90 protein-coding genes (1 of these 90 running past the window's edge) are annotated in these 115,343 nt (G+C 63.2%); 43 read left to right on the forward strand and 47 right to left on the reverse strand.

What is annotated here, in order from left to right:
• The 6 genes from V6M87_RS03395 to V6M87_RS03420 form a co-directional block, all read right to left on the reverse strand.
• The coding region (locus tag V6M87_RS03395) for a YDG domain-containing protein (protein WP_332848330.1) at positions 1 to 6,953 on the reverse strand (6,953 nt) is incomplete at its 3' end.
• Between the two features lie 18 nt (positions 6,954 to 6,971).
• The gene (locus V6M87_RS03400; RefSeq protein WP_332848331.1) at positions 6,972 to 8,555 is read right to left on the reverse strand and encodes a ShlB/FhaC/HecB family hemolysin secretion/activation protein; all 1,584 of its coding nucleotides are present in this window, start codon (positions 8,553 to 8,555) and stop codon (positions 6,972 to 6,974) included.
• Between the two features lie 225 nt (positions 8,556 to 8,780).
• On the reverse strand, positions 8,781 to 10,613 hold the full coding sequence (locus V6M87_RS03405) for a DUF885 domain-containing protein (protein WP_332848332.1): 1,833 nt from the start codon (positions 10,611 to 10,613) through the stop codon (positions 8,781 to 8,783).
• Between the two features lie 143 nt (positions 10,614 to 10,756).
• The gene (locus V6M87_RS03410; RefSeq protein WP_332848333.1) at positions 10,757 to 11,185 is read right to left on the reverse strand and encodes a FlxA-like family protein; all 429 of its coding nucleotides are present in this window, start codon (positions 11,183 to 11,185) and stop codon (positions 10,757 to 10,759) included.
• Between the two features lie 78 nt (positions 11,186 to 11,263).
• Positions 11,264 to 12,517: a M20/M25/M40 family metallo-hydrolase gene (locus V6M87_RS03415; RefSeq protein ID WP_332848334.1), complete on the reverse strand. Its 1,254-nt coding sequence runs from the start codon at positions 12,515 to 12,517 to the stop codon at positions 11,264 to 11,266.
• Positions 12,514 to 13,734, reverse strand: a complete 1,221-nt coding sequence (locus tag V6M87_RS03420; RefSeq protein WP_332848335.1) for a urate hydroxylase PuuD — start codon at positions 13,732 to 13,734, stop codon at positions 12,514 to 12,516. The genes V6M87_RS03415 and V6M87_RS03420 overlap by 4 nt, the downstream gene beginning before the upstream one ends.
• A 106-nt stretch (positions 13,735 to 13,840) precedes the next feature.
• Here V6M87_RS03420 and V6M87_RS03425 point away from each other — a divergent pair, with 106 nt between their 5' ends.
• Both V6M87_RS03425 and V6M87_RS03430 read left to right on the forward strand, forming a co-directional pair.
• Positions 13,841 to 14,779, forward strand: a complete 939-nt coding sequence (locus tag V6M87_RS03425) for a LysR substrate-binding domain-containing protein (protein WP_332848336.1) — start codon at positions 13,841 to 13,843, stop codon at positions 14,777 to 14,779.
• 24 nt (positions 14,780 to 14,803) lie between these two features.
• On the forward strand, positions 14,804 to 16,549 hold the full coding sequence (locus V6M87_RS03430) for an allantoate amidohydrolase (protein ID WP_332848337.1): 1,746 nt from the start codon (positions 14,804 to 14,806) through the stop codon (positions 16,547 to 16,549).
• A gap of 144 nt (positions 16,550 to 16,693) precedes the next feature.
• Here V6M87_RS03430 and V6M87_RS03435 read toward each other — a convergent pair whose 3' ends face one another.
• The 8 genes from V6M87_RS03435 to V6M87_RS03470 all read right to left on the reverse strand — a co-directional run bounded on the left by V6M87_RS03435 (position 16,694) and on the right by V6M87_RS03470 (position 27,903).
• Positions 16,694 to 17,854 carry a zinc-dependent alcohol dehydrogenase gene (locus tag V6M87_RS03435; protein ID WP_332848338.1) on the reverse strand — a complete coding sequence of 387 codons (1,161 nt, stop codon included), beginning with the start codon at positions 17,852 to 17,854 and terminating at the stop codon, positions 16,694 to 16,696.
• Between the two features lie 150 nt (positions 17,855 to 18,004).
• Complete coding sequence (locus tag V6M87_RS03440; RefSeq protein ID WP_332848339.1) at positions 18,005 to 19,252, reverse strand: Zn-dependent hydrolase; 1,248 nt, start codon at positions 19,250 to 19,252, stop codon at positions 18,005 to 18,007.
• Positions 19,249 to 20,652 carry a dihydropyrimidinase gene (gene hydA / locus V6M87_RS03445; protein WP_332848340.1) on the reverse strand — a complete coding sequence of 468 codons (1,404 nt, stop codon included), beginning with the start codon at positions 20,650 to 20,652 and terminating at the stop codon, positions 19,249 to 19,251. The genes V6M87_RS03440 and hydA overlap by 4 nt, the downstream gene beginning before the upstream one ends.
• Positions 20,649 to 22,145: an NCS1 family nucleobase:cation symporter-1 gene (locus tag V6M87_RS03450; RefSeq protein ID WP_332848341.1), complete on the reverse strand. Its 1,497-nt coding sequence runs from the start codon at positions 22,143 to 22,145 to the stop codon at positions 20,649 to 20,651. The genes hydA and V6M87_RS03450 overlap by 4 nt, the downstream gene beginning before the upstream one ends.
• Positions 22,146 to 22,245: 100 nt before the next feature.
• Entirely contained in the window at positions 22,246 to 23,535 is a 1,290-nt protein-coding gene (preA, locus tag V6M87_RS03455; RefSeq protein ID WP_332848342.1) for an NAD-dependent dihydropyrimidine dehydrogenase subunit PreA, read from the reverse strand.
• Positions 23,523 to 24,899 carry an NAD(P)-dependent oxidoreductase gene (locus tag V6M87_RS03460; RefSeq protein WP_332848343.1) on the reverse strand — a complete coding sequence of 459 codons (1,377 nt, stop codon included), beginning with the start codon at positions 24,897 to 24,899 and terminating at the stop codon, positions 23,523 to 23,525. The genes preA and V6M87_RS03460 overlap by 13 nt, the downstream gene beginning before the upstream one ends.
• Positions 24,900 to 25,088: 189 nt before the next feature.
• Positions 25,089 to 26,582, reverse strand: coding sequence for a CoA-acylating methylmalonate-semialdehyde dehydrogenase (locus V6M87_RS03465; protein WP_332848344.1), 1,494 nt, complete (start codon positions 26,580 to 26,582; stop codon positions 25,089 to 25,091).
• 4 nt (positions 26,583 to 26,586) lie between these two features.
• Complete coding sequence (locus V6M87_RS03470) at positions 26,587 to 27,903, reverse strand: aspartate aminotransferase family protein (protein ID WP_332848345.1); 1,317 nt, start codon at positions 27,901 to 27,903, stop codon at positions 26,587 to 26,589.
• Between the two features lie 166 nt (positions 27,904 to 28,069).
• Between V6M87_RS03470 and V6M87_RS03475 the strand changes: the two genes are divergently transcribed.
• From V6M87_RS03475 to V6M87_RS03495, 5 genes are all read left to right on the forward strand, one after another.
• Positions 28,070 to 29,524, forward strand: a complete 1,455-nt coding sequence (locus V6M87_RS03475) for an aminotransferase-like domain-containing protein (RefSeq protein WP_332848346.1) — start codon at positions 28,070 to 28,072, stop codon at positions 29,522 to 29,524.
• Complete coding sequence (locus tag V6M87_RS03480) at positions 29,517 to 30,194, forward strand: TetR/AcrR family transcriptional regulator (RefSeq protein ID WP_332848347.1); 678 nt, start codon at positions 29,517 to 29,519, stop codon at positions 30,192 to 30,194. Before V6M87_RS03475 ends, V6M87_RS03480 begins: the two co-directional genes overlap by 8 nt.
• A 124-nt stretch (positions 30,195 to 30,318) precedes the next feature.
• Positions 30,319 to 30,585 (forward strand): hypothetical protein, encoded by a 267-nt coding sequence (locus V6M87_RS03485; RefSeq protein WP_332848348.1) that lies wholly within the window; start codon positions 30,319 to 30,321, stop codon positions 30,583 to 30,585.
• A gap of 1 nt (position 30,586) precedes the next feature.
• Positions 30,587 to 31,477, forward strand: a complete 891-nt coding sequence (locus tag V6M87_RS03490; RefSeq protein WP_332848349.1) for a sensor histidine kinase — start codon at positions 30,587 to 30,589, stop codon at positions 31,475 to 31,477.
• 2 nt (positions 31,478 to 31,479) lie between these two features.
• Positions 31,480 to 32,244, forward strand: coding sequence for a LytR/AlgR family response regulator transcription factor (locus V6M87_RS03495; protein WP_332848350.1), 765 nt, complete (start codon positions 31,480 to 31,482; stop codon positions 32,242 to 32,244).
• Positions 32,245 to 32,321: 77 nt separating this feature from the next.
• Here the strand turns inward: V6M87_RS03495 and V6M87_RS03500 are convergent, their stop codons facing one another.
• The 6 genes from V6M87_RS03500 to xapA all read right to left on the reverse strand — a co-directional run bounded on the left by V6M87_RS03500 (position 32,322) and on the right by xapA (position 39,639).
• Positions 32,322 to 32,726: a cytidine deaminase gene (locus V6M87_RS03500; RefSeq protein ID WP_332848351.1), complete on the reverse strand. Its 405-nt coding sequence runs from the start codon at positions 32,724 to 32,726 to the stop codon at positions 32,322 to 32,324.
• Between the two features lie 8 nt (positions 32,727 to 32,734).
• On the reverse strand, positions 32,735 to 34,057 hold the full coding sequence (gene deoA, locus V6M87_RS03505; protein ID WP_332848352.1) for a thymidine phosphorylase: 1,323 nt from the start codon (positions 34,055 to 34,057) through the stop codon (positions 32,735 to 32,737).
• Positions 34,058 to 34,236: 179 nt separating this feature from the next.
• The gene (locus tag V6M87_RS03510) at positions 34,237 to 36,615 is read right to left on the reverse strand and encodes an aldehyde dehydrogenase family protein (RefSeq protein ID WP_442920547.1); all 2,379 of its coding nucleotides are present in this window, start codon (positions 36,613 to 36,615) and stop codon (positions 34,237 to 34,239) included.
• Positions 36,616 to 36,626: 11 nt separating this feature from the next.
• Positions 36,627 to 37,583, reverse strand: a complete 957-nt coding sequence (gene deoC / locus V6M87_RS03515) for a deoxyribose-phosphate aldolase (RefSeq protein WP_332848353.1) — start codon at positions 37,581 to 37,583, stop codon at positions 36,627 to 36,629.
• The gene (locus V6M87_RS03520; protein WP_332848354.1) at positions 37,580 to 38,773 is read right to left on the reverse strand and encodes a phosphopentomutase; all 1,194 of its coding nucleotides are present in this window, start codon (positions 38,771 to 38,773) and stop codon (positions 37,580 to 37,582) included. The genes deoC and V6M87_RS03520 overlap by 4 nt, the downstream gene beginning before the upstream one ends.
• A gap of 26 nt (positions 38,774 to 38,799) precedes the next feature.
• On the reverse strand, positions 38,800 to 39,639 hold the full coding sequence (gene xapA, locus V6M87_RS03525) for a xanthosine phosphorylase (protein WP_332848355.1): 840 nt from the start codon (positions 39,637 to 39,639) through the stop codon (positions 38,800 to 38,802).
• A gap of 279 nt (positions 39,640 to 39,918) precedes the next feature.
• Here xapA and V6M87_RS03530 point away from each other — a divergent pair, with 279 nt between their 5' ends.
• The 6 genes from V6M87_RS03530 to V6M87_RS03555 all read left to right on the forward strand — a co-directional run bounded on the left by V6M87_RS03530 (position 39,919) and on the right by V6M87_RS03555 (position 47,454).
• The gene (locus tag V6M87_RS03530; RefSeq protein ID WP_332848356.1) at positions 39,919 to 41,016 is read left to right on the forward strand and encodes a carbohydrate kinase; all 1,098 of its coding nucleotides are present in this window, start codon (positions 39,919 to 39,921) and stop codon (positions 41,014 to 41,016) included.
• A gap of 3 nt (positions 41,017 to 41,019) precedes the next feature.
• Positions 41,020 to 41,937, forward strand: coding sequence for a pseudouridine-5'-phosphate glycosidase (locus V6M87_RS03535; RefSeq protein ID WP_332848357.1), 918 nt, complete (start codon positions 41,020 to 41,022; stop codon positions 41,935 to 41,937).
• 14 nt (positions 41,938 to 41,951) lie between these two features.
• Positions 41,952 to 42,860 (forward strand): LysR family transcriptional regulator, encoded by a 909-nt coding sequence (locus V6M87_RS03540; protein ID WP_332848358.1) that lies wholly within the window; start codon positions 41,952 to 41,954, stop codon positions 42,858 to 42,860.
• Between the two features lie 101 nt (positions 42,861 to 42,961).
• Positions 42,962 to 43,828: a flagellar motor stator protein MotA gene (motA, locus tag V6M87_RS03545; RefSeq protein ID WP_332848359.1), complete on the forward strand. Its 867-nt coding sequence runs from the start codon at positions 42,962 to 42,964 to the stop codon at positions 43,826 to 43,828.
• A gap of 376 nt (positions 43,829 to 44,204) precedes the next feature.
• The gene (locus tag V6M87_RS03550) at positions 44,205 to 47,012 is read left to right on the forward strand and encodes a di-heme oxidoredictase family protein (RefSeq protein ID WP_332848360.1); all 2,808 of its coding nucleotides are present in this window, start codon (positions 44,205 to 44,207) and stop codon (positions 47,010 to 47,012) included.
• A gap of 10 nt (positions 47,013 to 47,022) precedes the next feature.
• On the forward strand, positions 47,023 to 47,454 hold the full coding sequence (locus V6M87_RS03555) for a hypothetical protein (RefSeq protein WP_332848361.1): 432 nt from the start codon (positions 47,023 to 47,025) through the stop codon (positions 47,452 to 47,454).
• A 61-nt stretch (positions 47,455 to 47,515) separates the two neighbouring features.
• On the opposite strand, the gene V6M87_RS03560 is transcribed toward V6M87_RS03555, so the two are convergent.
• The 6 genes from V6M87_RS03560 to V6M87_RS03585 all read right to left on the reverse strand — a co-directional run bounded on the left by V6M87_RS03560 (position 47,516) and on the right by V6M87_RS03585 (position 51,258).
• A complete protein-coding gene (locus tag V6M87_RS03560; RefSeq protein ID WP_332848362.1) occupies positions 47,516 to 47,818 on the reverse strand; it encodes a hypothetical protein in 303 nt (100 codons plus the stop codon).
• Between the two features lie 130 nt (positions 47,819 to 47,948).
• The gene (locus tag V6M87_RS03565; RefSeq protein ID WP_332848363.1) at positions 47,949 to 48,296 is read right to left on the reverse strand and encodes a DUF4870 domain-containing protein; all 348 of its coding nucleotides are present in this window, start codon (positions 48,294 to 48,296) and stop codon (positions 47,949 to 47,951) included.
• 257 nt (positions 48,297 to 48,553) lie between these two features.
• Entirely contained in the window at positions 48,554 to 49,195 is a 642-nt protein-coding gene (pcp, locus tag V6M87_RS03570) for a pyroglutamyl-peptidase I (protein ID WP_332848364.1), read from the reverse strand.
• Entirely contained in the window at positions 49,192 to 50,148 is a 957-nt protein-coding gene (locus V6M87_RS03575) for a DUF979 domain-containing protein (RefSeq protein WP_332848365.1), read from the reverse strand. The genes pcp and V6M87_RS03575 overlap by 4 nt, the downstream gene beginning before the upstream one ends.
• Positions 50,145 to 50,834: a DUF969 domain-containing protein gene (locus V6M87_RS03580; protein ID WP_332848366.1), complete on the reverse strand. Its 690-nt coding sequence runs from the start codon at positions 50,832 to 50,834 to the stop codon at positions 50,145 to 50,147. The genes V6M87_RS03575 and V6M87_RS03580 overlap by 4 nt, the downstream gene beginning before the upstream one ends.
• Before the next feature lie 46 nt (positions 50,835 to 50,880).
• A complete protein-coding gene (locus V6M87_RS03585) occupies positions 50,881 to 51,258 on the reverse strand; it encodes a YciI-like protein (protein ID WP_442920548.1) in 378 nt (125 codons plus the stop codon).
• 193 nt (positions 51,259 to 51,451) lie between these two features.
• Here V6M87_RS03585 and V6M87_RS03590 point away from each other — a divergent pair, with 193 nt between their 5' ends.
• The 5 genes from V6M87_RS03590 (at position 51,452) to V6M87_RS03610 (ending at position 57,252) form a co-directional block, all read left to right on the forward strand.
• Positions 51,452 to 52,297: an alpha/beta hydrolase gene (locus V6M87_RS03590; protein WP_332848367.1), complete on the forward strand. Its 846-nt coding sequence runs from the start codon at positions 51,452 to 51,454 to the stop codon at positions 52,295 to 52,297.
• A 253-nt stretch (positions 52,298 to 52,550) separates the two neighbouring features.
• The gene (locus V6M87_RS03595; RefSeq protein WP_332848368.1) at positions 52,551 to 53,567 is read left to right on the forward strand and encodes a BMP family lipoprotein; all 1,017 of its coding nucleotides are present in this window, start codon (positions 52,551 to 52,553) and stop codon (positions 53,565 to 53,567) included.
• A 97-nt stretch (positions 53,568 to 53,664) separates the two neighbouring features.
• Positions 53,665 to 55,194: an ABC transporter ATP-binding protein gene (locus tag V6M87_RS03600; protein ID WP_332848369.1), complete on the forward strand. Its 1,530-nt coding sequence runs from the start codon at positions 53,665 to 53,667 to the stop codon at positions 55,192 to 55,194.
• A complete protein-coding gene (locus tag V6M87_RS03605) occupies positions 55,191 to 56,282 on the forward strand; it encodes an ABC transporter permease (RefSeq protein ID WP_332848370.1) in 1,092 nt (363 codons plus the stop codon). Before V6M87_RS03600 ends, V6M87_RS03605 begins: the two co-directional genes overlap by 4 nt.
• A gap of 4 nt (positions 56,283 to 56,286) precedes the next feature.
• Entirely contained in the window at positions 56,287 to 57,252 is a 966-nt protein-coding gene (locus V6M87_RS03610) for an ABC transporter permease (RefSeq protein WP_332848371.1), read from the forward strand.
• A gap of 59 nt (positions 57,253 to 57,311) precedes the next feature.
• Here the strand turns inward: V6M87_RS03610 and V6M87_RS03615 are convergent, their stop codons facing one another.
• The 3 genes from V6M87_RS03615 to V6M87_RS03625 form a co-directional block, all read right to left on the reverse strand.
• Positions 57,312 to 59,147 (reverse strand): GAF domain-containing protein, encoded by a 1,836-nt coding sequence (locus V6M87_RS03615; protein ID WP_332848372.1) that lies wholly within the window; start codon positions 59,145 to 59,147, stop codon positions 57,312 to 57,314.
• Positions 59,148 to 59,325: 178 nt separating this feature from the next.
• Positions 59,326 to 59,868, reverse strand: coding sequence for a hypothetical protein (locus V6M87_RS03620; RefSeq protein WP_332848373.1), 543 nt, complete (start codon positions 59,866 to 59,868; stop codon positions 59,326 to 59,328).
• Positions 59,869 to 59,947: 79 nt separating this feature from the next.
• Positions 59,948 to 60,805, reverse strand: a complete 858-nt coding sequence (locus V6M87_RS03625; RefSeq protein ID WP_332848374.1) for a MipA/OmpV family protein — start codon at positions 60,803 to 60,805, stop codon at positions 59,948 to 59,950.
• Positions 60,806 to 60,948: 143 nt separating this feature from the next.
• On the opposite strand from V6M87_RS03625, the gene V6M87_RS03630 reads away from it, so the two are divergent.
• From V6M87_RS03630 to V6M87_RS03640, 3 genes are read left to right on the forward strand one after another with little or no spacing between them, the layout of a single operon-like run.
• Positions 60,949 to 62,124 (forward strand): acyltransferase family protein, encoded by a 1,176-nt coding sequence (locus V6M87_RS03630; protein ID WP_332848375.1) that lies wholly within the window; start codon positions 60,949 to 60,951, stop codon positions 62,122 to 62,124.
• Positions 62,125 to 62,134: 10 nt separating this feature from the next.
• Positions 62,135 to 63,469: a hypothetical protein gene (locus V6M87_RS03635; protein WP_332848376.1), complete on the forward strand. Its 1,335-nt coding sequence runs from the start codon at positions 62,135 to 62,137 to the stop codon at positions 63,467 to 63,469.
• Complete coding sequence (locus tag V6M87_RS03640; RefSeq protein WP_332848377.1) at positions 63,423 to 63,794, forward strand: hypothetical protein; 372 nt, start codon at positions 63,423 to 63,425, stop codon at positions 63,792 to 63,794. The genes V6M87_RS03635 and V6M87_RS03640 overlap by 47 nt, the downstream gene beginning before the upstream one ends.
• Here V6M87_RS03640 and V6M87_RS03645 read toward each other — a convergent pair.
• The 9 genes from V6M87_RS03645 to puuE all read right to left on the reverse strand — a co-directional run bounded on the left by V6M87_RS03645 (position 63,775) and on the right by puuE (position 78,550).
• Positions 63,775 to 64,827 (reverse strand): S1/P1 nuclease, encoded by a 1,053-nt coding sequence (locus V6M87_RS03645; protein ID WP_332848378.1) that lies wholly within the window; start codon positions 64,825 to 64,827, stop codon positions 63,775 to 63,777. The genes V6M87_RS03640 and V6M87_RS03645 overlap by 20 nt on opposite strands.
• Positions 64,828 to 64,850: 23 nt before the next feature.
• Positions 64,851 to 66,521 carry a bifunctional metallophosphatase/5'-nucleotidase gene (locus V6M87_RS03650; protein WP_332848379.1) on the reverse strand — a complete coding sequence of 557 codons (1,671 nt, stop codon included), beginning with the start codon at positions 66,519 to 66,521 and terminating at the stop codon, positions 64,851 to 64,853.
• A gap of 113 nt (positions 66,522 to 66,634) precedes the next feature.
• A complete protein-coding gene (locus V6M87_RS03655; RefSeq protein ID WP_332848380.1) occupies positions 66,635 to 69,106 on the reverse strand; it encodes a TonB-dependent receptor in 2,472 nt (823 codons plus the stop codon).
• 634 nt (positions 69,107 to 69,740) lie between these two features.
• Complete coding sequence (locus tag V6M87_RS03660) at positions 69,741 to 71,225, reverse strand: adenosine deaminase (RefSeq protein ID WP_332848381.1); 1,485 nt, start codon at positions 71,223 to 71,225, stop codon at positions 69,741 to 69,743.
• Between the two features lie 9 nt (positions 71,226 to 71,234).
• Complete coding sequence (guaD, locus tag V6M87_RS03665) at positions 71,235 to 72,548, reverse strand: guanine deaminase (RefSeq protein ID WP_332848382.1); 1,314 nt, start codon at positions 72,546 to 72,548, stop codon at positions 71,235 to 71,237.
• Entirely contained in the window at positions 72,548 to 73,546 is a 999-nt protein-coding gene (gene xdhC / locus V6M87_RS03670; protein ID WP_332848383.1) for a xanthine dehydrogenase accessory protein XdhC, read from the reverse strand. Before xdhC ends, guaD begins: the two co-directional genes overlap by 1 nt.
• A complete protein-coding gene (xdhB, locus tag V6M87_RS03675; protein WP_332848384.1) occupies positions 73,539 to 75,860 on the reverse strand; it encodes a xanthine dehydrogenase molybdopterin binding subunit in 2,322 nt (773 codons plus the stop codon). The genes xdhC and xdhB overlap by 8 nt, the downstream gene beginning before the upstream one ends.
• Before the next feature lie 10 nt (positions 75,861 to 75,870).
• On the reverse strand, positions 75,871 to 77,337 hold the full coding sequence (xdhA, locus tag V6M87_RS03680; RefSeq protein ID WP_332848385.1) for a xanthine dehydrogenase small subunit: 1,467 nt from the start codon (positions 77,335 to 77,337) through the stop codon (positions 75,871 to 75,873).
• Positions 77,338 to 77,614: 277 nt separating this feature from the next.
• The gene (gene puuE, locus V6M87_RS03685; RefSeq protein WP_332848386.1) at positions 77,615 to 78,550 is read right to left on the reverse strand and encodes an allantoinase PuuE; all 936 of its coding nucleotides are present in this window, start codon (positions 78,548 to 78,550) and stop codon (positions 77,615 to 77,617) included.
• A gap of 103 nt (positions 78,551 to 78,653) precedes the next feature.
• On the opposite strand from puuE, the gene uraH reads away from it, so the two are divergent.
• The 15 genes from uraH (at position 78,654) to V6M87_RS03760 (ending at position 95,508) form a co-directional block, all read left to right on the forward strand.
• Positions 78,654 to 79,007 (forward strand): hydroxyisourate hydrolase, encoded by a 354-nt coding sequence (gene uraH, locus V6M87_RS03690; protein WP_332848387.1) that lies wholly within the window; start codon positions 78,654 to 78,656, stop codon positions 79,005 to 79,007.
• Positions 79,008 to 79,232: 225 nt separating this feature from the next.
• Entirely contained in the window at positions 79,233 to 80,489 is a 1,257-nt protein-coding gene (locus tag V6M87_RS03695; protein WP_332848388.1) for a hypothetical protein, read from the forward strand.
• Between the two features lie 10 nt (positions 80,490 to 80,499).
• Complete coding sequence (locus V6M87_RS03700) at positions 80,500 to 80,898, forward strand: hypothetical protein (protein WP_332848389.1); 399 nt, start codon at positions 80,500 to 80,502, stop codon at positions 80,896 to 80,898.
• 75 nt (positions 80,899 to 80,973) lie between these two features.
• The gene (locus tag V6M87_RS03705) at positions 80,974 to 82,530 is read left to right on the forward strand and encodes a methyl-accepting chemotaxis protein (protein WP_332848390.1); all 1,557 of its coding nucleotides are present in this window, start codon (positions 80,974 to 80,976) and stop codon (positions 82,528 to 82,530) included.
• Positions 82,531 to 82,744: 214 nt separating this feature from the next.
• A complete protein-coding gene (locus V6M87_RS03710) occupies positions 82,745 to 84,037 on the forward strand; it encodes an HlyC/CorC family transporter (RefSeq protein WP_332848391.1) in 1,293 nt (430 codons plus the stop codon).
• Positions 84,038 to 84,239: 202 nt separating this feature from the next.
• Entirely contained in the window at positions 84,240 to 85,964 is a 1,725-nt protein-coding gene (gene pilB, locus V6M87_RS03715) for a type IV-A pilus assembly ATPase PilB (protein ID WP_332848392.1), read from the forward strand.
• Between the two features lie 8 nt (positions 85,965 to 85,972).
• On the forward strand, positions 85,973 to 87,202 hold the full coding sequence (locus tag V6M87_RS03720) for a type II secretion system F family protein (RefSeq protein ID WP_332848393.1): 1,230 nt from the start codon (positions 85,973 to 85,975) through the stop codon (positions 87,200 to 87,202).
• A gap of 76 nt (positions 87,203 to 87,278) precedes the next feature.
• Positions 87,279 to 87,830, forward strand: a complete 552-nt coding sequence (locus V6M87_RS03725; protein WP_332848394.1) for a histidine phosphatase family protein — start codon at positions 87,279 to 87,281, stop codon at positions 87,828 to 87,830.
• A 123-nt stretch (positions 87,831 to 87,953) separates the two neighbouring features.
• Positions 87,954 to 89,201: an HlyD family efflux transporter periplasmic adaptor subunit gene (locus V6M87_RS03730; protein ID WP_332848395.1), complete on the forward strand. Its 1,248-nt coding sequence runs from the start codon at positions 87,954 to 87,956 to the stop codon at positions 89,199 to 89,201.
• A gap of 11 nt (positions 89,202 to 89,212) precedes the next feature.
• Positions 89,213 to 89,875 (forward strand): ABC transporter ATP-binding protein, encoded by a 663-nt coding sequence (locus tag V6M87_RS03735; protein WP_332848396.1) that lies wholly within the window; start codon positions 89,213 to 89,215, stop codon positions 89,873 to 89,875.
• Positions 89,876 to 89,885: 10 nt separating this feature from the next.
• Positions 89,886 to 91,133: an ABC transporter permease gene (locus tag V6M87_RS03740; RefSeq protein ID WP_332848397.1), complete on the forward strand. Its 1,248-nt coding sequence runs from the start codon at positions 89,886 to 89,888 to the stop codon at positions 91,131 to 91,133.
• Between the two features lie 50 nt (positions 91,134 to 91,183).
• The gene (locus V6M87_RS03745) at positions 91,184 to 92,314 is read left to right on the forward strand and encodes an ABC transporter permease (protein ID WP_332848398.1); all 1,131 of its coding nucleotides are present in this window, start codon (positions 91,184 to 91,186) and stop codon (positions 92,312 to 92,314) included.
• An 18-nt stretch (positions 92,315 to 92,332) separates the two neighbouring features.
• On the forward strand, positions 92,333 to 93,739 hold the full coding sequence (locus V6M87_RS03750) for a sigma-54-dependent transcriptional regulator (RefSeq protein ID WP_332848399.1): 1,407 nt from the start codon (positions 92,333 to 92,335) through the stop codon (positions 93,737 to 93,739).
• Positions 93,736 to 95,106: a sensor histidine kinase gene (locus tag V6M87_RS03755; protein WP_332848400.1), complete on the forward strand. Its 1,371-nt coding sequence runs from the start codon at positions 93,736 to 93,738 to the stop codon at positions 95,104 to 95,106. The genes V6M87_RS03750 and V6M87_RS03755 overlap by 4 nt, the downstream gene beginning before the upstream one ends.
• Before the next feature lie 9 nt (positions 95,107 to 95,115).
• Positions 95,116 to 95,508, forward strand: coding sequence for a hypothetical protein (locus V6M87_RS03760; RefSeq protein ID WP_332848401.1), 393 nt, complete (start codon positions 95,116 to 95,118; stop codon positions 95,506 to 95,508).
• On the opposite strand, the gene V6M87_RS03765 is transcribed toward V6M87_RS03760, so the two are convergent.
• Positions 95,509 to 96,849 carry an MBL fold metallo-hydrolase gene (locus V6M87_RS03765; RefSeq protein ID WP_332848402.1) on the reverse strand — a complete coding sequence of 447 codons (1,341 nt, stop codon included), beginning with the start codon at positions 96,847 to 96,849 and terminating at the stop codon, positions 95,509 to 95,511.
• Between the two features lie 197 nt (positions 96,850 to 97,046).
• Between V6M87_RS03765 and V6M87_RS03770 the strand changes: the two genes are divergently transcribed.
• The 4 genes from V6M87_RS03770 to V6M87_RS03785 all read left to right on the forward strand — a co-directional run bounded on the left by V6M87_RS03770 (position 97,047) and on the right by V6M87_RS03785 (position 99,578).
• Positions 97,047 to 97,928, forward strand: coding sequence for a prepilin peptidase (locus V6M87_RS03770; protein ID WP_332848403.1), 882 nt, complete (start codon positions 97,047 to 97,049; stop codon positions 97,926 to 97,928).
• Between the two features lies 1 nt (position 97,929).
• Positions 97,930 to 98,532, forward strand: coding sequence for a dephospho-CoA kinase (gene coaE, locus V6M87_RS03775; RefSeq protein WP_332848404.1), 603 nt, complete (start codon positions 97,930 to 97,932; stop codon positions 98,530 to 98,532).
• A 93-nt stretch (positions 98,533 to 98,625) separates the two neighbouring features.
• Entirely contained in the window at positions 98,626 to 99,378 is a 753-nt protein-coding gene (zapD, locus tag V6M87_RS03780) for a cell division protein ZapD (RefSeq protein WP_332848405.1), read from the forward strand.
• Positions 99,379 to 99,398: 20 nt separating this feature from the next.
• The gene (locus tag V6M87_RS03785; RefSeq protein WP_332848406.1) at positions 99,399 to 99,578 is read left to right on the forward strand and encodes a DNA gyrase inhibitor YacG; all 180 of its coding nucleotides are present in this window, start codon (positions 99,399 to 99,401) and stop codon (positions 99,576 to 99,578) included.
• A gap of 91 nt (positions 99,579 to 99,669) precedes the next feature.
• On the opposite strand, the gene V6M87_RS03790 is transcribed toward V6M87_RS03785, so the two are convergent.
• The 5 genes from V6M87_RS03790 to argJ all read right to left on the reverse strand — a co-directional run bounded on the left by V6M87_RS03790 (position 99,670) and on the right by argJ (position 105,731).
• Positions 99,670 to 101,799 carry a putative bifunctional diguanylate cyclase/phosphodiesterase gene (locus tag V6M87_RS03790; RefSeq protein WP_332848407.1) on the reverse strand — a complete coding sequence of 710 codons (2,130 nt, stop codon included), beginning with the start codon at positions 101,797 to 101,799 and terminating at the stop codon, positions 99,670 to 99,672.
• A gap of 96 nt (positions 101,800 to 101,895) precedes the next feature.
• On the reverse strand, positions 101,896 to 103,191 hold the full coding sequence (locus V6M87_RS03795; protein ID WP_332848408.1) for a D-amino acid dehydrogenase: 1,296 nt from the start codon (positions 103,189 to 103,191) through the stop codon (positions 101,896 to 101,898).
• A 12-nt stretch (positions 103,192 to 103,203) separates the two neighbouring features.
• On the reverse strand, positions 103,204 to 103,620 hold the full coding sequence (locus V6M87_RS03800) for an NUDIX domain-containing protein (protein ID WP_332848409.1): 417 nt from the start codon (positions 103,618 to 103,620) through the stop codon (positions 103,204 to 103,206).
• The gene (locus V6M87_RS03805; RefSeq protein WP_332848410.1) at positions 103,613 to 104,491 is read right to left on the reverse strand and encodes an ATP-binding protein; all 879 of its coding nucleotides are present in this window, start codon (positions 104,489 to 104,491) and stop codon (positions 103,613 to 103,615) included. Before V6M87_RS03805 ends, V6M87_RS03800 begins: the two co-directional genes overlap by 8 nt.
• Before the next feature lies 1 nt (position 104,492).
• Complete coding sequence (gene argJ, locus V6M87_RS03810; RefSeq protein WP_332848411.1) at positions 104,493 to 105,731, reverse strand: bifunctional glutamate N-acetyltransferase/amino-acid acetyltransferase ArgJ; 1,239 nt, start codon at positions 105,729 to 105,731, stop codon at positions 104,493 to 104,495.
• 163 nt (positions 105,732 to 105,894) lie between these two features.
• Here argJ and V6M87_RS03815 point away from each other — a divergent pair, with 163 nt between their 5' ends.
• Together V6M87_RS03815 and V6M87_RS03820 are read left to right on the forward strand one after the other, a co-directional pair.
• Entirely contained in the window at positions 105,895 to 107,514 is a 1,620-nt protein-coding gene (locus V6M87_RS03815; protein WP_332848412.1) for a DUF945 family protein, read from the forward strand.
• Between the two features lie 17 nt (positions 107,515 to 107,531).
• Positions 107,532 to 108,599 (forward strand): AI-2E family transporter, encoded by a 1,068-nt coding sequence (locus V6M87_RS03820; RefSeq protein WP_332848413.1) that lies wholly within the window; start codon positions 107,532 to 107,534, stop codon positions 108,597 to 108,599.
• A 99-nt stretch (positions 108,600 to 108,698) separates the two neighbouring features.
• On the opposite strand, the gene V6M87_RS03825 is transcribed toward V6M87_RS03820, so the two are convergent.
• A complete protein-coding gene (locus tag V6M87_RS03825) occupies positions 108,699 to 109,124 on the reverse strand; it encodes a hypothetical protein (protein WP_332848414.1) in 426 nt (141 codons plus the stop codon).
• Between the two features lie 247 nt (positions 109,125 to 109,371).
• Positions 109,372 to 112,155 (reverse strand): preprotein translocase subunit SecA, encoded by a 2,784-nt coding sequence (gene secA / locus V6M87_RS03830; protein ID WP_332848415.1) that lies wholly within the window; start codon positions 112,153 to 112,155, stop codon positions 109,372 to 109,374.
• A 236-nt stretch (positions 112,156 to 112,391) separates the two neighbouring features.
• Between secA and V6M87_RS03835 the strand changes: the two genes are divergently transcribed.
• Positions 112,392 to 112,898, forward strand: coding sequence for a DciA family protein (locus V6M87_RS03835; RefSeq protein ID WP_332848416.1), 507 nt, complete (start codon positions 112,392 to 112,394; stop codon positions 112,896 to 112,898).
• 3 nt (positions 112,899 to 112,901) lie between these two features.
• Here V6M87_RS03835 and V6M87_RS03840 read toward each other — a convergent pair whose 3' ends face one another.
• On the reverse strand, positions 112,902 to 115,343 hold the 3' portion of the coding sequence (locus V6M87_RS03840; protein ID WP_332848417.1) for a response regulator. The gene runs 102 nt beyond the window's last position; only the last 2,442 of its 2,544 coding nucleotides appear in the window; its start codon lies off the right edge, out of view — the gene reads right to left on this strand; the stop codon is at positions 112,902 to 112,904.

Raw genomic sequence — 115,343 nt, forward strand, 5'->3', positions numbered from 1 at the left:
TTGTCGCCGAAGGCCGCCGTCGCCGCAACATTCAACACATCGCCGTCGATGCGGTTGTCGCTGCTGGTGACACTGGCGCTGCGCGTGCCGTCGTAAGTTTTGTTGACGCCGGCAAAGCTGGCATTCAGGTCACGGGCCGTGATGGCGGCGGTCGTCGAAGTCGTGCTCGACGCCAGCGTGTAGTTGCCTGCATCCGCACCCGACAAGGTCACGCCGCTGACCGAAACAGCCTTGCCACTGGCGGCGTTCTTGTCGCCGAAGGCCGCCGTCGCCGCAACATTCAACACATCGCCGTCGATGCGGTTGTCGCTGCTGGTGACACTGGCCGCCGTCGTGCCGTCGTAGGTTTTGTTGACACCGGCGAAGCTGGCATTCAGGTCACGGGCCGTGATGGCAGCCGTCGTTGAACCGATGGTCGACGTCAGCGTGTAATTGCCCGCATCGGCGCCCGACAGGCGCGCATCGCTGATCGAGACCGCCTTGCCGCTGGCCGCGTTCTTGTCGCCGAAGGTCGCCGTCGCCGTAACGTTCAGCACATCGCCATTGATGCGGTTGTCGCTGCTGGTGACACTGGCGCGGCGAGTGCCGTCGTAGGTTTTGTTGACGCCGGCGAAGCTGGCATTCAGGTCACGGGTCGTGATGGCGGCGGTCGTTAAACCGCTGGTCGACGTGAGCGTGTAATTGCCCGCGTCGGCACCCGACAGGCGCGCATCGCTGATCGAGACAGCCTTGCCGCTGGCCGCGTTCTTATCGCCGAAGGTCGCCGTCGCCGTAACGTTCAGCACATCGCCATTGATGCGGTTGTCGCTGCTGGTGACACTGGCGCTGCGCGTGCCGTCGTAGGTTTTGTTGACGCCGGCGAAGCTGGCATTCAGTGCACGGGCCGTGATGGCGGCGGTCGTTGAACCGCTGGTCGATGTGAGCGTGTAATTGCCCGCATCGGCACCCGACAGGCGCGCGCCGCTGACCGATACAACTTTGCCGCTGGCCGCGTTCTTGTCGCCAAAAACAGCATTGGCCGCGACGTTCAACACATCGCCGTCGATGCGGTTGTCGCTGCTGGTGACACCGGCCGCCGTCGTGCCGTCGTAGGTTTTGTTGACGCCGGCGAAGCTGGCGCTCAGCTCACGGGCCGTGATGGCGGCGGTCGTTGAACCGCTGGTCGACGTCAGCGTGTAATTGCCCGCATCGGTACCCGACAGGTGCGCGTCGCTGACCGAAACCGCTTTGCCGCCGGCGGCGTTCTTATTGCCGAAGGCCGCCGTCGCCGTAACGTTCAACACATCGCCGTCGATGCGGTTGTCGCTGCTGGTGACGCTGGCCGCCGTCGTGCCGTCGTAGGTTTTGTTGACGCCGGCGAAGCTGGCATTCAGGTCACGTGCCGTGATGGTAGCCGTTGTTGAACCGCTGGTCGACGTGAGCGTGTAATTGCCCGCATCGGCCCCTGACAGGTGGGCGCCGCTGACCGAGACCTCCTTGCCGCTGGCGACGTTCTTGTCCCCAAATACGGCGGTCGCCGCGACGTTCAACACATCGCCGTCGATGCGGTTGTCGCTGCTGGTAACACTGGCCGCCGTGGTACCGTCGTAGGTTTTGTTGACGCCGGCGAAGCTGGCGCTCAGTTCACGTGCCGTGATGGCAGCCGTCGTTGAACCGCTGGTCGACGTGAGCGTATAGTTGCCCGCATCGGCGCCCGAAAGATGGGCGCCGCTGACCGAGACCGCCTTGCCGCTGGCGACGTTCTTGTCCCCAAATACGGCGGTCGCCGCAACGTTCAACACATCGCCGTCGATGCGGTTGTCGCTGCTGGTGACGCTGGCCGCCGTGGCGCCGTCGTAGGTTTTGTTGACGCCGGCGAAGCTGGCGCTCAGTTCACGGGCCGTGATAGCGGCGGTCGTTGAACCACTGGTCGACGTCAGCGTGTAGTTGCCCGCATCGGCCCCTGACAGGTGGGCGCCGCTGACCGACACCGCCTTGCCGCTCGCCGCGTTCTTGTCCCCGAAGGCCGCCGTCACCGCAACGTTCAACACATCGCCATCGATGCGGTTATCGCTGCTGGTGACACTGGCCGCCGTGGTGCCGTCGTAGGTTTTGTTGACGCCGGCGAAGCTGGCATTCAGGTCACGGGCCGTGATGGCAGCCGTCGTTGAACCGCTGGTCGACGTCAGCGTGTAGTTGCCCGCATCGGCGCCGGACAGGTGGGCGTCGCTGACCGAGACAGCTTTGCCGCTGGCTGCGTTCTTGTCGCCGAAGGCTGCCGTCGCCGCAACCGTCAACACATCGCCATCGATGCGGTTGTCGTTGCTGGTAACAATGGCGCTGCGCGTGCCGTCGTAGGTTTTGTTGACGCCGCTGAAACTGGCAGTCAACCCACGCGCGGTGATGGAGGCCGTCGTCGACCCCGTGTTTGATGCCAGCGTGTAGTTGCCCGCATCCGCACCCGACAAGGTCACGCCGCTGACCGAAACGGTCTTGCCCACGCCAGCGTTCTTGTCAGCGAAAGCAGCAGTCGCCGCCAGGCTCAGGACGTCGCCGTCGACACGGTTGTCGCCAATGATGACGCTGGCGCCGCTGCCGCCGTCGTACACTTTATCGACGCCGGCGAAGGTGCCCGTCAATCTGCGCTGATCGATATTTGCGGTGCCGCTGACAGCGCCCGGGGACAGCACGTAATTGGCCGCGTCGGCGCCGCTCAGCGTGACGCCGTTCAGCGTCACCGTCTTGCCAACGCCGGCGTTCCTGTCGCTGAACGTGGCCGTGCCGCCAACCGTCAGCACGTCGCCGCCGACGCGGCTGTCGGTGATGGACGTGGTGGCCGATATGCCGCCGTCGTAAGTCTTGCTGTTGGCGCCAAGGCTCAGGTTCAGCGACCGCACCGTGATGTCGGCCGTGGTGCTGCCGCTGGCGGACGTCAAGCTGTAGTTGGCGGCGTCCGCGCCAGCCAGGTTGCTCGTCTGCACGCTGTACGTGACCGGCTTGGCACTGCCGATATTCTTGTCGGCGAAGCTGGCGGCCGCGCCGGTGAGGCTGACCTGGTCGCCGCCGAGGACGCCGTCGAGCTGCGCGGAGATGGTCGCAGCCAGGCTGCCGTCATACACGCGGTTCACGCCGCTGACGCCACCCAGACTGAGCGCGCGCGGGGCAATGGTGGCGCTCCCGGTGGCGCTGCTGGCCAGGCTGTAGTTGGACGCCCCATCGCCGGCCAGCGCCAGGCCGGTCAGGTTGACGGTCTTGCCGGCGCCGGCGTTGCGGTCGGCGAAGGCGGCGCTGCCGCTGACGCCAACGAGCAATTCGTCGCCGGCGACCACGTTGGTCAGCGCCAGCGTCGCTGCGCCAAAGCCGGTGCCGCCATCGTAAATCTTGCTGCCACCGACGCTCACGCCGAGTTCGCGCGCCCTGATTGTCAAGGCCGTCGCGCCGCTGTAGCTGATATCGTATTTGGTCGACCACAGGCCGCCTGCGGCGTAGGTGCCGACGTTGCGCGCCGCGCCATAGCCGACGCTGCCGTCCGCCGCCGTGTCGCCATTCGCCAGGCCCGTGTAGGCCAGCGTGCCGCTGAACGCCACTTGCGCACCAGCGTATTCGACGCTCGACGGGGCGTTGCTGATAGCGACTGTCAACGGTTTCAGGGTGGCTTTCAGCAGCGGCGTGGTATGCCCCTCGTAGATGCGCCAGGTGCTGCTGAAATCGTAGTCATTGAAGCTGGACGCCTGCATCATCTGCGCCGTGCTGCGGCCGCTCGAGCCGCTGTGGTCAATCTCGATGCCAGCGGTCTCATAATTGAAAAAGCCAAAAGCAAAACTGCCGGCCGCGCTGCCGGCCACGGCGCCGACGGTGCTTGCATTGAAGCCGGCCGGATTGACATGGCCGCTGCTGTAGGCATGGCGGACGGTGCCCGGGCTTTCGCCGACGAAGCCGCCCAGGTTTTCCCGCGTCAGGAGCGCGTCGGCATTGCTCGACAGCGACACCGCGCCGCTGGCGTAGGCATCGTCGATGCTGCCCGCATTGCGCCCAACCAGGCCGCCCACAGAGCGCGCGCCCCGGGTGGCGCCGGTCGCGTACGACTGCGTCACCGCGCCCGCGTTGTCACCGACCAGGCCGCCGACGAATTCAAACCCGCTGCTCACCGCGCCGCTGGCGTAGGAAGCGGTGACCGTGCCGGTGGCCTGGTTTTTGCCAACCAGGCCGCCGGTCGCCGCGCCGCCGTCGGACAGGCGCCAGTCGACAGTGCCGCTGGCGCTGGCGTTGCTGATCGCCCCGGCGTTCGAGCCGACCAGCCCGCCGGTATTGCCGACACCGCTGACCGCCATGCTGCTGCTGACATTGCTGATCGTGCCGCCAAATACCGCACCGGCCAGCGCGCCGACGTTGCTGTTGCCGCTGACCGATCCGCCGCTGAGCGTCAGGTTGCGCAGCGTGCCGCCATCGACGACGCTGAACAAACCGGTAGCGTAGCCGTTGCTGCCGATTTTCAGGTCGCGGATCGCATAACCGGCGCCGTCGAACACGCCGGAAAAACCGGCCCCGGCGCCGCCGGCCAGCGGCGTGAAGCCTTGGCCCTCGTTCCAGTTGGCGGTGACGCCGCCATCGATGTTATTGGCCATGATGAAACTGGCGCCCAGGTCGAGTCCATTGATGCCTTGCAAGCCGTACACGTCGGCGATGCGGTACGGCGCCGCGGTGCTGCCGTCGCCGCCGGCGACGCGCAAAAACGTGCCACGTTCCACCTTGATCTGCGCGGCGGAAAACGCCGGCAGGTTCGCACTGTTCTGGCGCCAATCGCCGGCCAGCACGAACTCGCCGCCGAGCTTGACCGCGCCGGTCGCGCCGATGTTGCCGCTAGACAAGCTCAAGCCGCCGTCCAGCGTCAGGGCATGGTCGATATTGATGGCGCCGCCGCTGCCGGTACGCAGGTCCAGCATGCGAATGGCGCCGCCCGCGCCAGTCGCCAGGCTGAGCGGCGCCGCCACGCTGATGGTACCGCTGCCTTCGCCATAGCCGACCGTCACGTTAGCGACGGACAAGCCGGCCAGGTCTTGCGCGCTCAGTCCCATTACGCTGCTGTCGCTGTTGCTGCCAAGGTGGATGTCACGGGAATTGGTCCAGGGCCGCAGCGTCACCGTGGCGGCGCCGTCGGCGCCGCCAAAATTGAAGCCGCCGGCCAGGTTCATCTGATCGGCCACCAATGTAATATTCTGGCCGAAGCCGCTGCCCGTCACCTGGTCAGGCGCGCCCGTCAGGCTGATGGCGCCGCCCGCGGCATTCGCAACGATGCGCACACTGCCGGCGCCGACATACAGGGCGCCGGCGCCAGACACACTGGCGCCAGACAGGCTCAGGTCATTGTTGCCGGTATCGATGGCGGCGTTCAGATGCAAGACGCCACCGGCGCCGGCGGCGCTGCCGCCACTGTTGTCATTGGCCGACAGCAGCACGGCGCCGCCGCTGGTCATGATCGGCGCGTTGACATTGATCTGCTCGCCCGCCGTCGCGCTCAAGCCCACGCCGCCGGAGACAATGCTGATCGCGGCATCGAAGTCGATGCGGTGCAGCGCCTGCAAGGTGACGTCGGTTTGGGCATTCGAAATCAGGTCGGCGCCGATGGTCGTGGTGCCGGTAGCCGGTCCGCTGTCGAAGGCATCGACCGCCGACAAACCGCCGCCGGCGCCTTGCACCACCTGGATGTCGTACGGGTCGAGCAGCCAGTTGCCGGGCTTGCCGCGCGTTGAGCGGGCACGGGTGTCGACGCGGATGCCATCGACGGCGAGGTAGTGGCCCGAGGTTTCGACCAGGCCACCGTCACCCGCCAGCGCACCGCCGCGCGCCGACAGGCTGCCCGCCACGCGCGCCGTCTCATTGCCCCAGGCGATGATCTTGCCGCCATTGCCGCTGTCGATGGCGTCGGCGGCAATGCTGGCGTCCTTGCCGACGGCGACCTGGCGCGCGTTTGGCACGGCCGGGTTCTTGCCCTGGTAATCGCCGCCCAGCAACACCGTGCCGCCGCCCAGCTTGCCGCTGGCGTCCACCCTGGCGTTGCCGAGCACGCCCACCTGGTCGCCCAGCACGGTGATGTTGCCGCCGCTGCCGGCGCCGGTGGCGCTGGTGATGCTGCCGTCTTCCAGCAGCGCCCTGGCGCTCGCTTTCAATACGATTTTGCCATTCTCGCCACGCACGGCGCTGTCCGCGTTGAGCACGCCGCGCTGGTTCAGCAAGGCGCCATACATGCCGATGCGCCCGCCCTGCGCGATGACCTGGCCGACGTTGATGGCCTGGTCGGCGGGTGCCGACAGCACCACTTGCAGGTCCGGATTGGCCGGGTCGGCCAGGTTCACGCTATGGCCGGCGGCCAGCATCACGTCGCCATTCGGCGCCGTGATGATGCCGCTGTTTTCCACTTGCGGCGCAATCAGCAGCACCGGGCCGCCGGCGGCGTTGATCGCGCCGCGGTTGATGACGCTGCCGGGCGTGCCATCGGCCGTGAAGCTGCGCTTGCCGGCCAGGAAATCCTGGTTCGTCATGCCGAGGCTGGACGCCACCAAGCCGCCGACATCGACGCGCGAGCCGGCGCCGAACAGAATGCCGTTCGGGTTGATCAAGAACACCTTGCCGTTCGATTCGAGCGCGCCCAGGATCTTGCTGGGGTCCTGGCCGGTGATGCGGTTGAGCACGGCGCTATTGCCGTTTTGCTGGATGAAGCGCGTCAGCTCGCCCGACGCGATCGAAAAACTTTGCCAGTTGATGATGGTATTCGGCGTGTTGGTCACCGAAAACACATTGCCCTGCTGGGTGAAAGTGGCCTGGCCGTTGACCACTTGCGGCAGCAGCGGATTGGCGTGCGCGCCGCCGAAGCAGGCAGAAATGAGCAGCGCGAGGGCCGTGCGGCGCAATGGCGGCGCGTGTCGCACGCGCTGGTTTGAATGGGACGCGGCGGTCGTGCGGAGGAGCTTGTTCATGATCGTTTTCTTCATGGCCTAGTACGACAGGCCGATTCTGAAATGCAGGCGGTTGCCGTCGCGTTCACCGGTCTGGCCGGGATTGACGACATGACCGTAGTCGAGTTGCAGGTTGGCGTTGCGGTGCAGAAAAATGCGCACGCCGAGACCGACGGCAGCGATCGCGCTGCGTTGCTGTTCGCCGGGCAGCGCATGATTGCGGCGCACCCCGGCCACGTCATAAAAGGCCAGTGCGCGGCATTGCCAGCCGGTGAAGCGGGCGCACCCGTTCGGCGTGTACAGTTCGAGATTGGCGCTCAGGCCGGAGTCGTCCGACACTTGCCGCTCCTTGAAGCCACGCACCGACGCCGCGCCGCCGGCGCCGAACTGCTCGCCCGGCACCAGCGCATCCGGGCTGTACTGGCCATTCGCGATGGTGCGCAATTGCCAGTCGCCGGGCAAGACGCGGCTCCAGTTGGCGCCCAGGCGCAGCATCGTGTAACTGGCCGTGGCGCCGGCTCGCGCCAGCGTGAAGTCGTCTTGCCCGCCATGCCGGCCGCCGGCAAGATTGCGCAGCAAGGTCACGGCCACGCCCGCTTCGCCGCGCGCCAGGGTCCAGCTTCCGATGTAGGCCACGCTGAGTGGATGGACGGTCACGTCGGCGCCCAGTTCGGTACCGAACAATTGCACACTGTTGCGGTAGGATTTATGGTCGATGCCATACACCAGGCTGGACTCGACATTCTCGCGCCTGGCAAAGTTCTGGTTGTAGCGCGCGCCGGCCGTGGCGCCGCGGCCGCTGACGGCCAGGTCGAAAATGCCGGCCGAAATCGTGCCCGAATCGACGTTCGAATAATTGGCGAAAAAATCCATCGAATCGCCCAGCGCATACAGCGGCACATGGTAGCCGACGCCGTAAATGCCGACGCGGTCGGGTTTTTCCAGCGTGCTGGTGTATTGCAGGCTCAGCACATGGTCGAGGCCCCACACGTTGGCGTGCTGCAACACCACGCCAGCATGGGTCTTGCCGGCTTCCGCGCTGCCGGTGTTGTCCAGGTTCAGCATGGCTTTCCATGCGCGCTCATCGGCCACATCGACCGTCGCGTTGACGCGGCTGGCGTCGTCGGCGTCGGCGGCCAGCTTGACTTCGAGGCGGCGCGTCGGGTTTTCATTGGCCAGCTTCAGGTTTTGTGCCAGCCTGGGTGTGTTCAGCGCCTGCCCTTCGCGCAGTTGCGGCAGGGCGCGCCGCACATTGGCAGTGTCGACATGGACGTTACCGCGCACGCTGACCTGGCCGAGCAGCATCGGCAACACGTTCAGGCGCACCACGCCGTGGTCCAGCTCCTGCTCCGGCAAGGCCACCTGCACCATGGTGTAGCCACGCGCATGGTAGGCGGTTTCGAGCGCTTCGAGGGCCTGCTGGATGGCGCCGAAATCGCGCTGGCGGCCGCTGAACGGCGCCACGGTGGCGCGTACCAGGGCCTCGTCCAGCAAGGTATTGCCCTGCACGTCGAAACGGTCGATATCGAAGCGCGGCACACCCTGATCCGGCGCAGCGGTGGCGGCGCCCACCGGAAAAATCAGCGCCACCACGGTGAACAGGCGCAACAAACGTTGGTTCATGTAGGGGATTTCTATTGATTGCAGTGAGCGTCGCTGGCGTAGATCGGCAGCGATGATGTTTGCGTGAGTGAAACGCAAAGTGTAGAGGGGTTTTTTATTTCCAGTCGGAAATTTTAGCGGATCGCACCTAAAAACAGGTGGAATGACCGGCTTGTGACGTATTTGCCTCGCAAAGGCAAAAAACCGCTGTACGCGACAGCGGTTTTTAGTTTGCGGAAAATTTATTTATGCCTTGGTCTGGCGCGCAATCCAGCTGTCGACGATATCGCCGAGCACATCGAGGGGTACCGACCCCGATTCCAGCACCAGGTCATGAAACGCCGGCAGCGAGAATTTCGGTCCCAGCGCTGCCTTGGCCTTGTCACGCAGTTCGATAATGCGCAGCATGCCGATCATGTAGGCATTCGCCTGTCCGGGCCACGCGATGTAACGCTCCACTTCCTGGGCGCCGATGCCGTAGTCGATGGCCTGCTGGCGCGTCCAGCCTTTTGCATGCAGGCCGGTGTCGACCACCAGCCGGCGCGCGCGGAACAACTCCGAGCCGAGCGCACCGAGCAAACCCGGCACATCGTCCTTGTACCAGCCCTGTTCTACCGCCAGCCGCTCGGCATACAGGCCCCAGCCTTCGGCATGGGCGCTGCCGCCGCTGAAAATGCGCTGGCTGCGAAACTTCGGCAAACCGGTCAACTCCTGCTGGATCGCCAGCTGAAAATGGTGGCCCGGGACAGCTTCGTGATAGGCCAGGCTGCGCATGCGGATGGTGTCGAAGGTCGGCCCGCGCAGCGGCACCCAGAAGATGCCGGGACGGCTGCCGTCCGGCGCCGGCAAGGAATAATGGGCGGCGGCGGCCGCTTCGGTCAGGGGCGGCTCGCGCAGCACCGCCACCGGTGCGCGCGGCTTGATGTTGAACAGCGCGGCACTGCGCGCTTCGGCGTCTTTTACCATGGCAGTGTAGCTGGCCAGGATCGCCGGGCGCGGGTCGCCCTCGCCTTTCGGCTGGAAGGTGGCGTCGAGCTGCTTCATGCGCGCTTCGACGCTGCCGTCGGCGTAACCGAGCGTGCGCAGGAGGCGGTCCATCTCGGTTTCGATGCGCGCCACTTCGCGCAGGCCAATGGCGTGGATCTGCTCCGGCGTCAAGGTCGTGCTGGTGAAATTGGCGACCGCGCGCGCATAGGCTGCGGCGCCATCGGGCAGGCGCGCGATACCAGCGACGTCGCCCGTTTTCGGGTAGATCTCGGCCATGAACGCCTGCACCCGTTGGTAGGCCGGCAGGATGCGCGTGTCGACGATGGCGCTGGCGCGTGCAAGCGCAGCGGCGCGCGCGGCAGGCGTCAAATCGGCAATCATGCTGCTGCGCTGTTCGAACGATGTGATCAGCGGATTTTTGGCCGGTACTTGTTTCAGGAAGCTGTTCACCTGGTCCTGCGCGCGTTCGAGGATGAAGCGCGGCGGGATCAGGTTTTTGGCCGCGGCAGCGCGGGCGCGCACCAGCGCTTCGTCGATGCGCGGCGCGACCTGGTCGAGGCGCGCCAGGTAGCTGTCGACGTCTGCCGCATTGCGCAGCGGGTGGGTCGTGTTCATGAAATTGACCAGCCCGACGTGCACGCCGCTGAATTGCGAGAACACGAAGTTATGGTCCTCGAACGGCGCATTGGCGACGACGTTCTCCAGCGACCAGCGCATCACGGCCGCCGAGGTACGCTGGGTTTCGGTCAGCGGGCCGGCCATGTATTTGGCGAGCTGCGCCAGGCCATGCGTGGCGAGGGCGCGCATTTTATTCCGCTGCGCCTGCGTGATCGGCGTCAGCTGTCGGTCCAGTGCCGCCTGTTCGGCGCCGCTGAAGTATTGCGTGGACGTGGCCAGTTGAGGATTCAGGCGCACCCAGTCTGCGGCGAATTTGTCAGCCCATTTGTCGAAGGCGGCGTTGGGTTTGACGGATTGCGTGCTGGTGGCGGGGGCCGCCAGTGCCTGCAAAGGCAAGGTCGCCGTGGCGAGCATAACGGGAACAAACAGCGTGGCAATGGCGGCGCGCAGGGTGCGCTGGCGAATCAGGGTCATGGGTCTCGTTCTCGTGGAAGAAGGGGCACGCTCTGGATTGGCGTGCTGGTGGGCAATTTATCACGAAGCGAAACGGCGCTGTGGCCTGAATCACCCTTATTGCATGGGCAGTCGCGCAGCGCCCGTGGGACGTAGCGAAGCGCTCAGGCGTGCGTATCGATTTGCGCGCCCATTGTTCCCGTGACGCGCTGGTCATTCTTGCTCGCCTTGGACTCAGCGGCTTCTGCAGCCTTCTTCGCCGCTTTTTGCGCCTCGGCGTTCATCAATTGCTCGATCTGCATTTGACAGGCCCGGATTGCCAGTTCCAGCAGCTCGAGGCGCTCTTTTGCGCCGGGCGAGGTGTCGTGCGAAGCCTCCTTGAGCTGCTTGATCAAACCCGTCATTTTTTTCTGCAGCGCTTCCAGTTCGGTGCGGCTGCCGGCTGCCGTGTCGTTACTTGCGGCACCGGCCGCCGCGGTCCCCTTGAGTGAAACATGGATGGATGTCATTGCTCGCCGTGGTGTACCACGATAATGGAATTGAAAAGGTGCCAGGCCGCCTTGTTTGCTGAGCGGCGCCGTCGGACCTACCAACGGTAATCATGCCTTGATACCATATTTCAAAACAGAAAGCCATTCAAGGCGAATTTTTGTTTCGCAATCACCACGGCGTTACCTATTGGAATGGTGCGCAGCGTCGCCAAGGAAATCGAACAGCGTCAGCGCTACGACTTTGGTCGCACGCCGCAAATCTTCCAGCGCCAGCTTTTCATCGCCCTTCTTTGCATTCGACTCCGGCACCGTGCGCGGCCCGGCGCCGTACAGCACCGCCGGGATCCCGTGCTCGCCGTACAGGCGCGCGTCGGCATACAGTGGCGTGCCCTGGGCGGGAATCGTTTCGCCGAGGATGCCCAGGCCATTCGCCTGAAGGCTGGCCACCAGTTGTTCGGAGCCCGGCAATGGCCGCAGCGCATGCGACAGCAGCAGGCGTTTGATCTCGATGCGGATGCCGTCGACACCCGCCACCGCAGCCTCGATCAGCTGGCGCACCTGTGCTTCCACCGCCACCGGATCTTCCTCGGGAATCATGCGCCGGTCCATTTTAAGCACCACCTTGCCGGGCACCACATTGGTATTCGTGCCGCCATCGATGCGGCCCACCAGCATGGTCGGCGAGTCGATGCCCGCTACCTGCGACTTGATCTTTTTGAGATCCGGCAGCTGGCCGTAAATGGCATTGAGGATGCGCGTGGCCGCCTGCAGTGCGTCGTGCCCCGTCTCCGGCATCGCGCCGTGGCCGGATTTGCCGTGCACGGTGATTTCGAATTGCAGGCAGGCGTTGTGGGCGGTGACGATGTTGTAGCTGAAGCCGGCGGCAATCACGAAATCCGGCTTGGTCAGCTGTTGCTCCAGCAGCCAGCCCGGCCCCAGCAATCCGCCGAATTCTTCGTCGTACGTGAAGTGCAGCTCGACGCCGCCGTGCAAGGGCACACCCAGCGCTTCCAGCGCACGCACTGCGAAAATGTAGGTGGCGAAGTCGCCCTTCGAGACCGCCGTGGCGCGGCCGTACATAAAACCGTCTTCGATGACGGCGCCGTACGGCGGCCTGGTCCAGCCTTCGCCGGGCGGCACCACGTCGCCGTGGGCGTTCAGCGCAATGGTCGGGCCGCCGTCGCCATACGGTCGCCTGATGATCAGATTGGTGATGCTCTGCATGCCGTACTCAAACACTTGCTGCGCTGGCACGGCGTGCTTTTCCGCGCTCCAGCCGAACGCCGTGACCATGTCGGCGACGGCATCTGCGTGCGGTGCGTTGTTGCCGGGCGGCGTATCGGTCGGGATGCGCACCACGCCTTGCAGGAAGGCGACTTCCTCGTCAAAGTGGACGTCGATCCAGTCGGCCAGTTGCTGTTGAATGGGTGTCATTGCTTCGCTCCCGCGTTGTACCAGGCGCCGATTTGCGCGCGCTCGGCGTCCGTCATCCCGGTCAGGTTCGCCAGCGGCATCGCCTTCAGTTGTACCGCCTGTTGATAGATCTTTGCGGCGTGCTGCACGATCTGCGCGTCGGTGCTCAGTGCCATGCCGAGCGGCGCGGCAGTGAAGCCGGCCTGGGTCGGATGGTCGGCGTGGCACGCCACGCAGCGGGCGTCGATGATGGCCTTGACCTGCGCAAACTGCGCCTTTGCGTTGGCCACCGCCGGACCGGCCACCGGCGCCGGCGGCGCAATCGCCACGGCCACGCCGACCAGCAGCGCCAGCCCCAGCGCCGGATACTGAAATGCGATGCGGCCGCGATGTTTCAGGTTGAAGAAGTGGCGAATCAGGACGCCGGCCAGCATGATCCCGGCCAGCACCGCCCAGGCGTGCTCGTGGCGGTAGGTCATCGCGTAGTGGTTGCTGATCATGATGAACAGCACCGGCAACGTAAAATAATTATTGTGGACGCTGCGCTGCTTGGCTTTCAGGCCGTGGATCGGATCCGGCTTCTGGCCGGCCAGCATGGCATTGACCATCTTGCGCTGGCCGGGAATGATCAGCATCAGCACGTTCGCCACCATCATCGTGCCGATCATGGCGCCGACGTGGATGTAGGCCGCGCGGCCGCTCAGGAAGTGGCTCAGCACGTAGGCGCTGCCGACCAGGAAGGCGAACATCACGGCGCCGAACGCCAGATCGTGCTGGCCCAGTTTCGAGCGGCACAGCAAATCGTAGACGGTCCAGCCAACGACCAGACTGCCCAGACCCAATCCGATTGCCTGCAGGCTGGACAGGTCGGCCACGCTGCGGTCGACCATCATGGCCTGCGCATTGAAGTAGTAGACGATGGTCAGCAGCGCGAAGCCGGACAGCCAGGTCGAATACGCCTCCCATTTGAACCAGTGCAGCTCCTTCGGCAGTTCAGCCGGGGCGACAAGATACTTTTGCGGATTGTAAAAGCCGCCGCCGTGCACCGCCCACAGCTCGCCCGACACGCCCTTCTTCGCCAGCTCGGAGCCGGGCGCGGGCGGACGGATATTGTTGTCCAGCCAGACGAAATAGAAGGAAGCGCCGATCCAGGCGATGCCGGTGATCACATGCAGCCAGCGCACCAGCAAATTGAGCCATTCGAGGCTATATGGGACCAGGTGTCCGAGCACATCCATGCGGGAATTCCTTGCGGGGTGAATCGATCAGAATAAGCTGGTTTAATTTCGACAACATGAAAAATCAAGTATATTCAACATACTGTAAAACGCATAACATAAAAACATGGCCGCCCTGCCCCAGCACCTCGACATCCACCTGATCCGCATCCTGTATCTGCTGCTGGTGGAAAAGAACGTCTCGCGCGTGGCCATGAAACTCAACCAGCCGCAGCCGTCGATATCGGCGTCGCTGCGCAAGCTGCGCGAGTTGACCGGCGATCCGCTGCTGGTGCGCGGCGCGCGCGGCATGGTGCCGACCCAGCATGGCGAGAGTTTGCTGCTGCCAGCCAAGCGCATCCTCGACGAAACCGAGAGCCTGTTCGCAAAAAAAACCGAATTCGTGCCGCAGGAAGCCACGCGCACCTTCCATATTGCCGCACCTGACTACCTGGACAGCCAGTTTCTGCCGAATGTTGTCGCCGCGCTACGCCGCGGCTCGCCCAACAGCCGCGTGGTGATCCACAGCCTGGGCGCGGGCATGGACTATTTGCGCATGCTCTCCGATGGCGACGTCGACCTGGTCATCGCCAACTGGGACGAGCCACCGGCCCACCTGCACATCTCGAAACTGTTCGAGGACCCGATCGTCTGCACCATGCGCGCTGACAGCCCGTATGCGAAGCGCACGGCGGTCGATGCGATGACAGTCGACGACTATCTGAGCCTGCCGCACGTGGCGCCGTCGCAGATCCTGCCCGGCTACCAGGGCGTGATCGACGCCTTCCTCGAACGCCAGGGCATGCAGCGAAAAATTGCGGTGGAGTCGCCCTATTTTGGCCTGATCCCTTATATGCTGACGCAGACCGACCTGGTGCTCACCACCGGGCGCCAGTTCATGCGGTTTTATGAAAAGACGCTGCCGTTGAAAACGTTCGCGCTGCCGATCAAATTTCCGCCGATGCGCTTCTACCAGTTGTGGCACGAGCGCGTGCACCAGTCGCCCGAACACAAATGGCTGCGCGACCATGTGACGGCGGCGGCGCGCGCACTCGTGCAAAAATAACGCACCTCACTCCCTCCTTCGACCATGACCACTCTGTCCGACCTGAACGCCTGCGATCCGCTGATTTTCGTTGCCACCCTGCGCGGTATGTATGAGCATTCGCCGTGGATTCCGGCCGCCGCCGCCGCGCTGCGCCCGTTCACCAGCATCGCGGCCTTGAAACAGGCCTTGCAGGCGGCCGTGTACGCGGGCGGCGAAGACCAGCAACTGGCGCTGCTGCGCGCCCACCCTGAACTGGCGGGCAAGGCGGCGATTGCCGGCGAACTGACCGCGGAGTCCACCTGCGAGCAGGCGGCGTCGGGCCTGAACCTGTGCAGCGCAGAAGAATATGCGCAGCTGCATGCGTTAAATAGCGCGTACAACGCCAGATTCGGCTTCCCCTTCATCCTCGCGGTGAAGGGGCCGACCGGTGCGGGCCTGACCCGTCAGGCCATCATCGAGACCTTTGCGCGGCGCCTGAAAAACCAGCGCGGCGATGAACTGGCCGAAGCCCTGCGCCAGGTGCACCGCATCGCCGAAATCCGCCTCAACGATTTACTCAATGTGCGTCTCGCGTTCGGCCCGGCCATCATGGACTGGGCTGAGACGATTGCCGGCTGGAGCGATGCCGCCGACAACCTCACCTGCGCTTATATGACGCCGGCGCACGTGCGCACGGCGCAGCAGCTGCGTGACTGGATGGAGAACGCCGGCATGGTTGCCCACATCGACGCAGTCGGCAATGTCGTGGGCCGCTACGCCGCTGCGGATCCCGCCGCCAAAACGCTGATCACCGGCTCGCACTACGACACGGTGCGCGACGGCGGCAAATACGACGGCCGCCTCGGCATCCTGTTGCCGCTGGCCATCGTGCGGTTTTTACATGGCCGCGGCGAACGCCTGCCATACCACCTGGAAGTGGTCGGCTTCGCGGAAGAAGAAGGCGTGCGTTTTCGCAGCACCTTCCTGGGCAGTAATGCGCTGACCGGACGCTTCGATTTGACGCAGCTGGACCAGGTCGATGCCGATGGCGTGGCGATGCGCGACGCGCTGGCCGGCGCCGGCCATGACGTGGCCGCGATTGCCGCGATTGCGCGCGATCCAGCCACCTTGCTCGGCTTTGTCGAAGTGCATATCGAGCAGGGGCCGGTGCTGCTCGAACGCGGCTTGCCGCTGGGCGTGGTGACGGCCATTGCCGGCAGTTCGCGCTTCCTGGTGGCGCTGACCGGACTGGCCAGCCACGCGGGCACCACGCCCATGTCGATGCGCAAGGACGCCGCCGCCGCTGCGGCCGAGATCGTGCTGCTGGTGGAAGCGCGTTGCAGCGGGCGCGGCGCGCTGGTCGGCACGGTCGGACAGTTGCAGGTACCGAACGGGTCGGTGAACGTGATTCCCGGCGCGTGCCACCTGTCGCTCGATATCCGGGCGGCTGACGATGTGGCGCGGCTCGAAGCGGTGGCCGATATCCTGGCCGGGCTGGACGCGATCTGCGCGCGGCGTCAGGTTGAGGCCGCGGTGCAGAAGGTCGTGGAAGCGTCGGCCGCGCCGTGTGCGCCGCGGTTGATGGCGCAGTTGGGCGATGCGGTGGAACGTGCCGGCTTGCCGAGTTATGAACTGCTGTCGGGGGCCGGACATGATGCGATGGCGATGTCGGCGATCACCGACGTGGCCATGTTGTTTACGCGCTGTGGGAATGGGGGGATCAGCCATAACCGGCTGGAAACCATGACGGCCGATGATGCGGATATTGCGGCGGTGGTGTTGCTGGATTTTTTTCGTGGGCTACGCTAGTTCGCTTCTGATCAAAGGTGGTATAGGTCCCGGCCTGCGCCGGGATGACGATTTTAAAGCCGCTAGCCGAAAGACCGTCATCCCGGCGAAGGCCGGGACCCATAACCCGCAACCGAAGGCGCGGATCACGCACTGCCGAGACGATTACGGGGTCAACACCACCTTCCTGCAATCATCCTCCTTCTTGTCAAACATCTTGTACCCCTCCGCCGCCTGACTCAAATTCATCCGGTGCGAAATGATCGCATTCGGGTGCAGACGACCTTCCTCGATCGCCTTCAACAACTCCGGCATGAACTTCTGCACGTGCGTCTGCCCGGTTTTAAAGCCGATCCCCTTCTCGAACACGTCGCCGAACAGGAAGCCGTGAATGAACCCGGCATACACGCCCGGCACGCTGATGATGCCGCCCCGACGGCACGCCGCGATACACTGGCGCAGGGCCTTGCCGCTCGAGCCTTCCAGTTTCAGGTTGGCCATCACGGTTTCCAGTGCGCTGCCCTTGGCTTCAAAACCCACCGCATCGACCACACCGTCGACGCCACGCCCATCGGTCGCTTCCAGGATCACTTCAGCCGCATCGACGTCGTCGAAATTAATCGGAATCACGCCATACGTTTCGCGCGCAAAATCGAGGCGGTACTTGTGGTGGTCGACCATGAAAATGGTCTCGACGCCCAGCATGCGGGCCGACGCGGCCGCCATCTGGCCGACCGGACCGGCGCCAAAGATGGCCAGCGAGCCACCGCGCTTGACCTCGGTATTCACAACCGCCTGGTAACCGGTCGGCAGAATATCGCTGAGGAACAGCACCTGTTCGTCGGCCAGCCTGGTCGGAATCTTGATCGGGCCGACGTTCGCTTTCGGCACCCGCACGTACTCGGCCTGCCCGCCCGGCACGCCGCCGTACATGTGCGAAAAGCCGAACAGCGCCGCGCCCGAGCGCAGGCTTTTCTTGTTCATGATGGTGCCGCGGTCGGGATTGGTGGTTTCGCACGACGAAAACAGCTGCATGTCGCAAAAAAAGCAGGTGCCACAGGCGATTACGAAGGGCACCACCACGCGGTCACCCTTGGCAAGATTGGTGACGCCGGCGCCGGTTTCGACCACTTCGCCCATGAACTCGTGGCCAAGGATGTCGCCACTTTTCATGGCCGGGATTTTACCGCGGTACATGTGCAAATCCGAACCGCAGATGGCCGTGGCCGTCACGCGCAGGATGATGTCGTCGTCCTGCTGGAGGATCGGGTCGGGGACGTTATCGACGCGAACGTCGTGGCTGCCGTGGTAAGTCAATGCGCGCATTCTTGCTCCTGAAAGGATGTGAGAGACCAGGCCGATGCATACGAGGCGCATGGGACTGGACAGGTGACTCACAGGCTAACAAGCTACCAACAGTGCACGTATAAGAAAATACTACCTGTTCTTGTAGGAGAAACGCCAAGCAAAACACAACTATTTAACGGCGGAAACAACTTTCGCGCGCTCCAGCATGGCCAGCAGCAGCACATTGCAACCGGCTTCGAGGTGGTCCGCGCGTGCATCTTCGATTTCATTGTGGCTGATGCCATCCTTGCATGGCACGAAGATCATCCCGGACGGCGCCAGGCGCGCCGCGTAGATGGCATCGTGGCCGGCGCCGGAGACGACGTCCATCGTCGAGTAACCAAGTTCGGCAGTTGCAGCGCGCACTGCGTCCACGCAGTCGGGGTGGAACGGGCAAGGCGGGTAGTAGGACACCCGGTCGATCGCAATCGACAGGCCCGAATCCTGGCTGGTCTTGTCGATGAAGGCCAGCATTTCCTCGTGCATGGTGTTGAGCAGTGCGTCGTTCACATTGCGCAGGTCGATGGAGAATTTGACTTCGCCCGGAATCACATTGCGGCTGTTCGGGAACACGCTGACCATGCCGACGGTGCCGCGCCCGTACGGCGGATAGCGGTTCGCGATGGCCACCACTTCCTGCATGATGACAGTAGCCACCTGCAAGGCATCCTTGCGCAGGCCCATCGGCGTCGGCCCTGCATGCGCCTCCATGCCGGTGACCACGCAGTCGTACCACGACAAGCCCATTACCGCCGGCACCACGCCGATGACCTTGTCCGCGTCTTCCAGCACGGGACCCTGCTCGATGTGGGTTTCGAAGTAGGCGCCGATGGGATGCTCGCCCGGCACCTGCGAGCCCAGATAGCCGATCCGTTCCAGCTCGCTCTTGACGGTGCAGCCCTCGGTGTCTTTCGCTGCATACGCGGTTTCCAGGCTGAAGGCGCCGCAGAATACGCCCGAACCCATCATCACCGGCACGAAGCGCGAACCTTCTTCATTGGTCCAGAACGCGACTTCGATGGGCGCCTCGGTCTGGATGTTGTGGTCGTTGAGCGTGCGCACCACTTCCAGGCCGGCCAGCACGCCGTAGTTGCCGTCGAATTTGCCGCCGGTCGGCTGGGTGTCGATATGGCTGCCGGTGACGATCGGTGCCAGCGCCGGGTTGCTGCCTTCGCGGCGCATGAAGACGTTGCCGATCTGGTCGACGGTAATCGCGAGACCCGCATCCCTGCCCCATTGCACCACCAGGTCACGGCCCTGGCGATCCAGATCGGTCAGGGCCAGACGCTTGACGCCGCCCTTCGGCGTGGCGCCGATCTGCGCCAGTTCCATCAGCGCGTTCCACAGGCGCTCGCCCTTGATGCGTACCTTGTTCATGCTGCCTCCTTGTGGCCAGTGGAAGTGAAGGCGGGCCGGTCGATATGGCGGCCCGCCCCTGCCTCGGCGCGCAGGTCGCCGTTGTCGTACACGACTTTGCCGGCGGCCACCGTGTAGCTCGGGATACCCTTCACGGTGCGGCCCTCGAACACATTGAAGCCGCCTTTCGAATGCTGCGTCGCCGCGGACAGGGTCTTGGTTCCTGCCGGGTCCCAGACCACGATGTCGGCGTCCGCGCCCACTGCGATCAGGCCCTTGCGCGGATACATATTGAAAATTTGCGCAGCGTTGGTCGAGGTAACCTTGACGAATTCGGACGGCGTCAGCAGACCCGTATTGACGCCCGCATCCCAGATCACCGCCATGCGTTCTTCAACGCCGCCGCAGCCGTTCGGGATGCGCGTGAAATCGTTTTCTCCCATGCTTTTCTGGTCGGCGCAGAAGGTGCAGTGGTCGGTGGCGGTCGTGTGCAGGTTACCCGCCTGCAGGCCATGCCACAGCGCCGCCTGGTGGTGCTTGCTGCGAAACGGTGGGCTCATCACGTGCGCACGCGCATAGGCGGGATCGGGATTGGTGTAGACGCTGTCGTCGATGACGAGGTGGCCGGCCAGCGCTTCGCCGTAGACGCGCTGGCCCTTGGCGCGCGCGCGCGCAATCGCATCGAGCGATTCTTCGCACGAGACGTGAACGATGTAGACCGGGGTGCCCAGCACGTTGGCAATCGCAATCGCACGATTCGCCGCTTCCGCCTCCACTTCGGGCGGGCGCGACATCGGGTGCGCTTGCGCACCGGTGATCCCGCGCGCCAGCAAATCCTTCTGCAACTGGAATACCAGCTCGCCGTTTTCCGCGTGCACGGTGGGAATTGCGCCCAGTTCGAGCGACCGTTTAAAACTGTGCACCAGCGTTTCATCATCGGCCATGATGGCGTTTTTATAGGCCATGAAGTGCTTGAAACTGTTCACGCCGTGGTCGCGCACCAGCGTGCCCATGTCCGCGTGCACCTGGTCGCTCCACCACGTGACGGCCACGTGGAAGGTGTAGTCGCCGGCCGATTTGGCGGCCCAGCCGCGCCAGGTGTGGTAGGCCTCGAGCAGCGACTGCTGCGGTGCCGGAATCACGAAATCCATGATGGTGGTGGTGCCGCCGGCCAGCCCCGCCGCGGTGCCGGTAAAGAAATCGTCGGACGTGACGGTGCCCATGAACGGCAGCTGCATGTGGGTGTGGGTGTCGATCCCGCCCGGCATCACGTACTGGCCGGTCGCATCGATGATGATGGCGTGCGGCGGCGCTTCCAGGTTCTCGCCGACCGCAATGATCTTGTCGCCAAAGCACATCACATCGGCGCGGAAGGCGCGGTCGGCGTTCACCACGGTGCCGCCTTTGATAAGGGTAGTCATGGTCGTTCTCCTGTCAGATGGGCGGTACGCAGCGCGGGCAGGGGTTTCCCTTTCATCATGGCGCCGTACACCAGCGCCGAGATGAGTACGCCGACGAACCAGGCATAGGTATAAATGGTCTTGAAGGTGGCGCCGATGTCCCCGAACGAGGCAGGAAAGGCGGCGTTCAGGAAGCCGGGAATGTTCGGCGCCACGCCGACGATGAAGGCGACGACGGCGGCCATGTTCCACCCGCTCCCGTACGAATAGGCGCCGTTGTCGACGTACAGCTGGTCGACCTGCAACTCGGTCTTGCGGATGAAATAGTAGTCGATGATCAGGATGCCGGCGATGGGGCCGAGCAGCGCCGAATAGCCGGTCAGCCAGGTAAAAATATAACCCTGCGTGGTTTCCAGCACTTTCCACGGCATCATCACCAGCGCGATGCCGGCCGTGAGGTAGCCGCCGGTACGGTAGCTGATGGTGCGCGGCGCCAGCGCAGAAAAATCGTAGGCCGGACCGACCAGGTTGGCGGCCAGGTTCACGCTGACGGTATCGATCAGCAGGATCACCAGCGCCACCAGCACCAGCGCGCCCTGCATGCGGCTGGCCAGGTCGACCGGGTCCCAGATCGCCTTGCCATACAGGACCACGGTGGCCGAGGTGACGATGACGGCCAGCGCGGCCAGCAAACCCATCGGTAGCGGCAGGCCGATGGTCTGGCCGATGATCTGGTCTTTCTGGGTTTTCGCGAACCGCGTGAAATCAGGGATGTTCAGCGCCAGCGTGGCCCAGAAGCCGACCATGGCGGTCAGCGATGGCCAGAAGGTGGCCCAGAACTGACCGGCTTTTTTGCCACCGGCGACAAATTGCGAGGGCTGGTCGAGCAGGTTGCCGAAGCCGCCGGCCCGGTTATGCACCCACGCCAGCAGCAGGAAGCAGATCACGATTTTCAAAGGCGCGGTCCACGTTTCCAGCCTGCGGATCGACTCCATGCCGTGCACGATGTAGTACAGCTGGATGGCCCAGAACGCGAGAAAGCAGACAAGTTGACCGGCGTTGATGCCGAGACCTCGAATGGCCTCGCCACCGATCGGCTGGCCCATCAGCACGCCCAGCAGCGTGTAGATCATGCTACCGCCGAACCAGGTCTGGATGCCGTACCAGCCGCAGGCGACGATCGCCCGCATCAGGGCCGGCAGTTTCGCGCCGCTGGTGCCGAACGAGGCGCGCGCCAGCACCGCGTACGGAATGCCGTATTTGGTGCCGGCGTGGCCGATCAGCAGCATCGGCACCAGCACGATGGCGTTGGCCAGGAACACGGTGAAGATGGCCTGGTAGCCGGACATGCCGGATTCAATCAGGCTGCTTGATAAGGTGTAGGCCGGGATGCACATGACCATGCCGACCCATAGCGCGGCGAAGTGGTACCAGCGCCAGGTACGCTGGGCGGGCGTGGTGGGCGCCAGATCGGGGTTCCAGAGGTGTGTGCTGGTTTGCAGGTCTGTGGTCAAGATCGTGACTCCGTCGTTTGGCAAAGGGGACGTACTATGACACTGGAAAAAATCGACACATTTAACGGATATGAGAGTAACAGGGAAGCAAGCATTGCGGTCACCCCGCCAGCTTCTCTTCCAGCACCGCATGCGGATTGCGCCGGTCCTGCGTCCAGTTCATGAACGGCTTGCCGGTCTGCTGCGGCACCATGGTGATGCACGCCTCCACCGGACAGGTGATTTCACACAGATTACACCCCACGCACTCTGCATCGATCACCTCGTAGGTGCGCACCCCCGCTTCGCCGATCAGCTGGGCAATCGACTGGTGCGACGTGTCTTCGCACGCCACGTAGCACTTGCCGCACTTGATGCACTTCTCCTGGTCGATGTGGGCAATGACCTGGTAGTTCATGTCCAGGTATTTCCAGTCGGTGGTATTCGGCACCGCCTTACCAGAAAACGCGGCGATGTTGGCGTAGCCCTTCTCGTCCATCCAGCGCGACAGGCCATCCTTCATCTCTTCGACGATGCGAAAGCCATGCAGCATGGCGGCCGTGCAGACCTGCACCGAGCCCGCGCCGAGCGCGATGAATTCAGCCGCATCGCGCCAGTTGCCAATGCCGCCGATGCCGGAAATCGGCAGGCCGCGCGTGAGCGGGTCGCGCGCAATCTCGGCCACCATGTTCAGCGCGATCGGCTTGACGGCCGAACCGCAATAGCCGCCGTGGGTGCTGGCGTTGCCGACGATCGGAAACGCGATCATGCGGTCGAGGTCGAGGTGGGTGATCGAGTTGATGGTGTTGATCAGCGAGACCGCGTCCGCCCCGCCGGCCAGTGCCGCCCGCGCCGGTGCGCGCACGTCGGTAATGTTGGGTGTGAGTTTCACGATGACGGGCAGGCGCGTATGCTTCTTGCACCAGGCGGTCACCATTTGCACGTATTCCGGCACCTGGCCCACCGCCGCGCCCATGCCGCGTTCCGGCATGCCGTGCGGGCAGCCGAAATTGAGCTCGATGCCGTCGGCGCCGGTGGCTTCCACTTGCGGCAAAATCGCCGCCCACAGCGCTTCTTCGCAGGGCAGCATCAGCGAGACGATCATGGCGCGGTCGGGCCAGTCCTTTTTCACCTGGGTGATTTCGCGCAGGTTGATGTCCAGGCTGCGGTCGGTAATCAGCTCGATGTTATTAAAGCCGATCACTTCGCGGTTCTTGCCGTAGTGGGCCGAGTAGCGCGAGGACACATTCACCGCGGCCGGGTCTTCGCCCAGCGTTTTCCACACCACGCCGCCCCACCCGGCTTCGAAGGCGCGCACGACGTTGTAGGCCTTGTCGGTGGGCGGCGCGGACGCCAGCCAGAAGGGATTGGGCGACTTGATGCCGCAAAAGTTGATGCTCAGGTCGGCCATGCTGCCCCCGTTTTGAATTGGATATCTTGATGGATGGCGTGTGCGGCCAGTTTGCCGTGCTGGACCGCCTGCACCGTCAGGTCCTGGCCCGGTGCCACGCAATCGCCGCCCGCGTAAATGCCTGCCACGCTGGTGCGGAAATGGTCGTCGACGGCGATCTTGTCGCCCTGGCGCGCGATGGCGCCGGCCAGGTCGTCGGACAGGCTGACCGCTTCCATGCTCTGGCCGATGGCCTTGAAAACGGCATCGGCGGCGATGTCGATGGTCGCGCCGGTACCGGCCAGGCGCGTCCCTTTGAGCGCCGTCTCTTCGAAGCGCATGCCCATCACGCGGCCGGTGTCGGTCAACAACACCTCGAGCGGCGCGGCCCAGGTGCGGATGCGCACGAAATTGGCTTTGGCGATAGCGATCTCGTGGTGGGTGGCGCTCATCGCGTCGAGTCCGCGCCGGTACACCAGCGTGACGTCTTCAGCGCCCATGTGCTTGATCTGCACCGCCATGTCGATGGCGGTATTACCGGCGCCAATGACGATGGCGCGGCGCGGGACCGGCAGGCAAGCCAGGTCCTGCGCCTGGCGCAGCGTGGCGATGTAGTCGATGGCGGACATCAGGCCCGGTGCGTGTTCGCCGGTGAGGCCGAGCTGGCGGCTGGCAGTCAGGCCAATGCCGAGAAACACCGCGTCATACCGGACATGCAAATCCTGCAGGTGCAGGTTGACGCCCAGGGCATAGCCGGTGCGTACTTCAATGCCGCCGATCTCCAGCAGGAACGCCACCTCTTCCTGCGCGACATCGCCCGGCAGCTTGTATTTGGCGATGCCGTATTCGTTCAGGCCACCGGCCTTGGCGTTCGCTTCAAACACGATAACGTCGTTGCCCAGCATGGCCAGGCGGTGCGCACAGGACAGGCCGGCCGGACCCGCGCCGACCACCGCGATGGTTTTGCCGGTAGCGGGTGCGCGTTCGAACGGATGCTGATTGAAGGTGGCGTGATCGATGGCGTGGCGCTGCAGCAGGCCGATTTTGACGGGCTGGTGTTCCTCCATGTGGTTGCGCACGCAGGCATCTTCGCACAGGATTTCGGTCGGGCAGACGCGTGAACAGGCGCCGCCAAAAATATTCTGTTTGAGGATGTTGTGGGCGGCGCCGTTGAGGTTGCCGTCGTGGATATTGCGGATGAAGCTGGCGACGTCGATGCCGGTCGGGCAGGCGTGCATGCAGGGCGCGTCGTAACAATACAGGCAGCGCGCCGCTTCGATGGCGGCCTGGCGGCTGGTGAGCGCCGGCGCCAGGTCGGTGAACTGCCGCGCCAGCGCTTCGCTGGCGCTGGTCGAAGGTGGCAGGTGCTTGAGTGACTCGATCATCTTGATCCTATCTAATTATATGGCGCCGCATCTATCACCACCGCACCAAAAACCGTCATCCCGGCGAAGGCCGGGACCCATACCACTTATGATCAGCGACGACACCAAGCGAAGGTGCTATAGGTTCCCGCCTGCGCGGGAATGACGGTCTCAAGTGAAACGATGAAATGACAATTCGGGAGGTTCTGCTTACTTCATCTGTGGGAATGCAAATTCCGCGCCAGCGCTTGCTGTATTTGGCCAGCGCTGCATCACCGCCTTGTGGCGCGTATAAAACCGGATCCCTTCCGGCCCGTACGCGTGATGGTCGCCGAACAAACTCTTCTTCCATCCGCCAAAACTGTTGAACGCCATCGGCACCGGCAGCGGCACATTCACCCCCACCATCCCCACCTGCACCAGCCGCACGAATTCGCGCGCAACGCCGCCGTCACGGGTGTAAATCGCCACGCCATTGCCATATTCATTCGCGTTGATCAGTTCCAGAGCCGAACCCACGTCCGGCAAGCGCACCATGCACAGTACCGGCCCGAAGATCTCTTCCTTGTAGATGCTCATCGATGGCAGCACCTGGTCGAACAGCGTGCCGCCGACAAAGAAGCCGTTTTCGCGCCCGGCCACCTTGAAATTGCGGCCATCGACCAGCAACTCGGCGCCCGCCTCGACACCCTCGCCGATCAGCCTTTCGATGCGCTGCTTCGCGGCCGAGGAAACGACCGGCCCCATTTCCGCACCAGCAGCCATGCCGTCGTCCACCTTCAGTGCAGCGGTGCGACTTTTCAGTGCGGTGGCCAGCTTGTCGCCGGCGTCGCCAATCGCCACCACCACCGAGATGGCCATGCAGCGCTCCCCCGCCGAACCGAACGCCGCACCCATCAAGGCATCGACCGCCATCTCCATGTCGGCATCCGGCATGACCACCATGTGGTTCTTGGCGCCGCCCAGCGCCTGCACGCGCTTGCCGGCAGCGCTGCCGCGCGCGTAGATGTATTCGGCAATCGGGGTCGAGCCGACAAAGCTGATCGCCTGCACATCCGGGTTGTCCAGCAACGCGTCGACGGTGATTTTGTCGCCCTGGATGACGTTGAAGACGCCGTCCGGCAAACCGGCCTGCTTGAGCAATTTGGCGTGCAGCAGCGAGGCCGACGGATCCCGCTCGGACGGTTTCAGGATGAAGGTGTTGCCGCATGCGAGCGCGACCGGGAACATCCACATCGGCACCATCACGGGAAAATTGAATGGCGTGATGCCGGCCACGACGCCGAGCGGCTGGCGCATCGACCAGGCGTCGATGCCGCGCGCGATCTGGTCGGTGAATTCGCCCTTGAGCAGGTGCGGAATGCCGACCGCAAATTCAACCACTTCAATGCCGCGTGCCACTTCGCCCTGGGCATCGCTGAAGGTCTTGCCGTGTTCGCGCGTGAGCATGGCCGCAAACGCATCGGTGTGCTCCTGGCACAGCTGCAGGTATTTGAAGAGCACGCGCGCGCGCGCCAGCGGCGGGGTGTTCGACCAGGCCGGGAACGCGGCCAGCGCGGCGGCGACGGCGGCATTCACTTCTTCGCTGGTGCCCAGCGCGACCTGCGCACAAGGTTCGCCCACGGCCGGATTGAAGACATCGGCAACGCGGCCGCTGGTACTGGCGACGACAGCGCCGTCGATGAAATGGCTGATGGTTTCCATAGTTTCAATCCAGGTTGTGAAGGACAGTGGCGAGCTTGCCGAACAATTCGTCGATATGCGCTTTTTCCAGCACCAGCGGCGGCGACAGCGCGATGATGTCGCCGGTGGTGCGGATCAGCACGCCATCGGCAAACGCCTTCTTGAACGCGGTGAAGGCGCGCAAGCCAGGCTTGCCAGCGATGGGCGCCAGCTCAATGCCGGCGATCAGGCCGATGGTGCGGATGTCGATCACGTGCGGCAGGCCTTTGAGCGAGTGCACCGCGTCTTCCCAATACTGCTGCATGGAGGCAGCATGCGCCAGGATGTCCTGTTCCGCAAACACGTCCAGCGTGGCCAGCGCCGCTGCGCACGCGAGCGGATGGCCGGAATAGGTGTAGCCGTGGAATAGCTCGATGCCGGACGGGGCGTCCATGAAGGTGTCGTGGATGAAGGCCTTGGAGAACACGGCGCCCATCGGGACCATGCCGTTGGTGAGGCCCTTGGCGGTCGTCATCAGGTCCGGCTCGACCTCGAAATAGTCGGCGGCAAACGGCGTGGTGAGGCGCCCGAAGCCGGTGATGACTTCGTCGAAAATGAGCAGGATGCCGTGCTTGGTGCACAGTTCGCGCAGGCGCTTCAGGTAGCCCTTGGGCGGGATCAGCACGCCGGTGGAGCCGGCCACCGGCTCGACGATGACGGCGGCAATGGTCGACGCATCGTGCAGCGCGACGATGCGTTCGAGTTCGTCGGCCAGGTTCATGCCGTGTTCCGGTTCGCCGCGCGTGTAGGCGTTGCGTTCGAGGTTGTGGGTGTGCGGCAGGTGGTCGACGCCTGGCAGCAGCGGGCCGAACTGTTTGCGGTTGGGGCCGATGCCACCGACCGACAGGCCACCAAAACCCACGCCGTGGTAGCCACGCTCGCGCCCGATCAGACGCGTGCGGCTGCCTTCGCCGCGCATGCGGTGATAAGACAGCGCCATCTTGAGCGCCGTGTCCACCGCTTCCGAGCCGGAGTTCGTATAGAACACATGGCCGAACTTATGGTTCGTGTACGTCATCAAACGTTCGGCCAGGTCGAACGCGGCCGGGTGGCCCATCTGGAAGGTGGGCGCGAAATCGAGCTGGCCGACCATCTCGCGGATGGCAGCCACGATGCGTGGCTGGTTATGGCCGCACGGAACGCACCACAGGCCGGCGGCGCCGTCGAGGATGGCATTGCCATCGACATCCTTGTAGTACATGCCTTCGGCCGAGACCAGCAGGCGCGGGTTGGCCTTGAAGTCGCGGTTGTTCGTAAAGGGCATCCAGAATGAAGCCATGGAGGCGGGTCGGGACTGGTTCATGCAGTTTCTCCAGGAATTTTACGATGGCCAAAAAAATTTACCAGTTGGCAAAATGATGATGCAATAATAGTCAGCAGACAAGTAAGGGCACAGATACACGGGCAGCAAATACGACCAACCGTACTGGCAACCCGATCTGTACAGTTTTACATGAAGGAGCGGGCGGATGAAGGAAGCGGTAACGCACGACGTGGATGGCGACGCCCTCGCATGGCCGCAACTGACCATCGACCGCAGCAAACGCGGCAGCCTGGTCGACCAGATCGTGGCCAGCATCGCGCTGCTGGTCAATGGACGCGACTTGCGTGTCGGCACCAAGATGCCGTCGGTACGCCAATTTGCAAAGTGTAATGGTGTCAGCACCTTCACGGTGGTCGAATCCTACGACCGCCTGCTCAATCTTGGACTGCTGTCCTCGCGCCGGGGTTCCGGCTTTTTTGTGACGAGGAACGATGTCGTTGCGCCAACACAAGCGGCGCTGCAGCCGGGCCCGACCTCGATCGATGCCCTCGCCCCGGATTTGTACTCGGGCGTCTCCGATGCGCTGCCGGTCGGCGCCGGCTGGCTGCCGCCCGAGTGGTATGGCGAAACGACCATCCTCGACGCCGTGCGCCACGCGATGAAAATTCCGGCCAGCCGGCTGCGCGGCTACGGCCACCCGCTCGGCTTTCCCACGCTGCGCCAGCATCTTGCCGCCACCTTGTCCGAGGAGCTGTTCGCGTGCGAACCGGACCAGGTGCTGCTGACCCACGGCGCCACCCACGCCTTCGATCTGATCCTGCGCACGCTCACCAAACCGGGCGACACGGTGCTGGTGGAAGACCCCGGCTACAGCAATTTACTGTCGCTGATACGCCACCACGGCTGCATCGCGGTGGGCATCCCGCGCGGTGAACACGGCCTCGATTTCGACGCATTGATGCGCCAGGCCGCGGCGACGCACCCGAAACTCATGTTCGTCAACACGGTGCTGCAAAACCCGCTCGGCACCTCGCTGTCGCAGGCGCAGGCGCACCGCTTACTGGGCGTGGCCGAGCAGTTCGATTTCTGGCTGGTGGAAGACGATATCTACCGCGAGCTGGCCAGCCGCGGCGACGCTTCGCTGGCGGCGATGGATGGCTTGCGCCGCGTGATCCGCGTCGGCAGCTTTTCGAAGACGCTCTCGCCGGTACTGCGGGTCGGCTCGATCTGCGCGTCGAACACCCTGATTCCCGAACTCCTGCGCATCAAGATGCTGGCCGGCCTGACCACCTCCGAAATCAACGAACGCGCGGTGTTTCACGCGGTCTCGGCGCGGCCCTATAAACGCATGATAGAGCGACTGGTGGCGCAGCTCGACCAGGGCCGCGAGCGCACCATCGAACGGCTGGCGCAGGTGGGCATGACGCCAATCGCGCGCCCGCGCGGCGGCATGTTCGTCAGCGCGGGATGGAGCGCCCCCCCGACCGTGCAACGCAACGGCCGCGTCATCGCCGACCTGGCTTTGAAAGCCGGCATCCTGCTTGCGCCCAGCGAGTTCTTCATGCTGCGCCCACCCGAGTCGGTGTGGTTCCGTTTCAATGTCGCGTATGCCGCCGACACCCCGGCACTACTGGCGTTTTTGAAGGCAATCGATGACTGAACCCATCATCAGCAGCGCCGGCAGACGCAGGGTGCAGAACCGCGACCGGCTTGAAGCGGTCATCGTCCTGGAGGCCGTGCGCATCTTCGCCGAGTGCGGCTTCGAAGGCGCCTCGGTCGCGGTCATTGCCGAGAATGCCGGGCTTTCCAAGCAAAACCTGATGTACTACTTCCCCACCAAGCAGGTGCTGTACGAGCGCGTGCTGGACGACGTGCTGGACGACTGGCTCGAGCGCATGGCCGGCCTGAACGATCCCGGCCACGCACCACGCGACCTGCTGCGCGCCTACATCGGCGCCAAGCTGCGCTTTTCGCGCGAACAGCCGTGGGCGTCGCGCGTGTACGCGATGGAAGTCATTGGCGGCGCCCAGTTCTACGGCGAGCAGATCAAGGCACGCGTGGTCCCGCTGTTGCGGCGCGATATCGACACCTTCGAGCGCTGGATCGCCGAGGGCCGCATCGCCCCCGTGAATGCCACCCACCTGCTGTTCGCCATCTGGGCCATGACCCAATCGTATGCCGACTTCGCCGCGCAGATGGCGCTGGTGCTGGGCCGCACGCAGCTGACGGCGCAGGATTTCGAGGATGCGGAACAGCTGATTACGCGGATGGTGCTGGCGGCAGTCGAGGTGCCAGCAGTCGCCAACGTGGTAACGCAAAAGCCGCCATGACCACAGCTGAGATCCGCGCGGGTTTCCCATTCGCCCCCTGTTTCGCGCCGTTCGTCGCACGCTGCTGGCATCGAGCACCATGCATCACTACAGTGAAGTCATCGCCACCCCACTGGAGTCCACCATGAACCAATCACTCGAATCCCTGTCAAGCCTGCTCGACGACGTCTGGCACGCCCTGTGCCGCACCGTGCGCTACGCGGCGAACGCCATCGCGACCATGTCGTGGCCGGCGCTGCTGCTCACCGCCGTGCTGATGGCGTTTGCGATTTCGCTGGTGCCGCTGGCGCTCACGCTGTTCGTGCTGTTCATGCTGGTCAAGCTGGTGGTCGGCGGCCTGGTCATCAGCAAGCGCCGCAACCGCAACACCCCAACGGACTACAAGGACTGATATGCGCGCCAGCCAGTTGAACCGCACCCTGGATTTCATCCGGGATGCCTTGCGCGAAGCGTCGATTATCTGGTGGCGCTTCGTCGACTGGCTGGCCCTGGTCGAATGGCGGCAGCTGGGCATCATCTGGATACTGGCCATCGTCGCCATGGCCCCCTTCAACACGCCAGAGCCGGCCGTTTGGTTCGTGTTCATCTCGTTCGGCGTGAAGGTGCTGGCCGGCGGCAAGCACAAAGCCGAAGTCGAAGCGCGCCAGGCCGGCGTGAAAGTCAATGTCGCCAACCTGGAAAAGCAGCTGGCGCAGGCCCAGATGGCTGCCTTGCAGGCCCAGGTTGAACCGCACTTCCTGTTCAATACGCTGGCCCTGATCGGCCAGCTGATCGAGACCGACCCGCCCGAAGCTGCGCGCGTGCACGCCCACCTGATCGACTACCTGCGCGCCACCCTGCCCCAGCTGCGCGCGCGCGGCGGCGGCACGCTCGGCAAGCAGGCCGAGATGGCAAAGGCCTATCTGGCCATCATGCAGGCACGGATGAAGGAGCGCCTGCAGGTGAAATTCATCGTCCCGGTGTTCCTCGAAAGCGCGCCGTTCCCGCCGATGATGCTGCAAAGCCTGATCGAAAACGCCATCAAGCACGGCCTGGAGCCGAAGATCGCCGGCGGCACCATCACCGTGCGCGCCCAGGTGTTCGACGCGACGCTGCAGGTGGACGTGTGCGACGACGGCATCGGCATCAGGCTGCATGCACCCGACGGCGTGGGCCTGGCGAATATCCGCGAACGCCTTCAACTGCTGTACGGCAGTGCGGCCGAGCTGGTGATGGAGACGCCAGCCACCGGCGGCTGCTGCGCCTCGATCCGCTTGCCGTATTCGATGATGGAGGATCTGTGACGGTGAAAACGTGTACGGCCTTGATAGCCGACGATGAAACCCCGATGCGCGACCAGTTGAGCGCGCGTTTGCAGGCCGTATGGCCGGCGCTGGAGATCGTCGCGGAAGCGGCCAACGGCAACGACGCCGTCGCCCTGGCGCAGCAGCACCAACCCGACATCGTGTTCCTCGACATCCGCATGCCGGGCATGAGCGGCATTGCGGCGGCGCGCCATTTGTACAGCCGCTGCCATATCGTGTTCGTGACGGCCTACGACCAGTACGCGCTCGATGCATTCGAGCAGGGTGCGATGGATTATCTGCTCAAACCCGTCAGCGCCGAACGGCTTGAGCGCAGCTGCGAGCGCCTGCGCGCGCGCCTGGCCAGGCCGCCCCAGGATATCGGCGCGCAGCTGGCGCAACTGGCGCAGGCAATGCAGCAAGCGGTACCAAGCAAGCCGAATTACCTGCGCTGGATCCAGGCCCAGGTGGGCGGCAACCTGCGCATGGTGAGCACGCGCGAGGTGCTGTTTTTTCAATCGGATGAAAAGTACACGCGGGTGCAGACCGCCAGCGCGGAGCTGTTGATCCGCAAAACGCTCAAGGAGTTATCGGACGAACTCGATCCGGATGAATTCTGGCGCATCCACCGCTCGACGCTGGTGCGGGTCGATGCGATCGTCGAGGTGACGCGGGATCTGCGCGGGCGGCACATGCTGCGGCTGCGCGGGCACAAGGAGGAGCTGGAGGTGAGCCGGAATCACACACATTTGTTTCAGCAGATGTGAGCCGTGGACGGATCCAAGTCAGCATGGGCCCCGGCGTTCGCCGGGGTGACGGTTTTTGAACCTGTGGCCACGCAAGCTCAGTTCAAATCCCCGCCAGCAAACGCATTCGGTAACTGCTGCGCCGCGGTGGTCTCAAAAATATCCCCCTTCAAATTGGTCAGCACGACCGGCAAGTCGTTCCCACCCAACTCGATGATCACCTGCCGGCACGCACCGCACGGCGCAATCGGGCCATCGGTCTGCCCGATCACGGCCAGCCCGACGAAATCGCCCGGCTTGTAGCCATGCGCAATCGCGCTGAAAAACGCCGTGCGTTCGGCGCAGTTGCACAAGCCGTAAGAGGCGTTCTCCACGTTACAGCCGCGGAAAATACGCCCGTCCCTGCATTCGAGCGCCGCACCCACCTTGAACTTCGAGTACGGCGTGTAGGCCAGCTCGCGCGCGGCAGCTGCCTCGGCGATCAGTTTGTCCTGGTTATTCATCGTGCTCCTTATGGACGAATGGTCCGGTAGATCATCGGTTCGGCAACCGGCTTGATGGCGCCGATGCGATACGCCTGCTGCACTTCGCGCACCGCCTGCTCGGCGCCCTCTTGCGTGCGCGCGTGGACCAGCGCCAGCGGCTGACCAACGGCAACCGCGTCGCCCAGTTCCACCAGATCGGTCAAACCGACCGCGAAGTCGATCGCATCCTGCGGACGACGGCGGCCGCCACCCAGGCTGACCACTGCCAGGCCCAGTGTGCGCGCATCGACCGACGCTACAAAGCCGGCGTCCAGGGCCAGCGCCGGCACGATGATCGGTGCGGCTTCCAGGTGCGTATCCGGACGCTCGATCAGATCGGCAGGGCCACCAAGGGCCGCGACCATGCGGCTGAACCGCTCGGCTGCTTCACCGGAGTCCAGCGCCGCCTGCAGTTTGACGCGTGCCTCGGTTTCATTGGCGGCCAGTTTGCCCAGCACCAGCATCTCGGCGCACAAGGCCATTGTTACCTCGTGCAGGCGCGCGGGGCGCGCTTTGCCGGTCAGGTAATCCATCGCCAGGCGCACTTCCAGGCCGTTGCCGGCCACCGGACCGAGCGACTCGTTCATGCCGGTCAAAATGGCCGACGTGTGGGTGCCGGCGCCGTTGCCGACGTCGACGATGCTCTGCGCCAGTTCGACCGACTTGTCGTAGCTCGGCATGAAGGCGCCGCTGCCCACTTTCACGTCCATCACCAGCGCATCGAGCCCGGCGGAGAGCTTCTTGGACAGGATGGAACCGGTGATCATGGCCACCGATTCGACCGTCGCCGTGGTGTCGCGGATGCTGTAGAAACGCTTGTCGGACGGCGCCAGTTGCGCGGTCTGGCCGATGATGGCCACGCCGACGTCCTTGACGACGGTGCGGAACAGTTCCGGATCGGGCACGGTGCAGTAGCCGGGAATGGCGTCGAATTTGTCGAGCGTGCCGCCGGTGTGGCCGAGGCCGCGACCGGAGATCATTGGCACGAAGCCGCCGCAGGCTGCGATCATGGGTCCGAGCATCAGCGAAACCACGTCGCCGACGCCGCCGGTCGAGTGCTTGTCGACGATCGGGCCGGGCAGGTTCATCGAGCGCCACTCCATGACCTGGCCGGAATCGCGCATCGCCAGCGTGAAGGCGACGCGTTCGTCCATGTTCATGTCGTTGAAGTAGACGGCCATCGCCAACGCCGCGATCTGACCTTCGGTGACGCTGTTGTCGGTAATGCCGCGCACAAAAAACTGGATTTCTTCAGCGCTCAGGGCGCCGCCGTCGCGTTTTTTGCGGATGATTTCTTGGGGTAAAAACATGATGTACCTGCTCAGTTATTTAATTAGTTGTCTTCAAAACGTCATCCCCGCGAAAGCGGGGACCCATAACCCTTCAAACGCATACGCAATGTCTGCTCACAGGTGCTATGGGTCCCCGCCTGCGCGGGGAGTCGTTGCGACCAATGGGAGCGATGACGGTTTTACGGGTAACGGTTACTTTAGACGCCGTACGGAATCCAGACGTTTTTAACCTGGCTCGCATGCCGCAACACCGCGCGCCCGCAAGCCTGCTTCGGATCGAACCAGTCGCGCCCCTTGCCACCGCCCACCCACGTGCGTTTCAGCGTCTCGGACGACAGGCGCTCGACTTCCGCGCAACCTGCGGCCGAACCGTCATGGCGCCACACCGCATCGATATCGCCGTGCGTGGCCAGCGTGCGCGCCAGTTCATCGGCGCTGCCGGTGACGATATTGAGCACACCGCCGGGCAAGTCCGACGTATCGAGCACCTGGTACAAATCGATTGCCGACAGCGGGAACGCTTCGGACGGCACAGCCACCACGCGGTTGCCCAGCGCGATGGCAGGGGCAACCAGCGAAATGAAGCCCAGCAGCGGAGCTTCGTTCGGGCACACGATGCCGATCACACCAACCGGTTCATTGAGCGCCACGGTGATGCCGTGCATTGGCGGCTGGTGTACCTGGCCGTCATACTTGTCGGCCCAGGCGGCGTAGTAGAACAGGCGTTCGATCGATGCCTGCACTTCGCGCTCCGGGTTTTTAGCGCCGGTCATCGCGGCCAGGCGCGCGGCGAATTCGTCGGCGCGGATCGCCAGGTTTTCAGCGATGTAGTACAGCACCTGCGCCCGATTGTGCGCGGTGGCTTTGGTCCAGCCGCTGGCTTTATGTGCAGCTTCAACGGCGTTGCGGATATCCTTGCGGCTGCCTTCGCCGACATCGGCCAGGAAGGCGCCGTTCGCGCCCGTGATGGCGCGGCTGTAAGCGCCGTCAGGGCGGGCCTGCTTGCCGCCGATGTACATCTTGGCGGTGCGGTCGATGGCAAACGGCGATCCAGCGTCGGCGGCCTTCACGGCGCCCTTCTCGATCGCCAGCGGTGCTGCCGGGCGCGCGTCTTCCGACAGCGGCGTCAGGTACTCGTACATGCCTTCTTTGCCGCCTTCGCGGCCGTAGCCGGATTCGCGGTAGCCGCCAAAGCCGCAGGCTGCGTCGAACTGGTTGGCGGTGTTGATCCACACGACGCCGGCTTTGAGCTGCGGCGCCACGTCCAGCGCCAGGCTGATCGACTCGGACCACACGCATGCGGCCAGGCCGTAGACGGTGTTGTTGGCCAGCTGGACTGCCTCAGCCGGCGTGCGGAAGCTCATGGCGACCAGCACCGGCCCGAAGATTTCGGCTTGCGCCACGGCAGCCGACGTCGACGCGCCCAAAATCAGGGTCGGCAAATACCACGAACCCTCGTCCGGCATTGCGCACGATGGCTGCCACACTTCGCAACCTTCGGCACGGGCCGACTCGACCAGGCCGTGGATGCGCTGCTGCTGCACGGGATCGACCAGTGCGCCCAAGTCCATGGATTTGTCCAGGGGCGAGCCGACACGCAGGTTTTCCATGCGCGCCTTGACCTTGGCAATAAACCGTTCTTCGATCGATTCCTGCACAAGTAAACGCGAACCCGCGCAGCAGACCTGGCCCTGGTTGAACCAGATCGAGTCGACCAGGCCTTCGACGGCGGCGTCGAGGTCGGCGTCTTCAAACACGATGAACGGTGATTTACCGCCCAGCTCCAGCGACAGTTTTTTACCGCTGCCAGCGCTGGCCTTGCGAATCAGGCGGCCCACTTCGGTGGAACCGGTGAACGCCAGCTTGTCGATGCCAGGGTGGTTGACGATGGCTTCGCCCACGCGGCCGTCGCCGGTGACGATATTCACAACACCGGCCGGCACGCCGGCCTGCTGGCAAATCTCGGCAAACAGCAGCGCGGTCAGCGACGTGAACTCTGCCGGCTTGAACACGACCGTGTTACCGGCAGCGAGTGCCGGCGCGATTTTCCACGACAGCATCAGCAGCGGGAAATTCCAGGGGACGATCTGGCCGACGACACCGACGGCGCGGTAGTCGGCGAATTCTTCCGACTGCAGCTGCGCCCAGCCGGCGTGGTGATAGAAATGGCGCGCGGCCAGTGGCAGATCGGCGTCACGCGTTTCGCGGATGGTCTTGCCGTTGTCGAGCGTTTCGAGGACGGCGAACAGGCGCGCATGCTTTTGCAGCAGGCGCGCCAGCGCGTACAGCACGCGTGCGCGGCCATGGCCACCCAAAGCGACCCAGCCCGGCTGCGCACGGCGCGCGGCAGCCACGGCGCGATCAACATCGTCGGCGCCAGCCTGCGTGACTTGCGCCAGTTCACGGCCATCGGCAGGATTATTGGAGGCGAAGGTCTCGGTGCCGGGGGTCCACGCGTTGTCGATGAACAGGCCGAAGGTGCGGCCGTGCTGCTCCAGCCACGCCTGCGCTTCTTTGGTGCTCTCTGCTGCGGGGCCGTAGTCCATATTCTGCAAAATCTCGGTAATAGTAGGCATCTGAATGGGCTTTAAGGTTGCGCGTGACGGTGATTGGCCGAGTAATTCCCGGTAACGTAATGTTCGAGCTGGCGTTCGATGTCGGTCAGCAGGCTCGATGCACCGATGCGGAACAGGTGCGGCTCGAGCCACTCGTTGCCCAGTTCTTCTTTCATCAGGGTCAGGTACTGCAGCGCGCCCTTGGCCGAGCTGACGCCGCCGGCCGGCTTGAAGCCGATCTGGAAGCCGTAACGCTCGTGGTATTCGCGGATGGTGCGCACCATCGTCAGCGCGACGGGTATGGTGGCATTGACGCCTTCCTTGCCGGTCGAGGTCTTGATGAAGTCGGAACCAGCCATCATGCAGACCCACGACGCCTTGGCCACGTTTTCCAGCGTGGTCAGGTCGCCAGTGGCGAGGATGGCTTTGACGTGGGCGTCGCCGCAGGCGTCGCGATACGCCTTCATTTCGTCGTACAGCGCTTGCCAGTTACCCGTCAACACGTGCTGGCGCGTGATGACGATGTCGATTTCGGTGGCGCCGGCCGCGACCGACAATGCGATTTCGCGCAGCTTGGTTTCCATACTCGACAGACCCGCCGGGAACGCGGTCGACACGGCGGCGATCGGCAAACGGCCGTTCAGCACGGCGACTGCCGGCGTGATCATCTCGTGGTACACGCAGACGGCGCCGGTGGTCAGCTCGGTGAGGCCGAGTGCCTCCATCAAATCGGTGCGCAGCGGGCGCATGGCTTTGCGGCACAGGCGCTCGACGCGGCCCGGGGTGTCGTCGCCACCGAGGGTGGTCAAGTCGATGCACTGGATGGCTTTCACCAGCCACGCAGCCTGATACTCTTTTTTGACGGTACGGCGGTTCACCAGGCTGGCAGCGCGGCGGTCCGATGCGTTGCGGTTCACCTTGACCTGGTTGACCCAGCCGAGATCGAGGCCGACTGCCTCATTGCGTTTGAATGCTGCTGGAGTGCTCATAACTGCGCGGTTCCGTGGGAAAGGGGTGAGACGCCGAGGTGCTTGGCCAAAGTCGCGCCAATGTCGGAGAAGGTGTCGGCGATCGGCAGCGCGCGCGGCGCGATGCCGGGGCCGAAGAAGATCATCGGGATATGTTCGCGCGTGTGGTCCGAACCCGGCCACGACGGGTCGCAGCCATGGTCCGCCGTGATGACGACCAGGTCGCCCGGTTTCAGCCTGGCCATGAACTCCGGCAGGCGCGCGTCGATTTCGTGCAGCGCGTTTGAATAGCCCGCAATGTCACGCCGGTGGCCGAACATCATGTCGAAGTCGACGAAGTTGACGAACGTGAGCGACTTGTCGCCCGCTTCTTGCTCGACCTTCAGGAGCGCGTCGAACAACGCCATGTTATCCGGGCCCTTGACCACGCGCGAGACGCCCATGGTGGCGAAGATATCGCTGATTTTACCCAGCGCGATCACTTCGCCGCCTTCGTCCTTGACATGGTCGAGCAGCGTTTTCGATGGCGGCGGCACAGCGTAATCGTGGCGGTTGCTGGTGCGCTTATAATTGCCGTTCGATCCCGTGAACGGCCGCGCGATCACGCGGCCGATGTTGTACGGTTTCACCAGTTGGTAGGCCGCTTCGCAGATTGCATACAGCCGCTCCAGGCCGAAGTGCTCTTCGTGCGCGGCGATCTGCATGACCGAATCGGCCGACGTGTAAATGATTACCTTGCCGGTCGCGACATGCTCGTCGCCATACAGGTTGATGATCTCGGTGCCGGATGCATGGCAGTTGCCCAGCCAGCCCGCCACGCCGGTCTGGCGCTGCAGTTCGTCGGTCAATTCAGCCGGGAACGATGGCACCGTGCGCGGGAAGTAACCCCAGTCGAACGTGACCGGCACGCCGGCGATTTCCCAGTGGCCGCTTTGGGTATCCTTGCCGGTCGAGCGCTCGCGCGCGGCGCCATACGCGCCTTCAAAACCGTCGCGCTGATGGAAACCGGCGGCCCACTCGCCGCTGGCCAGCTGAGCGGCCGCGGCCAGGCCCAGGCGCTCCAGGTTGGGCAGCTGCATCGGCGTGCCCTGTTCGGCAGCCCAGGCGGCGATATGGCCGAAGGTATTGGCGCCCACGTCGCCGTACTGGACGGCATCTGGCGTGGCGCCCAGCCCGAACGAATCGAGCAGGAGGATGAAGGCACGGGACATGAATGAACTCGCTAAACGGTATAGGTTTATTCGGCGCGCGGCGTGGCAGCCACGCGTTCGAGGAAGGCCAGGATCAGCTTGACCAGCTCTTTCGCACCAATCGCGGCGTACTTCAAGGTCTGGTCGTGCGACAGCGCGAACGGCGACATGCCCTCAGCCAGGTTGGTGATGACGGACACGCCGGTCACTTTCAGGCCGCAATGGCGCGCGGCGATCACTTCCGGCACCACCGACATGCCGACCACGTCCGCACCCAGCGTTTTGAACGCGCGGATTTCGGCCGGGGTCTCGAAGTTCGGGCCCGGGCAGCTCAGGAACACGCCTTCGTGCAGGGTGATGCCCTGATCCTGCGCGGTCGATTTCACCAGGGCGCGGATATCGAAGTCGTAGGCATTGGCCATGCTGAAAAAGCGCGGGCCGAAACGGTCGTCGTTTGGGCCGACCATCGGCGTGCCCGGCAAGAAGTTGATGTGATCCGTCAGCGCGACCAGGCTGCCGGCGTCGACGTCGGCGCGCAGGGAGCCGGCGGCGTTGGTCACGAACAGCATCTCGCAGCCGAGCAGCTTCATGGTGCGCACGGCCGAGGTCATCACGCCGGTGCCGTAGCCTTCATAAAAGTGGCCACGGCCCTTCATGCACACCACGTCCACGCCGGCCAGCGAGCCGATCACCAGTTCGCCGGCGTGGCCGTGCACGGTGCTGATCGGGAAGCCCGGCAGCTGGTCGTAAGCGATCGAGATGGCGTCGGTCATCTGTTCGGCCAGCACGCCCAGGCCGGAGCCAAGAATCATGGCGATGCGCGGTGAAAAACCTGGTTTGCGGGCGCGGATGACGTCAACTGCTTCGAATGGGGTGTTGCTGGACATGAAAATTCCTCAGGTAGATGGTGATGGCTCATTGGCGCCTGCAGGACCTGTTGGTTCGCGGCGGAGGTGCGCAGCGGGTGCGCGCCGCAATGGCAATGGGGCAATCCAATATTATAACTATGCATGAACGTCGATATGTATGGCAAATACGATTTTTCTTCCCGATTTATATCGGGAATATATAAATCTGCGCTAATATCGAGCGATATGTTATCCCGATTGACTGCTAGCAAACAATTGTTTACGATCATAAACAATTGTTTATAAAGAGATGGTTCCGTGGCCGACGCATCCAAAAAAGAGCTGCTGTATGCGCTCATCCGCGACAATCCTTATATTGCCCAGCAAGACCTGGCTGAGGCGCTCGGCTTGTCGCGCTCCGCCGTCGCCGGCCACATTGCCGCGCTGATCCGCGAGCGGCGCCTGCTCGGCCGTGCCTACGTGCTGCCCGACCGACGCCCCATCGTCTGCATCGGTGCGGCCAACCTGGACCGCAAACTGCGCTCGCTCGCCCCGCTCACCATGGGCACCTCGAATCCCGCGCACGCCGATGAATCGTTCGGCGGCGTGGCGCGCAATATTGCGGAGAATCTGGCGCGGCTCGGTAGCAAGGTGGCCCTGATCACGGCGGTCGGCGATGATGCCGCCGGCGCCGCTCTGCTAGCCCACGCGGCTGCTATCGGCATCGACACCGGCGCCACCCTGAAGCTGGCAGACACCTGCAGCGGTACCTACACGGCGGTGCTGGACGGCGGCGGCGAGATGGTCGTCGCGCTGGCCGACATGGCCCTGTACGACCAGCTCACGCCTGCCTGCCTCGACATCCGCGCCACGCTGCGCAGCAACGCCGCCATGGTGCTGGTCGACCTGAACCTGCCGCGCGAAACGGTGGCGGCGCTGATCGACGCGGCCGGGCGCGACCAGGTTCCGCTGATAATCGTCGCGGTCTCGATTCCCAAGATGGCGCGCCTGCCCGCGTCGCTGCACGGCGTGCGCCTGGTGATTCTCAATGAAGGCGAACTGGCCGCGCGCGTCAGGCGTGACCTGGTAACCGACAGCGACGTCGCCGCCGCCTGCCGCGCCCTGCAGGATCAGGGCGCGCGCGACGTCATCGTCACGCGCGGCGCCCTCGGCGTGTGGTACACCAGCACCGATGGCGTCGGGCACCTGCCGGCGCCGCACGCCGAACCAGTCGACGTCACCGGCGCCGGCGACGCCTTTGCCGCCGCCGTCTGCCATACCCTCAACCTGGGCGGCGACCTGGCCCTGGCCTGCCGGCGCGGCCTGGAACTGTCCGCGCTGACGCTGGCCTGCACCCAAACCGTTTGCCCGACGATCTCGCACGAGACCTTCCGTACCCCACTTTTACAGGATTGACCGATGCACCACTACCTCTTGTTCTCCGCTGAAGTACTGGCCGCGCGCGCCGCCGGTTTGCCCATCGTCGCCCTCGAGTCGACCATCATCTCGCACGGCATGCCGTATCCGCAGAACGTCGAGATGGCGCGCGGCGTCGAGCAGGTGATCCGCGATGCCGGCGCCGTGCCGGCCACGATTGCCATCATCGACGGCAAGATCTGCATCGGCCTGTCCGCAGAGCAGCTCGAACTGCTGGCCACCTCGCCCGACGCCATGAAAGTGAGCCGGCGCGACCTGCCCTACGTGCTCGCGCAGAACAAGCTGGGCGCCACCACCGTGGCCGCCACCATGATCTGCGCGCAACTGGCCGGCATCCCGGTGTTCGTCACCGGCGGCATCGGCGGCGTGCACCGCGGCGCCGAGACCAGTTTCGACATTTCGGCCGACCTGCAGGAACTTGCACGGACCAGCGTCGCGGTGGTGTGCGCGGGGGTGAAATCGATCCTCGATATCGGTCTCACGCTGGAATACCTGGAAACCCACGGCGTGCCCGTGATCAGCGTCGGCCAGCCCGGCTTCCCGGCCTTTTTTACGCGCGAGAGCGGCTTCCAGGCCGACTTCCAGCTCGATACACCCGAAGACCAGGCGCGCTTCCTGCAAACCAAGTGGCGCCTGGGCCTGGCCGGCGGCGTCGTCGTCAGCAATCCGGTACCGGCAGCGGCCGCGATGGACCAGGCCGAAATCGACGCCATCACCGAACAGGCTTTGCGCGAAGCCGATGAACAAGGCGTCAGCGGCAAACAGGTCACGCCGTTCCTGCTCGGTCGCATCAAGCAACTCACCGACGGGCGCAGCCTGGCGACGAATATCGCGCTGGTACGCCATAACGCGCTGGTCGGCGCACGCCTGGCGGTGGCCTTGAACGCGCTGTCGGCCTGAGCGGCGCCGCCCTTATGTCGATCGACCTGAAGCAGCTCAAATATTTTCTCGCCGTGGCCGAAGAAAAAAGCTTCAGCCGCGCCGCCGAACGCCTGCACATCTCGCAGCCGCCGCTGTCGCAGCAAATCATGAAGCTGGAAAGCGAACTGGGGGTGCGCCTGTTCGCGCGCACCACCCGTACCTTCGAGCTGACCGTGGCCGGCAAGGCGCTGATGGTGGAGGCCAAGGATTTACTGGCCAGGATGCGCATGACGATCGACACCATCCGCCAGATTGACCGCGGCGAAGTCGGCCGCCTGCGCGTGGGCATCGTCGGCTCGGCCATGTGGGGGCCGATTCCGCGCATGCTCGAGCAGTTCCAGACGCAGTATCCGCGCGTAACCTGGACCATCCACGAACTGGGCCCGAACGACCAGTACGAAGCGCTGCGCGCCAGGCAGATCGACGTCGGCTTCTGGCGCGAACCGCGCTTCGACGAGGTATTCCTGAAGCACGACCAGCTGCGCCAGGACCTGTGCTTCCGCGAAAACGCCTGCGTGGCCGTCAACGAACACCACCCGCTGGCGAAACAGCCGCACATCGAACTGACCGACCTGGCCGGCGAGCCGATGCTCACCCTGATCCTGGCCAATTCCACCTTCTCGCGCTACCTGGTGCAATGCTGCATCGACGCAGGTTTTCAACCGGCCATCTACCAGGAAGCGACCGAACCGCAGACGCTGCTGGCGATGGTCGGCGCGGGCCTGGGCGTGGCGATGCTGCCGGAAACCACCAGCCGGGTCGGCTGGCCGGGCGTCGTGTTCTTGCCGATCAAGACCAATCCGCCGTCGGCGAATTTGCTGGTGGCCTACGCCGCGCAGGAAGATGCGCCGGTGCTACGGGCGTTTTTGAACATCGTCAATCCGCCCCCCGCTGCCGGATAAACAACGACTGGCTTGAACCCGCACAAGCGAACTGAGCGTTGATATCTTTCCGATCGGCAAGATGCTATCCTGTTTTTTTGTGCTGTGAACGGGGAGTCATCGTGGCGGTCGTGATTGGCATCATCATTGTATTGGGCGCCATTTTCGGCGGTTTTGTATTGGAAGGCGGTTTCCTGGGGCCGCTGTTCCAGCCCTACGAATTGCTGATGATTGCTGGCGGCGCGGGTGGCGCATTTGTCATCTCGAATGACCGCAAGGCGCGCCAGGCGACCTTCGCCGCGCTTCCCTCGCTGTTTCAAACATCGAAACAAACCAGCGCCCTCTACCTGGAATTGTTGTCGCTGATGTTCGACATCCTGACCAAGGTGCGCAAAGAAGGCCTGATGTCGCTCGAGCCGGATATCGATGCGCCGCAGCGCAGCGGCCTGTTCCTGAAATATCCGATCATCATGGACGATCCGCATCTGACCGAATTCATCGCCGACTATTTTCGCCTGCTGGTGTCCGGGAATATGGATCCCTTCCAGATCGAAAACCTGATGGACAATGAAATCGAGATCCATCATCAGGATGGCGACCTGGCCATCCACGCCATGCATAAAATCGCCGATGGCCTGCCGGCGTTCGGCATCATCGCCGCGGTGATGGGCGTGGTGCATACGATGGCGTCGGTCGGCTTGCCGCCGTCCGAACTGGGCAACCTGATTGCCGCGGCCCTGGTCGGCACCTTCCTCGGCATCCTGCTCGCGTATGGCGTGTTCAGCCCGATGGCCAGCCTGCTGGAACGCAAACTGGCCGAATCGACCAAGGTGTACCAGTGCGTCAAGGTGATCATTATCGCCAGCCTGAACAGTTATCCGCCGGCGCTGGCGGTGGAATTCGGCCGCAAAGTGGTGTCAGCCAGCGAGCGGCCATCGTTTGCCGAACTGGAAGAACATTGCCGGCAATTGAAGCGGATTACCAGATAACACAAACTGTTACAGCTTAGAAAGCAACCAGCGCCACGTTATCGAAAAGATACTTGCATAGTCAATCCTGCAATGTCTGACTGACGCACGCGGATTCTCCCATCCGCCATCGCGCGTTGCAAACCGTGATTCCCATAGTGGACGGACATCCGGGAAGCGGATTTCTGCGCGAATTGCAGCGCGATATCGAAATAGCCAGAGCCGTTGTGCTGGTAACACCATTTCGCGCGATCGTGCTTTTCCGCACCAAAAGGCCGTCGGGGTCGCCGCTTGACACCCCAATTGGCGCGCGATATCTTCTCGAAAATTGCCAAAATGAAAGTTTTTAATCCTCATTAAAGGCGTTCTCTGCGGTACCAATATAAAGGCAACACCGATGTCGACCCTCGCTTCTGCGCCTGCGCGCACGCTCCTGAAAACGATACCGTTCGCGGTTGCCATGTTGCTGGTCGCCTGCGGCGGCGGTGGTGCTGGTGGTAATCCTGCTGCGACCACGCCAGCGCCCGCGCCGGCCGGCAATGGTAGCGCCCCCGTCACGACCACGCCCGCCACCCCGGCGCCGACGACCCCGGTGCAGGGTGAACTGGGCGCGCCCGGCGTGGCCGTGAAACCGGTTGCGGCCACCTCGTCCGCGCTGGAAAACCCCGGCAATTCCGCGGCGCTGGCGATCGATGGCCAGCTCACGACACGCTGGGCCAGCGCTTTCGACGACGCCGCCTGGATCCAGTTCGATTTCGGCGTGAAGACGCAAATCGGCTACATGAACCTGCTGTGGCAGAACGCCTACGCCAAGCAATACCAGGTGCAGGTGTCCGACGACGGCATCACATTTACCCAGGTGCGCTCGGTCACGGCCGGCGCCGGCGGCACCGAGGAATTTTTCAACCTCGGCATCAACGCCCGCTACGTGCGCCTGCAGGGCGTCGAGCGCGCCACCCAATACGGCTATTCGTTGTTCGAAGTGAGTTTCAAGACGCCCGGCATCGACAACACGCTGACCAGCGCCACCACCTCCGCCTTCAAATACCCGGCCGACGGCGCCGGCATGGCGCCGCTGCCGGCCGCCGCCGCGCCAATTGAGTCGATCCAGTTTTCGCTGCCGGACGGCACACTGGTCACCCGCTTCGGCGCGCGCGGGCTGGCCCGCCACGGCCGCGAGCGCGGCGAAGAGTGGAATGAAATTGGCTACGGCCTGAACGAAACCATCGATGCCGTCACCGGTATGCCAGTCGACAAGGGCCCGGGCAACTACCTGACCTTCGTCACCAACTATTTTAAAAATCGCAGCTGGGGCGTGGAGATCATCGACAACAGCCGCGTGGCCGGCGTCACCAAGCCGGTATTGACCGTGAACCAGTACACCACGGTTGACTTCCTGAAAGGCGGCATCGCCTTCTTCCGCGCCATCGACCAGCCCGGCGCGACCGGCTATGGCTGGATGGCGCCCGGCCAACTGGTCGACGACAATATCGCCATCTGCAAACCGACCGCTTTCCCGGCCAACAATCTGCTCACCAACGCCAACGGCATCAATGGCGGTTGCACCATCCAGGTCAACAACTACCCGGGCATGACGGCGCTCGACGCCAACGGTTTTCCGAACGGCGTGAACATCCCGTCGCGGGCGCTGGTCACCGGCGACGTCATCGAAGTGTCGCCGTCGATGTTTTCCACGGTCGCCTCGATGGCCAGCGTGGGCGACAGCGGCGGCATCCGCTATTACTCGGCGGAGTGGGTGTACGTGGTGGGTTCCGGCCTGAAGCCGTGGTACGGCGTGCAGCCACGCCTGAACTCGGTGCCGCTGCCGGCAGAAACCTTGTCCGGCGGCGACGGTTCGGTGTCGTATAACTACTCGGACAATGGCTTGTTCATGTTCCAGCAGCCGCACAACAACGTCGGCATGCAGAACGTGCAGCGCTTCGTCGAAGGCCGCCGCCTGGCCCACACCAATTTCACGACGGGCGATCACAATGAACCGGGCAACGACCGCATGGACGCGGCCATCGGCCTGCAGGGACTGCGCTTCAACCAGTCCGCCTGCATCGCCTGCCACGTCAACAACGGTCGCAGCCCCGCGCCAAGCGCGCTGAACCAGAAACTCGACAAGATGTCGGTGCACGTCGCCGCGCTCAACGCCGCCGGCCAGCAAGTGGCGCATCCGCAATACGGCGCGTCGGTCCAGATGAATGCCCTGTCGTCCACCGGCGTGCCGCAGAACTGGGGCACCACGGTGCGCGTCGGCGCCTTTGAAACCAGCGCGGTCACGCTGGCCGACGGCACCAAGGCCGAACTGCGCAAGCCTGTGCTGGCCTTCGAAGGCCCGGTACCGGCCGCCTCGTCGCTGCGCGCCGCGCAACCGATGATCGGCGCCGGCTTGCTCGAAGCCGTGCCCGAAGCCGACATCCTGGCACGCGTGCGCACCAGCGCAGACGCCGATGGCGTAAAAGGCACCGCCAACTTCGTGTTCGACCCGGAATCGGGCGCAGTGCGCCTGGGCCGCTTCGGCTGGAAAGCGTCGAAAGCAACGCTGCGCCACCAGACCGCCGCTGCCCTGCTGCAGGATATGGCCGTCACCTCACCGGTCTACCCGAACCGCAGTTGCGGCACGGACCCGGCCGGTTGCAGCAGCGCGGTGGCCCAGAAAGGCATCTCGGAAACCGACTTGCAGGCCCTGTCGCGCTATCTGGCCCTGGTGGCGGTACCGGCCCAGCGCAGCCTGCCGAGCGGCTTCCCGAAAGGCGTCGCACCGATCGACGAGTTGAACGTGAACCCGGTGCAGGTGGCTGCCGGCGCCAAACTGTTCCAGGGCATGCGCTGCGCCGCATGCCACACCAGCGAAATGAAAACCGGTTCCGGCCACCTGTTTGCCGAACTGCGCAACCAGACCATCCGTCCCTACACCGACCTGCTGCTGCACGACATGGGCGCCGGTCTGGCCGACAAGCTGGTCGAAGGACAAGCCACTGGTGCAATGTGGCGCACGGCGCCGCTGTGGGGCATCGGCTACACCGAAAAGGTGATGGGCGACATTAGCAAGGTCGGCTACCTGCACGACGGCCGGGCACGCAATCTCACCGAAGCAATCTTGTGGCATGGCGGCGAAGCGGACGTGGCGCGCCAGCGTTTTGAAAAGCTGGCCAAGGCCGACCGCGAGAGTTTGCTGGCCTTCCTGAAATCCTTGTAATCGAACTCTTATGCTCACTTCGACACCATTTCGCCTCCTCGCCTGCGCCGCCCTGCTGTTTCTGACGGCGCCCGCCGATGCCGATGCCCAGGAAATCGATTCGCGCTGGAACGTGCGCATCCTCGACGAGCAGCGTCAACTGAAGCAGGAGGCGACGCTGCAATTTACCGACGAGCCCGCCAAATCCTGCATGCGCGGTAAATGGAAACGCCTGGTGGTCGAGCCGCAAGGCCTCGGCGACCCTGCCTTTTTCCCCTTGACCGAGCCGCTGGCCTACAAGCTGCAGCATGGCGTGCTGACGATAGGCCGCACCAGCATCTGCAATCGCTACCTGTTTTTGAGCGGCACCTCGGCGGAGAAGGATATCCACGGCACCTACAAAGCCGTCAGTGCCGGGCGCAGCAAACAGCTCGGGCTGTTCACGATGGCGCCCATTCCGTAACGCGACCAGGCGCCGGGCCAACAGGTCGAACGGCCGGCGAAACTGGCCGGCCGCCTGCGCCTCAACGCCCCACTGATATCCCCGCACCCACACCCGAGCCGCTGCCCCAGCGGCCGAAGCTGCCCCAACTGCCGAACAAGGACGTCGACACGCTGCCGCGCCCGGCGCCATTCTGCGCGCCCAGCCGCAGGACGCAATCGCGCCACTGGTCGGAATTGGCGGGATAACCCAGCTTGTCGCACGCCGGCCCGAATTCACCGATCATGCGCTCCATCTGGGCTTGCTGCTTCGCTGCTTGTTCCTGTGGAGTGGCGCAGCCAAGCAAACATGCAAGGCTCGCTGCGGACAATATCCAGTTGCGCATGGCAATTCTCCTTGGGTCGATTCATCCAGATTATGCCCGATGAATTGCCAAACGCCGAGCCGCGTCAATCGTGCGCACCAATGAAAACGGCCTCCCGTCGGGAGGCCGTTTTCTCAAACACCAGCGTATTCTATTTGATCAGGCGGATCGTCATCGGATAATGATAAACCTGGCCATCACTGGCTTTGACTGCGGCCATGATACTCAAAATAAGATTGCCCAGCATGACAACCCAAAACAGAAACAGCCCGATCAGAATAAAGGACAGAATAAAGCAGCCGATATACATGATCAGCACGGTAATCTGAAAGTTCAAGGCTTCACGTGAATTATCGATGGTGAATTTATCACCACTGTCTTTTTTCACCAGAAACAGGACCAGCGGTGCAAGCCAGCTGAAGAAGATGCCGCCAATGTGCACCAGGATGCCCAAAGTCTTGTCGCCGTTTTTTTCGGTGCCGTCTGCTACAGTTTCCATCTTGTATATTCCTTGATTGCCTGGTGAGCGCGCCAAAAGTGGATCGATTGGACAGCGATATTGTTCAAATGTTAAATACAATAATACCGATGGCAACATTCAACCATTGGTTCTTGCATTGAATATTTCCGAAGAGAACTTATATCATGCGCACATCGGCATCGTGGCGAATAATTGTTACGGAGTGTTGTTAATAGGAATACGCGAGAAATAAATAATAAATTTTTGCTGACGCATTTAACAAATTAAAAATATAACTAGTGTGTCGCCCCGCCCACGCGCGCGCTGATGCCAGCGCCATGCACCGCCGCCGTTACCGCCGCCCGCAAGCCATCGATGATGTGCGCCAGTTCCATGGCCGCCACGCCCGGCTTGTCCAGCACCTGCTCCGGCAAGAACGGCACGTGGATAAAACCCGCTTGCAAGGGCAAGCCGTACGTGAAATGCATCAACCCGTAAAACACGTGGTTACAGACGAAAGTTCCGGCCGTCTGCGACACGCTGGCCGCCACGCCGCCGTCGCGCATGGCCTGCACCATCGCCTTGATCGGCAAGGTGGCGAAGTAGGCGGCCGGGCCGGCCGCGACGATGGTCGCGTCCAGCGGTTGCCACTGGTCGTTGTCGGGGATCGGGGCATCGTCGATGTTGATGGCGATGCGCTCGACCGTGATGTCGGGCCGCCCGCCGGCCTGACCGACGGCGATCACCAGGTCCGGCTTGCATTCTTCGATGGCGTCGAGCAGCAGCCTGGTCGACAGGCCGAACACGCACGGCAACTGGCGCGTGTGCACGGTAAAACCCGGCCCTTCCCAGCCGTCCAGTGCGCGCACGGCCTCCCAGGCGGGGTTGATGGCAGCGCCGTTGAAGGGTTCGAAGCCGGTGAGGAGCACGGTTTTCATAGGTTCATCAAGAAATAAAGCAGCAGGATATTGGCTGCCAGCAGCGGCAGTGCGGTCGGGATTTGCGCCTTGATGACGGCGTTGCGGTCGGGCAACTCCAGCAGCGCAGCCGGGACGATATTGAAGTTGGCGGCCATCGGCGTCATCAATGTGCCACAGTATGCGCTGAACATCCCGATTGCGGCCATCAGCGCCGGATTGGCGCCGTACTGGTGCACCAGCACCGGAATACCGACGCCGCCCGCCATAACCGGAAAGGCCGCAAAACCATTGCCCATGACGATGGTGAACAGCGCCATGCCGACGCAATACACGGCTACCGCCACCAGGCGCGACTCCATGTTGACGTAATCGGTGACGACATGCGCCACCGCCTTGCCCACGCCGGCTTCCACAAACAGCAGGCCCAGCACGGCCAGCATGTGCGGCAGCACCAGTGCCCAGCCGATCGCGTCGATCAGGCGGCGCGCCTCGCGCATGCCCTGCAGCGGCGAGGCGCGCGTCAGCCAGCAGGCCACCGCCAGCGCGGCGACGGCGCCACAGCCCAGGCTGACCAGCGTCAGGTTTTTCGGGTCGAGCAGGAAGCGCGCATCGATCCTGACATCCTTCAGGAGTGTGGAGAACAGGATCGTGACAAACGGAATCACCAGCGCCGGCACGAACAGCCAGTGCCCCAGCCGCCGCGCGCTGGCGGTACGCGCCGCGCCCGACAGGGTCACGTGGCCGCCGGCGCGCACGCCGCCGAAGCCGGCGATCAGCGCCATCAAAATCATCATGGCGCCCGCCCCCACCGGCGCCATTGCTTCGCCGGCCAGGTAGAGGGCCGCATACAGCGCCCAGAACAGCGCGGTCGACCAGCGCCGCGGATTGGCCGGATCGCGCGCGGCCATGATGGCCACGCCGGCCAGCAGCAGGCCGATCAGCCAGTAAAACAGTTCGACGGCGACGATCATTTCACCGAGTCCCGGCGAATCGCATCGTCCAGCCGGTGCAGGCGCCAGGCGTGGATGATGAAGGCGGTCACCGCCGTGGGAATGCCCCACAGCGCCATGTGCAGCGGATCGACCTCGATCCCTTCGGCGCGCAGGATGGTTTGCATCAGAAGAATGGCGCCGAACGCGACAAAAATGTCTTCGCCGAAGAACAGGCCGACGTTGTCGGTGGCAGCAGCCATGGCGCGGATGCGGTAGCGCATCGGATCGGACAGCGCCGGGTAGCGCGCTTCGGCCGCCCCTTCGGCCATGGGCGCGACCAGCGGACGCACCATCGAGGCCTGGCCGCCGAGGCTGGTCAAGCCCAGCGCAGCACTGCCCTCGCGCACGAACAGATAAACAATCAGCAGGCGCCCCGTGGTCGCCGCGGCAATGCGCGCCACGCCGGCCTGGGCGTGTTCGCGCAGACCGAAGCGTTCGAGCAGGCCGATGGCGGCCAGCGGCAACAGATAAATCAGCGGCAGGTTGCGCGTCTTGATGAAGGCGGCGCCGAGCGAGGTGAGCAGGTGTTCGACATCCATCGCGGCGGCAAAGCCGGTGACCGCGCAGGCCACGACCACCACCAGTACCGGGTGGGCGCGCAGCAGGAAGCCGACGACGATGACCGCCACCCCGAGCAGCGGCCACAAATTCACAGCAGTTTGCATGGTTTCTCCGGCATTGTTGGCCGGAGAATATTACATGAGGCCTAACTCAAGACGGGGAGAAGCTCGTCTGCGGTGCCGTGGCGCGCGCTTCTTCCTCGGCATCGGGCAGCGGCACCACGCCGTCGGCCGGGTACACCGGGTTGCCGGCCATCGCGCCGACGACGGTGTTCCACTTGCGCACCTGGAACGATTTCACCAGGCCATGGATGACGTAAGGATCGGTGGCGGCGAACAGCAATACCGGTTCCGGGCTGCTGCAACTGAAAAACAGAATGGCCTGGTCGACTGGCTCGTCGAGGGTACCGGCCAGCACCAGCTCGCCGCAGCGCTGGGCTTCCCACGCTTTGCCGAGATGCTCGTCGCGAAAGGCGCCGCGGCGCTCGAGGTAGTCGGGAGCGAGTTCATAAGTGAGCAGATAGTGCACGGGCGTCTCCTGGTGAGCCAGCCGGGTGCTGGCGTTGCAAATATATTAACCTACCAGCAAGCAGTATGGTGCGAGCGCATACTGCGGCCTGCTGTTGTATCGAAACGACGTCCTCACCGCCGCCACCCACACACCTGCGCGCTACACGCAAATACGTAGCGATGCTTTGACTCAACAGGAATAAACTGAGGGCATGGACAACTCGAAAAAAATGGCGGGCGTTGCAGGACTGGCCAGCATGCTGTGGCTGGGCCTCACCGCGGCCATGGCGGCCAACCAGCGCAGGCTGATCTTCAACCCGACCATCAAACGGGAAGTCGACCATCCGCGCAGCGCCGGCCACCGCACGCGCCAGGTGGTCATCCGCTCGGCCGACGGCACCCGCCTGGCCGGCTGGCTGATGACGCCGCAAGTACCGGGGCCGCATCCCGGCATCATTTATTTCGGCGGCCGCTCCGAGGAAGTTTCGTGGGTCGCGCGCGACGCCGGTAAATTGTTCCCGAACATGACCGTGCTGGTCATGAATTACCGTGGTTACGGCAGCTCGCACGGCGACCCGGACGAGCAGCACATGGTCGACGATGGCCGCCTCCTGTACGACTGGCTGGCCGCGCGCGCCCACGTCGACAGCGCGCGCATCGGCGTGGTCGGGCGCAGCCTGGGCTCGGGCGTGGCGGTGCAGGTCGCCATGCAGCGGCCGGCGCACTCGGTGGTCCTGATCACGCCCTACGACTCCATCCTGGCCATTGCCAAGCGCAAGTTCCGCGCCATGCCCATCGAATACATCCTGCGCCACCGCTTCGAATCGATCAAATACGCGCCGTCGCTGATGGCACCCACGCTGGTGCTGCGCGCCGCGTTCGATGACGTGGTGCCGCATTCGCATACCGATTTATTGGTGGAGAAACTGGGCAAGCTCGTTGGCGACGAGGTGGTGGCGGGCTCCGATCACATGAATATCCCCTACCTGGAAGCCACGCAAGACCGTGTCGCGCGCTTTTTGAGCGACCAGTTCAGCAAGATTCTGGCGGCGGCGTAAGAAGCTTGCCATTTATATCAGTAAGCACTTAATCCCCAAGCAAAAACGTATTTGCCAGTCATAATCCCCTCCTGCATAGTCGACCCCTGCTGCGATACAAACCGTCACAACCTGATCGTTCCAAGCCTGACAGAATGCACCTGGCACGCCAGCCGGACAGCACCTGCTTGTTCTTTCAGCACGTCATTTCCCGGCGGCGTTCCCAACGCAGCCGTTGTGGCGGGTACAATATCGAAATTCCAGGAGCCAATTCATGAATCTTAAGCAACTTACCAAGACGATCGCCGCGCTGTGTGTCACCGGTGCGGTCGTGTCGACAGCGGCAGCGGCCCCAATTGCCGCGCCGAAACTGGCCATCGTCTATGACGCTGGCGGCAAGTTCGACAAATCGTTCAACCAGTCGGCTTCCGAAGGCGCCATGCGTTTCAAGAAAGAGACCAACATCTCTTACATTGAAGCGCAGGCCAGCAGCGATACCCAGGCCGAGCAGGTCATGCGTGGCCTGGCCCGTAAAAAACTCGACCTGATTGCCGCGATTGGTTTCTCGCAGACCCAGGCCGTGCAAAAGGTCGCCAAAGAATTTCCGAATGTCCGCTTCGTCATCATCGACAGCGTGGCCCAGGGCCCGAACATCAATTCCGTGATGTTCAAGGAAGAAGAAGGTTCCTATCTGGTCGGCATGGCTGCATCGATCGCCTCGAAAAGTAAAAAAGTGGGCTTCGTCGGCGGCATGGACATTCCGCTGATCCGCGCGTTTGCCTGCGGCTATGCCCAGGGCGCGAAAGCCGGCAACCCGAAAACCGAAGTCGTGCAAAACATGGTCGGCACAACCAGTGCCGCCTGGAACGACCCGGCCAAGGGTGGCGAACTGGCGCGTGCGCAGTTCGACCGCGGCGTCGACGTGGTGTATGCCGTGGCCGGCGGTTCGGGCATGGGCACGCTGCAAACCGCCAAGGAAAAAGGCAAGCTGGGCATCGGCGTCGATTCGAACCAGAACTACCTGTATCCGGGCACCATGCTGACCTCGATGGTCAAGCGCGTCGACATCGCCATTTACGATGCGTTTAGCCAGATCAAGAACGGCAGCTGGAAGCCGGGCCTGGCCTACAAGGGCATCAAGGAAGGCGGCGTGGACTGGGTCGTCGACAAGGATAACCGTGCGGTCGTATCAGCCGACATGGAAAAGCGCGTCAACGCTGCCCGTACCGACATCATCAGCGGCAAGATCAAGGTCGTCGATTATCGCGCAGCCAACAGCTGCCCGATCTAAACTTCCCGACCGCCACATTTAATCACCCCCAAAAGCGCGCCGCGCCGGTTTTCCGGTCCGGCGCGCTTTTGAATGTCATTCTTTACACTTATCCGCCATGCAGCCAGCCGTACAATTTCGCAATATCAGCAAGGCCTTTGGGGCCGTGCAGGCGAACGCCGACGTCAGCTTCACCATCGACCAGGGTTCGATCCATGGCGTGATCGGTGAAAACGGCGCCGGCAAGTCGACCTTGATGAGCATCCTGTACGGCTACTACCGCGCCGACAGTGGCCAGCTCCTCATCGACGGCCAGGAGCGCAATATCCGCACCAGCCATGAAGCGATCGCGCTCGGCATCGGCATGGTCCACCAGCACTTCATGCTGGTCGAAAACATGACCGTGCTCGACAACGTGATGCTGGGCAGCGAAGGCGGTTTCAAGCTGGCCGCGCAGCGGGCACAGGTGGAAGCGAAGCTGCGCGAGATTTGCGCCCGCTACCAGCTCGACGTCGACCCGCTGGCCACCGTGCAAGACCTGTCGGTGGGCGCCCAGCAACGCGTCGAAATCCTGAAACAAATTTACCGCAGCGCCAATATCCTGATCCTGGACGAGCCGACCGCTGTGCTGACCGCGCAGGAAACCGCGTCGCTGTTTGCCATCCTGCGCCTGTTCAAGGAACAGGGCAAAACCATCATCCTGATCACCCACAAGCTGGGCGAAATCATGGAGATCACCGACCAGGTGACGGTGATGCGCGCCGGCCGCGTGGTGGGCGCCGTCGATACCGCCTCGACGTCGAAAGAACAATTGGCCAACATGATGGTCGGCCGCCCGATCCAGAGCGAGTTGCCGCGCGCGCCGTTCAAGCCGGGCGCGCCGGTGCTGCAGGTGGAGAAGCTGAACCTGGTCGACAAACAGGGCGTGAAACTGCTGGAAGACGTTGGCTTCACGCTGCACGCCGGAGAAATTGTCGCGATTGCCGGCGTGTCGGGCAATGGCCAGAGCGAGTTGATGGAAATTCTGTCGGGCATGCGTTTACCGACCTCGGGCAAAGTCGATTTCCTCGGCACCACGCTGCCCTACGCCGGCCGTTCCCACGCCGACGGCTTGCCGGCCACCTTCCGCAAGCTGGGCATCGGCCATGTGCCGGAAGACCGCCTGCGCGACGGCGTCATCAAGGACTTTTCGGTGATGCAGAACACCGTGTTCGGCTACCAGGACCGGGTCAAGAACCGCTGGGGCCTGTTTGATTTCGATGCCATCGCGAAGCGCTGCGGCGCGATGCTGAAAGACTTCGACGTGCGTCCGAACAACCCGGACCTGCGCATCGGCCTGCTCTCGGGCGGTAACCAGCAAAAGGTGGTGATTGCGCGCGAAGTGTTGGCGCAGCCGAAGCTGATGCTGGTGGGACAACCCACGCGCGGGGTCGACATCGGCACCATCGAAGCCATCCACACCCAGCTGCTGCGCCTGCGCGACGAAGGCGTGGCGATTTTATTGGTCTCGGTGGAACTGGAAGAGGTGCGCGCGCTGGCCGACCGCATCGTCGTCATGTCGGGTGGACGCATCACCGGCGAACTGAACATTGAAGAATTCGACACCACCCGCATCGGTTTGCTGATGGGCGGGATGCACAAATCATGAAAAAAACTGAACTCCCCCGCTGGGCCACCGGCTTTGTCCTGCCGGTCCTGAACCTGCTGTCCGCCTTGCTGGTGGCGGCGCTGGCCATTCACCTGCTGGGCGAAAGCCCGGTCGAATCGCTGTCGATCTTGATCCACAGCGCCATCTTCAACCTGGAAGGTTTGTCGTACACGCTGTTCTACGCCAGCACCTTCATTTTTACCGGCCTGGCGGTATCGATCGCCATGAAGGGCGGCTTGTTCAATATCGGCGCCGAAGGCCAGATGTACCTCGGCGGCCTGGGCCTGACGATCGCCTTGCTGGCGCTCGATAACAGCCTGCCGGCGTGGTTGCTGATACCGATCGCGATGCTGGGCAGCGCCCTGTTCGGCGCGGCCTGGGCCTTCTTGCCGGGCTACCTGCAAGCGCGGCGCGGCAGCCACGTGGTGGTCACGACCATCATGTTCAATTTTATCGCTGCCGACCTGATGAATTTCTTCATCCTGAAGCTGGTGCCGGAAGGCCAGCAAAACCCCGCCTCGCGCGTGTTTTCGGCTGCCGCCGAAATGCCGCGCCTGAACACCTGGCTGCCGGTGCTGGGCGACACGCCACTGAACATCAGTTTTTTGATTGCCATTGCAGCGCTGGTGATTTACGGCGTGATGGTATGGCGCTCGTCGTGGGGCTACCAGTTGCGCGCCACCGGCCTGAACCAGCACGCGGCGCACTATGCCGGCGTGTCGATCAGCCGCATGATCGTCGTCACGATGCTGGTTTCCGGCGCGCTGGCGGGACTTGCCGCCGTGAATTCGGTGATGGGCTCGACCCACTACCTGTCGCTGAACTTCCCGGCCGGCGCCGGTTTTGTCGGCATCGCCATTGCGCTGATGGGGCGCCAGCATCCGGTCGGCATCTTCCTGTCCGCCGTGCTGTTCGGCGCGCTGATCCAGGGCGGCTTCGATCTGTCGCTGGAAAAACCGAATATCCCGCCTGAAACCTTTATCTTCATCCAGGGTTTGATCATCCTGTTCTGCGGCGCCATGGAAAATTTCTATGGTCCGACCGTGCTGAAATTGCTCAATTTGCTCACCTTGGGCCGCAAAGGATAAAGCCATGGAAGACTTCAACATCCTCAGTATCCTGGTCTCCACGATCCGCAATGCGCCCGTGCTGATGTTCGCCGCCATGGCCGGCCTGTTCGCCGAGCGCAGCGGGTTAGTCGACATCGGCCTGGAGGGCAAAATTCTCGCCAGCGCCTTCACCTCGGCCGCCGTGGCCTACAGCACCCAGAACGTCTGGTACGGCATCGCGGCCGGCATTGCCGTCTCAGTGGCGCTGGCGCTGCTGCAGGGCTATGTCAGCATCACGCAAAAGGGCAACCAGCTGGTGTGCGGCATCGCGATTAACATCGCCATGAGCGGCCTGACCTTCGTGGTCGCCCAATATTTTTATCAGCAGGGCGGGCGCACGCCCGACCTGGGCGCGGCGCGCCTGTCCGACGTGGTCTTGCCGGGCACGGCTGCGGTGGCGAATATTCCGGGACTGGGCTGGTTTTACGGCCACCTGATTGGCGGCCACTCGGTACTGGTGTATTTTGCCTTTGCGCTGGTGCCGCTGGTGCACTGGGTGGTGTATCACACCCGCTTTGGCCTGCGCCTGCGCGCCTGCGGCGAGAATCCGCATGCGGCCGACGCGGCCGGTGTCTCGGTCGAACGAACCCGCTACATGGCGATGCTGATCGCCGGCGTGCTGTGTTCGTTTTCGGGTGCGTATCTGGCCATCGTGCAGAGCGGCTTCTTCCTGCGCGACATGTCGGCCGGCGCCGGCTACCTGGCCCTGACGGCCCTGGTGTTCGGCAACTGGCGTCCGCTGCATACCATGCTGGGGTGCCTGATGTTCGGCTTCTTCAACGCGCTGCAGATCCAGCTGGAAGGCGTCGATCTGCCGGTGGTCGGCCGGGTGCCGGGCTCGCTGATCCACATGATTCCGTACGTGGTCACCGTGATCGTGCTGGCTGGTTTGATGGCGAAATCGATTGCGCCGAAAGCGATAGGCAAGCCGTTCGTCAAGTCGCGTTGATTTCAAATGGCGCGTGGTTCGGAAGGTCGCTGCGCAAGAGCGACCTTGCCTGATATCCGTTAAAGCACGGTTGCTTTTACGTCAAGGGCGTCGCCGATAATCTGACGAAGCAATGTCGTTTCACGCTCGTGCGCCTCGCGTTCGAATTTCAATGCGGCTTCCAGCGCGGCCGAATGACGCTCGAAATGCTCCACGCGCAGGCTCTCCAGATGCAGCCCGAGCTGGTGTGTAGCGATCGTCAATAATTCGATCTCGTCCGGACGGCATTTGCCGCCACTCAACTTCTGCCCGAGCAGCACCAGTCCGATGATCTGGCCTCGCACAATCATTGGAAAGACCAGCTCGCCCGGTAGCCCGGGTTGACAGGATGCGAGATCGACCATGACGAGGGTATGCCGCATGTCGACCACGGCGTCGTTATTCCTGTCGATCGTGGCGGGCGCGTTGGACAGCGTTGAATCCTGCAATGCGTAGCCTGAATTTGCATCGAGCACATAGATCGCAAGGCCGGTCAGGCCCGCGTAATCGGTCACTTCCCGGCAGTATCTCGTCTTCAGCACGCTGGCATCGGAAATATGCTCAGCCTTTTGTAGAAATCGCCGAAGCTGTTCGGCGGCTTTGTACCAGTGATTGAAAAACACGTGATTGACTTGATGACTGACCCAATGCTGAATCCGATGGAAACAGAGAATAATTCCAAGCGCAACCACAGCATCGAAAATCACATTCTTTTCTCTTCCTTCGAAGTGCAATAGTTTATCGACGCCCCATTCAGTGACCCCAAACACGACCAGAAGCATCGCGCTGATGATGGTTACCACCAGTGCGCGGTTGACCGCGAAGCCGAGGTCGAACAGGCGGTGGCGCAGGATTGCGTAACCCAAGCCTACAAAGCAGAGGAACGTGATGGTATCCTGGACGATGCCGAACCTGGGATCCAGGACCGCACCGAACATCGTTGCAATGGTGGCGGAACTTAAGGCAAGCACAACGCCACCCATGCAGACACCGATCCAGGCCAATTTTTGCCTGTTGACGCCGATGCTGTTGCGCCACGAATACCATATCGCCAGCAATGCCAGGCTGACCATCATGGTTTGCACGATCATCTTGAATGCGATGATCGATATCCATTGACGCGCTGCCCATGGAAGTACGCGAAATGCGTCTGCCACATACCAGGCAGAATAGACCAGCACGACAACCGCAAACAGCTTGAATACATGCCGCACCGGAGCCCGTCGGAAGTGAGGAGGACGGTCGTCCGGGAACGTGAAAGCGAAGTACACCAGGCTGATGTAATACGCGGCATAATTGAGCGGCAGGATCAGTTGCATGAACAAATTCGGCAATGGGCCGCCCGGCAGATACCAGGCAACGGTTTGCGGCGAGAAGCTCAGCATCATGAAAGCGAAAACACGCATGCTGCCGTTGTCAGCGCGCCGTAGTCCAATCAGCAAGGCGATGAGCAGCGCGGCATAGTTGCATGCCCACGCCATCAGCGCGTCCGCGCGTGCGGCGATCGGATTGTGTGTGAAGTCTGAGGAGGCAATAGGCTTGAGCGCGACATGGCGTGACTGCCCATTGCTGAACAGGGTCAAACCAATAACTTCATCGCTGCCAAGCTGGCGTTTGACATCGATGTAGTGATCAAAGAACACCTTGTCGCCAATCCTCCCGCCCACCGTTGCCAAGGGCGAATCAGCGCCGATGGCCACAATCGGCAAGCGATAGTCGAGATCCGGTTCGCCAAATTCGATCGCAAGCGTGCCGGCTTTTGCCGGTGTGATCCGCTCCCAGTAAGTTGTCGCCCATATGCTGAAGGACAAATAAACAAGGGCGAGGGAAATGAGCAGGACTTTCCAGGATGAAGGCGATAGATTTTTGATGTTCATTAGAATGTGCTGGTGATGCAATTGTGATAAGCGCGAACACCGGATTCTATCAGATGAGAAATTGACAACGCTGCGGCACAAGGGATGCCAACAACGCGCCTTCAGCCGCACCTGATCGCTCGGGTCAGCCCCACGTCACCAGAACGATTCTGAGGCGATGGCTGCTTCAGCGCTGTGATCAATCGAGAACGAAAAAGGTTTTGAGAGGCAGAACCGTCTTTCTCAGCTTGTCCTTGAGCGTGACAGCGATGGTCCACTTGCCGGCCATGTCGCCCGGGTCATGTTTGAAACTGATCTCCGGTGTCGCCATATACAGGTTTTGCGGTCCGCCCAGAAGCGGCCCATGCCAGCAGGGCGTATCTGCGTGATGCACCACCGACGTGCCATCGGGCTGCATGACATCCAGGTCGCAGGTGAGGTTGGCCTTGCCATCGGCACCGAGCATCGCGTTTGCAAAGAAAATCAGGAGAAACACCTGTTCGCCCAGCGCAACCGGCGTGGTTTTCTGCGTGAAATGCGGGACGGTGGCGGCCGGCGTATTCCATTTCGCGCGCCAGTCCGCGTCCGAGGTAATGAGCAGGTGACCGGCGAAGCCATTCACGGCGCGCCGCGCTTCGGTCGGGGCGATCGCCTTGCCCTGGTCGTCGATCCATGTGCCATGTTGTGCAAACGCTGGCGCTGCCAGGGTCAGGATGAGAGCAAGCGCGGCGCGAGAGGTCATGGCAGATCACTCCGTTCAATATAGTGGCAGCATACGTCAGGCACTACATGCAGGCAAGCAACGATGCCGGGAATATCGTCTACAGCGCGGCGCGCGCGGCCGAGCGCTTGAACGTCCACACAAAACCCACGCCGGCTGATGCCCCATTTTCGCGCTGCATCAGCGGGCTACCGGTATTGGCCGCGCCGGCATAGCTTTCATAGCGCACGTAACCGAACAGGCGTACATCGGGGTTGAGCCGATGGCTGCCGGCCAGGCCTGCGCGCACCAGCATGCGGCCCGAATCGGCCTGGTAGGCCGGCCGTGCGGCGCTGGCGTATTGCGGCGCGACTTCATAAAAATAGCGGTTGATGCGGCTGTCGCCGAATACGGCGGCGACATGCGCTTCGCCGGTCCAGGATGCGTCGGCAGTCCGGGTTTCGTAGCTCAGGCGCGGCTCGAGCGTGCTGCCCTGGCGGCGCACGCCACCGCGCACTTCCATGACGGCGCGCAGGGGCAACTCGAAACGGATGGCACTCGTCGGGCTCAACTGCGCAACCTTGACTTTCAGGCGCGGCCCGAATTCAACCAGCGTGCCCAGGTTGGGCATGCCATTACGAATGGCGACGTCGTCTGATTTCGACGGCAGCGAGCCGGCAAAACCGACGTCCAGTTCGACCCGGTCCGAATTGAACAGGCGTGCGCCGATGCCGGACTGGTCAGCCCGAAAAATCTTGCCGCGGTATTGAATCCACGGCAGTGGCAGTACCCGGTTGTTGCGACTGTCGGCGCCCGGGTAGGCCGGGGTCGACAAGGCGAAGGCGCCGACACCGACTTCCCACAAGGGCAGGCCGGGCGCGTCTTGCACCTTCGCCACGTCGGGCAGATCCTGGGCCGACCCTACCAGCGGCAAGGCGAAGCAAACGGACAGGCATACAAACAGGGCGGTGGTTTTCATTGTGGAGGTCGTGGAGATGATGGTGCGTCATTCTAGCTTTGTCACAGCGCGCGACAAACAATTTCGCGCGCCGTGACAAAGCGCGTGTTTTGCAGACAGGTCTAACTGCTAGGATGCCGCTGCCATCCCTCTTACGGACCTGCATGCCATCGACCTTACTGCGCCGCACCGCTGGTCTGGACACCCTGCGCGCCTGCGCCATTGCGCTTGTCTTCATGTACCACTACATGGTCTTCGTCAGCCATACGCCCACCTTCGGCTGGCTCAGCACTGCGGGCTGGGTCGGTGTCGACCTGTTCTTTGTGCTGTCCGGCTATCTGATTGCCGACCAGTTGCTGCGCGGCGTACAAAGCGGCCAGCCGTTATCGCTATGGCGCTTCTACCTGCGCCGCGCACTGCGCACCTGGCCAGCGTTCTGGGTCGTGCTGGCCGCCTATTTTGCCTTCCCGACGATCATGGGCGGCAAGCCGCCGCCACCGCTGTGGACCTTTTTGACGTTCACGCAAAACATCGGCCTGCAGCCCGGCACCGCCTTTTCGCAGGCGTGGTCGCTGTGCATCGAAGAACAGTTTTACCTGGCCCTGCCGCTGGCTTTGCTGGCGGCCGTCGCCCTGCACTTGCGCCGCTGGCAGGCGTGGTGCGCGCTGGCCTTGCTGCTCGCCGTCGGCATCGGTTTGCGCGCTTACCTGTGGCACCGCTACGCACTCGAGGAAGGTGGCCAGGTGCGCGGCTACATGGCGCACGTGTATTACGCAAGCTTGTGCCGCTTCGATGAGTTCCTGCCCGGCGTGGCCGTCGCGCTGGTACGGCACGGCCATCCGCATCTGTGGCAGCGCCTGATGGAGCATGGCCGCAAGGTGTTGCTGGCCGGCGTCGCTGGGTGCGCCGCCCTGCTCTACGGCGCCCTCAACTTTTACTACATCGAGGACTACGGCTACGGCTTTTTCATGACCGCGTTCGGCTATTCTCTGCTGGCGATGGCGTTCGCGCTGCTGGTCATCGGCGCGCTCAGCCCACACACGCTGCTGCACCGCGCCCGCATCCCCGGCGCGCGCCAGCTGGCGCTATGGTCATATTCGATTTATCTTATCCATAAACCGGTGGGTAATATCGTCGGCAAGCTGGCAGTGCAATGGCAATTACCCGGCTCCGTCACGCTGACGCTGACGATCGTGCTGTCGCTGCTGGCGGGCGCGCTCCTGTTCTACCTCGTCGAGCAACCGTTCATGCGCTTGCGCGCGCGGCTGGCACCGTCGAACTTTGCGCCAGACATGGCCAGTGGCGCAGTGCATACTGGCCCTTCGACCAAACACGCCTGATTGCGCCGCCATGACCTTCCTTTCTGACCTGTTCGGACGCACGGAAAAGTCCCCGCCAGTTTCCCGCTTCGAGATGGCGCAGGACCACCTTGCCCGGAGCCGCACATCACCAGAGATAGCGCCATTTGCGGCAGACTACGACGGCTACCTGCGCCAGGCCGCCGTCGAACACTGCGTGGCGCTGGGCGACCCGGCCTTGCTGCCTGTCGTTGCAAGCAGGCTCAACGATTGGGTCGACCAGGTGCGCGCCGCCGCCCGCGCAGGCATCATGACACTGGCGCCGCGTTGTTCCCCCGCCGAGCTGCTTGCCATCCTTCCTGCTGTGCGGCGCCTGCTGGAAGCGCGCCGTACCGATCACGCCCTGTGGATCGCCGAATTCGAAGCCTTGCTGGTGATGCGTTTGTGCGCCGACGACGTCAAGGCCGCCATCCATTCTCCGGATATGGTCTTGTCGCGCGCGGCCTTTCAGCTGGCGCGCACGCGCAAGCTGATCGCACAGGAAGACCTGATTGACCTGGCGCTGGAACAGCGCGGCGACATCGTGCTGGCACAGGGCGCCCTGGCATTGATCACGGAACTACCACTCCCGCGGCGCCAGCACTGGTACCAAAAACTGGCGACCTGTTCTTTTCTCGTTTTGCGCGTTGCATCCTTGCGCGCACGCCTGCACGAAGAAACGGATGCCGCACAAGCCCTGGCCCGCACTGCCCTGTTCGACACGGCGGTGACCATCCGTGACGTCGCCGCAAGCCACCTGCGCCACTGCAAGGTCGACCTGCGCGGCCTGTATCGTGGCCTCTTGCTGGAACCGTCCACAGTGGCGAGGGTAGCCTGCATCGCGCTGGAAGGGCTGCGCGCCAGCGCGGATGTCGCACTCGTCGAACAGTTCACACGTGCATCCGCGCCGGCCGTGCGCCTGGCGGCATTCGCGTCCTGGCTGCGCATCGCGCCGCAGCGCAAGGACGACATCGCCATGCTGGCACTGCGTGACACCGCGCCGTCAGTGCGGCGCTTCGCGGTCGATACAGTGTGCAGACAGGGGGCCTATCTCCCTTTCGAGCAGGCGCATGCCGTCCTGGCGCCATTGCACGACTACCGCAACCTGCTAGCGCTGGCGCGGTCGGACCCGTGGCAGTGGCTCGAAACAATGGTGTGGGTGGCTGCAAACGACACACTCGACGTGACGACGACCAGGATGCTCGAACGCAGTGCGCAGGCATGGTGCCGCACGGCGCCATCCCGCTACACCAGGCCAACAGCGCGGCTTGCCGCGCTGTTCGACTTGCCCGACTCGGTGCGTGCCCTGGAAAAACTCGGCATCAACGATACATGGAAACGCGGCTGATACTGCAGTCCACGGTATCGAGGGTAGCGGCGCCGCGACGTCCTTCGGGCACGGCGGCCACAACCGGGGCTACAGCGATCTGATAGTGGCCTATAGCGGCCGCGGTGACGGCGCCGTGGTCATGACCAATGGCGACAATGGCGACGAAATCGCGCGCGCGCTGGCCGGCAAATACGCGATCAAGGACCTGGGCGACTTCGACATCACCTACAAAAATGGAAAATTACTGTTCTGGATACCGGACAAAAAAATGCCGACCATCCCGGCAAGGAATGATCGGCACGCAGCCGGATGCGGGCCGTCGCTTACGACAAGATGGTTTTGAGCAATGCGGCCAGGTGGTACCCGCCCTTGGTCAATTGTTCCTTGGCGATTTGCGAGCTTGGCACCGGATAGTTCTGCGGCACTTCCAGTGACCAGGTGCTGTACTTCTCGCCGCTCTTGCTGACCTTCTCGGTAACGGCGCCCGTGGTCACGTCCTTGTACGCTTCCTTCGAGACGACCAGTGCATCGTCGGCCCACTGGTACGGCCAGGTGCTGACCAGGCCGGTGTTCACGTTGACGTTTGGCTTGCTGTCGATGACGGCCTGGGCAAATTGCTCCGGCGTTTTGGTCGACAGACGGCGCATGGCGTAGTCGACCACTGTGGTGTCCCAGTACGAATGGAACGGCTTGGTCAGCGCGGCCGGCACACCTTCCTTGACCGGCTTCGGTTCGCCCGGCGGTATGACACCATCGCTCATCTGCGTCAGCTTGCCGTCGTCGAGCAGGAAATTGTTGCCGCCACGGGCGTCAAAGATATTGATGCCGTCGATCTCGCTCTGCTTGGTCGGCACCACGAACTTGCCGTCCTTGCCAACAAAAGCCGCGCCCACGTGCAGCGGCTGGTGGATGTCGCCGGTCAGGTGGACCAGCAGGATCAGCGCCTGGCGTGGCGTAAATTTATGCGGGTTGACGGCGGCGCCATCCTTGCCCTGCAGGACGGCGATGCACTCCTTGAGCGTCTGCACGATGTCTTCGTCCGCCGTGCCCACGGCGTGATCGTGGTACTTGTTCAACTGGTAGGGCACATCGGTGTAGTGGTACTCGCTGTGCTTCGGATTGGCGGCAACGTAGGCGATCATTTCCGGCGACTGCGGGCCGCAATACGTGCCTTTCACGCAGTCGGCCCAGTTGGCGATCGATTCGAGCGTTTCGCCGGGCAGCAACAATGCCTGGATTTTCTTCTGCGCGGCAGTGCCCTTGAGCAGCTTGTCGGCGATGGCGCCCACGGCGCGGTGGCCGTCATTGCCCCAGGCCAGCGCGCTGGAGGAAATGAAGGCGCAGGAGACTGCGAGGGCGATGGCGATTTTTTTCATGGTCGGTTCCTGGTTGAATTTGCTTAGCGCACGCGCTCGATGCGCGCGGCCGATGGCGTGCCGGCCTTGTCGTGTTGGGCCAGGTACTTTAGCATCGCGTCGAGATCGCGGATGCCGGTGTCGACCCGGCGCGTGCCCTTGCCAAAGATGGTGAAGGTGTCGCCGCCTTCGGCCAGGAAGTTATTCGCCACCACGCGGTAGGTTTTGCCGTCCTCGACCGCCACGCCATTGACCTTGACGCTGCCCGGCACCACGCGCGCGCCGACTGGCAGCGTGCTGTCCCAACGATAGCTCAGGCCGCTCGACACTTGCAGTACCGAACCGCCATCGCCGTCGGACTTGCTCCACTGCTGTTCGAGCAACGCCTTCAATTGCGCGCCGGTCAGGTCCATCGCCACCAGCGTATTGCCGAACGGCAGAACGGCCTGCACATTGCCGAACGTGGCAACGTTACCGGGGCCCGATTCGAGGTCCTTGCGGATGCCGCCATTGTTCATGAAGCCGATCTGCACGCCCTGCGCTTTGGTGGCCGCGACGATGGCATCGGTGATCAGGTCGCCCAACGGCGATTCGCCGGCGCTGCTGCCCTTGCGCGCAACGAGCGGCACCCCCAGCGTAGCGACCGGCTTGCCCAGCACCGCGGTGCTGCGTGCGCGCACATTGGCGAGGAATGCCGTCATCTTCGGCTCGGCCGGGTAGGCGTCCGGGTTGATGACTTCGTTCTTGACGGTCACATCGGACAGCACTTTGCTGACCGGATTGACGGTCATCTTGATGCGCGTGAGCAGGCGCCCGCCCATGTCGGCCTGGGTGACCAGGCGCCCGTCGACCTTGCACTGGTAACCCGTGTGCGAGTGGCCCGACACGACGATGCGGATGGCCGGATCGAGCTTGCCGACGATGCCCACGATCGGTCCTTTCAGCTCGCTGCAGTCGATCTGGTGGAACGCTTCCTTTGTATGCCCGCCTTCGTGGATCAGCACCACGAACACGGTGGCGCCGGCGGCGCGCAGGCCTGGGATGGTGCGGTTGATGGCCGCGGCTTCATCCTGGAAGGTCAAGCCGGCAATCGCCGCGGCCGTGGTGACCGAGGCGGTGTCTTTCAGCACGGCGCCGATCAGGCCGACCTTGACGCCTTTCACGTCGACGATGGAAGTCGCCGGCATCAGCGTCTTGCCGGTTTGCGTGACCAGCACATTCGCGCCCAGATACTGAAATTTGGCGCCGCCAAACGATGGCGCCAGCTGGCAAGCCTTGTCAGGACGGGGCGAGACACAGCCGCCGTTCTGCTGGCGCAGCAATTCGACCGTACCCGGATCGAATTCGTGGTTGCCCAGCGAACTGGCGTGCAGGCCCAGCATGTTCATCGCTTCGATGGCTGGCTCGTCGGCCCACATCGACGACAGCGCCGGGCTGGCGCCAATCAGGTCGCCGGCGGCGACAAACACGAGATTCGGGTCTTCGCGGCGCCAGGCGGCCAGCGCACCGGACATGGCGGCCGCGCCGCCGGCCTGCAAGGTCACCGGGGCAGCGGCGCCCGGTGGTGTGAAGGTAAATTTCGAGGGTTCGAGGTTGCCGTGGAAATCGTTCAATGCGACCAGGTTGATCTCGATGCCGGGTGCGGGCGGCGTGGATGCGCAACCTGCCAGGGCAAGCGCCAGGACAAGCGAGGAAACAAGTGGGCGAAGAATCATGGCGTCAATACTTTTTGAAAGTGGAATGTAAAAGCGGGCCCGAAGGCCCGCGAGATGCATCTGTATTCTACGCCGCGTGCAGCCTGATAGCGACTGCGTGCGGCGCTGCCGTCTTAGAAGTCGACGGACATGGTGGCCGAGAAGAAGCGCGGTGCACCGAGGTAGTAGAACACTTGTTTCTTGGTCACGCCGTTGCCGCCAGCCGTCACGACACCGTAGTCCAATGCATTCAAAACGCTCTGCGACGAAGGATTGCGATATTGCTTGTTGGTGATGTTGCTGATGTTGAAGGTCAGCTTCGGACGCTTGGCCCAGCCCATGTCGGCAAACGTGTAGCCGCCGTCGAAGCCGAACAGGGTGTAACCCGGCACTTCTTCGTCGTTGGTCAGCGTCGCTTGCTGCTTGCCGGTGGCCTTCGCGGTCAGGCGGCCCCACAGCAAGCCATCCTCGTATTGCAATGCCAGGCCGGCTTTTTGCTTCGGCGTCAACGGGAACGCTTTGCCTGCGGTCGGCAGCATGTAGCCCAGAGCGTTGCCGAGCGTGTCGCCTTTGATTTCGCTCTTGTTGTAGCCATACGAACCATACAGCGAGAAGCCGTTGATCGGGTTGTTACCCGCTTCGATTTCGAAACCGTAGTTCTTGACCTTGCCGACGTTGGTGGTCGTGCTGGTCAGCGTGTTCGGATTGAACGCGGTGGCCATACGATCGCGGAAGTCGGTGGCGTAGATGCCGAACGTGCCGTTCCAGACGCTGGTCTGGTGACGCAGGCCGGCATCGAAGCTGTACGAGATTTCAGGACGGACTTCATCCTTGACCGTGATGACACCGGTTTTGGTGTCCACCGTGAAGTTACCGTTGGTCGAGCCGTACACGAAGTTGCCTGGCGCCTTCATGTTCTTGGCGACCGACGCGTAGACCTGGTCGTCCGAGGTCAGCTTGTAACGCACGCCGAACTGCGGCAACACTTCGCTGTAGGTGCGATTGATCTGGTAATCGACCGCTGCGCCTTCGTTGGCGAAGTTGTGGAAATCACGCTTGATGTGTGGCGTGCGCAGGCCGGCATTGACGGTCAGGCGGTCGTCCATGAACGACATCGTGTCCTGCAGGAAGGCCTGGTAACCCGTTGAAATGGTGCGCCAGTCGCGCAGCTGGTAGTCCGAACCGTCCTGACGCTTGATACGGTCGTCTTTCAGGTACATGTCTGCAATATTGCCGTTGTTATCGACACGAACGATCGGGCTGGTTTGCTCGTGCTTGGCACGCTCGTACCAGAAGCCGCCAAGGATGGTGTGATCGCCGATCGTGTAAGTGAGCGAAGTGGTCAGACCAGGACGGTTGGTACGGGTCACGCTCGCACCGGCAACGATGACCGAATCAAGGACGTCGCCGTCGCCGTTCAGGTCGACAGCACCGTTAAGCGTATTGCTCGTCTTCGTCGCCATGAAACTGCTATTGACGGTCGTGACGGTAGTCGTTCCCCGACGGGTGGTGCTTTCGTTGACGACTTTCTGCTGGACGCCGCCGTTGCCATAACCGTACCAGTAGTAAGGCACAAATTTGATATCGAGGTCATCGGTCAGGCGGAACTTGGCCGTTGCCGACAGAATGCCGTTCTTGAACGGGTTATTCGCCAGTTTGTAGTAGGCAGGAACCTGGCCAGCGCCGACGCCAGCGGTCGGATCGATCTGGACGGTGCCAGCGACAGGCGTGACGTGACCGACGAACGTCGGGCTGAAATCGTAGTTGTAACCCAGACGGTTGACGTCAGCGAGCTGGTAGCTCTGAATGTTGTTGTTGCGGGCAGCGTTGAACAACAAAGTGCTGTGGATGTAGTTTTGCTTGTTCCAGTCGTAGTTAAAACCGGCATCGAGGTGGTTACGTGCGGCTTCGCCCTCGCCTTTCCATTTTTCCGACCTGGCGCGCGACACCGAGATGAACGCTTTCGAGCGGCCGTCCGGGAACAGGCCGGTATCGTAACGGATGAACGACTTGTACATGTTCAGCTGACCGAAGGTCTGCATCACGCGCAAGCGCTGCTTGTCTTCCGGATTACAGGTGACGATGCCGAAGTTACCGCCCGATGCGCCCACTTGCGGCGAGTCGACGTCGGTCGAGCCCTGGGTCACGAACTCGGAGCAGGTGTTTTCCTGGTCGACGTATTCTTGCGGGTACACCGAGAACGAACCGGAGTCGTTGACTGGCACGCCGTTGATGGTGGCGCCGATCTGGTCGCTGTTGAAGCCGCGCAGGGTCAGGCCGCCACCGAACAGACCGGTTGCGTCGTAGTTGTAGCTATTTACCGATGGCAGCAGCTCCAGGGCCTGGTAGGCGTTACCGGTAGGACGCTGCTTTTCCAGCTCCGCAGCGGTGATGGTCGAGCGCGCTTTCGGCGCATCTTCCTGCACCATCAAACCCATTTGCGTTTTCTTGCCGCGGATGACGACTTCGCGGGTCTGGCCCGCGTCGGTGTCGACTTTTTCCGTTGCAGTTTGCGCGTGGGCTGCAAACGTAAAGCATGCCAGTTGGCAAGCCAACGCGATCGAGCTTAGGCGCAACTTGGGTTGTTGAGTAAAAACGGATTGCATTGCGAACTCCCTGGAGTGTTGAAATTTTAAAATCGGTATTTGCAGCTTTTAAACCTGCGAACTGTTGGAGAGGATGACTCTCCTTTGAGAAGCGGAAGTATACAGACTGGATATTTCACCTTGATGACGCGGTAGAAAAAAGCTAACGTTTTCTCACGTACTGGCGGGTCAAGGAATTTGAAAAATTTCCAAACCAGCAATCAATCATGCATGAGCCAGATATACCGGACAAATACGATTTTTTTTAGTTATTTATACGTCAACGGTATAAATCGTCTGCAAAACTACCGTTCGCGTAGGTAAATACCTACAGAACTGCGGCACTTCATCCTTGGCGCAATTATAAGTGAGGGGTTCCGCAGGGAAATCCATAAGGGGTAAATTTTGACAGCCTTGCGGAAATGCTCTCGGAATGTGTAGCTAGTTGACCACAAACATGGTTTTTAGTTATCAGTCATAGGCTAGTAACATGGCAATGGAAACAATGTGGATTGTTACTATTGGATAGATTTTGTGGCCACAAGGAGAGGCAGCAAAAGCACAAGGTAGAAGTCGGTACGCCCAAGCAAAACGGCCCCGGGCTTGCGCCTGGAGCCGCTTCGTGTAATGACAGGACCGACGTCCGTCGCTGCGATCAGCGCCGACGCACGGCCGCTTTATCCAGGGCAGCAATGCCCGCCTCGAACTTCGTAAAGCGCGCATCGAGCTGTTTGGTCAGCCGCGCCTTGTCCGCCGCAGGCAGGAAAGCGTAGCGGATGCTGTTATACGAAACCCGCTTGATCTCGCCGTAGGACGGCTTGTAGCGGCTGGCGAACAGCACGTATTCGCCCGACAGGTTGTGGCGCGTCACGCCCGCATCGTCGGTCGAGATCACGTAGGGCACACCATATTTGCGGTACAGCGTGACCGGGTGGTCGGCCCCTTGCACGCCGTTGATGAAGGCGTTGCTGGTCAGGTTGATTTCGACCGGAATGTCCTTCTCGCGCATGGTCTGCAAAATGCGCGTGACATTGCTTTCGTGGGCCAGGTCGATGCCGTGACCGATGCGGTCGGCGCGCGCCACGCTGATCGCCTGGTCGATGTGAAACTGCAGGCCTTCCGGCGGCACATCGCCCAGCGCCAGCTCGCCCGCGTGCAGCGCCACTTTCACATCCGGATACACCGTCTTCAGGAAGCGGAACATCTTCATGTGCAGCGCGTAGTCGCGCATCGAGACGCGGTTGCTCTCCTGGCCCACGATGTTCACGCCCACCAGGCGCTCGCTTTGCACGTCGGCCTTGAAGGCGGCCAGCATCGACGAGAAGACGTTCGACGGCGGCAGCAGGCGCAGCACATAGGTCTGGTAGCGCATGGTGAAGTTGGCGTCGTCGATGCCGTTCGACGCTTCGTCGACCTTGGCCACAAAGTCGGTGATCGATTTGTTGAAGGCCGGGTCGGCGTCCAGGGTCATCATCCAGGCGCGCATCTGGGCGTCAAAAGCCGCATCATCGTTACCCTGGCGCCAGGCGTCGGCGTCAAAAGCAGGGTTGCTGGTCGGCGGCGCCATCTTGAACATGGTTTCGATGTAGCTGACATTTTCCAGCACGGCGCGGTGCTTCAGCGCCAGCAAGCCTTCATGGAAGTTGGCGTTCGAGACCGGGCCGAAGTAGCCGAAGGTCTGGAAGAACTGGCGGTCCGGCGGCGGCTGATCGGCGCCGTAGGTTTTGAAATCCTTGCTCGACCAGCGCTGCAGCAGTTCGCGGTAAGTGTAGTCGTCGTTGTAGACGTCCGCGCTGCCCAGGCAGGTTTTGTCCTTGGCCGGCTTCGCGCGCTGGGCGTCGACGACCGCCTTGTCGGTTTCGATGCGGTAGGTCTGCTTGTTGACGCACAGGCCCTGCTGGTCGAGGAAATCGAGGTACTGCTCGACGTAGATCGCGCCCGAATAGTGGTGGTGCAGGTCGCCGCCTTTCGGCATCTGCGAGAAGAACATGGTCAGCTCGGCCGCCTTGGGGGTGTCGCCGGCGATCAGCGTGGCGTAGTGAAGCATGGTTGCAGCTTCATTCGCTTTCGGCGAGGCGGCGTGGGCGCCAGTGCTCGCAAAGACCAGCGCGAGCGCCAGGCTGCTCAGTTTCTTCTGCATCGGATATCCTTAATTGTTGCGTTGATGGACCAGGGTGCCGGCTGCGTAAGTTGCCTGGACGGCGCGGTCGTCGCCCAGCAGCGCCAGCGCAAACAGCAGCTCTTCGAGCGACTCGAGGTGACCGGTTCTGCGCGCCAGCAGCGGCGTGCATTGCGGGTCGAGCACGATGAAGTCGGCTTCCGCGCCGGGCGCGAAATTGCCGATCGTCCCTTCCAGTTGCATGCTGCGCGCGGCGCCCAGCGTGGCCAGGTAAAACATCCGTAAAGCCGGCAAATAACTGCCTTTTAGCCGCGCAACTTTATACGCTTCATTCATTGTTTGCAACATCGAGAAGGACGTCCCGGCCCCGACATCGGTCGCCAGCGACAGCAGCGTATGGACGCTATCGGCTTTTTCGAAGTCGAACAGGCCGCTGCCGAGGAACAGGTTGGAGGTCGGGCAGACCGCCACCGCCGACCCGGTCTCGGCCATGCGCGCGAAATCGGTGTCGTCGAGCCAGATGCAATGACCGAAGATGGCGCGCGGGCGCATGAAGCCGTAATGCTCGTACACGTGCAGATAACTGCGCTGGGCTGGAAACAGCTCACGCACCCAGCGGCATTCCTCGGCGTTCTCCGACACGTGGGTCTGGATGTAGGTGGTCGGATAGGCCGCGGCCAGTTCGCCGGCCAGGCGCAGTTGGGTTTCGCTGGACGTGGGGGCGAAGCGCGGCGTGATGGCGTACATCGAACGCGCGTGACCGTGCCACTTGTTGATCAGGTCTTCGCTGTCACGCACGCCCTGCTGCGCCGTATCGCGCAGAAACGCGGGACAGTGGCGGTCCATCAGTACCTTGCCGGCCGCCATGCGCAGCTGGCGCGCTTCGCTCGCTTCGAAAAACGCATCGACCGACGCGCGGTGCACGGTGCAGTAGACCATCGCGGTGGTGGTGCCGCAACGCAGCAGCTCGTCGAGAAAAAATTCGGCGGTCGCGCGCGCGTGCGCCGGGTCGTCAAATTTGCGCTCGGTGGGGAAAGTGTACGTCTCCAGCCACGGCAGCAGGCCGGGCGCCGGCGAGGCGATCATGTCGCTTTGCGGGTAGTGCAGGTGCGTGTCGATAAAGCCGGGGCAAATGATCTTGCCGCTGTAGTCGGTGACAACCGTGCCGGCGGGGAGTGTCGGCAGCAGCGCCGCGTAGTCGCCGGCTGCCTTCACTCGGCCCGCCTCGACGATCAGCAGGCCGTCGCGGTGCCAGGCATGGGCATCGTCGTGAAACGCCGGATCGGCGTGAAAGTGCAGCAAGCTGGCACGGTAGGCTTGCAGGGTTGGTGGAACGGTGGACATCAGGATCTTTCGGAAGAGACGGCGCGCGCGGCCGGCGCAGTATGCCTGGCCTCCCACACGCTTAATAATTGGGCGACGACGGCGATCGCGATGACGGCCGGTTGCTTGCCAGTGACGCCGGGGACGCCGATGGGACAGACCATGGCGTCGATGCGGTCATGGTCCAGCCCGCGCGCGCGCAGGCGGTGCTCGAACTGGCGCCGTTTCGTCATGGAGCCGATCAGGCCGAACCAGTCGGCACTGTCGCGCGCGAGGATCGCTTCACACAGGCGCTGGTCGAGGGCGTGGCTATGCGTCATGACGAGGAAGCTGGCGCCGCGCGGGGCGCTGGCGGCGCTGGCCTCGGGCGTATCGGTCGCTTCGATGTGGACGTTGGCCGGTACCGAGTCGGGGAACTGGTCTTCGCGTTCGTCGACCCAGGTCACGCGGCACGGCAGGCTGCCCAGCAGGCGAACGATCGCCGCACCCACGTGGCCGGCGCCGAACAGGAAGAGATGGGCACGCGGCGCGAGGACGGCGTCGACCAGCCAGCGACGGCCGTCCTGATCGCGCATGACGTGGGTGCCGGCATCAGCATCGAAGGCCGGCACGGCGTCGCCGCTCAACACCTTCCCGCTAGCGTCGCACAGCGCCGAAGCAGCGCCGTCCAGCGCCAGCAAGCGGAAGGTATCGACATCCCGCCGGCGCTGCAAACGTGCGCGCTGCGCGGGGTCAAACCGTTCGAACAGCAGGTGGGCCACGCCGCCGCAACACTGGCCCAGGCTGGGGCCCAAAGGAAAACGTTCGAAATGGCGCGTGCGGCCATCAACCAGCATGGCACGCGCAAGCGCCATCGCTTTCAATTCCAGGTGGCCGCCGCCGATGGTGTCAAACTGCGTACTGCTGGTGACCAGCATGTGCGCACCCGCCTCGCGCGGAACCGAGCCCTCGGTGGTCGCCACCGTGACCAGCACGGCGGGCGCCAGGGTGCGCTGCGCGCCTGTCAGCCAGTCATCCATGTGCCAGCACGGCCGTGATGGCCTTGAGGATTTCTTCGCTGGTAGCGGGCGCATTCAAGGGCGGATTAATTTGATGGTTGCCCACGGCCGACACCGCGTCGCGGATCGCGAAGAACACCGAGAACGGCAGCAGCAGCGGCGGCTCGCCCACGGCTTTGGAGCGATGGATGCTGTCTTCGACGTTGCCGTTGTCGAACAGGCGCACACGAAAATCTTCGGGGCAGTCGGAAACACCGGGGATTTTGTAGGTGGACGGCGCGTGCGTCATCAGCTTGCCGCCCGCGTTCCACCACAGTTCTTCGGTCGTCAGCCAACCCATGCCCTGGATGAAGGCGCCTTCCACCTGACCGATGTCGATGGCCGGATTGAGCGAGCGGCCCGCGTCGTACAGCGCATCGGCGCGCAGCAGCTTCCATTCGCCGGTGAGGGTGTCGACCACCACTTCGGCCACGGCGGCGCCATACGCAAAATACGAGAACGGCCGGCCGCTCATGGTTTTAGGATCCCATGACAGGCCGGGCGTGGCGTAGTAACCGTCCGACCACAACTGGGTGCGCGCCAGGTAAGCCTTTTGCACCAGCTCGGGGAACGGCACTTCGTGGCCGTTGACGTACACGGTGTCGAACGCGAAGCGCACTGCTTCTTCTGCGCCGCCGTACAGCTTGACGGCGTACGCGGCGAGGCGCTCGCGGATCTGGCGCGCGGCATCCTGGGCGGCCTTGCCGTTCAAATCGGCGCCGGTCGACGCGGCCGTGGCCGAGGTGTTGGCGACCTTGCTGGTGTCGGTGGCGGTGGCGCGCACATGCGCCATGTCGACGCCCAGTTCGTGCGCCACCACCTGCATCACCTTGGTGTTGATGCCCTGCCCCATCTCGGTGCCGCCGTGGTTGACGAGGATGGAACCGTCGACATACACGTGCACCAGCGCGCCGGCCTGGTTCAGGTGCGTGACGTTAAAGGCGATCCCGAATTTCACCGGCGTGAAAGCGAGCCCCTTCTTCAGCACCGGGCTGCTGGCATTGAAGGCGTCGATCTGTGCACGCCGCGCGCGGTAATCGCTGCTGATTTCGAGTTCGTCGGTCAGGGCGTGGATGACGTTGTCGACCACAAGCTGGCCATACGGCGTGACATTGCGCTCACTTGTGCCGTAGTAATTCAGGCGCCGGATATCGAGCGCGTCGCGTTGCAGATTGCGGGCGATTTCATCAAGCACGTATTCGATGGCGATGGCGCCTTGCGGGCCGCCGAAGCCGCGGAACGCGGTATTCGACTGGGTGTTGGTCTTGCCGCAGGCGGCGCGGATTTCGACGTCGGATAAATAATAGGTGTTGTCGAAGTGGCAGACGGCGCGCGTGGCCACCGGCCCGGACAGGTCGGCCGAGTAGCCGGCGCGCGTGACCATATCGACTTTCGCCGCCAGGATGACGCCTGCGTCGTCGTAGCCGACTTCGTATTCATAGTGAAAACAGTGGCGCTTGCCGGTGATGAGCATGTCGTCGTCGCGGTCGGCGCGCAGTTTGACGGGTTTCTTTAGCCTGGCCGCGGCAATGGCGGCGGCGGCGCACCACAATGCCGATTGCGATTCCTTGCCGCCAAAAGCGCCGCCCATGCGCCGGCATTCGACGACGATATGGTGCGAATGCAGGCCGAGCGCGTGCGCGACCACGTGCTGCATCTCGCTCGGGTGCTGGGTCGAGGTCAGCACCAGCATGCCCTGGTCTTCTTTCGGGATGGCATAGGCGATCTGGCCTTCCAGATAAAAGTGTTCCTGGCCGCCGACGGACAGCTCGCCTTTCACCTTGTGCGGCGCGCGCGCGAATGCGGCTTGACTGTCGCCCCGTGCCAGGCGCATCGGCGGCAGCACGTACGATTGCGCGGCCCTCGCCGCTTGCGGCGTCAGGATCGCGGGCAGCTCGTCATAGGTGATGTCGGCCAGGCGCGCGGCGCGGCGGGCGTGATCGTGGGTATCGGCGACGACAATAAAAATCGGCTGGCCGACGTATTGCACCAGGCCGGGCGCGAAGATCGGGTCGTCGTGGATGATGGGGCCACAGTCGTTGGTGCCGGGGATGTCGAGGGCGGTGTAGACCGCGACCACGCCGGCGCTGGCGCGGACGTGCGCGAGGTCGATGGCGCGGATCGTCGCGTGCGCCCTGGTCGACAGACCCAGCGCCGCGTGCAGGGTGCCCTGCACTTCCGCGATGTCGTCGGTGTAGGTGGCCTGGCCGAGCACGTGCAGCGCGGCCGATTCATGCGCGCGCGCGATGCCGACCGCCTGCCACGTCGGTGCTTTCAGGATGCCTGCGTCGTTCATCAATGTTCCTTTATGCGCGCACGGCGAAAGCGTTGACGGCGTTGGCCGCGAGGGGCGCGTCCAGGCGCGTCTCGTACCAGAAACGGCGCAGCAGGTTTTGCGCGGTCTGCATGCGGTAGCTGCTCGACGCGCGCATGTCCGACAGCGGCGCGTAATCGGCCGCCAGTGCAGCCATGGCTGCAGTCAAGGTGGCTTCGCTCCAGGCGCGGCCGGTCAACAAGGCTTCGGCGCTGGCGGCGCGTTTCGGGGTCGCCGCCATGCCGCCGAATGCGATGCGGGCCGAGGCAATGACGTCGCCGTCAAACGTCAACGCAAACGCGGCGCAGACGGCGGAAATGTCCTGGTCGAAGCGCTTGGCCAGTTTATAGGTGCGGAATGCGACGCCTTCGCGTGGCAGCGGCACGCGCACGGCGCGCACGAATTCATCAAGCCGCAAGTCTTTTTGCTGGTAGCCCAGGTACAGGTCTTCCAGCGCCAGCGTGCGCGCGCCGCCGGGGCTGTGCAGGACCACTTCGCTGCCCAGCGCGATCAGCCACGGCATCGAGTCGCCGATGGGTGAACCGTTGGCGACGTTCCCGCCCAGCGTGCCGGCATTCCTGATCGGCAGAGAGGCAAAGCGCTGCCACATTTCGTTCAACTGTTCCGGGTAGTGGGCGCAGACGGCGCGATAGGCGTCGTCGAGCGTGACCCCGGCGCCGATCTCGAGCATGCCGTCCACTGCCTGCACCGTTTTCAGGGCATCGACGTGGCCGAGGTAAATGATGTCGTTCAATTCCCGCATCTGCTTGGTGACCCACAGGCCGACATCGGTGGAGCCGGCCAGCAGCAAGGCCGCCGGATTTTCTGCGCGCAGCGTGGTCAGTTCTTCCAATGTGCGCGGCGCATGAAAGGTCTGCGCGCCGACCGTGTAGCTGACCAGGGCATCGCGGCGCAATGCGGTGAGTTGTTGCGTGAGGGCGGCACGATCAAAATGCACTGCCGGCAATTCAACCATGCGCCGCGCTGCATCGATGATGGGGCGATAGCCGGTGCAGCGGCACAGGTTGCCGGACAGGGCGTCGTCGATCTGGCAGCGGCTCGGCTGTTTGCCGTCCTGTTTTAAATACATGCCCCACAGCGACATGGCGAAGCCGGGCGTGCAGAAGCCGCACTGTGAGCCATGGCATTCCACCAGCGCCTGCTGCACCGGGTGCAAGGCGCCATCGTCCTGCTGCAAGTCTTCCACCGAGAACAGGGCCTTGCCGTCGAGGGTGGGTGTGAACTGGATGCAGGCATTGACCGCTTTCATCTGCAACTGGCCGTTTTCCAGCGAGCCGATGACAACGGTGCACGCGCCGCAGTCGCCCTCGGCGCAGCCTTCCTTGGTGCCGGTGCAATGCAAATCCTCGCGCAAATGCTGAAGGATCGTCTGCGTCGGCGACCCGCCCTGCACTTCGCGCAAGTGGCCCTGGTAATAAAAACGGATCGGTTCTGACATGCTGGTCTCGAGGTTGGCCCAATTTAACAGGTTAACACCCACAGGCGAAACGACATATATCCAATCGGTGATGTAACTTATCTCCCAATAAACATAATGCTTTTTTACAATTGCCTCAGATCTCAAACCCAAAAAATAGGGTCAGAGTCGAATTGTTTGCCAATTGTTCAAAGGAACTGCTCGAAAAACCCGTCGTATCGCGGTGTAACTTAATGATCAATTGCTCAAAAATTCGACTCTGACCCTAATTCTTTTGCAATGGTTTTGATACATCTGTTTATGGGGCGGGGTGGATCTGGCGCCAGTGGTTGGCGATGTCGATGCGGCGGGTGATCCAGACGTGATCGTGGCTTTGTACGTAGTCGAGGAAGCGGCCCAGCGCGGCGGCGCGGGCCGGGCGGCCGACGATGCGGCAGTGCAGGCCGATCGACAGCATTTTCGGCGCATTCAAACCGTTCGGGTCGCCTTCGGCGTACAGCACGTCGAATGCATCTTTTAAATAGTCGAAGAATTGCGTGCCCGAATTAAAACCCTGCAGGGCCGCGAAGCGCATGTCGTTGGTGTCGAGCGTGTACGGGACGACCAGGTGCGATTGCACACCGGTGCCGGTGGCAATCTGCTGGTAGAACGGCAGGTCGTCGCCGTAGTGGTCGGCGTCGTACGTAAACCCGCCGTGTTCTACCACCAGCTTGCGCGTGTTCGGTGAATCGCGCCCGGTGTACCAGCCTTGCGGCGCGGCACCCGTCAAATCGCGGAAGATCGCAACCGCCTCGTTCATGTGCGCGCGCTCGGTCGCCTCATCGACATTCTGGTACGAGATCCATTTCAAGCCGTGGCAGGCGATTTCGTGGCCCAGCGCCTGGAACGCCTTGACCGCATCCGGATTGCGCTTCAGGGCCATCGCCACCCCGAACACGGTCAGCGGCAGCTTGCGGTCCTCGAACATGCGCAGCAAGCGCCACAGCCCGGCGCGCGAACCGTATTCATAGAGCGACTCCATGCTCATGTGGCGCATCGGGAAGGCCGCTGCGCCGATGATCTCGGACAGGAAGGTCTCCGAGGCGGCATCGCCATGCAACACATTGTTCTCGCCGCCCTCTTCATAATTGAGTACGAACTGCAGCGCAATGCGGGCCTCGCCCGGCCACTGCGGATGGGGCGGCGTGCGGCCGTAGCCGATCAGGTCGCGCGGGTAGTTGTCGTCAGTGCTCATGGCGGGTCCGATGGTGGATATATTTGCCATCTTATATTGCCAACCACGCAAAGCTATATGATTGGGCGGATACCTTTTTCTGCCAACCATATAAGAGAACTCCATGGGAAAAATCAGCACGCACGTCCTCGATACAACGCGCGGCTTGCCGGGCGCCGGCGTCCAGGTGGAGCTGTACCGCGTCGACGCCACCGCCCGCATCCTCGTCAAGGAAGACACCACCAATGCCGACGGCCGCTGCAGCGCGCCGCTGCTTGAAGCGGACGCGCTGGTGACGGGCAAGTACGAACTGGTCTTCGGCGCCGGCGCCTACTTTGCAGCGCAAGGCGTTGCCCTGCCCGATCCACCATTTCTGGACAGGGTCATCATCGCGTTCGGCGTGGCCGACGCCAGCCAGAATTACCATGTGCCGCTGGTATTGACGCCATGGTCATACTCGACCTACCGCGGCAGTTAGCAAAACTATCGGGGAGATAACATATTTCATCTGACAGTCTTGCCCTACTGTCAGCAATTTACAACAAGAAAGCGCAAATCCGTTACTTTGTCACTGCAGTGTGAATTTTCCTTGCGGTAAATATTGCCACTTGGATAGAATTATTCAGCCAGGTAAATACGCGGCAGCGATGCCAGGACCTGCCACCAATTCGATTCACAACTGCATACTCGCGACAGGTAACGCATGAAAAAACACATTCTGGCCACACTGCTGGCCCTGCCCCTGGCAGTCAACCTCGCCTACGCTCAGGACGTGGGCGATGGCTTGAGCATCAAAGTGAGCGGCTTCGGCACCGGCGCCCTGACAATGAGCAACACCGACGACGCCGAATTCGGCCGCGCCAACCAGGCCCGCGGCGTCAAGAAGGATGCCCGCACCGGCGTCGATTCGAATCTCGGCCTGCAAGCGGACGTTGCCATCAATAGCTGGCTGTCGCTGACCGGCCAGGGACTGGTACGCAAGGATGCCGAAGACGACTACGGCGCCGAAGCCACGCTGGCCTTCGCGAAAGCCAGGGTCAACGATGCGCTGAGCATCCGCGTCGGCCGCATGGGTGTGCCGGTCTTCATGATTTCGGAGTACCGCAACGTCGGCTACGCCAACAACTTCGTGCGTCCGCCGCAAGAGATGTACTCGCAGGTTCCGTTCAACAATATCGACGGCGTCGATGCCGTCTGGCAGGTCGCCTTCGGCGACACCAGCTTGACGGCGCAACTTGCTGCCGGACGCAGCAAGGCGCCGGTGGCCGGCAATCTGAATGTGGAAATGAAATCGCTGGTGGCGCTGAACCTGGTGGCCGAACACGGTCCGTTCACCGCGCGCTTCGGCCGCGCCGACGGCAAGTTGACCATCACCGGCTCGACCTCGCTCGATGGCCTGCTGGCATCGCTGCGCAGCGCCGGCACCGGCTACCGCCTGCCGGTACTGAACACGCTGGCCGGCGACCTGGTTGCCGACAGCAAGAAGGCGTCGTTCACCTCGGTCGGCCTGGGGCTGGACTGGAACGGTTTCATCGGCCAGAGCGAATACGCCAGGCGCAAGACCGACTCCTATATCAACAGCACCACCTCGTGGTACGTGATGGGCGGCTACCGCATCGGCAAATTCCTGCCTTATTACACGCACGGCAAGCTGGCGGTCGACCGTGTCGTCGCCAATACGGTGCCGGCGGCCTGCCCGGCCGGCTACCCGGTCGCGTGCACGCCGACCCTGCGCGCCCTGTCCGCCGGTGTCGCCACCTTGCGCAGCGCGGGCCTGGGCCAAGGCGAGCAAGCGACCGACAGCCTCGGGGTACGTTGGGACCTGCACCGCTCGGCGGCACTGAAATTCCAGGTCGACCGCATCACCCCGAAAAACGGCAAGGGACTGTTCCTGAACGCGAACCCGGGTTTTTCCCACGCGGTCACGGTCGGCACTGTCGCTGTCGACTTCGTATTTTAAGGCGCCATCGATGAACAAATTGTTTAACGCGGCAATTGGCGCACTGATCCTGGCCGCCGCGCCCGCCTTCGCCGAAGTCGTGGTGGTGGTCAATCCCGCCAACACCGACGCCATCTCGAAGGACCAGGTCGCCAACGTCTATCTTGGCAAATCGACGGCTTTCACGCCGATCGACCAGTCCGACGGCTCGGCCATCCGGGGCGAGTTCTACAAGAAGGTGGCCGACAAGGATGCCTCGCAAACCAAGGCGCTGTGGTCGAAACTGGTGTTCACGGGCAAGGCTGCGCCGCCGAAAGAAGTGGCCAGCAGCGCTGACGTCAAGAAGGCCGTGGCCGCCAATCCGAAAGCCATTGGCTACATCGAAAAGAGCGCGGTCGACGCCACGGTCAAGGTTGTCCTGACTCCATAAGCAGCTGGGCATGACCATCGCCCGCCGCCCTGGTCTTCCAGGCGGCGGGTGCGTCACAATAAAAAAGAGGCAGACATGAGCATCAAGCGCAGGATCTGGGCATTGCCCGTTATCTCCACCATCATTTTTGGCCTGGGCATTGCCGTCAGCGCGAGTATTGCGAACGGCGCGCTCACCTCCATTCGCATGACCGAACGGGTCGATTATCCGGTGCTCGACGCGACCAAGTCGCTCGCACTCGATGTCGGCGCCGTCACCAGCAGCCTGCGCGACGCCGTCACCGAAGGCGACAAAGCGCGCATTGCCGCCGTGGGCGAGCAAGCCGCCAAACTGCGCGCCAGCATGGCCGCATTCGGCGCCATCGAGGGCCAGCAAGCGACAGGCGCACGCCTGGTCAAGGAATTCGACGCCTATTACGTCCCGGCGCTGGCCTCGGCCCGCATCATGCTCGAGATGGAGCAAGGCGACGCCCAGGCAACCGTGGGGCGCATGCAAAGCGCCCTGGCCGTGTTGACCACAGACCTGCAAAAAACCAATGACGCGGCCAAGGCCCAGTTCAAGGCCGGCATCGCCACTAGCGAAGCGAGCGTGAACAAGGTCCTCACCACCATGGTGCTGGCCGCCTTGATCGTCGTGCTCAGCCTGGCGCTGGTGTCGTATTTCGTCGTCAAGGCCATCTGGCAGCAACTCGGCGGCGAGCCGGAATATGCGCGCGCCATCGCCAGCGCCGTGGCTGCGGGCGACCTGTCGATGGCGATCCGCACCGATGCGGGCGACAGCAGCAGCCTGCTGGCAGCACTCAAGGAAATGCGCGACCGCCTGGCCAATATGGTGGCCGATATCAAGTCATCGGCGGAAACCATCGCCGTGGCCAGCGCAGAAATTTCCAGCGGCAACGCCGACCTGGCCAGCCGCACCGAATCGCAGGCAGGTAGCCTGGAGCACACCGCACGCGCCATGGAAGAACTGACCGGCACCGTGCGCCAGAATGCCGCCAGCACGACGCAGGCCAACACCCTGGTCATGTCGGCCTCGACCATCGCCACGCGCGGTGGCGAAGTGGTCGGCGGCGTGGTCGCGACCATGGGCGAAATCAATAGCTCGGCCAACAAGATCGTCGACATCATCGCCGTGATCGACGGGATTGCGTTCCAGACGAATATCCTGGCGCTGAATGCTGCCGTGGAAGCGGCGCGTGCCGGCGAGCAGGGCCGCGGCTTTGCCGTGGTCGCGTCGGAAGTGCGCAACCTGGCCCAGCGCAGCGCCGCCGCAGCCAGGGAAATCAAGGGTTTGATTGGCGATTCGGTGGCCAAGGTCAACGCCGGCAGCGTGCTGGTTGATGAAGCGGGCGTCACCATGGGCCAAATCGTCGAGTCGGTCAAAAAGGTGCTCGACATCATGTCCGAGATCAGCGCCGCGGGGCAGCGCCAGAGTCAGGGCATCGACGACATTGGCCGGGCCATTGCCAGCATCGACGACATGACGCAGCAGAATTCGGCGCTGGTGGAACAGGCGTCGGCGGCGGCGCTGTCGCTGCTGGACCAGACCGACCATCTCAGTGGAGCGCTGGCGGTGTTCAAGCTGGCCCCTGCCGCAGCGGAAAGTGGGCGCCTGGCGCTGGCGCCCTATTAATATAGTGGTGTTGCCGACACGCGCGCTGACGACGGCGTTTCGACGCCGTTGGCGCGGCATGATGCCACGCCTTCGCGTGGACAAACTTGCAAGCAATTCCCCCTTGCCTTAGAATCGGTCACTCTGCGCTTGCGCTTCACCGCAGGCGCGACGCACCGGTCATGGCCAACCCGCCGCACCGGTTCTGCCCACGTAATTGTCCCGACGGCTCGCCTTGGATACCGTACCACTCTGGGTGCTGATGCTCGCACTCGCTGTCCTCATTGCCTGCTCGGCGTTTTTCGCGATGTCCGAGACGGCCCTGATGGCCGCCAATAAATACCGTTTGCGCCACCTGGCCAAGCGCGGCAACCGCGGCGCCATCACGACGCTGTGGCTACTCGACCGTACCGACAAGCTGCTGTCGCTGGTGCTCATCGCCAACACGCTGATCAATGCCATGGCCACCGCGCTCGTCACGGCGATTGCCATTTTGTTCTTCGGCCACGAAGAAAGCGTGATCACGATCGCCACCGCGGTTGTTGCTTTTTTGCTGATCGTGTTCGCCGAAATTTCGCCAAAAGTCATCGGCGCGACCTATCCCGAACGCATCTCGCTGTTCGCGGCCGTCGTCCTGAAACCGATGATGCGCGCCGCGAAACCGGTGATCTGGTTCGTCAACCTGTTCGTTTCGTCGGTGCTGAAAGGGCTGCGCATCCAGTCCGGCGGGAATCTCCATGAACACCGCGTCTCGCCGGAAGAGCTGCGCTCGATCGTGCTGGAAGGTGGCAATTTCATTCCGCAAAAGCACAAAAGTATCCTGCTCAACCTGTTTGACCTGGAAACGATCTCGGTCGAAGACATCATGACGCCACGCGCCCAGATCGAGGCCATCGACCTGGCATCGACGGTAACCGAGATCAAACAGGCGTTGACAACCTGCTACCACAACAAGCTGGTTGTGTATGAAGGCGAGATCAACAAGATCATCGGCGTGCTGCACGTGCGCAAAGCCGTGGCGCTGCTGAACCAGGACGACGAACTGACGGTCGAGCACTTCCGCGAACTGGTCAGCACGCCCTACTACATTCCGCAGGACACCGGCGTATTCACCCAGCTGCAATATTTTCAGGAAAACCGCGAGCGGCTCGGCATCATCGTCGACGAATACGGTGAAGTTCAGGGCATTGTCACGCTAGAAGACATTATCGAAGAAATGATAGGTGAATTCACCACGTCCGTCCCCGGCGCCACGCGCAGCGATTCCTTCGGCTGGGACAAGGATGGCGTCTGCCTGCTCGAGGGTTCCACGCCCTTGCGCGACATCAATAAGCGGCTGGGACTGAACTTTGCACTGGATGGGCCGAAAACCGTCAACGGCCTGTTGCTGGAACAGTTGCAGGAAATCCCGGACGCGCCGATCGCCCTCAAGATGGGCAGTTGTGTCATCGAAGTGGTGCAAGTACAAAACCAGGCCATCAAAGTGGTAAAACTGCTACGCCTGGGACCAGCCAAACGCACTTCCTGACGCCCCATTGCGCCCGCTCGCACGCGTTTTTCGCGTGCGATGCCATTCTGCCTACGTGGTATCGACGCCTCGCTTCGCATACAAACTCTTTACAAAATTGATGCCCGTAGGCATCATCGAATAAGTTCGTCATGCCTATGCAGCCCGAATTTTTCGCATTTGTCAACCTTGTTGTTCAACATATATCTAACCCACGGCATCTATGGCGGCAGTCCTTCCCACGACGAACTCAGGCACGGCACTGGCTGGCCTGGCGCGTGCGCTCGTGCAGGCGGGACGTTTGCAACTGCCCGCAGCCGAGGCGCTGCAAAAGAAAGCAGCCCAGGACAAGACCCTGTTCATCGATGCGCTGATCGCGTCCGGCACCATCAAGGCGCCCGACCTGGCCATCTTCTGCTCTGAAACATTTGGTTACCCGCTGATCGACCTGTCCGCCTTCAGCGCCGCCTCGCTGCCGCCGTCGGCCATCGACGGCAAGCTGATGCAATCGCAGCGCGTGGTCGCGCTGGCCAAGCGCGGCAACAAGATGTCGGTCGCGGTGTCGGACCCGACCAATATCCAGGCGCTGGACCAGATCAAGTTCCAGAGCGAAGCATCGGTCGAACCCGTCATCGTCGCGCACGACGTCCTGATTGCCCTGCTGTCCACGCTGGGCAAGAGTGCCGAGCAAACCTTGCAGGACATGGTCGGTGACGACCAGGACATCGAGTTCGCCGACGACGAACCGGCCGCCCAGCAGGGCAACGACCAGGCCAACGAGGTCGAAGACGCACCGATCGTCAAGTTTCTCAACAAAATCCTGATGGACGCGGTCAACCTGGGCGCGTCGGACATCCACTTCGAGCCGTTCGAAAAGTTTTACCGCATCCGCATGCGGGTCGACGGCGTGCTACGCGAACATGCGCAACCGCCCATCTCGATCCGCGACAAACTGGTCTCGCGCATCAAGGTGCTGTCCAAGCTCGACATCTCCGAAAAACGCGTGCCGCAGGATGGCCGCATGCGCCTGATCCTGTCGTCCGTGAAGACCATTGACTTGCGCGTCTCGACCTTGCCGACCTTGTTCGGCGAAAAGACCGTCATGCGTATTCTGGACGCCACCCAGGCGCAGATGGGCATCGAATCGCTCGGCTACGACGCCGACCAGCGCGACACGCTATTAGAAGCCATCCAGCGCCCGTACGGCATGGTGCTGGTGACCGGCCCGACCGGTTCCGGCAAGACCGTCTCGCTTTACAGCTGCCTGAACGTCCTGAACAAGCCGGGCATCAATATTTCGACCGCGGAAGACCCGGCCGAGATCAATTTGCCGGGCGTGAACCAGGTTAACGTGAACGACCGCGCCGGTCTCACCTTCCCGGTGGCCCTGAAATCATTCCTGCGCCAGGATCCGGACATCATCATGGTCGGCGAGATTCGCGACCTGGAGACGGCCGACATCGCCATCAAGGCCGCGCAAACGGGCCACATGGTGTTTTCCACGCTGCACACCAACGATGCCCCGTCGACGCTGACGCGCCTGATGAACATGGGCGTGGCGCCGTTCAATATTGCTTCCTCGGTGATCCTGATCACCGCCCAGCGCCTGGCGCGCCGCCTGTGCACCTGCAAGCAGCCGCTGGCGATGACCGACGAAGCGCTGCTGGCCGCCGGCTACCGCCCGGCCGAGGTGGGCGGCTGGCAACCGATGGGGCCAGTCGGCTGCGAGCGCTGCCTCGGTTCCGGCTACAAGGGCCGGGTCGGCATTTACCAGATCATGCCGATCACCCCTGCCATTGAAAAGATCATTCTTGCACACGGCAATTCCATGGAAATTGCCGCCCAATCCGAAGCAGAAGGCGTCAATTCCTTGCGCCGCTCCGGTCTGATGAAGGTGAAACAAGGCCTGACGAGCCTCGAAGAAGTACTTGGCTGTACCAACGAATAGGAACAATGATGGCAACCTCTCTCCCTGTGCGCGGCGGCGCGCAAATCAAGGAATCGATCTACGCCTGGGAAGGCAAGGACAAGTCTGGCAAGACAGTACGCGGCGAACTGCGGGCAGGCGGGGAGGCGATCGTCAACGTCACCCTGCGTCGCCAGGGCGTGTTGGTCACCAAGGTCAAGAAAAAGGTGTACCGCAGCGGCAAGAAGATCAGCGAAAAGGACATTGCCCTGTTCACGCGCCAGCTGGCCACCATGATGAAGGCCGGCGTGCCGCTGCTGCAATCGTTCGAAATTGTCGGCAAGGGCCACGCCAACCCATCGATGGGTAAGCTCATCATGGACCTGCGCGCGGATATCGAAACCGGTACCAGCCTGAACAACGCATTCCGCAAATATCCGCTGTATTTCGATCCGCTGTTCTGCAACCTGGTGGGCGCCGGCGAGCAGGCCGGTATCCTGGAAGAGTTGCTCAACCGCCTCGCCATCTACAAGGAAAAAACGATCGCCATCAAGGCCAAGATCAAGTCGGCCCTGATGTATCCGGTGTCGATCCTGGCGATTGCCTTCATCGTCACCGCGGTCATCATGATCTGGGTGGTGCCGGCCTTTAAAGAGGTTTTCGAAAGCTTCGGTGCCAACCTGCCGGCGCCGACGCTGATCGTGATGGCGATCTCCGATTTCTTCGTCACCTGGTGGTACCTGATCTTCGGCAGCCTGTTCGGCGGCCTGTACTTCTTCTTCCAGAGCTGGCGCCGGTCCCTCAAAATGCAGCAAACCATGGACCGCCTGCTGCTGAAGGCGCCGATCTTCGGCGCGGTCATTCGCAAGGCCACCATCGCCCGCTGGACCCGCACGCTGGCCACCATGTTCGCCGCCGGCGTGCCGCTGGTCGAAGCGCTCGACTCGGTCGGTGGCGCCTCCGGCAACGCGGTCTACCTGGAAGCCACACGCAAGATCCAGACCGAAGTGTCGAGCGGTACCAGCCTGACCGTGGCCATGCAGAACGCCAATGTGTTCCCGGCCATGGTCACGCAGATGGTGGCCATCGGCGAAGAATCCGGCGCGCTCGACGCCATGCTGGGCAAGGTCGCCGATTTCTTCGAGGAAGAAGTCGACGAAGCGGTGGCCGGTTTGTCCTCGCTGATGGAGCCGATCATCATGGTGATCCTGGGTGTCATCATCGGCGGCCTGGTTGTTGCGATGTACCTGCCGATCTTTAAATTGGGTTCGGTGGTGTAAGCCAGGCGGTCATCCGCTACACTCGGGGCGTGTGCAGATTGCTGCACACGCCCCATTTTCATTTGTGAAGGCATCCGTGCAGATTACCCTCATGCGGCACGGCAAGCCGGTGTTGGCAGCGAGCCGCTGGCTGGCGCCGTGCGAGATGGGCCACTGGATCGCCGCGTATGACGAGGCCGGCGTCCATGTCGATGCCATCCCACCGGCCAGCCTCGCCGCCGCCAGCACGGCGGTCATCGTCTTTGCCAGCAGCTTGCCGCGTGCGCAGTCATCGGCGCGCGCGCTCGGCCACGCCGCCCCCCGCGTCGATGCGCTGTTCCGCGAGGCCGCACTGCCCTTTCCCTTGTGGCGGTGCCCGCGCCTGCCGCCGTTCGCCTGGGCCGCCCTTCTGCGCCTGGCCTGGCTGTGCGGCTACGCCCGCGGCGCCGATGCGCTGGCCACCGTCAGGCAACGCGCCAGGGCCGCCAGCGCGCAGCTCATTGCCGCCGCCGCCGCTGGCCCGGTGCTGCTGGTCGGCCACGGCATCATGCAGCGCCTGATCGCGCGCGAACTGCGCGCCGCCGGCTGGACCGCTGTCAGTCGCCATCGCAGCGGCCACTGGGGCATGGCCCGCTACCGGCTCGATTGATCCGACTGTCCGGTTCCGGACACCCCTGCCCGCCAGCGGCCACCCGGATGCAGCGGCGCACGGGGCAACAGCCCTGGCACGGCACTTGCAGTGAAGTAGTCACCACGACCACTTCTTCCTGACATGGACCACGCCATTCCCTCCGCCCAACTGCGCCGCCGCAGCCGCATCCAGATCGCCACCGGCGTGCTGCTGTTTTCCGGCGTGTGCGCAGCCGCCTGGGGCATCAACCGCGTCATCCGGCCCAGCGTGGACAGTGCCGACATCGTCGTAGCAACGGTCAGGCGCGGCAACGTCGACAACACGATCGACGCGGCCGGCATCGTCATTCCGGTGCACGAAGAAGTCGTGTCCAGCCCTGGCGCGAGCCGCGTCGCGCGGGTCCATGCCAAGCCGGGCCAGCAGGTCAAGGGCGGCGAACTGCTGCTGGAACTGGACGACCGCACCATCCGCCTGGCGCTCGAAGCGCTCAAGGAGCAACTGGCGCAACAGCACAACCGCGTCAGCACCTTGACACTCGAGATGGAGCAAAAGCTCAAGCAGACCAGCAGCGCCATCGAACTGCTCGAGATCGACCTGCAGGCCGCGCGCGTAAAACATGAGCGCAACCAGAAACTGCGCGTCACCGGCATCGTCTCGGGCGAGGATTTGCTGACGGCCGAGCTGAATGTGAAGCGCGCCGAGATCGGCTTGCGTCAGCAGCGCGACCTGCTGGTCGACACGCGCCGCGCCACCGCCAGCGCAGTCAACGCGGCCGGCCTGCAGCAAGCCATCCTGCAAAAACAGATCGTGCAACAGGAAGCGCTGCTGGCGCAAACGCGCGTTTGTGCGCCGTTTGCCGGCATGCTCACCTTCGTCGTCGAAGAAGAAGGGGCCAGCGTAGCGGCCGGGCAGCTGGTGGCGCGCGTTTCGGAGCTGCACAATTACAGGGTCGAGGCGACCTTGTCGGATTTTCACGCCAGCCTGCTGGCGGCCGGGCAGCCGGTGCGCGTCGAACAGAACGGCACGGTGCTGGCCGGCTCCATCCACACCATCCTGCCGGAAATCCAGAACGGCACCATCAAATTGCTGGTCGACCTGGAGCGGCCGCACGACACCCTGCTGCGCAACAAAATGCGCGTCGACGTCCACATCGTCACCGCGCGCCGCGCCAACGTGCTGGTGATCGCCAGCGCGGGCGCCTTCAATGGCCAGGGCGCGCAGGCCGCCTTCCTGGTGCGCGACGGCGTGGCGCAGAAGACCACGCTGACGCTGGGCGCCAGCGACGGCAAGGTGGCCGAGGTGGCCGCCGGCGCCCGCGCAGGCGACGCCTTCATCGTTTCCAACACCAGCACCTTCAAAGACCGCGACACCATCCGCATTACAAACTAAGGCAAGCCACCATGATCAAACTGAGCAACATCAGCAAGACCTACCGCACCGACAAGGTCGAAACGCTGGCCCTGAACGACATCGACCTGCACGTCAGGCAAGGCGAATTCGTCGCCATGATGGGCCCCAGCGGCTGCGGCAAGAGCACGCTCCTGAATGTCATCGGCCTGCTCGACCGGCCCGGCCAGGGCAGCATCGACATCAACGGCATGGCCGTCCAGAAGCGCGCCGACAAGGACCTGGCGCAGCTGCGCAACCAGACCTTCGGCTTCATCTTCCAGAGCTTCCACCTGATCCCCGATTTGCGCGTGATCGACAACGTCGAACTGCCGCTGCTGTACCGGAAAATGGCCAACGCCGAGCGGCGTGCGCTGGCGCGGGCAGCGCTGGAAAAAGTGGGCCTGGGCGCACGCATGGATCACTATCCGAACCAGCTGTCGGGCGGCCAGCAGCAGCGCGTGGCGATTGCGCGCGCGATCGTCGGCCGGCCGCAGATCCTGCTGGCCGATGAACCGACCGGTAACCTCGACAGCAAGATGGGCGAGGAAGTCATGGACATCCTTATGCAGCTCAATGACGAAGGCACCACCGTCGTGATGGTGACCCACGACGAGCAGCAGGCGCGCCGCGTGCACCGCATCGTGCGCGTGTTCGACGGCCAGCTGGTCGCATAGGGAGACCACGATGCTCCGCAATTATCTGCTCACGGCCTGGAAAGTGTTCATGCGCCGCAAACTGTTCACGACGATTAACCTCGCCTGCATCGTGCTCACGCTGGTCATCCTGATGGTCATTACCGCCATGCTCGAAAGCGCCTTCTATCCCGCCGGCGTCGAGGGAAAGAGCGACCGCTTCCTGCAAGTGATGACGATCCACATGGAGGGGCGGGACAAAGGCTCGATGAGCCAGTCGCCGCTCGGTTTCAAACTGATCGACCAGTACCTGAAACCCCTGGCCGGCGTCGAGCGCGTCGCTGCGCTGACCTCAGCCGATCCGGTCTCGGTCTACCAGGGCGAGCGGGTCAGCACACTCGACATGCGCCGCACCGATGCCGATTACTGGAAGGTGCTCGACTTCACGGTGCTGGCTGGGCGCCTGACCACCGCGCAGGACGACATCGACGCGCGCCAGGTCGCCGTGATTAACCGCAGCAGTGCAAAAAAACTGTTCGGCGGGCTGCCGGCGGCGGCAATCGGGCAAAAGATCGACGTGGGCGGCCAGTCTTTCGAGATCGTCGGCGTGGTCGAGAATGCGCTGCACCTGAATGCGTACGGTGACCTGTGGGCGCCCATTTCCACCTTCCCGTCGAGCGGCTATCGCCAGCAGCTGACCGGGTCTTTCTCGGCGCTGATTCTGGCACACAAGGCCAGCGACCTGGCGCGCATCCGGCGTGAGGTGGCGCGCATCGCCAGCGGCGTCGTCACCGACGATCCGGCCAAGTGGAAAACCGTGAAGTTCTGGGCCGATAGCAAGCTCGACCTGTTTGCCCGCAGCACGGTGGGCAGCGAAAAGACCGCCGATCCAGGCGCTACCGAACTGCTGGCCATCCTGTGTGCCGCCATGGTTCTGTTCATGCTGCTGCCGGCGCTGAACCTGGTCAACCTGAATACCGGGCGCATTCTCGAACGCCAGACGGAAATTGGCGTGCGCAAGGCGTTCGGCGCGACCAGCGCCACGCTGGCCGGCCAGCTGATCGTCGAAAATATCCTGCTCTGCCTGGCCGGCGGCCTGATCGCCCTGGGCGTCACCGCCGGGGTGCTGGCCTGGATCGAAGCCGCCGCCCTGATCCCTTACCTGAAGATCGAGATGGACTGGGCAGTGTTCGGCTACGGGCTCGTGCTCGCCACCGTGTTCGGTTTGCTGTCCGGCGTACTGCCGGCCTGGAAAATGTCGCGCCTCGATCCTGTCCACGCCTTGAAAGGAAGCACCTGATGCTGCGCCATCTATTAAAACTGACCTGGAAACGCAAGTCCAGGAACCTGATGCTGAGTCTTGAAATCCTGCTCGCCTTTGCCATCGTGTTTGCCATTGCCGCCTTCGGACTGCGCAGCTGGCAGCTGTACCGGATGCCGCTCGGCTTCGCCGTGCAGGATGTGTGGTCGGTCTCGATTGGTACCGGCGGCAAGGATCGTCTCGACGGCGCCAGCATCGATGCTTTCCTGCGCGGTGTCCGCGAACTGCCGGAAGTGGCGCAGGCGTCCTTTGCCAGCATCACACCCTACACGCATTCGACCCACATCGACGGCATGAAAGCGCCAGGCGGCCCGGAGATTCCGGCTAACCTGATGGAAGCGAGCGACGATTTCGCGGCCGTCATGTCGGTTCCCCTTGCCGAGGGGCGCTGGTTTGCACCGGGCGATAATGGCGCCGCCGCGCGGCCAGTGGTCATCAACCGCATGCTGGCCGAGAGGCTGTTCCCCGGCCAGGCGGCACTGGGCCGCGCCTATGCATCGGACAACGACCTGGAGCATTTCAAGGTGGTCGGCATCGTGGACGACTACCGCGGCAAGGGCGAGTTGATGGCACCGGTGCCGTTCATGATCAAGCGTTTCGTGCCGACCGATGTCAGCAGCTACGCGCGCAGCCTGCTGTTGCGCGTCAAGCCGGGCACCGACCGGGCCTTCGAGAGCCGCCTCAACAGCCGCCTGAAAGCGATCCGCAACGACTGGAGCTACAGCATCAGACCGCTGCCGGACCTGCGCAAGTCCGAACTGAACGCCGGGTTCACACCCTTGATCATCCTGGCCACGATTGCCGCCTTCATGCTGGTGATGGTCGCCTTCGGCCTGTTCGGCGCGCTGTGGCAAAACACCACGCAGCGCATCCCGGAGATAGGCCTGCGGCGCGCGCTGGGCGCCAGAGCCGGCGCCATCTACGGCCAGATCATCGCCGAGCAGCTGTTGCTCAGTTCCGTGGCCATCGCGCTGGGACTGGTCTTGCTGGTACAGCTGCCGTTGACCGGTGCGCTGGGCGCGGCGCTCAACTGGCAGGTGTTTTTTGGCGCGGCCGGCCTGTCGATGACTGTGATCTATCTGCTATCCTTGCTCTGCTCGCTCTACCCGGGCTGGCGCGCCAGCCGGCTCAGCCCGACCCAGGCGCTGCACCATGAATAAACGTCAAACAGGCAATCGATGAAATCAGAAGGCAAGCGGCGCATCCTGGTCGTCGACGACGACAGCGCGGTACAGGTGTCGCTGGCCCTGCTGCTCAAGCAGGCCGGCTTCGACGCGGTTTGCTGCGACGGCCCGCGCGAAGCGCTGGCGGCACTCGCCGCCAGTCGGTTCGACCTGGCGCTGCAGGACATGAATTTTTCACTGCAGACCAGCGGCGAGGAAGGCATGGCGCTGTTGCTGGAACTACGCCAGCACTATCCTGCCCTGCCGGTGCTGTTGATGACGGCCTGGGGCTCGATTGCGCTGGCCATTCGCGGCGTGCAGGCCGGCGCCGCGAATTTTTTCACCAAACCCTGGGACAATGCGCAGCTGGTCGATTTGATCGAGGCAACGCTGGTCTCCAGCGCGCCCGCCGTGCCAGCCGCGCCGCGCCAGGCCCGTGCTGCACTCGACGGCCGCGCCGACTTCGGCACCATCGTCGGCGAACATCCGGCCTTGCTCAAGGTGCTGGAAACGGTGGCCCAGGTCGCGCGCACGCGCGCGCCCGTGCTGATCCTCGGCGAAAGCGGCACCGGCAAGGAACTCATTGCCGACGCCATCCACCGCAACAGCCCGCGCGCCGGCGCGCCCATCGTCAAGATCAATATGGGCGCGATCACGCCGTCGCTTTTTGAGAGCGAGATGTTCGGCCACGTGCGCGGCGCGTTTACCGATGCGCGCGCCGATCGCAAGGGCCATATCGCCAGCGCCGACGGCGGCACCCTGTTTCTGGACGAGATCGGCGAACTGCACCGCGCCGATCAAGTAAAACTGCTGCGCGTGCTGCAGGACCAGCGCTACCAGCCGGTCGGCACCAGCCGCGACCTGCAGGCGGATATCCGCGTGGTGTCGGCCACCAACCGCGAGCTGGCCGAGCTGGTGGCGCGCGGCGAGTTCCGCGAAGACCTGTTTTACCGCCTGAACCTGATCACGATCCGCCTGCCGCCGCTGCGCGAACGCAGGAGCGATATCGCGCTGCTGGCGCGCCACATCGCCGCCAGCGTGGCCGAGGGCTATGGCCTGGGCGCCGTGACGCTGGCCCCCGCCGCGCTGGACTGGCTCACTGCACAACCCTGGCCGGGCAATATCCGCCAGCTGAAGCAGACGCTCGAACGCACGCTGCTCCTGTCCGGCAAAACGCAGCTGGCGCAGGCCGACTTCCTGGCCACCAGCGCGGTCGACGACAGCGCCCCCGGCACGCGCCTGGGCGTGGACGGCATGACCATCGAACAGGTCGAGCGCCAGATGATTGCGCAGGCGCTGCAGCAGCACGTCGGGAATATCTCGCGCGTGGCCAAGACCCTCGGCCTGTCGCGCACGGCGCTGTACCGGCGCCTGGAACGCCACGGTCTGACCGACGGCGTCGATCCACGAAGCGCCCCATGAAACTGCGCACCAGTTTCACAAGCTACCTGGTGGCCGTACACGTGCTGCTGTTCGGCTGCGCCACGCTGCTGCTGCCGGCGCAGCCGTGGCTGTTCGTCGGCGCCGAAGGGCTGCTGGTCGCCAGCCTGGTGCTGGGCTGGTGGCAGCTGCGGCGCGCGCTGGCGCCGCTCGGCTACACGCAGCGCTTCCACGATCTGCTGGCCGACCAGCAGTACGCCAGCCGCCTGGCCGCACCAGGCATGCGCGAGCTCGACGAGCTGGTGGCCACCTTCAACACCATGCTGGCGACGCTGCACCGCGAACGCCTGGCGATCGGCGAGCAGCAGGGGTTTCTCGACCGCCTGCTGGCCGCCACGCAGAACGCCGTGCTGGTGTTCGACTTCGACCATGCTCTCTCGCTGGTCAACGCCAGCGGCCTGGCACTGCTCGGCAGCGCAGAGCCGCTCGGACAGACTTTACTCGCCTGCGCGGATGGCGCGGCCGACCCGCGCACGCGCGACCTGGTGCGCCAGCTCGATGCGTTGCCTCTGGGAGAGAGCGATGTGCTGACCGACCTGGCAGGGCGTCGCTACCGCGCCCAGCGCGGTCAGTTTTTCGACCGCGGTTTTACGCGTCACTTCCTGATGGTGGAAGAATTGACGGTGGAACTGGAAGACTCGGAGCGCGCCGCCTATGAACGCCTGGTGCGCGTGCTGGCCCATGAAGTGAACAACACGGTCGCCGCCACCGGCTCGGTGCTCGACTCGCTGCTGGCCTATCGCGGCCAGTTGACCGACACCGATGCTGCGGACTTCAGCACCGCAATCGTCGCGGTCAAGCGCAGGAATACAGGCCTGGGCGAATTCATCGACAGGTTCACGAAAGTCGTCAAAATGCCGGCGCCCGAGCTGCGCCCGGCGCACATCGGCGCCGTGATGGACGATATCCTCTGGCTCAGCCGCGAGCAGTGCCACAGCCGCGCCATCCTGCTGTCCTGGGGCCGGCGCGACGATGTGGCGCCGGTGCAGCTGGACGTGCAGCTGATGGAGCAGGCGCTGCTCAACATCGTCAAGAACGCGATCGAAGCGATCGAGGCCGGCAATGCAGCCAATGGCAGCACGGGCGGCGCGATCCGCATCGATTTGATGGCGACGCGCCAGGGCGCGCAACTGGCGATCGTCGACTCCGGTGGCCAGCTCGACGCCACGCCCATGCGCCAGCTGTTCACGCCCTTCTTCAGCACCAAGAAAGGCGGCCAGGGCATCGGCTTGATGTTCGTGCGCGAAGTGCTCACGCGCCACGGCTTCACGTGGGCGCTGGCGCCAGGCGGCGCTGGCAACACGGGAGAAACGCGCTTCGACATCTGGCTGCCCGCGTCCAGCAATTAGAATACGTCCATGGCATCCAAAAAACCCATCTATCCAGGCGCGACCACGGGCCGCGGCGCGGTCCTCGCCGTGCTGCTGTCGCAAGACGACCAGTCCGGCGCCGAGCCGCTGCAGGGGCGCGTCACGCTGGCCGCCATCGTCAAATCCTTGAAGCGTAAATACCACTGGCCGGTGGAGACCAACAGTTTTCCGGCGAACGGGCCTGACGGCCGCGCGACCTGGGCCACCGTCTACAGCCTGCCCGAGAAAGTGGTGACGGCCGCGTTGAAGGGTGAAGGCGGCCAGTGGATGGCCGACCGCGCGCTGGCGCGGCGCGCACGGGTCGCCGCCCTCGACAAACCGGCGCCACGTGCGGGCATGCGCCCGGAATGGCGCCCGCCAGAAGAACCTGACGATGCCTGATCAGGCGGCGCGTGCGCGCCTGACCAGGTAGCGCAGGGTGGCGCGCGGGTGGCGCCGGTCGTAACCGTTTTTCGCCATGCGCTGGGGCAGGAAGAAACGGCTGAATGCGGCCAGTGCGGCAGCATCGGCTGCCTGAAAGCGGCCATTCACCTGCGTGGTGTCGAAACCGTACTCGTTCCTGAATAAAAACACGGCGTTCGACGCCGTCATGGACACGTGGTGCGCGGCACCGGCGTCCAGCACGCGCAGCCCCTTGCGGTACGAGCAGCGCACAGTCTGCTGCAAGTCGCTTAGCGCGACGTCGAGCGGCGCAATCCGGTGCGCCAGTTCCAGCAGTTGCGGCAAGTGGTGCAGGCTGCGCGTGACGGCCGCCCGGTAGCCCTCGAACGCGGCCCGGACCTCGTCCAGCGAAGCGGCTGCCGTGGCAGGCAGTAGCAGCAAGTCGCCCGCCAGCAGCGCCGACCAGTGCGCCAGCGCGCGCCGGTGGGTGTCGGTCAGCGATGCCGCGCTTGCGCTGTCGAGATCGAAACTGGCGCCCGGCTGCAGGAAGCGGATCGAGCGCGCCATCTTGGCCAGGCGGGTGGCGTCGGCAATGCGGCGCGGCGTGTTCTGCGCGGCATTCAGGTAGGCATTGTCCGGCTGGCTGAAGTAGACGAACGACGCAAACGGCAGAATCAGGCCTGGCTTGAGCATGCCAATTTGCAGCGCCATGCGGGTGATTTTTTCTGCCGCGGCCTGTTGCTGCCGTTCGGGTTGGTCGGGATTGCCCACCCAGTTGGCGTAACCGAATTGCGTGAGCAGCACATCGATACGCGGCGCCAGCGCGGCCACCTGCGCCTGCACTTCGCGGCACTGGTCGGGCGTGTTCACCACGCAGTCGTTCAGGTTCAGCAAGCTGCGCCCGCCACTCTGGATCAATGCCCAGGAGTCGCCTTCGCTGTAGGGAAACACGGCAATCCGCATGTCGTGGCCCAGCGTGACCGGCGCACCCGGCGCACATTCGATGACGGCAAAACCCTGTTTGCGCAGGAAGCCGGCCACGCGACCGTCGAGCGTCTGCTGGTACAGGAAGGTGACGCGCACGCGCGCCTCGGCCTGCAATAACTTGATGAAGGAAATCGAGAAATGGTCGGGGTGCTCGTGCGAGATCCAGATGAACACCGGCAGCGCAGCCTCGTTCAGTTGCGCCACCAGGGCCGCGTTGCTGGTCGAACGGTCGAGCAGGCTCCAGCCCTGGTTGAAGGCGCTGCCTTCGAGCCAGGGGTCGACCAGCAGCACGGCGGCGTCGGTCTGCACCATGAAGGACGCGTGGTTGACAAAAGTGAACTGGTTGCGCGCCATGGCGACTCCTTCGCAAAGTGGGGGGATACCCGGGTCAGCGTAGCGGACCCACAACTGGCCGCGACTGATCCGCAACAAGTGCGCCAGCAATGCCTGCGCCAGTGTTGCAAGCACCCACAAAGCGGGCGAAACGGCCTAAAATGATTGTCCTGGAGAATCGCCGCCGTACCGCAGCTTCCCTTGTTTACTGGAACTTTATGCCTTTCGACGTCTTCGACCTGTATTTCAATATCCCGCCTGGCACCCTGACCGCCGCACTGGTGGCCGGCGTCTTCGGCCTGTTGATCGGCAGTTTCCTGAACGTGGTGATCTACCGCGTGCCGATCATGTTCCAGCGCGAATGGGAAAACGAGGTCGCCGAGGAACAAGGCAAGCCGCAGCCGCATACCGAGCGCTTCAACCTGATGGTGCCGCGCTCGAAGTGCCCGCACTGCGGCCACCAGATCACGGCGCTGGAAAACATCCCGGTCGTCAGCTACCTGGTACTGCGCGGCAAATGCAGCCAGTGCAAGGCGCCGATTTCGGCGCGCTATCCGATCATCGAAGCGGTCACCGGCGTGCTCTCGGCCGTCATGGTCTGGCATTTCGGCACCGGGCTGCTCGGCATCGGTTCGCTGGTGTTCCTGTACTTGTTGATCGCCATGAGCATGATCGACTACGACACCCAGTTCTTGCTGGACAACATGACCTTGCCGCTGCTGTGGCTGGGCCTGTTAATCAACCTGAATGGCACGCTGGTGCCGCTGCACGACGCCGTCATCGGCGCGGCGGTCGGCTATATGTCGCTGTGGAGCGTCAACTTCGTTTATAAGCTGGTGCGCGGGCACGACGGCATGATGGGGGGCGACTTCAAGTTGCTGGCCGCGCTAGGCGCCTGGATGGGCTGGGCGATGCTGCCGGCAATCATCCTGCTGTCGTCGGGTGTGGGCGCCGTGATCGGCCTGTCGATGATGTTCTTCAAAGGCCAGGCCAGCGACAAGAAGATTCCGTTCGGTCCCTACCTGGCCGGCGCCGGCCTGCTGGCGCTGCTGTACGGCCACCAGATCATGCGCACGTTCCAGCAGTACACCACCCCCTGATATGGGGGCGCGCTTTGCAGTCGGCCTGACCGGCGGCATCGGCTGCGGCAAGAGCACCGTGGCCGACCTGTTCGCGGCGCGCGGCGCGGCGCTGATCGACACCGACGTGATCGCGCACCAGCTGACCGCGCCCGGCGGCGCCGCCATGGCGGCCCTGCTGCAGGCCTTCGGGCCTGACTACGCCACCCCGGACGGCGCCATGGACCGCGCACGCATGCGCGAGCTCGTCTTTACTGACCCGGGCGCGCGCACGCGCCTGGAAGCCATCCTGCACCCGATGATCCGCGCCGCCACCGCCACTGCCGCGCTGGCCGCGACCGGCCCCTACCTGATCTATGTGGTGCCGCTGCTGGTGGAATCGGGCAACTGGCGCGGGCGCGTGCAGCGCATCCTGGCCATCGATTGCCGGGAGTCGACGCAAATTGCCCGCGTGATGGCGCGGAATGGCTTGCCCGAAGCGCAGGTGCAGGCCATCATGGCGGCACAGGCGAGCCGGCAGCAACGCCTGGACGCCGCCGACGACGTGATCGACAACGATGCCGGGCTGGATGCCTTGCTGCCGCAGGTTGAGCGCCTGCACCAGTTTTATCTTGCGCTGGCGTGAGTAAATCTAGTCAACATTTGTAATTTTGCCTCGCTTGGTTCAGAATCACATGATTGCTTCCAGCCCACCAGCCTCATTCAAAAGGATGTTATTTTGATCGTCTACGAATATCCTTTCAACGAGCGCGTTCGCACGTTGTTACGGCTGGAAGACCTGTATGACAAGTTCAAATTTTTTGTTCAGCAAGAGCATCCTCTGCAGCATCATATCGCCTTGTCGACCATCTTCGACATGCTGGAAGTGGCCGGCCGCGCCGACCTGAAATCGGACCTTCTTCAGGAGCTCGAGCGCCAGAAGCAAAGCCTGCTGTCCTACCGCACCAACCCGAACGTGGCAGTCGCTACGCTCGACGCCGTGCTGGCCGAACTGGACGGGGCGAGCGTCGCGCTGGCCGGCGCCCAGGGCAAGACCGGCCAGAACGTGCGTGACAATGAGTGGCTGATGAGCATCCGTGGCCGCACCATCATTCCCGGCGGTGCCTGCGAATTCGACTTGCCCTCCTATCACGCCTGGCAGCAACGCCCGGCCCCGCAGCGCTACCAGGACATCATGGGCTGGTTCGGCCCGCTGGCGCCGCTGTTCGACGCGCTCGCGCTGGTGTTGCGCCTGCTGCGCGATTCGGGCGGCCCGGTGAACATGGTCGCGGTGGCCGGCAGTTATCAGCAAATGCTACAAGGTAAAGTTTACCAAATGCTGCGCCTGACGCTTGATGATCTCGCGGCCATCCCCGAGATTTCAGCCAATAAATACATGTTGTGGGTGCGCTTCACCACTCAGGGCGGCGATCTGAAACCCAAGCCGCTGGAAGAAGACACGCCGTTTCAATTGACCCTTTGTAATTTTTAGATGTTGAGAGCTGTATTGCCATGACCGTTGTCGCCTGCCCTACCTGTGCCAAAAAAGTCGAGTGGATCGACGCCAACAAATTCCGCCCGTTCTGTTCCGAGCGGTGCAAACAAATCGACTTGGGCGCCTGGGCCGAAGAGAAATACACCATTCCCGCTGCCGCACCCACCGATCCGCTGGAAGATCCGCTCGAACCTTGAGGTCTTGCGGACAGGTTCATTGAAAGGAACCCCATCCCGATCGTTACCCTCACCGTCGCAAACCAAAAACCGCCGCGTTCTACAAAGATGGTCAAATCTGGGGTATTTTGCCCGCACCGGCTTTCGTGGTGCGCGCCAACAACTCGAATTGTGCTGCAGGCATGGGGCGACCAAGCAGGTAACCCTGAAAGCCGGTGCAGCCGAGACTGGTGAGGAATCCAAATTGTTCGACCGTCTCCACGCCCTCTGCAATATTTCCGAGCGATAGCTTTTTGGCCAGTGCAATAACGATTTCCACGATGGCGCCGGCATGCGGATCGTGATTGCAGGAGGCAACGAACGACTGGTCGATCTTCAGGTTCTTGAGCGGAAACCGGTGAATGTAACGCAGCGATGAGAAGCCGGTGCCAAAGTCGTCGAGCGAAAAGCCGACGCCGCAAGCCCGCAGCGCGCGCATTTTTTCGATCGTCTCTTCGGTATCGTCGATCAGCACGCCCTCCGTAAGCTCCATTGTCAACCGTGCCGGGTCGGCGCCGGCGCGCTGCAAGATGGAAAGGGATCGGGCGACAAAATCGCTCTCCTGCAAGTGGCGCGCGCTGATGTTGATACTGAGCGCGATGTCGCGCAGAGCAGGATCGCGCGCCCACGATGCGAGACGCCGGCAGGCTTCGTCGAGTACCCAGTGACCAATTTCGATGATCAGATCGCTGGTTTCCGCTGCCTCGATGAACGCCCCAGGCGTAATCAGGCCGCGCCCGGCATGATTCCAACGCAGCAGTGCCTCGGCGCCGGTCAGGCGCCGGTTCGCGTCGAACTGCGGCTGGTAATACAGTTCGAGATCGCCATGCGCGATTGCATGTCGTAATTCGCTCTGCAACCGCGCCCGCGCTTCGATGGCGTCCTGCATGGCAGGCTCGAAGATCCGGACCGTATTGCGTCCGGCCGACTTGGCTGCGTACAGCGCGATGTCGGCCTGTTTCAGCACCGTGTCGGCGGATGTGGCTGCATCGCCAAAGAAGACGCAGCCGAAGCTTGGCGTCACCCGGTGGTCGCTCTCCCCGAGCCGGTAAGGCTGGCACAGCGCGGCCTGCAGCGCCACACACCTGGCCAGGACGCCAGCCGTGAAATCGTGGCCGGGCGTGACGAACGGCGCCAGAATGACGACAAATTCATCGCCGCCGAGGCGGCCGACAAAGTCCCCCGCGCCGACGGCGCCCAGCAGCCGGGCTGCCACGGCGCGCAACAACAGATCGCCGACCGCATGGCCTTCGGTATCGTTGAGCAGTTTGAAATCGTCCAGGTCGATCAGCAGCACGGCGCCGCGCGCGCTGGTGGACGCCGCGTCGGCCAGGGTAGCCTCCAGTTGCCTGGAAAGATAACGGCGATTCGGCAGGCCGGTCAGGTGATCGTGGTCCGCGGTGAGAATTAGTTGGCGCTCAAACCGTTTGCGTTCGGTCAGGTCGACGTTGGTCCCGGCAATGCGGGTCGCACGTCCGGCGCTGTCGCGCAGGATACAGCCCTTGCTCTGGACTGGCACGTAATGGCCGTCGCGGTGCTGCAGGGAGAACTCCAGGCTGTACGAATCCGCGTCGCCGGAAAGGACGCTGTGCAGCGTATCCTGCGTGCGGTCCCGGTCGGCAGGGTCGAGAAATTGCACCCAGCGCGCCGGACTGCTGTCAGGCGTGTCAGCGGGATAACCAAGCATGGTCCACCAGCGCGGCGAATAATACATCCTGTCTGCGTCCAGATGCCAGTCCCAACTCGCATCGTTCGCACCGCGCAGGACCAGTTGCAGGCGTTGTTCGGACTGTTGCAGCAAGTCCTGTGCGCGGACCAGCTCGGTGCAGTCGGTGAAGCAGACAACAACCGACTGCACGGTGTGATCGGCATTGAATACCGGATAGGCGTTGCAGATGAGCCAACGCACCGCATCGACGCCCTCTGTCAGCACCCCCAGTACCAGGTCCGAGATGGCGCGTTGCTCGCGCAAGGCCTGGACGACGGGAAAATCCGGTACCGCCATCGCGCTACCGTCGCGCTGAATAAAATGCCAGGCAGGATCGGTGGCTTTGCGTCCGACGATGCCGCCCAGGTCAAGACCCAGCAGTTTCTGGGCTTCGCGGTTGGCAGCCAGCACTGCCGAGCGCACGTCGTGCACCACGACCCCGGCCGGCAAATGATCGAGCAGACGCTCGTCAAGAGTGAACTGCTTCGCGTGCATACCCGTCCTGTTCAAAGCCATACGCATTTTGCCGGTTCGGCAAATGCGTATGGTGCCATCGTTTACAGGACAAGGGCGCACGGCGACGCCGCCGCGTCAGGCCGTAATACCTACCGGCACCACAATTGGCTTGTTGCCGTGCGCGTAACGGTTCATGAACAAGCCTTCCAGCCCGATCTCCGGCTGGCGCCCTGCCACCAGGTCGGCCAGCACCCGGCCCGAACCGCACGCCATGGTCCAGCCCAGCGTGCCGTGGCCGGTATTGAGGAACAGGTTCTTGAATGGCGTCGGGCCGATCACCGGCGTGCCATCCGGCGTCATCGGGCGCAGGCCGCACCAGAACGTGGCCTGCGACACATCGCCGCCAGCCGGGAACAGGTCGGTCACCGAATGCTCCAGCGTGTCGCGCCGCGCCTTGTGCAGGCGCAGGTCGTAGCCGGCGATTTCCGCCGTGCCGCCAACGCGGATGCGGTCACCGAGGCGGGTGATGGCGACCTTGTAGGTTTCGTCCATGATGGTCGACTCGGGCGCGCCGCTCGCATCAAGGATCGGCACCGTGATCGAATAACCCTTGACCGGGTAGACCGGAATGCGGATGCCGACCTGTTTCAGCAGCAACGGCGAAAAACTGCCCAGCGCGACGACGAAGCTGTCGGCTGTGAACGTGCCGGCCGAGGTATTCACGCCGGTGACCTTGTCGCCCGTGGTGACCAGGTTTTGAATCGTGACGTTCTGGCGGAACGTCACGCCCAGGCCCTCGGCCAGTTTGGCCAGCGCCTGGGTGAACTTGAAACAGTCGCCCGTTTCGTCGCCCGGCAATTGCAGCCCGCCGACGAATTTTTCGCGCACGCGCGCAAGTGCCGGTTCAGCCGCTTCGCAACCGGCGGCATCCAGCACTTTATAGGGCACCTTGTACTGATCCAGCACGGCGATGTCGGTGGCCGCGCCTTCCAGCTGCGCCTGGTTACGGAACAGCTGCAGCGTGCCCTGGCTGCGCTCGTCGTAAGCGATGCCGGTGCTTGCCCTCAACTGCACCAGGCAGTCGCGCGAATACTCGGCCAGGCGCACCATGCGGCCCTTGTTCACGTTGTAGCTCTTGTGGTTGCAGTTGGACAGCATCTGGAACATCCAGCGCCACATGTCGGGGTCAAGCGACGGGCGCACCACCAGCGGGCTGTGTTGCATCAGCAGCCATTTGACGGCTTTCGCCGGCACGCCGGGGCCGGCCCATGGCGCCGAATAGCCGGGCGAGACTTCGCCGGCGTTGGCGAAACTGGTTTCCATGCCGGCGGCGCTCTGGCGGTCGATGACGGTGACTTCATGGCCGGCTTTGGCCAGGTAATATGCCGACGTCACGCCAATGACGCCACTTCCCAAGACGATGATTTTCACGCAGATCCTTCGTTAAACGTTTGTTGTGCCGGCCGCAGCATAGCGCAATTGATCGAGCCATTCCAGCAGCGGGATCGTGGCCGGCAGCAAGGGCGCAACGCCGACCGCCCCCTGCCACGCAAACGCCTGCCCTTCCAGGCTTTGCGGCTCGCCCTGCCAATGCCGGCTGATATAAAAATGCAGGCGCACGTGGGCGTGTTCGTACACGTGTTCGACACCACACCACGGCTCTGCCGAGACGATATGGATACCCAGTTCTTCGACGAATTCGCGCTGCAGGGCCGCAAAGATAGCCTCGCCCGCTTCGACTTTCCCGCCCGGGAATTCCCAGTAGCCGGCGTACGGTTTGCCGTCAGGCCGCTGGCCCAGCAGAACGTCGCCGTTCGGCTGCATCAATATCCCGACCGCGACATCGACTGGCTTAGTCATCGGCCATCCTGCCGGCATAGTCGCGCGCAAACTGCCACGCCACCCGGCCCGAGCGCGAGCCACGCTGCAAGGCCCAGCGCAGCGCTTCCTGGCGCGCGCCGTCGATCTGCGCCGCTGTGCAGCCAAAGCTGGACAGCCAGTGCGCGCAGATGGTGAGGTAGTCGTCCTGCCTGAACGGATAGAACGAGACCCACAAGCCAAAACGCTCGGACAGCGAAATCTTTTCTTCCACCGTTTCGCCCGGATGCAGGTCGCCGTCGTCGCCGTTTTTGTAGCTGGCGTTGTCCGACATTTTCTCCGGCATCAGGTGACGCCGGTTCGAGGTTGCGTAGATCAGCACATTGTCCGATTGCGCGGCGATCGAACCATCGAGCGCCACCTTCAAGGCCTTGTAGCCGGCCTCGCCTTCTTCGAACGACAGGTCGTCGCAAAAGATGATGAAGCGCTCGGGCCGGCCGGCGACCAGGTCGACGATATCGGACAGGCTGCCCAGGTCGGCCTTGTCGACTTCGATCAGGCGCAGGCCCTCGTTGGCGAAGTTGTTCAGCACTGCCTTGATCAGCGACGACTTGCCGGTCCCGCGCGCGCCGGTCAACAGGACATTGTTGGCCGGACGACGGCGCACGAACTGGCGCGTGTTCTGCTCGATCTGCTGCTTTTGCGGGCCGATGTTGTGCAGGTCGTTCAAGGTGATGGTGGACGCGTGCATCACCGGCTGCAAATAAAAACCGCGGCCGTGGGCGTTCGCACGCCAGCGAAACGCGGTGCTGCGCTTCCAGTCCGGCTCGCGCGCGTTGACCGGCGGCAGCACGGCTTCGACGCGCGCCAGCAAGGCTTCGGCGCGCTGCAGGAATTGGTCGAGCGTCGTCATCCTATGAGCGATAATCGGCGTTGATCGTCACGTATTCGTGCGACAGGTCGCAGGTCCAAACCGTGGCCGCAGCATCGCCGCGACCGAGCGTCACGCGCACGGTGATTTCGCTTTGCTTCATCACGCGCTGGCCATCGGCTTCCTGGTAATCCGGATGGCGCCCACCGCTTTGCGCCACCCAGACGTCGTCGAGGTACAGATCCAGCTTGGTGACATCGAGGTCGTCCACGCCGGCGTAACCGATCGCCGCCAGGATGCGGCCCAGGTTTGGGTCGGACGCGAAGAACGCCGTTTTGACCAGCGGCGAGTGGGCGATCGAGTAGGCGATCTTGCGGCACTCGGCCAGCGACGTACCTTGCTCGACCGTGATGGTGATGAACTTGGTGGCGCCTTCGCCGTCGCGGATGATTTGCTGGGCCAGGTTGCGCGCGAGGTCGGTCACGGCGTCGCGCAGGGCGACGTAGTCCGGGCTGTCGACGCTGTCGATGTGCAGGTCGCCGGCGCCGGTGGCGATCAGCATGAAGGAATCGTTGGTGGACGTGTCGCCATCGATGGTGATGCAGTTGAACGACTGGTCGGCGGCAAAGCGCACCAGCTGGTCGAGCACCGGTTGCGCGACTTTGGCGTCGAATGCCAGGTAGCCCAGCATGGTGGCCATGTTCGGCTTGATCATGCCGGCGCCCTTGCTGATGCCGGTCATGGTGACCAGGTGGCCGCCAATGACCACTTCACGCGACGCCGCTTTCGGCTGGGTGTCGGTGGTCATGATGGATTCGGCCGCGTTGAACCAGTTATCCGTTTTCAGGTTGGCAATCGCGGCGGGCAGGCCGGCGACGATTTTCTGTACCGGCAGCGGTTCCAGGATCACGCCGGTGGAAAACGGCAGGATCTGTTCCGGCGCGCAGCCGAGCAAATCGGCCAGCGCGGCGCAGGTGGCCTGGGCATTGGCCAGGCCAGTGGCGCCGGTGCCGGCATTGGCGTTGCCGGTGTTGACCACCAGCGCGCGGATCGGCGCGCCGCCTGCCGTCACCTTCGCCAGGTTGGCCTGGCTGACCTGCACCGGTGCGGCGCAGAAGCGGTTGGTGGTGAATACGCCGGCGACGGTGGCGCCATCCTGCAGCTTCATGACCAGCACGTCCTTGCGGCCGGGCTTCTTGATGCCGGCTTCGGCATAGCCGATCTCGATGCCGTTGACGGGATGCAGCGCGGCTGCGATGGGGAGCGGGGAGTTGACGGCCATGGCGATCTCAAGTGTAAGAATCAGAAGGCATGATTGTACCGTTTTGTGCTGCGGGCAGCGGCACGAGCGCTGAATGAAGCCAGCCTTAACTGCAGCACATGGCAGGAGACTTTCGGTATCACTTGATTGATAATCATCAACATTACAACTTAAAAGAATAACCATGACCCGTGCCTTGTGCGCTGCCGGCGCCCTGTTCTTCCTGTCCAGCCTGCCGGCGCTTGGCGCGGCCCCGACCAGCGCCACGCCGCCCGCAACGGCCATCGTGCAACCCAGGCCGGCACCGAAACCGCCATCACCGACAGTCGCCGCGCTTACCGCAGCGCTCACGGAAGTGACGGCCAGGCGCGCATCCGGCTCGTACGCACAATGGCTGGACACCCTGCCCGGCTTTCGCTTCTCGCCCGCCACCTCGGCTCTGCTGGTCACGCAACTGGGCACCGACCAGCTGTTCTCCGTGACGCGCCAGCAGGCGCCGGGCGGCGGCCGCGATTACCTGTTCACGGCGCCAGCGCTGCGCCATGCCAGTCCGGACGGGAGCGCCATTTCCTGGGAGCCGATTCAGGGCACGCTGCAATTGCAGCCCGGCGGCCGCGCTGCCACGCACCAGTTCACCGTCCCGCGCCTGACCCTGGAAGACAAGACTGCGCGCGTCGACGTGCGCGACCTGACCGCTTCCGTCAACAGCGCCGACATCGATTCGCCGTACGGCGACGTGGCGTCGAACATCGGCTCGGTGCAGATGCAGATGAAACAGGACGGCAGCAAGGTCGCCATGGATGGCCTGTTCTCCAGATTCGCCGTCACCGACCGCTCCGCCAGCGCCAGCATGCTGTTTGAAACCGGCATGCGCACATTGACGGTGCAGGGCGAGCGGATCGACGACCTGCACCTGGCCATGCGTTTCAACGGCATCGACAAAGCGGCGCTTGAAAAGTCGAACAAGCTTGGCAAACAGTTCAAGGAACAGCGCGACAAGCTGGGGCAAGCGGCCACCCCGGCCCAGCGCAGTGCCCTCATGCTGCCGATGCTGCGCCAGTTCGGCTTGGCCGTGATGGCCAAGGGCGCCGTCATCGACCTCGATGACACCAGTTTCAAATATCACGGCAGCACCGCGCGCATGCACGGCCAGGTGCACATGGAAAACCTTACGCCTGCCGACCTGGACCAGCCGGCCGTCCTGTTCAAGAAAGTCGTGGTGCACGCCGACATCGCCGTGCCGGTGGCGATGGTGCGCGCCTTTGCCGAGGGCATGGCGCGCAAGCAGTTGGCCAAACAGCAGCCTGGCGCCGATGCCGACACCATCGCCAGGGCCGGTGCCGGTGCCTACGACGCCATGTTGCGCACCGCCCTGGCCAAGGGCTACGTGCGCCTGGAAGAGGATATGCTGGTGACCACCATCGACGTGCGCGATGGCGAAGTCCGCATCAACGGCAAGCCGCTGCAACTGCCGACCCCGGACGCGCCGCTGGCCGCGCTCAACAGCAGCGCCGGCATGATGCGCGCGCGCCGCATCGCGGAAAAATGTGTACTGCCCGACTTCCCGCCTGAGGTGGTGGCGCAGGACCGCGCCCTGGCGCTGGCGCTGCAGTTGACCGTCAATCCGGACGGCAGCGTGGGCAAGCTGGCCATGGCGCGCTCGAGCGGCTGGCCCGGCTACGACCAGGCGGTGCTGGCGGCCGCCGCACAATGCACCTATATCCCCGCACTGCGCGACGGCAAGCCGGTGGCCGTGTCGGAGTTGTGGACCGTCACGCGCGCGCCCGGCAGCACGCGTCCGTGAACCTGAAAGCGTCCCCCATGAGCACATCCAGTTCCGCCCGCCGCGACCTGTTCAGCTCGATTTTTTCGCTGGCGATCATCGCCAGCGCCCTGTTCGTCACACAACGCTTCGTGCTGCCGCTGCTGTGGGCGGTGATACTGTGCATTGCCACCTGGCCGCTGTACCTGCGCGTGCTGCGCGCCTGTCGCGGCCACACGATTGCGGCGGCGGCAGCGACCACGCTGATCAGCGCCCTGGTGTTCGTCACGCCCCTGGTGCTGGGGGTGGTGCAGGCCGCGCACCAGGCCCCGGCGCTGGCGCTGATGGTGGCCAACGCCAACAATGCCGGCATCGGCGCGCCGCAGTGGTTGCTGCACCTCCCCCTGGCCGGCGCCGAGATCTACGACTGGTGGGCCGCCACGCTGGGCCAGCCCCATGGCCTGGCGCACCTGCTGCAGGACGGCTCGATCGCCCGCCTGCATTCGGCCAGCGAGGTCCTGCGCACGGTCGGCGCGAATGCCCTGCACCGCATGATCGACGTCGGTTTTGCCTTCATGGCGCTGTTCTTCTTTTACAAGGATGGCCTGGCCTTGCGCGGCCAGGTCAGCGCCATCGGCGACCACCTGATCGGCACCGGGCGCTGGGAACTGTATTCGACCAAGATCCCCACCGCCGTGCGCGCCACCGTCAACGGCCTGGTGCTGGTCGGGCTGGCCGAGGGCGTGCTGCTAGGACTGTCCTATGAACTGGCCGGGGTACCGTCGGCCGTGCTGTGGGCCGCCGCGACCGGCGTACTGGCCATCATTCCGTTCGGCGCACCGCTGGCATTTGGTGCTGTGGCGCTAGTGTTGCTGCTCAAGGGAAGCACGGTGGCAGCGATTTGCATCGTGGTATGGGGTACCGCGGTCCTGTTCGTGGCCGACCATTTCGTGCGTCCGACCATCATCGGCAATGCCACGGCGCTGCCGTTCCTGGCGGTGCTACTTGGAATCCTGGGGGGTGTGGAGACACTCGGTTTAATCGGCCTGTTCGTCGGCCCGGTGGTGATGACGCTGTTCGTAACCTTATGGCACGAGGAAAAACTATTTGGGCGCGAGCGGGAATAACCCCGGCCGCGCCCAAAGTGCATCAACATCGATACACACATCAAACGGGCTTGGCGGTCTGTCCACCAAGCCTGTTGAATCACTTATTTTACACGTTATTTATTTCGCACCATTTGCTTTGTTGACTGCGTCGGCGCGTGGATGCGATTCGTTCGTGCCTGGTGCGTGTTTCCGCGCGGTGGCGCTGTCGCTGGAGGCAGCAGTGGTATCAGTGCTCGATGCAGTGGTGCCGTTGGCCATACTGGCGCCGGTCGACGTCGTGCTTGCATCGGTCGGGGTGCCGGCGCCGGATGTACCGCTGGCCATGTCTGGGCCGCCGGTCGTCAACGTTGCCGCTGGGACGCCGCCCTCGCTGTTCATGCCGGCAGTGCCGCCAGCGCCGTTCGGCGTGCCGACTGTCGCGGTGGCAGTGGTGTCGGTCGCGTTCGCGCCCGTTGTGCTGGTGGTGGTATCGGTCTTCGGACCACAGGCCGAGAGGCCCATCGCGAGTACCCCGGCGAGAAGAATGCTGATTGCTTGTTTCATGATGGTTACCTCGTCTGAATTAAGTTGTACCGATTATGCACACTGACGAGCTGGGCTACCATCGGCGCACTACGTTCGCCCCTGTAGGAGAATGAGCACAATTTAATATATTCTGAGCAACACTCTGCACGAGCCTTCAGAATTGCCGAGCACCTGCCGAACAGGGCATTGAAAAAAAACGGCCCGATCGACATGTCGATCGGGCCGTTCAGCGTCGGTACAGCTTGCCTGTAGTGGCGCTTTCTGCTTAAGCCAGCTTGCCGTGGCACGCCTTGAACTTCTTGCCGCTGCCGCAAGGGCATGGATCGTTGCGGGCCACCTTGACGCCATCGTAGGTATTGGCATCGTCGCCCACCAGCGAGGCCGGGGCGACTGGCGACGAACTCGGCGCAAACAGGTCTTCCGGCGCCGACGCTGGATTGAACTCGGAGTGCTGGTAATTGACGTTGGCCACTTGCGGGTGCGTCGCAGCGATGGCTGCTTCGGCCGCATCGATTTCTTCACGCGTCTGGATGCGCACCGTCATGATCTGGCGGGTCACTTCCAGCTTGATCTCGTCAAGCATGCCGGAGAACAGTTCAAACGCTTCACGCTTGTATTCCTGCTTCGGGTTCTTTTGCGCGTAACCACGCAAATGGATACCCTGGCGCAGGTGGTCCAGCGCGGCCAGGTGCTCGCGCCAGTGGCTGTCGACGCTTTGCAGCATGACATTGCGCTCGAAGCCGCCGAACGATTCCTTGCCGACAATGGCGATTTTCGCCGCGTAGGCCGCTTCGGCCGCAGCTTGCACGCGCTCGAGGATGTCTTCGTCGTTGAGGTTGCTATCTTCCTTCAGCGCCCCGGCCAGCGGCACATTCAGGCTCCATTCGTCGGCCAGGTTCGACTCGAGTGCAGCGATGTCCCACTGCTCTTCCACCGACTCGGCCGGCACATGGGTGCGCACCACGTCGGCAAACACGCTGCCGCGCAGGGAAGCGATCAGTTCGGAGATGTCCGTCGTTTCCAGCAACTCGTTACGCTGGCTGTAGATCACCTTGCGCTGATCGTTGGCGACATCATCGTATTCCAGCAATTGCTTGCGGATGTCGAAGTTGCGCGCTTCCACCTTGCGCTGCGCCGTTTCGATGGAGCGCGAGACGATGCCCGCTTCGATCGGTTCGCCTTCCGGCATTTTGAGGCGGTCCATGATGGCGCGCACGCGGTCACCCGCGAAGATGCGCAGCAGGGCGTCGTCGAGGCACAGGTAGAAGCGGGACGAACCCGGATCGCCCTGGCGGCCCGAACGGCCGCGCAGCTGATTGTCGACGCGGCGCGATTCATGGCGCTCGGTGCCGACGATGTGCAGGCCACCGGCGCCCACCACGTGGTCGTGCAGCGATTGCCATTCGTCGCGCACGGTGTGCGACTGGGCGGCTTTGTCGGTTTCCGACAAGCTCACGCTTTCGTCGATCAATTGCACCTGCTTCTCGACGTTACCGCCCAACACGATGTCGGTACCGCGACCGGCCATGTTGGTGGCGATGGTGATCATTTTCGGGCGGCCCGCCTGGGCGATGATTTCCGCCTCGCGGGCGTGCTGCTTGGCGTTCAACACATTGTGCGGCAGATTGGCCTTGGCCAGAATGCCGGACAACATTTCCGAATTTTCGATCGAGGTGGTGCCGACCAGCACCGGCTGACCGCGCTCATAGCAATCGCGGATGTCGATCAGCATTGCGTTGTATTTCTCGGCCGACGTTTTGTAGACCTGGTCCTGGCGATCCTTGCGCTGCGATGGCCGGTTCGGTGGAATCACCACGGTCTCGAGACCGTAAATTTCCTGGAATTCATACGCTTCGGTATCGGCCGTCCCGGTCATGCCCGAGAGCTTCGAGTACATCCTGAAGTAGTTCTGGAACGTGATCGAGGCCAGCGTCTGGTTCTCGTTCTGGATGCGCACGCCCTCTTTCGCTTCGACCGCCTGGTGCAGGCCTTCCGACCAGCGCCGGCCCGTCATCAGGCGTCCCGTGAATTCATCGACGATGATGATTTCATCGTTCTGCACCACGTAATGCTGGTCCTTGAAGTACAGCGCGTGGGCGCGCAGGGCCGCATACAGGTGGTGGATCAGGGTGATATTGGCCGAGTCGTACAGCGACGCACCTTCCGGCAGCAAGCCCATTTCGGTCAGGACCTGCTCGGCCTTTTCGTGGCCGGCTTCGGTCAGCAGCACGGTGTGCGCTTTCTCGTCCTTGGTGTAGTCGCCCGGTACTTCGATCTTGCCCTTGCCGTCCGGCGTTTCTTCGCCCACCTGCAAGGTCAGCATCGCTGGCAGTTCGTTGATCTTGTAATACAGCTCGGTGTGATTTTCGGCCTGGCCGGAAATGATCAGCGGCGTACGCGCTTCATCGATCAGGATCGAGTCGACTTCATCGACCACGGCGAAGTTCAGCACGCGCTGAACCCGCTCGCCGGCTTCAAACACCATATTGTCGCGCAGGTAGTCGAAACCGAATTCGTTATTCGTGCCGTAGGTGATGTCCGAAGCGTAGGCGCGCTGCTTGGTGTCGTGGTCGAGCTGCGACAGGTTGACACCGGTCGTCAAGCCCAGCCAGCCATACAGGCGGCCCATCGAGTCGGCATCGCGCTGCGCCAGGTAATCGTTGACGGTAATCACGTGCACGCCCTTGCCGGACAGCGCATTCAGGTAGACCGGCAGGGTGGCCATCAAGGTCTTGCCCTCGCCGGTGCCCATTTCGGCGATTTTGCCGTAGTGGAGCACCATGCCGCCGATCATTTGCACATCGAAGTGGCGCATTTTGAGGACGCGCTTGGCACCCTCGCGGCACACGGCGAACGCTTCGACCAGCAGGTCGTCCAGCGTTTCACCCTTGGCGACGCGCGCCTTGAATTCAGCCGTTTTCGCTTGCAATTGCTCGTCCGACAGCTTTTCGATCTGCGGCTCGAGCGCACTGATCGCGCGCACGGTTTTTTGATATTGCTTGAGCAGCCGCTGGTTGCGGCTACCGAAAATCTGGGTCAGTAATGACATGCTTGAATTCTTGAAAAATACGCCGCGAAAAGACCAAGGGAGAATGCCGTTACGACATCCATCGGAGACCGCCTATGGCACAAAACTACCGATTTTAGCATGGGGTCCAGCCACACTTGGGGATTGTAGAGCGTATAACAAGATCGTGCCGGGAAACAATGTCTCACTTTCGCGCCCATTCGCTGGCTAAGCGGGACCACGTTGAGACATATCAGCCCCTGTGGTATGTTCCGGTCATGGCCTCCCCTCCCAACCATGCTACCCCGCGCCCTGTGCACCTGTATGGCACCCGCGTGCGCAACACCTCGATCGGCGCGACCGAATTTTTGCGCGCCAACGAGCGCATGGCCAGCCTGCTGCCCACGGCCATGCGCATGGCCAGCCTGCAGAAGGACATTGCCGCCGCCCTGCCACCCATGTTCGACAACTGCGACGTGCTGTCGTTCCAGGACGGCGCCCTGGTGCTGGCCACGCCCAGCTCGGCCATTGCCGCCAAACTCAAGCAGCAGGCCCCCAAGCTGCAGGGCGACCTGATCAAGCGCGGCTGGCAGGTCGAGTCGGTGAAACTGAAGGTGCAGGTCACGCGCGCGCTGCCGTCGACGGTGCAGATGCGCGTGCTGGAATTGCCCGAGATGGCAGTGTGCGCCTTTGAAGAACTGGGCGACACCCTGCCCGCGACCGAACAGAATGCGCGCCTGATTGCCGCCATCAAGTCGATGGCGGCACGGCGCCGCGCCGAATAAACCTTATTCCGGCAGCGTCGCGACCACGTCGCGCAACTGGTCCAGCGAATACGGCTTCGGCAACACGGCAAATGGGAAGGCCAGCGCCGCCGGCTCCGGCGCGCCGTAGCCCGAGGCGACAATCACCTGCAAGGCCGGGCGCACCGACCGGGCCCGGCGCGCCACGTCGACGCCGGACACGCCCGGCAGCGCCAGGTCGGTCAGCAGCACGTCGAACGCTTCTTGCTCCACCCGCGCCAGCGCTTCTTCGCCGCTCACCGCACCCTGGACGATATGGCCCAGTTTGGCCAGCAGTTCGCAGGCCATCTCGAGCAGGTCGGGATTGTCCTCCACCACCAATATGCGGCGCCCGGCCGGAACCGGCGCGGCAGCCGGCGCCGCGGCCAGCATCGAACGCACCTTGCGCGCCAGCTGGTCTCGTCCATACGGTTTCGACAGCAGCTCCACGCCCGGGTCGAGCCGGCCGCCATGGACGATCGCGTTCTGGGTGTAGCCCGAGGTGAACAGCACGGCGATCTGCGGGTGCAGGCCTCTGGCATGGCGCGCCAGTTCGGGACTGCGCAACTGGCCCGGCATGACCACGTCGGTGAACAGCAGGTCGATCGGCAGGCCGCTCTTCAAAATGCCCAGCGCGCTGTCGGCGTTGTCGGCCTTGAGCACGCGGTAGCCCATGCTGCCCAGCAGTTCTACCACCGTGCCCTGCACCGACAGATCGTCTTCCACCACCAGGATGGTTTCCTTGCCGCCGGTGACCAAAGCTGCGCCGCCCTGGATCGGAGACTGGCTTGCTTCGACCTCGAACGAGCGCGGAAAATACAGTTTGAAGGTGGTACCCTCGCCCTCCTCGCTGTAGATCTTGAAATGTCCACCGGTCTGTTTCACGAAACCATACGCCATCGACAGGCCGAGACCCGTGCCGTGCCCTTCCGGCTTGGTCGAGAAAAATGGCTCGCAGGCCCGATCGAGCACCTCGGGCGACATGCCGCAACCGGTGTCGGAAATGGCGAACATGACGTACTGGCCCGGCTTGATGTCGGGCTCGGAGGCCACGTAGCAGTCGTCGAGCATGGCATTGCCAATTTCGATGGTCAGCTTGCCTCCGCCGGGCATGGCGTCGCGCGCGTTAATTGCCAGGTTCAGCAGCACGTTTTCGAGCTGGTGCGGGTCGGCCGCCATGCTCCACAGGCCGCCGGCCTTGACCATCTCGATCTCGATGGTTTCGCCCAACACCCTGCGCAGCATGTCGTCCATGTCGGCCAGCGCCCGCGCCGGGTCGATGACCACCGGCTGCAAGGGCTGGCGCCGCGCATAGGCCAGCAACTGCGACGACAGTTTCGCGCCGCGCTGGACTGCCTGCAGCGCCGACGCCACATAGCGCGTCGCGCGGCCTTCCGGCAATGCCACCTGCAGCAACTGCAAATTGCCGCCGATAACCTGCAAAATATTGTTGAAGTCGTGGGCCACGCCGCCGGTCAGTTTGCCGATCGCCTCCAGCTTCTGCGACCGGATCAGGGCGTCGTGCGCGCTGGACAGTTCGGCGGTGCGGGCCCCGACCAGCGACTCGAGTTCGGTCTGGTAGCGGGTCAGTTCGATCTGCGCATTGCGCTGTTCGGTGACGTCGCTGCCCTGGACAAAAATGCCGGATACGCGGCCGTCGGCGCCCTGCACCGGCTGGTAGACAAAATCGAGGAAGCGCAGCGTGCCGGCCGGATCAGCCGCGTCGGGCGCGCTACGTAGTTGGAGCGGCACGCCGCGCCCGACGTAGGCCTGGCCGGTCTGGTAGACATTGTTAAGCAGTTCAATAAAACCCTGCCCTTCGATTTCCGGCAGGATTTCGCGCAGCGTCTGGCCCACCAGTTCGCGTCCGCCAAAAATATTCCGGTAAGCCTGGTTGGCCAGTTCAAAGACGTGCTCCTCGCCCTGCAACACGCAAATGAAACCCGGCGCCTGTTCAAACAAGCGCTGCAGGTGCGCCTTGGCGCCCTGCAGTTCCTGGGCCAGTTTCAGGGCGGCCTGCGCCTCGGCCAGCGCCACCCCGCGCGCTTCCACCATCTGCTCGAGCTCTTCCTGCTTGGCCTGCAGCCGGTGCTGCGCCAGCACCCGCTCGGTCACGTCGCTGCCCTGCGAAAAAATCCCGACCACGGTTTGGTTCTCGTCGACGATCGGCTGGTAGACAAAGTCGATGTAGCGCTGTTCAACATCGCCGCCTTCGGCCGGCGCCACCGCCAGCGGCAGGGCCGCGCCGACAAACGGGACGCCGGTGGCAAATACATCATCGAGCAGTTCAAAGAAGCCCTGGCCGGCCAGCTCCGGCAGCGCCTTGCGCACCGGTTTGCCGATGATGTCCTTGAATTCGGCCAGCCGATGGTGCGCCTGATTCTGCAACTCGTAGACGTGTTCCGGTCCGCGAAAAAAACAGACAAAGCCGGGCGCCTGTTCGAACAG

The organism is Massilia sp. S19_KUP03_FR1 (assembly GCF_036688685.1).
In the GTDB taxonomy this organism is placed as follows: Bacteria; Pseudomonadota; Gammaproteobacteria; order Burkholderiales; family Burkholderiaceae_D; genus JALYUM01.

Excerpts from the sequence above, each read along its gene's own strand:
- V6M87_RS03425 (WP_332848336.1), top strand. The coding sequence starts at position 13,841 with ATGGCCGCCCTGCCCCAGCACCTCGACATCCACCTGATCCGCATCCTG.
- V6M87_RS03770 (WP_332848403.1), top strand. The coding sequence starts at position 97,047 with ATGCCTTTCGACGTCTTCGACCTGTATTTCAATATCCCGCCTGGCACC.
- V6M87_RS03605 (WP_332848370.1), top strand. The coding sequence starts at position 55,191 with ATGAAAAAAACTGAACTCCCCCGCTGGGCCACCGGCTTTGTCCTGCCG.
- V6M87_RS03750 (WP_332848399.1), top strand. The coding sequence starts at position 92,333 with ATGAAATCAGAAGGCAAGCGGCGCATCCTGGTCGTCGACGACGACAGC.
- coaE (WP_332848404.1), top strand. The coding sequence starts at position 97,930 with ATGGGGGCGCGCTTTGCAGTCGGCCTGACCGGCGGCATCGGCTGCGGC.
- V6M87_RS03535 (WP_332848357.1), top strand. The coding sequence starts at position 41,020 with ATGCACCACTACCTCTTGTTCTCCGCTGAAGTACTGGCCGCGCGCGCC.
- V6M87_RS03755 (WP_332848400.1), top strand. The coding sequence starts at position 93,736 with ATGAAACTGCGCACCAGTTTCACAAGCTACCTGGTGGCCGTACACGTG.
- V6M87_RS03785 (WP_332848406.1), top strand. The coding sequence starts at position 99,399 with ATGACCGTTGTCGCCTGCCCTACCTGTGCCAAAAAAGTCGAGTGGATC.
- secA (WP_332848415.1), bottom strand. The coding sequence starts at position 112,155 with ATGTCATTACTGACCCAGATTTTCGGTAGCCGCAACCAGCGGCTGCTC.
- V6M87_RS03420 (WP_332848335.1), bottom strand. The coding sequence starts at position 13,734 with ATGGATGTGCTCGGACACCTGGTCCCATATAGCCTCGAATGGCTCAAT.
- xdhB (WP_332848384.1), bottom strand. The coding sequence starts at position 75,860 with ATGAACGACGCAGGCATCCTGAAAGCACCGACGTGGCAGGCGGTCGGC.
- V6M87_RS03550 (WP_332848360.1), top strand. The coding sequence starts at position 44,205 with ATGTCGACCCTCGCTTCTGCGCCTGCGCGCACGCTCCTGAAAACGATA.
- V6M87_RS03405 (WP_332848332.1), bottom strand. The coding sequence starts at position 10,613 with ATGACCCTGATTCGCCAGCGCACCCTGCGCGCCGCCATTGCCACGCTG.
- V6M87_RS03695 (WP_332848388.1), top strand. The coding sequence starts at position 79,233 with ATGAAAAAACACATTCTGGCCACACTGCTGGCCCTGCCCCTGGCAGTC.
- argJ (WP_332848411.1), bottom strand. The coding sequence starts at position 105,731 with ATGGCCGTCAACTCCCCGCTCCCCATCGCAGCCGCGCTGCATCCCGTC.
- xdhA (WP_332848385.1), bottom strand. The coding sequence starts at position 77,337 with ATGTCAGAACCGATCCGTTTTTATTACCAGGGCCACTTGCGCGAAGTG.
- V6M87_RS03460 (WP_332848343.1), bottom strand. The coding sequence starts at position 24,899 with ATGATCGAGTCACTCAAGCACCTGCCACCTTCGACCAGCGCCAGCGAA.
- V6M87_RS03765 (WP_332848402.1), bottom strand. The coding sequence starts at position 96,849 with ATGGCGCGCAACCAGTTCACTTTTGTCAACCACGCGTCCTTCATGGTG.
- V6M87_RS03435 (WP_332848338.1), bottom strand. The coding sequence starts at position 17,854 with ATGCGCGCATTGACTTACCACGGCAGCCACGACGTTCGCGTCGATAAC.
- V6M87_RS03575 (WP_332848365.1), bottom strand. The coding sequence starts at position 50,148 with ATGATCGTCGCCGTCGAACTGTTTTACTGGCTGATCGGCCTGCTGCTG.
- V6M87_RS03555 (WP_332848361.1), top strand. The coding sequence starts at position 47,023 with ATGCTCACTTCGACACCATTTCGCCTCCTCGCCTGCGCCGCCCTGCTG.
- V6M87_RS03635 (WP_332848376.1), top strand. The coding sequence starts at position 62,135 with ATGACCTTCCTTTCTGACCTGTTCGGACGCACGGAAAAGTCCCCGCCA.
- V6M87_RS03730 (WP_332848395.1), top strand. The coding sequence starts at position 87,954 with ATGGACCACGCCATTCCCTCCGCCCAACTGCGCCGCCGCAGCCGCATC.
- V6M87_RS03600 (WP_332848369.1), top strand. The coding sequence starts at position 53,665 with ATGCAGCCAGCCGTACAATTTCGCAATATCAGCAAGGCCTTTGGGGCC.
- guaD (WP_332848382.1), bottom strand. The coding sequence starts at position 72,548 with ATGTCCACCGTTCCACCAACCCTGCAAGCCTACCGTGCCAGCTTGCTG.
- V6M87_RS03520 (WP_332848354.1), bottom strand. The coding sequence starts at position 38,773 with ATGTCCCGTGCCTTCATCCTCCTGCTCGATTCGTTCGGGCTGGGCGCC.
- V6M87_RS03805 (WP_332848410.1), bottom strand. The coding sequence starts at position 104,491 with ATGACGACGCTCGACCAATTCCTGCAGCGCGCCGAAGCCTTGCTGGCG.
- V6M87_RS03815 (WP_332848412.1), top strand. The coding sequence starts at position 105,895 with ATGACCCGTGCCTTGTGCGCTGCCGGCGCCCTGTTCTTCCTGTCCAGC.
- V6M87_RS03705 (WP_332848390.1), top strand. The coding sequence starts at position 80,974 with ATGAGCATCAAGCGCAGGATCTGGGCATTGCCCGTTATCTCCACCATC.
- puuE (WP_332848386.1), bottom strand. The coding sequence starts at position 78,550 with ATGAGCACTGACGACAACTACCCGCGCGACCTGATCGGCTACGGCCGC.
- V6M87_RS03720 (WP_332848393.1), top strand. The coding sequence starts at position 85,973 with ATGGCAACCTCTCTCCCTGTGCGCGGCGGCGCGCAAATCAAGGAATCG.
- deoC (WP_332848353.1), bottom strand. The coding sequence starts at position 37,583 with ATGAGCACTCCAGCAGCATTCAAACGCAATGAGGCAGTCGGCCTCGAT.
- V6M87_RS03415 (WP_332848334.1), bottom strand. The coding sequence starts at position 12,517 with ATGACACCCATTCAACAGCAACTGGCCGACTGGATCGACGTCCACTTT.
- V6M87_RS03745 (WP_332848398.1), top strand. The coding sequence starts at position 91,184 with ATGCTGAGTCTTGAAATCCTGCTCGCCTTTGCCATCGTGTTTGCCATT.
- xdhC (WP_332848383.1), bottom strand. The coding sequence starts at position 73,546 with ATGGATGACTGGCTGACAGGCGCGCAGCGCACCCTGGCGCCCGCCGTG.
- V6M87_RS03400 (WP_332848331.1), bottom strand. The coding sequence starts at position 8,555 with ATGAACCAACGTTTGTTGCGCCTGTTCACCGTGGTGGCGCTGATTTTT.
- V6M87_RS03470 (WP_332848345.1), bottom strand. The coding sequence starts at position 27,903 with ATGAACCAGTCCCGACCCGCCTCCATGGCTTCATTCTGGATGCCCTTT.
- V6M87_RS03630 (WP_332848375.1), top strand. The coding sequence starts at position 60,949 with ATGCCATCGACCTTACTGCGCCGCACCGCTGGTCTGGACACCCTGCGC.
- V6M87_RS03475 (WP_332848346.1), top strand. The coding sequence starts at position 28,070 with ATGAAGGAAGCGGTAACGCACGACGTGGATGGCGACGCCCTCGCATGG.
- V6M87_RS03510 (WP_442920547.1), bottom strand. The coding sequence starts at position 36,615 with ATGCCTACTATTACCGAGATTTTGCAGAATATGGACTACGGCCCCGCA.
- pcp (WP_332848364.1), bottom strand. The coding sequence starts at position 49,195 with ATGAAAACCGTGCTCCTCACCGGCTTCGAACCCTTCAACGGCGCTGCC.
- V6M87_RS03500 (WP_332848351.1), bottom strand. The coding sequence starts at position 32,726 with ATGAATAACCAGGACAAACTGATCGCCGAGGCAGCTGCCGCGCGCGAG.
- V6M87_RS03820 (WP_332848413.1), top strand. The coding sequence starts at position 107,532 with ATGAGCACATCCAGTTCCGCCCGCCGCGACCTGTTCAGCTCGATTTTT.
- V6M87_RS03660 (WP_332848381.1), bottom strand. The coding sequence starts at position 71,225 with ATGCAGAAGAAACTGAGCAGCCTGGCGCTCGCGCTGGTCTTTGCGAGC.
- V6M87_RS03645 (WP_332848378.1), bottom strand. The coding sequence starts at position 64,827 with ATGAAAAAAATCGCCATCGCCCTCGCAGTCTCCTGCGCCTTCATTTCC.
- V6M87_RS03760 (WP_332848401.1), top strand. The coding sequence starts at position 95,116 with ATGGCATCCAAAAAACCCATCTATCCAGGCGCGACCACGGGCCGCGGC.
- V6M87_RS03700 (WP_332848389.1), top strand. The coding sequence starts at position 80,500 with ATGAACAAATTGTTTAACGCGGCAATTGGCGCACTGATCCTGGCCGCC.
- pilB (WP_332848392.1), top strand. The coding sequence starts at position 84,240 with ATGGCGGCAGTCCTTCCCACGACGAACTCAGGCACGGCACTGGCTGGC.
- V6M87_RS03440 (WP_332848339.1), bottom strand. The coding sequence starts at position 19,252 with ATGAACAAGGTACGCATCAAGGGCGAGCGCCTGTGGAACGCGCTGATG.
- V6M87_RS03595 (WP_332848368.1), top strand. The coding sequence starts at position 52,551 with ATGAATCTTAAGCAACTTACCAAGACGATCGCCGCGCTGTGTGTCACC.
- V6M87_RS03655 (WP_332848380.1), bottom strand. The coding sequence starts at position 69,106 with ATGCAATCCGTTTTTACTCAACAACCCAAGTTGCGCCTAAGCTCGATC.
- hydA (WP_332848340.1), bottom strand. The coding sequence starts at position 20,652 with ATGACTACCCTTATCAAAGGCGGCACCGTGGTGAACGCCGACCGCGCC.
- V6M87_RS03610 (WP_332848371.1), top strand. The coding sequence starts at position 56,287 with ATGGAAGACTTCAACATCCTCAGTATCCTGGTCTCCACGATCCGCAAT.
- V6M87_RS03565 (WP_332848363.1), bottom strand. The coding sequence starts at position 48,296 with ATGGAAACTGTAGCAGACGGCACCGAAAAAAACGGCGACAAGACTTTG.
- V6M87_RS03735 (WP_332848396.1), top strand. The coding sequence starts at position 89,213 with ATGATCAAACTGAGCAACATCAGCAAGACCTACCGCACCGACAAGGTC.
- V6M87_RS03580 (WP_332848366.1), bottom strand. The coding sequence starts at position 50,834 with ATGCAAACTGCTGTGAATTTGTGGCCGCTGCTCGGGGTGGCGGTCATC.
- V6M87_RS03790 (WP_332848407.1), bottom strand. The coding sequence starts at position 101,799 with ATGCACGCGAAGCAGTTCACTCTTGACGAGCGTCTGCTCGATCATTTG.
- V6M87_RS03625 (WP_332848374.1), bottom strand. The coding sequence starts at position 60,805 with ATGAAAACCACCGCCCTGTTTGTATGCCTGTCCGTTTGCTTCGCCTTG.
- deoA (WP_332848352.1), bottom strand. The coding sequence starts at position 34,057 with ATGTTTTTACCCCAAGAAATCATCCGCAAAAAACGCGACGGCGGCGCC.
- V6M87_RS03800 (WP_332848409.1), bottom strand. The coding sequence starts at position 103,620 with ATGACTAAGCCAGTCGATGTCGCGGTCGGGATATTGATGCAGCCGAAC.
- V6M87_RS03620 (WP_332848373.1), bottom strand. The coding sequence starts at position 59,868 with ATGACCTCTCGCGCCGCGCTTGCTCTCATCCTGACCCTGGCAGCGCCA.
- V6M87_RS03540 (WP_332848358.1), top strand. The coding sequence starts at position 41,952 with ATGTCGATCGACCTGAAGCAGCTCAAATATTTTCTCGCCGTGGCCGAA.
- V6M87_RS03825 (WP_332848414.1), bottom strand. The coding sequence starts at position 109,124 with ATGAAACAAGCAATCAGCATTCTTCTCGCCGGGGTACTCGCGATGGGC.
- V6M87_RS03485 (WP_332848348.1), top strand. The coding sequence starts at position 30,319 with ATGAACCAATCACTCGAATCCCTGTCAAGCCTGCTCGACGACGTCTGG.
- V6M87_RS03480 (WP_332848347.1), top strand. The coding sequence starts at position 29,517 with ATGACTGAACCCATCATCAGCAGCGCCGGCAGACGCAGGGTGCAGAAC.
- uraH (WP_332848387.1), top strand. The coding sequence starts at position 78,654 with ATGGGAAAAATCAGCACGCACGTCCTCGATACAACGCGCGGCTTGCCG.
- V6M87_RS03835 (WP_332848416.1), top strand. The coding sequence starts at position 112,392 with ATGGCCTCCCCTCCCAACCATGCTACCCCGCGCCCTGTGCACCTGTAT.
- V6M87_RS03740 (WP_332848397.1), top strand. The coding sequence starts at position 89,886 with ATGCTCCGCAATTATCTGCTCACGGCCTGGAAAGTGTTCATGCGCCGC.
- V6M87_RS03615 (WP_332848372.1), bottom strand. The coding sequence starts at position 59,147 with ATGAACATCAAAAATCTATCGCCTTCATCCTGGAAAGTCCTGCTCATT.
- V6M87_RS03590 (WP_332848367.1), top strand. The coding sequence starts at position 51,452 with ATGGACAACTCGAAAAAAATGGCGGGCGTTGCAGGACTGGCCAGCATG.
- preA (WP_332848342.1), bottom strand. The coding sequence starts at position 23,535 with ATGGCCGACCTGAGCATCAACTTTTGCGGCATCAAGTCGCCCAATCCC.
- xapA (WP_332848355.1), bottom strand. The coding sequence starts at position 39,639 with ATGTCCAGCAACACCCCATTCGAAGCAGTTGACGTCATCCGCGCCCGC.
- V6M87_RS03430 (WP_332848337.1), top strand. The coding sequence starts at position 14,804 with ATGACCACTCTGTCCGACCTGAACGCCTGCGATCCGCTGATTTTCGTT.
- V6M87_RS03490 (WP_332848349.1), top strand. The coding sequence starts at position 30,587 with ATGCGCGCCAGCCAGTTGAACCGCACCCTGGATTTCATCCGGGATGCC.
- V6M87_RS03465 (WP_332848344.1), bottom strand. The coding sequence starts at position 26,582 with ATGGAAACCATCAGCCATTTCATCGACGGCGCTGTCGTCGCCAGTACC.
- V6M87_RS03560 (WP_332848362.1), bottom strand. The coding sequence starts at position 47,818 with ATGCGCAACTGGATATTGTCCGCAGCGAGCCTTGCATGTTTGCTTGGC.
- V6M87_RS03650 (WP_332848379.1), bottom strand. The coding sequence starts at position 66,521 with ATGATTCTTCGCCCACTTGTTTCCTCGCTTGTCCTGGCGCTTGCCCTG.